The following is a 115,343-nucleotide window of genomic DNA, read 5'->3' on the forward strand; positions in this document are numbered from 1 at the left end:
TGACTCTAAGCTAAAAGAAATGTTCGTCACCCAAGTAGAGCAAATTATTTGGGCACAAAAATTATCTGCGCAAACATTAAATATAGCAGCTCACAAAGACATTACAGAAATACAAGTCTTTGAAATTAAATTAAAAGGTGAACAGCTAAACACAGAGGTACTTCAGGCTATCGACAAAGCCATACCTCACCCAATTGTTTTTGAAGTTAAAACTACTACCAAAAAGCAATATGTTACAGCTTGCTATAAGGTCATTGGAGTCAATGGTGGCGTGAGCTTATCGGAATATTATCAATCTGAGCTTTCACTTGGTGAAGAAAACTTAGCCCGTTTCGAATTACCTGTAGCATTGAATACCAAAGGCTTATACGAACAGCTATTGGCTTCATTACTCCCTTATGACCTAAGAGAAAATGAATCGTTTACGGAGCTTATCCATCGGTTGGATGAGATAAAAAGCTTGGAGAAAAAGCAGCAACAAGCTAGTAGAAAACTCAGCAATGAAAGACAGTTTAAGAACAAAGTCACTATCAACGCTGAATTAAAACAGATTAAACAGCAGTTAAAACAGTTAACTGCTTAAACAAATATTAAATAAAGAATTAAAGATTTAGGACAGAAAGAATGGACAAGTTAAAAATGCACTCGCCCGACTTATCTCAGGGAAATATTGAAAAGATCAGAAACCTTTTTCCGAATTGCATAACTGAAGCCAAAGATGTAAATGGCAATTTAAAATTAGCGATAGATTTTGATCAATTAAAGCAAGAACTTTCAGATGTAATTGTTGAAGGCCCTCAGGAGCGCTATCAACTTAACTGGCCTGGCAAAAAGGAAGCACTCTTAACAGCTAACGCGCCTATTGCTAAAACCTTGCGCCCATTTTCAGATGAAAGTGTAAATTTTGATACGACAGAAAATCTATTTATTGAAGGCGATAACCTTGAAGCTTTAAAGCTACTGCAAGAAACATATCTTGGAAAAATAAAAGCAATATATATAGATCCACCTTATAACACTGGAAAAGATTTTATTTACAAAGATAACTTTGCAGATAGCGTTGATTCTTTTCTCTTGAAGAGTAATCAAATAGATGAAGAAAAAAATCAACTAATAGCCAATCAAGAGTCCAACGGTAGGTTTCATTCCGATTGGTTAACTATGATCTACTCTCGTATAAAACTTGCTCATAGGCTACTCAAGGATGAAGGTGTAATATTTATCTCAATAGATGATGAAGAATATTCAAATTTAAAGCAGGTTTGTGATGAAATTTTTGGAGAAGCTAATTTCATTGAGTCTTTTATTTGGGTTAAGAAGACAGCCCCTAACAACGTTGTTGTAGGTTCTGTTCACGAGTATGTTCTAATGTATGCCAAAGACCATACTAAAACAGAGCTTCACTTACTCCCTAGAGATGCTGAAAAAGACAAAGATTATAAAAACCCCGACAATGACCCTAGAGGCAGGTGGAAACCTGACAATATAACCGCGGCGGCGAAAGGCGGAAGGGCAACACCTAGTTTGTTGTATACAGTGGTTAACCCTAGAACAGGCCAAGAACATTTACCACCTGAAGGTAGAATGTGGGCAGTGCCAGAAGACATAATGAAGAAGAAGATTGAAGAAGGAAGTGTTTACTGGGGTAAAAATGGTGATGGTCGTCCAATGGATAAACGTTTTTTATCACAAACACGGGCAGGCACAGTTGCTTCAACCTTATTAAATGATGTTGGTTCGAATAGCACAGCTTCAAAAGAGTTAGCCAAAATATTTGATGGAAAAGTAGTTTTTGAAACCCCAAAACCTTCATCTTTGATAACAAGGTTACTTAGAATAGCAACCAAATCAGAGGATATTGTATTAGATTTCTTTGCTGGCTCAGCTGCTACAGGACATTCGGTAATGGCTTTGAACAAGGAAGACAACGGTGCTAGAAAGTTTGTCTTAGTTCAACTCCCTGAAGTGTGCAAAGAAGGTAGTGATCCGTTTAAAGCTGGTTTTTTAAATATTTCCGAAGTTTCAAAAGAAAGGTTAAGACGGGTAGGAAAAGAAATCAGGGACTCTTCAGAAGGGGCATCGGTTGATACTGGCTTTAGAGTTTTAAAAATAGATTATTCAAATATGACTGATGTCTTTTATAGCCCTGAACTTGTTAGTCAGGAGGATATGTTTGCGCAGGTCATAAATATTAAAGAAGATCGAACGGATGAAGATTTATTATTCCAAGTGTTACTCGATTGGGGCGTAGGCTTAACTCTGCCAATATCTAAACAGAAAATAGCATCAAAAGATGTTTTCTATGTGAATGCCGATGAAGACGGTGAAAGCGCTGACTTAATCGCTTGTTTTAGTAGAAACATATCAAATGAATTAATTAAAGAATTGGCAGAGAAGCAGCCACTTCGAGTTGTATTTCGTGATGATGGTTTTGCCAATGATTCTGTAAAGATAAACGTTGAACAGATATTTAAGCAAATTTCACCAATAACAGACGTTAAGTCTATTTAAGAGGTGAAAAATGAAGCTTAACTTTAAACCGCTTGAATACCAGAAGAAATCAGTTGAGTCAGTTATCGACTGCTTTCGTGGTCAACCAAATACAGCAGGTATTCAATATCGAATTGACCCTGGTTTGGTGAAAAAAGGTCAGACACAATCTGCACAGTTTGATGGAGAAGGCTTTAAGAACGCCGAAATTAAATTATCAGCAGATCAGATACTAGAGAATATTCACGATATTCAAAAGTCGCAAAACCTACCACTATCTAATGATTTAAATCATTGCACCGATGATAAAGGAAAGGTTAAAAAGAATTATAGCCCAGGGGCAGACATCAACCTCGATATCGAAATGGAAACGGGTACAGGTAAAACTTACTGCTATATAAAGTCCATTTTCGAGTTAAACAAACAATATGGTTGGTCTAAATTCATTATTATGGTGCCGACCATAGCTATACGTGAGGGTGTTCATAAATCATTAGAGATAACCGCCGATCATTTTAACCAGATATACGGAAAGAAAATTCGATCTTTCGTTTATAACTCTAAAGACCTTCATAAAATAGAAAGTTTTTCGTCTGACGCTGGCATCAATGTGATGGTGATCAATATCCAGGCATTTGCGGCTACTGGTGCGGATAATCGTAAGATATATGAAGAACTAGACGATTTTCAAAGTCGCCGCCCAATTGATGTTATTAGTGCTAACCGTCCAATTTTAATATTGGATGAACCTCAGAAAATGGAAGGGCCTGCAACTCAGAAGTCTCTGCCTAAGTTTAACCCTCTTTTTATTTTACGTTACTCTGCAACTCACAAAACGGTACACAACAAAATCCATCGGTTAGATGCGTTGGACGCTTATAACCAAAAACTGGTTAAACGTATTTCTGTTCGTGGTATCAAAACTAATGGATTAGCTGGTACGAACGCTTACTTATACCTAGAGCAAATTGAAATTTCTAAGAAAGCGCCTGTTGCTCGTTTAGAAATAGAACAAAAACTTAAATCAGGTGATATTAAGCGTAAGGTTATCAAAGTCAGTAAAGGTGACCGCTTATACGACTTATCGGGTGAATTGGCGGAATATAAAGACTTTGTAGTATCTGACATTAACGCTGTTACCGACACCGTAGAATTTTTAAATGGTAAAAGTATTCAAGTAGGTGTTGCGTCTAACGACATTACTGAAGATGTAATGCGCAGAATTCAAATACGTGACACTATCAAGTCACATCTAGATAAAGAACGTCGCCTTTTTGGTAAAGGCATTAAAGTGCTGTCTTTATTCTTCATCGACGAGGTTGTTAAGTACCGTGACTACAGCCAAGAAGATGAAAAAGGTGAATACGCCAGAGCCTTTGAAGAAGAGTATCAATTACTGAGAGAAGAGTATCTGACTGAGCTTTCAGGTGATGACCCTTACAAGAAATATCTAGCTAAGATAGATGGGGCAAATACTCATGAAGGTTACTTTGCGATTGATAAGAAGAAAAAGCTGGTTGATCCAAAAATAAAGACTCGTGGTGAAGAGCGAGGCTTAGCAAATGATGAGAGTGCAACGGCTGCTTATGATCTTATTCTGAAAAAGAAAGAACAACTATTGAGCTTTGAAGAAGACAAACGCTTCATCTTCTCACATTCAGCTCTTCGTGAAGGTTGGGATAACCCTAACGTATTTGTAATCTGTATGCTCAAACACGCAGACTACGATAATGTTGTTTCACGTCGCCAGGAGGTTGGCCGTGGTTTACGTATATCGGTAAACCAACATGGTGAACGTCAAGACCATCCCGCTACAGTCCATGAGACTAATGTGCTTACCGTTGTCGCAAATGAGAGCTTTGGCGACTTTGTTAAAGGGCTACAAAGTGATATCAGCGAATCACTTTCTGCTAGACCGAAGAAAGCAGATAAAGCGTATTTCTTAAATAAAGTGATCAAAACAGAACAAGGCGATGTTGTTGTCGATGAGGATATGGCAAGAGCAATTGAGCGCTACCTTATCAAGAATGATTATGTTGATGACAACGATGAAATTACCGACTTATATCATGCTGAGCTTAAAAACGATGAATTAGGTAAGCTTCCTGAATCGCTTGTTCCATATGGTGAACAAGTTATTGAGCTAATTAACGGAGTATTTAGCCAGGCACAAATACCTGAAATCACAGATGATCGTAAACCTAAATCTAATGTATTAAATGCTAATTTTGAGAAAAAAGCGTTTCAAAAGCTTTGGAATAAAATCAATCGAAAAGCGGTTTATCAAGTTAACTTCGACTCGGATGAGTTAGTTAAGAAATCTATCGCTGCCATAAATGAGCACCTTCATGTTACACCGCTCCAATATACGATTGAAGTGGGTGACCAAAGAGATAAGCTGACTGAAGACCAGCTAAAACAAGGCGCAGGATTTGAAGTTAGAGAAACAGATAGACAATTGCACAATGCACCTATTCAATCGTCTGTTCCCTATGACCTAATTGGTGAAATCGCGGAAGATACAAAGCTTACCCGTAAAACAGTGTGTGCAGTTTTACAAGGGATTGCAGCTGAAAAGTTTGATAAGTTCAAAGTTAACCCAGAGCAATTTATCAGTGAAGCGACCCGATTAATCAATGAAGAAAAAGCTACAGCAACAATTCAACAGCTATCTTATGACTTAATAGATGAAACGTATGATACCGACATCTTCACTCAAAACCAGGTGATTAACGACTTTAGTAAAGTTGTCGAGAATCTGAAAAAACATGTGTATGACTTTGCTTCAACCGATTCAAAAGTTGAACGTAAGTTTATCGAAGAGTTAGATACCAGTAATGAGATTGAGGTATACGCCAAACTACCAAAAGGCTTTACGATACCAACACCATTAGGCACTGAAGGCTATAACCCTGACTGGGCTATCGCCTTTAAAGATGGAACGGTAAAGCATGTATTGTTCATTGCCGAAACAAAAGGTTCGATGTCTACCATGCAACTTAAAAAGATTGAAGAGGCCAAGATTGAATGTGCCAAGAAGTTCTTCAAACGATTAGAGCAAGAAGTAGAGGTAGATGATGAAGCTGAAAAAGTTAAGTTCAATATGGTAGCTAGTTATAACGACTTACTTAAAGTGGTTGGGCAAAAATAAAAAAGGATTAATGAAATGGACTTCACGTCATTAAAAAGAAAACAACGTGAAATAAGAAGTGACTTTTCTGACAATTTAGGGCTGAGAGTACATCGTGCTCTCAGCTGGCTAGATAAATCAGAGCAATGTAACGATGACCAAGACAGTCAATTCATATTCCTCTGGATTGCATTTAATGCTGCATACGCACAAGACACCGAAGTGTTAAGGCATAGCGAGTCAGAAGCTTTTTCTCTTTTCATAGCCAAGCTTGTCGAACTAGACGAAGCTAACAAGCTCTATGACCTGATATGGGCTGAGTTTTCATCAAGCGTGCGCGTATTGCTCGATAACCAATATGTTTATCAACCATTTTGGGATTACCATAATGCTAAGTTGACCGAACGAGAGTGGAAAGAACGATTTGCTAAGGCAAAAGTTGCCGCCAATAACGCACTTTCTTCTAAGCGCACAGATCTTTTAGTAGCCATTGTCCTTCAACGCTTATATACGCTGAGAAACCAACTAATACACGGTGGTGCAACTTGGCAAAGCTCAGCAAACCGTGCACAAATTAGAGATGGAGTAGCATTTCTAAGTAAGCTCGTTCCAATAATAGTAGATATCATGATGGATAATCCTCAAGTGCTTTGGGGAAGTGCAAATTACCCAGTGGTGAAGGAGTAACTATGTCAGGAGGATGGAGAACCCTTGCTGATGGAAGACGAATTTTCATTCCTGGTGCATCGAACTACTCAGCCAAAAGGACAGCTCCCCAGAAAAAAGCAGCTGGAATAAAGAAGATAAATTTGCCAGCAAATACATACTCATCTTCTTCTGGCTATACCACTCCTAACGCTATGTGTCCTGTCTGTGGTGCTACAGTTTTTTATTATGAACACCCGAATGGAGCAAGAGTTTTTTTTGATGAGCTTGGCCCTCCTTGGCCTAAGCATCCATGTACAAGCGTCCATAGTTCACTTTCTATTAGCCAACCGAGAAAAATAGCTGAAAAACCGGATTGGGAATTAAAGAAATGGCAACCTGCTTTTTACATCGCTCATGTTGTTTTCGCTGAAGGCAAAAAGCTTAGACTGAAAGTAAAGACTGAAAAGCAAGAGTTAATCGCCGAGATAGAAATGTCTAAGCTCAAACATTTCTTTAATTTAGATAAACACATTGCATCCTACTTATTTCAGGTAAACGTTAATGGAGCAGTGTGTAAGCTCCAATTTAATGACGGTTTTTATGCATTTGAAGCTAATGCTAAGAAGCCATCAACAGTATCTATACCTTTATCCTCAATTAAAGCGAAAAGAGCGAATAAATTTATAAAAGGAAACTCTTCTATTCCTTTCAAACGGTTAAAGTTGACAGAAGTTATTTCTACACAAGATTTAGGAACTAGCACAAAGTTTAATTTTAAATATTTAGCTCATAATTATGAGTTGACCTTTACAAATAAGAGCTTGAACAAAAAATTAGGTAAAGATTGGCATAACACCAAGCTTAAGATTTACTTTTGCCCACCTAAAAAGAAATCGAAGAATTCAGGCACTGCATATATTGTCTCTCAAGATCTGGCTTATATATCTAAACCTATACCACTAAATTTAAAAAATAAATGGTGCATTACACAGAATTTAATATCTAATCCAGCCGTGGATTTTACAACACCAAAGTTCTTGAGATTAGAAGGTACATATAGAAACAAAAGAATTAAATCTGAACTTAGAAGAAACTCTAAAACAGCTGAAAACCTTCTTATATATCTAGAGGGGACAATTAGCTCAGAATTGTATCTGGACAGCAATTCAAATTTATATAGTGAAAACCAGCGACTAGGTAAAATAAACATTGTGACAAAATATACCTCAATAAAAGGCAGTAGCTATAGCACAATAGAGAACATGATAGAGAGAAAGCTATCAAATACTAAAAATGGTTCTATGGCGTACAGTCTCAAATCGGCATTAGACATAAGCAAAAAGAGCACTTCACCGTCAGCTTAGGTTTGTCAAAAATTCCCTTAAGCTAAAACTACATAGTCATGCAGGACAAAACAAAGGAGGACTGCATGACTTCAAATCAAAGACTTAGATTGTTTTTCATTAGTAAATTGGCAACGATCTTCAAGATATTATCAACTGTGGTTTTAATCACTATTATTCTTGAACGAGTTGTTGGTATGGAGCTACATGAATCGTATCCATTTCAAGGAGGATATGCCCTCATAGCTTGGTTTGTAACAAGCTTGTTGGAACTTAGTATGAGGATTTTCAAACTCAAACTTAAGAAGAAATATCGACAATAACCTGAAGCGCTCCATTGAGCGCTTTTTTTGTTTGCATCTCATTCAATTTTCATTAAGTTCAAGAAGTACCGAAACAAAACAGGTATAGAATTATGAATTTATTAAGTTACCAACTATTTGATCATTGCACTGTTGAGTATGATTCACCAAGCTCGGAACCAATGGCCCTTACAGAGACTTTTGAGGTTACTGTTACAGGAGTCAATCCATCAACTGGATTAGCATTAATAGACAATAGCTGCATTGACGTTGGCGTTAATCCATTTGGCGAATCAATTGATGTCGGCGTTAGCGATGCATTGGATACTAGTTGTTCACCAATGGATATTACAGATACCTGTTTTGATGACTCAAGCAGCTCAAGTATTGAACATGATTCATCAAGTAGCGGCTTTATGCTTATCGATGATAATTTTGTGACATTCGATGATGCCCACGGTGCATGTTGTTGGGGTGATGATATCTCAATGTCGATGAATGCGGAGTTTTAAATATACCTGTGCTCATTCACAAAGTGCTAAAACTGGCATTAGTCATCCATCCAATGGCTGTATTTATAATTCTAACATGCCGTCCGTGTTTTGCGCTGAATACACGAGCGCTGGTATGACGTTATTTTAATATGCCTTATTTGCGACGTTAATATTGTTTGCAAGGAGCTTGGCTAATACCAACCGTTGCCAAATGGCTCTACAAAAAATTTGAACAATAAGATGAGTATGAAAACTCACAAGTCCTCGTTAGTTAGTGTTCTCATTTGCCCACTCACATAGTGGGCTTTTTTTTACCCAAGTGAATAATTTTTGCATAGTTATGCATTTCAAGGTTCATTTTCGAGATGCACAACGTAAATTCGAATAAAAGCTCCTCAATGGGATTTTGAGATGCTTAAATTAAATCAATGGCACCACGCCTCAAATTTTCAATTAAAACTCGTTAGAGAGGCTTATAAGTCTATTATTTTTGAAATACCACTTAAAAAAAAGACTAACAACTTAAATTAGCATCATAAAAAATTAAGATAAAAAATCATCATTCTCCTTTTCTATCTATCTCTTTATCTAATATCTAGATCTAGAGGGGATACCTCAAAAAGGTATCAAACGTGATAACCGCATGATTTTGCTATTAAAAAACGGGTATTATTTTGTTATGCGGGTATTTTTCAGTTATGTTTCAAAATCATATTTTCAACGAATATAGTTTTGCATCAATGACTTACACGGGTACTTTTTAGTTATATTGGTTGGGTATTTTTCAGTTATTTATAACAAAATAATACCCGTCAAACATAACAAATTTATACCCGCTTAAACACTTTAAATTCATTATGTTAAAACTTTTAACCAATGATTTTTCAGTAAAACATAACTCATGTGTCAAACAAACCTAACAAAATAATACCCGCCTTAATAAAACATTATAAATTCATAAACTTACCGCTTTACCGCTCGTTTTTTGAACATTTATTTATAACAAATTATTACCCGCCTTGTTGTTGTACGGATTTGTGGGTAACTATTCACTTCTTAATTGACTTTTTAGTTTTTTATATGTGCTGTTCACTCGCTCTTTAAGGAGTTTCTGATTCATTATTTGACAAGAAAGTTCAAATGCTTGCTCAATATTAATGTCAGGTTGTGCTTTCAATAAAAGAGATAGGCTTTCTTCTATTAATATATTCTTATGATCATTAGCTTTTAGGTCGCCTTTTTTGACTGATTTTACATTGAAAAACTCTAGCTTTTCCTCTCTGGTTAATTTATGGGCAGTTCCAATTTTGTCTGCATCATATCGCCTTTTCTTGTCAGATTTACATGCTTCAAAGTATGCGAATTGAATTGCTTTGAATGCTCTTATTTCGCTTTCCCTCTTTTTTAGCTTTTCAAGCGATGCATGAAGCTCTAACAGTTCGGCTATTTGCCCTTCGTTCATACCAGTATATTGTCGCCGTATTTTGTAAAACTCAGCATGACTCATATGAAATTTGCGTCTTATATATATCGGGTGTGGCGGTTTATCATCAGAATCATTATCTAGAAAGTCCTGATAATTTCTAAGCATATTGAAGTAACGACTGGCTGTTTGTTTTAACTCATAAGATTCTTTTTCAGTTATTACACTAAACATAACTAAATAATACCCGTTCTTTTTGTAAAAATGCTTAGAACTATATTGTGCTTTACTTACGCATATTCAAGTAGTTATGAGTCTTACCCTCATTGGTAAAAAGTATTTTAGAATTAATTTTATTACTACATTCAAATAGATAAAAAATATATGCAAACTAGTTTTGCTTTCACGAAATTGAAGCAAGAACTGTAAAACCTTTAATAAAGTTGAGTCAAAATATGAATTACCCTCGATTTAAGAATGAACCTGAGACAATCAATGTTGTTGAGCCTATAGATTATCCTCACCGTTCCCCTAAAAATAAGGATGAGTTTGTGTCTGCTGTTAAGTTACTGGCTAGTCAATATTGCAATGATGCTATTTCAGTAAACAGCGACAAATCGTTAATAGACGTTGAAAGGCTCACTGATTTGTCAGTTGATGTTAAACGGTTGTTGAATAGTGGCTGTGCATCTTCAGGAGAGCAGACGATTAGATTTGCTTTAGCCAGCATTTATAACACTCGCGCTGTTATCGAAATTTTACAAGAGAATTTCCTGTTTGAACTGGAAAAACAGGGGTACATAAAAGTTCTCAAAGACATTGACTCTTATGCTCCAAACATTCCAGCAACAGCCCTTTTTAGCAGCGCTTGCACATCTTTAGATGAGAAAAGCAAAGCGCTTTTGACAAAGCTAATGCTCAATTACCGCGGCTGGTAGCCGCTTCGAATGAACTCAATTACGAGTTGCATTTGTTTTTTAAATTATTAATTTCAACACCAGAATAAAGGTCTGAGAAATCGTTATGTTAAGAGTAGTTCCGTTAACGCAATATTGTGTAATGAGTGGTGAAAATGAGAATGCTGTTAAGCGTCGTATTGAGCGAGGTCATTGGGTTTTGGGAGTGCATTATCACAAAAATAAGAATGTAAGAGAAAGAGCCATCGATCTAGAGGGGGTTGAAAAATGGTGGCGAGAAGGCAGTTTAGAGTTTATGTAAGCGGAGAACAATAATGATTTTAAAAAAAGATGCAGAAAAATTAAAGAAGGCACGCGGTGTCTCAATACGTTATAACAATGAACTGGCATCATCAATTCAATTGGCCTTCACGTATAAAGGTGTTCAATGTCGAGAAACAGTTGGCTATCAAGTTAACCAACAAGGCATGAATTCAGCAAGCAACATGCTAGGTGAAATTAAAAATAAAATTGCAAAAGGCACTTTTTTCTATGCTGACTACTTCCCAAAATCAAAAAAACTGGAATTATTTGGCGGTGCAGTAACTGGCGCGACTGTTAAAGATTATGTTGATAGATATATTGAAAATGCTGAAGAGCGCGGGTTAGCACCATCAACTGTGACTGGTTATAAAAAGTCACGAAATGGTTTAAAACCCTTATGGTTGGTTAAGGTGACAGAGCTAGATCAACTGATGTTGGTGAATTTTGTTAAGGCTTCAAGTACAAAAGTAAAAGCAAAAACGATATCTAATCGATTGTCTGTTCTTCGCTCAGCACTTGATGATGCAATTATCGATAAATTGATAGTTCAAAATCCCGCTGCTGGTTTTAAGGTTGGCAAGCATATTAAAGTTGAAAGCAATGTGAATGCTCGTAAACAACATAATGCTGTGACTCCATTTACTCCGAATGAAATCGATAAGATTGTTGATGCTTCCGAGGGAACTGTAAAAACCATTATTCAGTTTTGCAATGAAACAGGTGTTCGTTCCAGTGAATGGGTTGCATTAAAAAAGCAAGATGTCTGTTTAATCTCCCGTGAAGTTACTATTTATGAGGCTGTAGTAGAAAAGCAAACGAAGGGAACAAAAACGATTAGCGGAAGGCGTTCAATTCCGATTTCTCATGAAGTTGCTGAACTACTCGAAGAAGAAATGAATAAACATGATAGCGAATATGTTTTCCTCAATAGCAAGGGTGAACACTGGAACCAAGACTCTTTTAGAAAGCATCAATGGTCTAAAGTTTTAGAAAGGGCGGAGGTGAAATATCGGTATCCCTATCAACTTAGGCATACCTTCGCTACACGTAACATCTCAAAAGGCATGAACTTATGGAAGTTGACCAAACTTATGGGTCATAAATCACCGCAGCAGCTTTATCAACACTACGGTAACTTTATTGACGCATATGAAAAAAAATCAAAAAGGGAGAATGCAGCTTAATAGCGTATATTCAGCCAAGACAAATAGCCAAAAACCATTGCTTCTATAAGCAGTGGTTTTTGGCTATTTGTTTACTAGTTAATTTTTAGAAGTGATTTTATTGCTTATCCAGTCTTGAATGTCACCACGCCGCCATGCAACAGAACGCTCTGATAACTTAATGCTTAATGGAAATTCAGAATTTTTCATAAGAGTGTATATAGTTGAACGGGATAGACCAGTCATATTAATAACTTCTTCGCGTCTGATCAGATCGTTTGGACTTGTTGGGCGAAGAGAAGGAGTTTCATTCTGTACTAGCTCTTTTATTTGTTCATAGTTCGGTTGCTGAACATCATTACGGTGAATTAGTTCTTTAATTGAGTCAATTTGTCTAACGAGCAGTTGAAGCTCTGCAATAGTATGTTTGGATCGTAATTCTATATTATCGAGCAGCATAACAATTGCTTTTTTGTCTTTGGAATTCATGTTTATCACCAGCTAATAAAGTGAGTTTAGCCTAGTAGTAAACACTAAATGTGGCGATTTTTTCGTGCATAAATCGTGTATTTTGGCTTATTTTTGATGAATAGCAAAAATGCACCAAATGCTCTGAAGCCCTTTAAAATTGTGGTGTGCAGTAAAATTGTGGTTTGTAGTGTGTTGCTAGTGGGTGAGTAGTAGTGAAAACCCCTTCCAAGCCCCGTGTAGTGGGGGCTTGGTGGGTTTTAAAGTGGTGGAGCTGGGGGGATTTGAACCCCCGTCCGAAAAGCCTCGACCTTTGGTACTACATGCTTAGTATCGTCTTTTAGTTAACCTTATACAGCTCGGACGAACACGATCTGCAAAGGCGAGGCCGCTTAGTTTTAGCCCTTCAACCCCGGCCAGGGTTTCCGTAGCGAGTCCGTGTAGGGTGACACTTCAGAACCGGGTCCACAGACATACACCGGAGAAGTGCTAGCGGGCTATTATGCCGCTAGAGCGTAGTTATCGTCGTTTGCGATTACTTTAAATTGCGGCTTTTTTACGAGGCCAACCGCACCTCGACATGCACCTCGGGCGTCTTGAATTCCGTCGAATCCTAATCAGCCCCTGAATTTGGTATCTCATTCAGAGTGTTCGTGCAGTATAACTGAGTAGCCTATTCATACTCAAGGCATTAATCAGGAAATTTTTGCTAAGTGCCTTTGAATGCTGAATTTTCCAGCAAGAAAAATCAGTTTTTATACATATTTTTACATTTAATGCATACATTATCTTAACATAGTACAAAAGTTGTGCTGAAATAGGAAACGTTGTTACCCTTCTTCAAAAATAACCTGTAACAACACATAACTATAATAACAGGCAGTTTTTTACAGGGCTTTTCAGATGTCGATGTTTTCATTCGATGAACAAAGCGGCTATGTCACTTTGTGTGAGCATCCTCGAGATGCGGGTTTTCCTACTACAAGTTCTCAACTAATTGAATTACTTGAGCAGTCTGCTTATGCCTGCTACGAATATATTGATGCCAATATAGGTAAGTTGTTTATACCTAGCAGCCAATATCAAAACCAATCTTTAGTGGTTGCTAAAGCCGTTGATGCTCACCTTGAAGTAAAAGTCGATGCTAAAAACATGGTGGTTGAAGCAAGCTTAACAACAGCCCGTGGCGGTAAAATTGTTAGCATGGATATGGCGCAAGAGGTGCTTGCAGAGGCGGGAGTGATTAAAGGCATTAGTTTACGTGCCCTTGATACCTTTTTAGGCCAACAATTTAAGCAACCACCGGGCGCCCATTACACCGCAATTGTTGCCCATGGCAGAATGCCTAAAGAAGGCACTGATGCTAAATTTGTACGCTTATGCTCTACAGCACAAGACCGCGTTCTTAGCCCGCAAGCGACCTCTGGCGGTAAAGTCGACATGCGTAATTTAGGTGCCATTATTACCGTTAAGCCGGGTACACCATTAATGCAACGAGTTCCTGCAACACCCGGTGAAGATGGCTTTACTGTGTTTGGTGATGTGATGCCAGCTAAGCCCGGTAAAGACTTACCCCTTGAGCCATTCGAAGGAACGCGTATTGACCCTAATAATAGCGATATGTTGATTGCCGATGCGAAGGGGGTGCCTGTTGCCCTACCCCGCGGTATGCGCGTTGACGACGTATTGTGCTTTCATCATGTAGATGTGAGTACGGGCCATGTCGAATTTGATGGCAGTGTTATTATTAGTGGTGATGTAAAAGATGGTATGCGCGTCAAAGCCACGGGGGATATCACTGTATTAGGCTTTGTTGAATCAGCCACAATTGAAAGTAAAAGTGAAGTCACCGTCATGCTTGGGGCTGTTGGCAGAAAACGTGAAAACGTCGAAAACTTTACCTGTAACATCACGGCTTCGCGCACTATCTCAGTGGGTTATGCTCAGTACTGCCATATAAAAACAGAGCAAGATTTATTCATTGAACGCCAAGCTTTACATTGTGATTTAAGCGCTCGCCGCCTTATTCGAGTCGGCAAAGCCAATAACCCGCGAGGCAAAATTATTGGTGGCAATATTTTAGATGCGATGCGAATTGAAACTGGCGAGCTTGGTGCGCCATCAGGCACTAAAACACGGGTTTTCATTGCTCAGTACTGGCATGATTTACGCCAAAAGCAGCAGCAAATTAATGACTTTGAAAAGTTATTAGCGACAAAAGCAGCTGCCTTACAACAAGCTCGCAAAAAGGCCAATAAAATACCCGACCCAGCTCAACGGGCGCATTATATTAAAAAGATTACTGCCAGCGAACAGCAGATTAAAATTAAAACGGCCAATACTAGGAAAAAGAAACACTTAGTGAAAATTAAGATTGCGCGCTTATTGGCAACAAGCCGCTTAAAAGTGAATGAATTAATGCATCCAGGGGTGGAGCTTAAGATAGCGCAAGAGAGTAAACAGTTTTCACGTATTTACCCTCCTAACATGGTGCGTTTTTTTGAAGGTAAGATCACTCAGTCGTTTTAACGGCTGAGTCTTGCTCTTCTTCACTTGCTTCAGTTTCAGGCAATGGCCAACCGCCGAGTTGTTGCCAGCGATTAACGATTAAACAAAACAGTTCTGCAGTACGCTCGGTATCATATAATGCTGAGTGAGCTTGCTTATTATCAAACTCAATACCTGCCGCCCTACACGCTTTAGCTAATACTGTTTGCCCAAGTGCAAGACCTGCCAATGATGTGGTATCAAAACTAACAAATGGATGAAATGGCGTGCGCTTAATTTTACAACGCTCAATGGCGGCATTTAAAAAGCCGTGATCAAACGCTGCATTATGTGCTACTACCACTGAACGCTGACAACCCGCTGCTTTTTGTGCCTTGCGCACGACTTTACAGATTTCTTTAATCGCTTCTTCTTCAGGCACCGCACCACGCAGCGCAGAGAATGGATCAATACCATTAAACTCAATGGCCGCTTGTTCAATATTCGCGCCTTCAAATGGCTCAACATGAAAATGCACAGTATGATCAATACTTAACACGCCGTCGTCATCCATTTTCAGTACAGATGCAGCAATTTCTAATAACGCATCGGTTTCTTTATTAAAACCTGCGGTTTCAACATCAATCACAACAGGAAAAAAGCCACGAAAGCGTTTTGCGAAAAGAGTTTGTTCAGTATTTTCCATAGTCTTCTTGGTTTGCCAGTGTAAGCTGGCTATTATGTCAAAAACCACGGCTACTCTGCTAGAGTAAATAGTGTGAAATCGCAGATTCTTACTGAGTTTTTAGGCACATTACTTGCTTTATATTAATCAGCTAGCCCTGTGTTTAGTATGCTGATGCAATTAAACACAAAAATTGCCAATTATTTGGCATTGATGATTTGTTGGAGAATTACCGTGATGAAGCTTTCATTACTTCCTTTAAGCCTAGGCCTATTAACCTCAGTTGCAAGTATAAATGCGCATGCAGCCATGCGTGAGTATACCGCTAATGCTGATATGTCGAACTGGCAAATGGTTAAAACATCTCGCTTAGAATGCCAATTAAATCATGAAGTTCCTTACTATGGTGAAGCAATTTTCAGCACCACTGCCAGTAAAAATAAAGACGTAAACTTTAACCTTGATATGGTCGTACGCCCAGACAAGTACAGTATTGCTGGTCTAAAAGCCGTACCACCTAGTTGGCGTGCAGGTATGCCTGCTCGAGACTTAGCGAATATGAAACTATTACGCAAATTTGACGGCGAGCTTGGCAACAAAACTGCTTGGGAAATGCTGACCGAACTTGAAAAAGGTTACCAACCGACATTTTATTACCAAGACTGGCAAAACAGTGCCGATAAAATTGCCGTTGGTTTATCGAGTGTCAACTTTAAGCAAGCCTATTGGGCGTTTTTACAGTGCCGAGATGCAATGCTGCCTTACAGCTTTGAAGATATTTCGTTCACAGTGATGAACTATGAGCCTAATACCAGCAAGCTGACTAAATCATCACAAAAACGCTTAGACAAAATTGGCGAATACTTAAAGTACGACACCAATATTGAGTCTATTTCAATATCATCTTACACCGACAGCTACGGTGGTCGCTGGAACAACCTCGAATTATCAAAGAAACGCGCTAAAGCGATTAAGGATTACATTGTTAGCTTAGGGGTCGATGAAAGCAAAGTAGATACCGATGGTTACGGTGAAAAGCGCCATGTTGCTAGCAACGACAACATTTTAGACCGAAACAAAAACCGTCGTTTAGTCATTCAAATTGCAAAAATGTAGCCGCTGCAGCGGCTACTAACCTTAACTCATTTCTACCGACTCCACGCCTTTAAAGCGCTTTAGCCACTTATCGCCAAACTGAAAAAATGCGAGGCTAATCATAATGATGGTCGCGCCAACAATCAGTGCTTGGTCAATGGGCTCATCATTAAGTAAACCACCAATCGCGATTGCAAAACTTGGTGTGATCAGGGTTGTTAATGCGACCGTGCTGGCGTTCAACTTTTGCAATACATGAAAATACGCCAGCGCACCAATTAATGAACCAAACACGCCTAAGTAAACAATTGAGTACAGTGATTTTGCACTCCACATCTGGCTATTTAGTTGGCCATCTACAAGCAACCAAGTAATAAAAAACAGTGGGGTTACAAAAACCAACGCACCAAATGTGGTGGCCATTGGATGAATAGCAATTCTTACCCGTTTGATCATCACACCGCTCAAACTAAAAAAGCACACCGCCATAAATACATATAACAGACCACTAAGCTGCTCTACCCCACCTTGAATATGGCGTTGGCTTACTAAAAATAAACCGATTAAAGCACAGCCAAGTGCGCCAAGCTTAATGGCGCTAAACTTAGGTTCGCTCAAAATATTTTGCGCAAGTAAGCCCGATAAAATTGGTGCAAGGCCAAACATTAATGATATTAACCCAGAAGGCACTGTTTTAGCGGCCATGTAACTTAATAACATGCCGCCAAAAATACCTATGCTTGAATAGCCATAAAGGAATAAAGCACGGCGATGCCATGGCACTCGGATATTGGCAACAGCAACGACAAACGAAGCCAACACCAGCCCCACCAGCATGCGTAAAAACACAGCCAGAGTCGGCGCTACCGTTTCACTACTCCAAACAATACCCAGTGGTGTTGTTGACCAAATCACCACCATTAAAAAATATGAGGCTTTAACAGGCACAAGCTTATTCCTTTAAAAAGGCGAAAAAAGCGGAAGAGAATTTAAAAGGGAAATAACCAACCGCTTAGAACGCGGTTAGTAAAACTTACTTAATTAACCGCAGCACATAACAGACCATACGACTGATGAGGTCAGGCGCATACAATTGTTTGTTGGTCGTTGGTTTAGCTGCATCATGGTATTTAATAAAGTAAGTTGAAGAAGCTTAAGAATCCGCCTAAATGGTGATTTTGTCAACACGAATACTCATGCTATTTGGCAAAAAGTTATTTGCTGATTTCAACAGCCTGTTTGCACATGTAAATCATAGGTTACATTTAATTTCTTTGATTTATAACAAAACTATTTAAGTTTTGTTAAACAAGTTATATCTTGCTTGCCTCTCACGAAGTTTAAGGGGCAAAAAGTGCTTAAAAATACAACAATAGGTAGCATGTTAATTGTTGCTGGCACCACCATAGGTGCAGGGATGCTGGCATTGCCTATCGCCTCCGCAGGGCTTGGTTTCACAACAGCGTTATCACTAATCTTTTTAACTTGGGTTTTAATGACCTACACAGCATTGCTGATGCTAGAGCTCCATCAATATGCCGACAGAGATGCAACCCTCAATACGTTAGCTAAGTCATGGTTGGGTAAACGTGGGCAATGGGTCGCTAACTTTTCGGTGATGTTTTTGTTTTACGCATTATGCGCTGCCTATATCGCAGGTGGCGGTGCGCAATTACAAGAAAAGCTCAACAATGGTTTATCGCTTTCTTTAGCGCCGCAAGTTGGCTCAGTTATTCTGGCTGTTGTGATTGGTACTGTGGTGACACTAGGTACTAGCAAAGTCGATAAACTTAACCGCGTACTGTTCACCATTAAAGTGTGTGTATTAGCCAGCTTATTTTATATGCTGACGCCTTATGTTAACGGTCAACACTTACTTGAAATGCCGATTGAACAAGGTCTAATTTTATCTGCAATCCCGGTGGTGTTTACCTCATTTGGTTTTCATGGCTCTATTCCATCGATTGTGAAATACGTGGGTTTAGATATCAAAACACTTCGTAAAGTAATGGTGGCAGGTGCGGCACTACCTTTAGTCATTTACATTTTTTGGCAGTTACTTAGCCAAGGCATAATGAGTCAAAACGACTTATTGCAAAGCCAAGGCTTACCTGGATTTGTAAGCAGTGTTGCTAGCATTGCTCACAGCCCACATGTTGCTACTGCTGTGAACATTTTTGCTGATTTAGCGTTAGCCACATCTTTCTTAGGGGTGAGTTTAGGTTTATTCGACTTTTTTGCTGATGCATTCAAAAAAGGTGATGGCAGTAAAGATCGAATCAAAACAGCCTTGATCACCTTTATTCCACCGCTAGGCTTTGCGCTATTCTATCCACAAGGGTTTATTATGGCACTTGGCTACGCCGCCATTGCGCTGGTTATTTTAGCGGTGTTTTTACCGGTTGCTATGGTCTATAAGCAACGAAGCAGCAATCCTGATGCAGGTTACCAAGTTAAAGGTGGTAATATTGGCTTAGCACTGGCCGCCCTGTTTGGTGTGCTTATTATTAGTGCTCAAGGTTTACAAATGGCGGGGCTTATTCCAGCGATTGGTTAAACAGCTCATCAAAAAAAGCACCCGAGGGTGCTTTTTTTTGTCTGGTTTAAAGCTTAATTAAAACACCATTGCTTTACCACGGCCAGATGCTTCAGAGGCTGCATCTAATTTACCGTCTTTATTGATGATCACATGCATATCACCAAAATGGCGTTCATCAAGTGTATAACCCATCTTCTCAAGCGCTTTAACAACCTTTGGTTCAAGACCTGTGTGGTATCTAATCACATTTTTAGGCCATAGCTGGTGATGAAAACGTGGGCTGTCTACCACTTGCTCTGCAGTCATATCAAATTCAACCGCATTTAAAATAGACTCATACACAGAGCTAATAATCGTGGTGCCACCCGGAGAGCCAGTTACCATTTTAACTTTATTATCCTGAAGTAGAATGGTCGGTGTCATTGAGCTCAACATACGTTTATGAGGTTGAATTTCGTTAGCTTTACCACCAATTGCACCAAATACATTCATCACACCTGGCTTGGCACTAAAGTCATCCATTTCATCATTCAAAATAAATCCTGCGCCCGATACAACCACGCCACTGCCAAAGCTTAAGTTGATGGTCGTGGTATTAGCAACGGCATTACCCCACTTATCTAGAATAGAAAAATGCGTTGTTTGCTCACTTTCGTGTAAACCTGGTTTGATGTTCTCGGTAGTTGAAATGGCATCTGGATGGATTGTACTTGCACGCTTGGCGAGATAATCATCTGCAAGTAGAGCTGTTTTTGGCACCTCATAAAAATCTGGGTCGCCTAAATATTCAGCTCTGTCGGCAAATACGCGCTTACCTACTTCAGCCAAAATATGAACATAGGTGGTCGAGTTATGCTCAAGCTTTCCTTCTGGCTTTGCCAAGTCGTACATTTTTAGCCATTGTAAAATAGCAATACCACCTGAACTTGGCGGTGGCGATGTGAGCACTTCGTAACCGCGCCAATTACCTTTAATCGGTGTACGCGATTTAGCTTGATAAGCTTTTAAGTCTTGCTCAGTAATAATACCGCCGTGTTGCTTCATAAACGTCGCAATGATCTTCGCTGTCTCACCTTCGTAGAAACCTGCTTTACCTTGATCACGAATACGTTTTAGTGTGGCGGCAAGTTCCGGCTGTTTAAATACCTTATTTGCTTTGGCATCAGCAAAGTAATCAGCAAAGTTAATGTTTACCGATTTTTTGGCCATTCGCGCAATGTAACGCTCGATACTTGCGGCTAGCTTAGGATGCACAATAAAGCCCTGATCGGCTAATTTAACCGCAGGCTCTAGCAGTGTTTTCCACTCTAAGCTTCCGTGCTTTTGATGGGCAAGCCACATACCAGCAACACTGCCCGGAACTCCACTTGCGTGAATACCGTACACAGACATGTTATCAATAACATCGCCTTTATCATCAAGGTACATATCGCGATGAGCTGCAGCAGGGGCTGTTTCGCGGTAATCAATAAAATCACCTTTGCCATCTTTTTGGATCAACATAAAGCCGCCGCCACCGATGTTTCCGGCTTCTGGTAAAGTAACCGCTAATACAAACTGTGCCGCAATTGCCGCATCAACGGCGTTGCCGCCTTGCTCTAAAATAGCCCGCGCCGTATCACTGCTGTAACTATCTGGCATCGCGACAGCCGCTTGCTTTGCAAAGCTTGACGGATGAAAGAATATCGCGGTAACGATCAACAGATGTGCCGCGTATTTGACTAAATTTGCCATGGTACTTCCTTTTTCTTGATGTTATTTTGACCATTTAGACATGTGAAACCCATAAGGTCAATTAGTTACGGTTAACTTAGCTTAGCTGCTCTTTAGGACATGAATAAAGTACTGCAGGTAATTCACCTTGCTCATCTTTATGGGTATAGTTTTTTACAAACTTAAGGCCTAGTTTTTCCATCACCTTTATTGAGCCTAGGTTATCTTGAAGTGCTGTGGCACTGAGCGACTTTATTTCTTCTGGCTCGCTTACGGCTTTAGCAATGGCAAGTGCTGCCTCAGACGCATAGCCTTTGCCCCAGCTCATTTTTTTAAAGCGCCAGCCAATTTCTAAATCACTAAAATCAGGCTGTTCAAAAAAGCCCATAGGCCTGACTAATACCCAACCAATAAATTCATTGCTCTCGATGATGTTTACTTGCCAAAGCCCCCACCCTTTTTGCTCATTTTTATAGGCATTCAAGCGTGGAATAAACACCTCTTTAATGGTCTGCATACTGGATACTTTGCCACGAGTTAAATGTTTCATTACCTCAGGGTCGTTATCGAGCTCATAAAGTAGCTCGGCATCATTTTCATCCATTAACCGAAAACTTAATCGTGCTGTTCTAGCTATATTCATTTTTTATTGCTTATACTGCTTAATAGTTGATTAACTATTAGAGAAAAATATGAACAAATTAGCAAGCTTAGTTTTATTAGGCTGTATTGCCTTAACGGGTTGTGATGACGCAGAACAAGCCAAGAAAGATGCCAGCGAAGCAAAAGAGGAAGTAAAGCAAGCCCTAAATGATGCTTGGAGCGACGTAAAAGACGCCACCAACGAGTTTAATGACGACTCACTGCAAGAGTTACTTGAAGAGAGTAAAAAGATGGGATTAAGCATGTATGACGACGGTAAAGAAATTGCCTTAGATGCATGGATTGAGAGTAAAGAAGCGGCTGGTGAGCTGTCTGAAAAAACCAAGCAAAAAGCAAAAGAACTGGCTGAAGAATTAAGAGAAGCGCGCGAAAAGCGAGAACAAGAGAAAAATAATTAAAAAGAAAGGGCAAGTATTTACTTGCCCTTTTTTGTTAGTAATTAAAGCTCAAATTCTTTTTTGAATTTTAAGCCAAATTCACTGCGGTCATTGCTGCGCATTACGCCAACAAAACCAGATTGTTGTAAGCGACCTACATCGTATACTTCGTTTAACACGTTCTCACCGTAAAGAGTCACTTCAAAGTCACCGTTCGGGTTTAAGTAAGAAATGTTGAAGCCCACTAATTCACGAGAGTCAATATGTTCACTTTGGTTGTAAACCGACTGACCTTGCATATCGCTGCGGTATGAATAGTTAGCGTTTACTGCCACTGTGCCACCGTTACTTAAATCAATGAAATAAGAAGGTGCGACCATCACAGTCCAACGTGGTGTTAGTGCTGGTGAGTCACCTTTACCAATACCTAATACACCGTCATCTACTTCTGTGATTTCTGAATCTAGGTAACCAATTGCGCTACGTAGCGTAAAGTCATCAGTAAATGCAATTGTTGTCTCAAGCTCGATACCTTGTGCTTTAGATTCACCGGCATTTTCTACGATAGTAACAAAACCGCCACCTGCAGTTGGATCTGAGAATGGTAATGCCAGGTCTGTGTAGTCAGTAACAAACACAGCAAGCATCATAGATACATCTTCATGTACTTGACCTTTTAGGCCAAGCTCATAGTTAATTGCTTTTGTTTCATCGAAAGAAACAAATTGATCAGGACCACCAAATGGACGCGGAGGGAAACCACCTGTTTGATAACCTTTTTGGATTTGGCCATACACGTTCATGTTATTGCTAAGCTGGTAAGACGCATTTAAATCCCATGTTACTGCATCAAAATCAGCACTTACGTATTTACGTGTCGCAAACGTTGGGAATAAGGCATCGGCTTCTTTTTTATCTTTCGAATAACGTAGACCACCGCCTACAGTTAAATCGTCGCTTAGGTCATAGCTCGCATTGATATAAGCTGCGTATGAGTTAGTTTCTTGGTTGATATCAAAGTAACCATAATCACCAAAAGACGCTGTAGTACCATCATTCAGAAGACCATCAGGTGTATTGAATGGGCTAAATACAAACGGGCCAGAGCTTGTGAAGCCATCTTCATTAAAGAAGTATAAGCCAGACACAAAGTCCATATTATCGAAGCTACCGTTTAACTGGATTTCGAATGAATATTGATCTGCGCCGCCTTCTTCAGGGAACTCTGATAAGTTAAGGGCAACAGCGTCATCATCAAGACCCCCTTCGTATTCTGAGCTACGGTAGCTGGTGATGAACTTAGCCGTATACGTATTATTGATATCCCAGTCAGCTGTTAGTGAAGTACCCCAGCCTGAATAAGCCGTCGATTCAATACCCGCTACCGTTGTTGCTAAATCATCAGGATCGCTTGGTAACATGTCTTCTGTTAGTAGTGGGAAATCACCATTGAATGGGTCATTCGGGTCAAGTGGCGCCGTTAGTTCAATTGTGTATGGTGATTGGCCTGATTCGTTATCAACACCATCAATTGAGAACACAAAAGATAAGTCGCTGTTTGCTTGCCATTTAAGCGCCATACGACCGCTTAACTCTTGCTCTTCACCAATTTCTTTTTCTGGGTTTGCAAGGTTAATTGCTTCGCCTACACCATCGCGTTGCTTATAAGACACGCTTGCAGACATGCTTACAGTGTCAGTAAGGCTGTTATTAAAGTAAACGTCACCGGCTAAACGACCACGGCTACCTACTTTTGCATTTGTAGTTACAATGCCTTCATCACCAGGTTGCTTAGTAATAATATTTACTGCACCACCTAATGTGTTACGACCGTACAAAGTACCTTGTGGACCACGTAATACCTCTACACGCTCAACATTTGGTAATGATAAGTTAGAGCCCATTTGGCGACCAAGGTAAACACCGTCTAAGTAAACACCTACCCCCGGATCAGTTGTGATCACGTGGTCTTGTAAACCAATACCACGAATAAATACAGATGCATGGGCCGCATTACCTACACCATAACGAGTGATGTTTAGGTTAGGTACGTATTTACCGATGTCTTCAAGGTTGCTCATGTTCGCTTTATCAATCAGGTTTTCGCCGATTGATGTCACTGCTGTTGGCGACTCAAAAATGCTTTCTGTACGCTTACGCGCTGTTACTTCGATTTTTTCAAAAGCATCTTGTTTAGCAGTGGTTTTTTCTTGCTCAGCAAAGGCTGAAGTAGATAATGCAGCAACAATGGCTACAGTTAACTGTGAGAGGTGACGTAATTTCAATTAAAACTCCAAAGGATACCGTGTGTGTGTATTTTTACCCGTAAATTTCAGGCATAAAAAAAGACGCTTAGGTATAAGCATCTTTCCTCTGGAGGGGTATTATATGTTAGTTTTGTGAAAATATGTATAATTATTTTAATTTTTATCAAAAACTGTATAAATAAACCACATCACCTCCGTATTTTCGAATTATAAGCTACTAAATTCTTTGCAAATTAGTAAATAAAAATAAATGTTTAGCTCTGTATTACCGCTATAAACTTACTAGTTAACACAATTAAAATGAACAAAAAGCGAACGTTATTTTTGTTGTTTTTCAATAAAGTAGAAACAAATTTCAGAAATTTCTCAGCTTCCAAAGAGTACCTAGCTCAGGTAATGTTTAATTAAGTGCAGCCAAGTTGGCAAAAGCTAACTAAACAAAAATGTGCGCAAAATTTTCCTCTGTTGGAATTTCATTTTTTAAACGTAATAATCAGCAACACAATTTACTTGTTATCATTTATCGATAGTTTTTGGCGTGAATATGGATTTTCTTTTTAATAAAAGCGCGGCTGATTCTGTATCACCTGCTTCGACTCTTCCCTACTGTATTGCGAATGATGATAAAACTCTGCTGCTTAATTACGACTCTTTAGACACTTTAACCAACCGTGAATTAATAAGTGAATTTATGAAGGTTCATGGCTATCATCATCTGGTAATTTTTAATATGCCTGATAGAGCGGATGTGCTGCCATTAAAAGACTGGCCAAAGCTAAAAGGGTTATTTTTCAAAAACACCAAGACTGATATTTTTTAACAAGGGCTACAAGAAATTAAAAAGGGAGCCTTGTGGTTTCCAAGAACAGTGAGCGATAAATGGATGAGAGAAATGCTCGAAACTGAGCAAAAAAATCAAATTCAATCAAATAACTTAACGTTTAAAGAATCTAAAGTACTGCACTTGCTTTCTTCTGGCGCGACCTGCCCTCAAATCGCCGATACTTTATTTATTAGCGAAGCGACGGTGCGAGTTCACTTGCACAAGATTTACCAAAAAATTAATGTTAAAAACAAACAAAAAGCCTTGCAGTGGTGCGAAAGAAATATAGACAAACTCAATAAGCTTGCGGGCTAAATTACAATTAAGTTGTAACTTGGTACAGCCTCATAATTCTGTTTCCATCCTAGCGCCTATAACATGCGCTATACAGCATTGCTCAAAGCTTTAAGTATTTTTGCAAAATAATTATTTAACTCTTTGCCTTTTGGGAAAATCGTTTTTGATTGAATAACAAACAAATAATGGTCTATGCTTTTACTTGACCCCATTTTGCAAGGAGCAAACTTTGAAAGTACTCACCCCCTTACGCGCCATAATTTTAATGGCAGTCACAGCGGTCTCATTGACAGGTTGCCAGCTTACCTCAAGTGAATTACCTGCAATCAGTGATTCAGGAACAAAAAACTCAGGTCACGTTGTGTGGCATGATTTGATTACACCCAATTTGGCACAATCTCAAACATTTTATGGCAGTGTATTTGGTTGGCAGTTTCAAGCCGTTAACGATAGCTATACGCTGGCATCCTTAGACGGAAAATTAATTGCAGGCATGGCTGAACTTGATAATAAGCAAAATGCCAGCCACTGGCTGAGCCTTATCAGTAGTAAAGACATCGCTGCCGTCAGTGAAAAAACTATCAAAGCCGGAGGTAAAGTCTTAGTAAGCAGTACCGAAATTAAAGGCCGTGGCACTATTGCTGTATTAGAAGACCCCCAAGGGGCTGTTTTTTCACTGATCAATACTGTTAATGGTGACCCTGAAACGCATCAAACCGATAACGGCTGGATTTGGCAAGAAGTATGGAGTGATAACCCTGAGCAGAGCAAAGCCTTTTACCAATCACTTGGTAATTATTCAGCACAAAATAAACCGCTTAATAACGGCAATTACAGTTACTTAGCCTTAAATGGCACACCTGCGATTGGCTTTGTAAAAAAACCAGATGCCGAGATAGGCAACACATGGGTGAATTACATTAAAGTAGCCGATGTTGACGCGACCCTATTAAAAGTAACCGCCGCAGGCGGCATAGTTCTAATGGCACCAAATGACAAAGTACGAAGTGGCAGCGTCGCCATTATTCGTGATCCAGCGGGTGCTGGTATTGTAATTCAGGAGCAAATGTAATGAATAAAAAAATGATTCGCTTAGCTGCTCTTGCGGCTGCAATGTTAGCTTTAAATGCCTGCACCCCCTATGCAAGCCTAGATATTAATGCGCCATTTAAAGTAGGTCCTGTGTACGTTAACCCAAGTATTGGCATTGGCGGTACACTTTAATCAATTTCAGGGCGCTGCGTTTTAAACAAAGCGCCCTATCATTAGTGTTTTACTCTTAAGCGCTGTACCTGGGTCAGCACATCTTCAGCTTTGGCGCCTAGGTAAACGTAAATTGCCAGTGCAATCAACAGACCTACCACAGCAAACATCATCAATACAGCAGGTATAACATACTCAGTTTGCCCGAGTGCTGCTTTAAACATGGTTAGTAAGGCTTCTATCGATACTGCAATCAAAATTGTTGAGATAAAGCGTGTGATCGTTCGTCTTGTTGAGCTGTGCCGAAAAATATCCTTATGCATGAGGATTTCTTCTTCTAGAATTGTTTTGCCTAAATCAAAAATAGCCAACGCTAAAGTAACAAAGATAATAATAGTAAATGGTTTAAGCGGGTCTGACTGGGTGTCTTCGCTTAAGACTAAGTCCGCCATTCCGGCAAATACTTTATATAACAGATAGAACACCAAGCAGAACAAACAAGCGACAATCAAGCCATAACCCACCTTAAAGTAAGGTGTCATTCTGGCTCGCTTGGTGTCTCCCATAATAAATTCAATCAATTCTGTTAAACACACATCGATAACCAAAAACTGCTGTTTATTATTGCCAGAGGGAATCGTTTTGATCACTGAGATACAAAGGTGCTTAGTCGCAGTCGAAATATATGGCGAAGTAAAATGCGGCACGGGTGTTGACGAAGCTAGTAAAAAATAAGGCCGAGCACTTAAGTCCTGCCCAGCCCCAATATGACCTAGTTTCTTTTTGTACTGACGCTTAAAGCAAACATTGCCACCTTGCTGAATGCCTTGTTCATTCAAGCAATATTGCAATTCTAGAAATGGATATTGATTGACGAGCTGTTGGTAGGCTTGCTTGTTAGTCAACGATGCCTGAACACTGGCAAGTATAGAAAGAAGAAGTTCATGAATAAGCTGTTGTTGCTCTTCATAGCGTTCTATAGCACTTAAATAACTCATTCTGGCCATCTTGCTTCCTCAAAGTAGTGATATCCACTCTAGTTAAGCAAGGAAGACTCCAATTTTTATTTCAATTAATAATCAATTAGTTAATTTCGTGAACGGGAATGACATTAGAATAAAAGCACTATAAAGGTGCGCATTTTGTTTTATGAAGCACTAAAACGAAAAAAGCTGTAACTCAGTGAGTTACAGCTTTTTAATTTTGGTGCGGATGGGGGGACTTGAACCCCCACGGCCGAAGCCACCACCCCCTCAAGATGGCGTGTCTACCAATTCCACCACATCCGCATACAATTCTGTATGTTGTTAAGCTTAACGTTTACTTGAGGAGTGAAAACTGCTTAACGATAATTAGCAAAGCTAATTAGTTAGGTACGTCAGACGTTTTATCTTCTGTCGCAGGCACATCAGATTGTGCTGGCGTTACAGTTTCAACAGCTGGCGCAGCTTCTAGGTTTTCCCACTCATCAGTCTTTTTGATTTGACCTGCAGTAAGGTTACCTAGAACAATACTTAGTACGAAGAAGATCGTCGCTAAGATTGTTGTTGTTTTAGTCATGAAGTTACCAGCACCTGATGAGCCAAATACGGTACCAGAAGCGCCAGCACCAAATGATGAACCCATATCTGCGCCTTTACCTTGTTGGATTAAAACCATACCAACTAATGCTAAAGCAACAATTAAATAAACTACTAATAAAATTTCGTACATCTTATACGGTCCCTTTTGCACTTTCACAGATAGCAGTAAATGAATCTGCTTTAAGACTCGCGCCACCAATAAGGCCGCCGTCTATATCTGGTTGTGCAAATAATAATTCGCTATTTTTTTCATTCACGCTACCACCATATAAGATGGTTAATTGCTGTGCTACGTCGCTATCTGAAGAAGCAATCTTCTCGCGGATAAACTTGTGCACGGCTTGCGCTTGCTCAGGAGAGGCAGTCTTACCTGTGCCAATGGCCCAAACGGGCTCGTATGCTACCACAGAATTCTTCAGTGCTGCTACACCTAATTTGCTAATTACAGCATCAATTTGAGCTGCAACCACTAATTCAGTTTCGTTTGCTTCACGTTGCTGCTCGCTTTCACCCACACATAGGATAGGAGTTAAGCCAACTTGCTGCGCTCGCGCAAACTTATCTGCAACAACTTCATCTGACTCACCGTAAATGCTACGACGTTCAGAGTGACCAACCAAGGTGTAAGTTGCCCCTAAGTCTTTTACTAACTGAGCATCTACTTCACCAGTAAAAGCACCAGCTTGGTTTTCAGAGACTGTTTGCGAACCAAACGTGACGTTTTGTTGCTGCAAAGAACTCAACAATGGGAATGGTGGAAACACCACTATATCCAGTTCATCCGATTGAACATTTTTGATAGCAGTTGATAACTGTTCAACAAGCTCTAGAGAGCCGTTCATTTTCCAATTACCTGCGACCATCGGCTTACGTGTTGCCATTATTCCACTCCACATTAGAAAGCGGGCAAGATACTAACTCGACTTGCCCAAAGTTACAAGAGGTTATTGTTATGCCTGGGTTTGTTTGCTCACAGTTTCGACAACTTCAGCTATTTTACGTGCACTATCAAGTACAACTTTTTCCTGCTCAGCTTCAACCATTACTCGCACAACAGGCTCAGTTCCTGATTTACGAAGTAATACTCGGCCAGTATCACCTAACTGTTCTTCAACATGCGCTACCATATCAACTACAGCTTGATCTTGTGTTGGGTCGGTACCTTGTGGGTAACGAACATTGATCATTTTCATTGGGTATTTTGTAAAACCAGCTCCTAAGTCTTGCAATGTTTTATTCTGCGCAACCATTGCTGCTAATACTTGCAAGCTTGAGATAATGCCATCACCCGTGCTGATTAAATCAAGATTTAATACGTGACCTGAACTTTCACCGCCGATTTTCCAGCCATTTTCTTGCAGTAGTTCCATCACGTAACGGTCGCCTACTTTACTGCGAGCGAAACCAATACCGCGCGCTTTTAAGGCATTTTCTAGACCCATGTTTGACATCACAGTGCCAACGACACCACCACCTAAAATATCGTCATTTGCAGCTTGGCAAGCAATAATATAAACAATGTCATCACCATCAAATACACGACCATTGTGGTCAACCATCATTACTCGGTCACCATCACCATCGTAGGCAATACCAACATCAGCATTATGTTCTAAAACCTTACGTTTAAGCGTTTCAACATGAGTTGCACCACACTCAAGGTTGATATTTACCCCGTTTGGCTCGCAGGCGTGACAGATAACCTCAGCGCCTAACTCACGCATTACTGACGGTGCAATATGGTATGTAGCACCATTTGCGCAATCGAGTACAATTTTTAAACCTTCTAGCGATAGACCTTGTGGGAATTGGCTTTTACAAAACTCAATGTAGCGACCATCAGCTGTTTCTAAACGACGCGCTTTACCAAGCTTGTCAGAGGCAACGCAGGTCATTGGCTCATCCATCATAGCTTCGATTTCAAGCTCAACTTCATCAGGTAGCTTTAAGCCCCTGCTTGAAAAGAATTTAATACCGTTATCATGGTAAGGATTATGAGATGCACTAATTACAATACCCGCTTCAGCACGGAAAGTTTGCGTAAGATATGCAACTGCTGGTGTTGGCATTGGCCCTAACAAAACAACATCAATACCAGCAGCAATCAAACCTGCTTCAAGTGATGTTTCAAGCATATAGCCAGAAATGCGGGTATCTTTACCAATAATGACCTTTTTAGTGCCAATTTTTGATAAAACACGACCTGCAGCCCAACCAAGCTTTAGTGCAAATTCTGGAGTGATTGGGTACTCACCAACCATGCCTCGTACACCGTCCGTGCCAAAATATTTTCTTGTTTTACTCATATGTAATTCCTTTAGTACATGCTTGCCAAACGTTAAGCACATCAACTGTTTCTTGTACGTCATGAACGCGAATGATTTTAGCACCATTTTGTGCTGCGATCAGCGCGCCAGCAAGGCTTCCCGCTAAGCGTTCATGTGTGTCTCTATTTAATAAATTACCGATCATTGATTTACGAGATAACCCCGCAAGAACCGGTAACTTGAATTGGTTAAATACATCAAACTTATTTAAGATTTCGTAATTATGAGCCAGTGTTTTACCAAAGCCAAAACCTGGGTCTAAAATAATGCGTTGTTGCTGAATGCCCGCTTGCTCACACGCGGCTAAACGCTCTGCAAAGAATTCGTTAATGTCAGCAAATAAATCATCATAATGTGGGTTACTTTGCATAGTGCGGGGCTGACCTTGCATATGCATTAAGCAAATTGCCACCTCTGGGTATTGTGCCAATACCTCTACCGCCCCAGGCTCCTGTAACGCTCTAACATCATTGATTATGTCAGCTCCTGCGATTATCGCTTGGCGCATTACTTCACTCTTGCTGGTATCAATGGAAATAATACAATCACTGCTTGCTCTGAGCGCTTTCACTAAAGGAACAACGCGTTCAAGTTCATCTTCAAGAGAAACATCAGGTGCCCCTGGACGAGTTGACTCACCACCTATATCAATTATTTTTGCACCTTGATTTAATAACGTATGAGCTTGTTTGACAGCGCTGTCTAGTTGGCAATAACTTCCACCATCAGAAAATGAATCAGGAGTGACATTTAGAATCCCCATTACCACTGGGGAGTCGAGGTGTAAAATACGACCTCGGGGTAATTTAAGAGCGGTCATTTTTACCTTCAAACTTCCATGCATTTGCTCAACAACGATAGTGAGCCAATTTTATGCTACAAAAAAGCCCCGGCATCCGGGGCTTTTGCTTCTTATATTTTAACGACTATTCAGGTTTGTCATCAAGGCTTGTTTCATCCTTTTTTACTGAATCATCCGCTTTTGTCTCATTAACAACAGGCTCAGCCTTCGCACTAGGCTTTTTATCATCTGAGCGACGGTCATGAACATCACGCGGCTCACGTACAGGCTGACGTGCCATTAAGTCATCAATTTGACCCGCATCAATCGTCTCGTACTTCATTAGTGCATCTTTCATCGCATGTAAGATATCAATGTTATCTTTTAGGATTTGCTCTGCACGTTGATAGTTACGATCTGAGAATAAACGAACTTCTGTGTCGATCACTTTTGCTGTTTCATCAGACATACTCATAGAGCGACTACCGCCGCCACCCATGTACATTTCGTTTTGGTCTTCAGCGTAAAGTAATGGACCTAGCTTTTCACTTAGACCCCATTGGGTAACCATTTTACGAGCAATATCTGTTGCACGCTCAATATCGTTACTAGCACCGGTTGTCACTTTATCTTCACCGTAGATCAGTGCTTCAGCAATACGACCACCGTAAAGGCTAGAGATCATTGACTCTAAAAGCTCTTTAGAGTGGCTCACACGGTCTTGCTCAGGCAAGTACATAGTGACACCAAGTGCACGACCACGAGGAATGATAGACACTTTATAAACTGGATCATGTTCAGGTACCATGCGACCAACAATCGCGTGGCCCGCTTCATGGTAAGCAGTCATTTCTTTTTCCTGCTCACTCATCACCATGGTCTTGCGCTCTGCACCCATCATGATTTTATCTTTTGCAGCATCAAACTCTGCCATGCTAACAACGCGTTTGTTACCACGAGCTGCATATAAAGCGGCTTCGTTAACTAAGTTTGCAAGGTCAGCACCAGAGAAACCAGGCGTACCACGTGCAATTACCGCAGCTTCTACGTTGTCGCCTAGTGGCACTTTACGCATGTGAACTTTAAGAATTTGTTCACGACCACGAATATCAGGAAGTCCAACAACAACTTGACGGTCAAAACGACCAGGACGTAATAACGCAGGGTCTAACACATCTGGGCGGTTCGTTGCAGCGATAACGATAATACCTTCGTTACCTTCAAAGCCGTCCATTTCAACAAGCATTTGATTAAGTGTTTGCTCACGCTCATCGTGACCACCACCCATACCAGCGCCACGCTTACGGCCTACTGCATCGATTTCATCAATAAAGATGATACAAGGTGCTGCTTTTTTAGCTTGCTCGAACATGTCACGTACACGTGATGCACCGACACCTACAAACATTTCTACGAAATCAGAACCTGAAATTGTGAAAAACGGCACTTTAGCTTCACCAGCTACTGCTTTAGCTAGTAACGTTTTACCTGTACCAGGAGGACCAACCATCAACACGCCTTTAGGGATGCTACCACCTAGTTTTTGGAATTTTGATGGGTCACGTAAGAAGTCTACAAGTTCAGTTACATCTTCTTTCGCTTCGTCACAACCAGCAACATCAGCAAACGTCGTTTTAACTTGGTCTTCACTCATCAGACGCGCTTTACTCTTACCGAAAGACATCGCGCCTTTACCGCCACCACCTTGCATTTGACGCATGAAGAAAATCCACACACCAATAAGCAGTAACATCGGGAACCAAGAGATTAAAATGCTGGCGAGGAATGACTGCTCTTCTGGCTTAACGCCTTTTACATTAACGTTGCTTTTTAAAAGATCATTCAAGATGTCTTTATCATACATTGGCATGATGGTTTGAAAGCGCTCACCATTTGTTTTAGTACCAGTAATCGTACCTGTGGTGCTTTCAATTGAGACTTCTTGGATAGCGCCACTACGAGCGTCGCTAACAAATTGAGTGTAACTTGTTTGGCGATCTGCCTGATCACCACCATTAAAGCTCTGAAACACTGACATTAGCACTACTGCAATGACCAGCCAGAGTATTAGATTTTTCGCCATATCGCTCAAGGAGTTAACCTCTTGTATCCAATTAATTTAAATTCAACTTAACGCAGCACAACTGTACTACAGTTTGTAGCCTGTCGCCACTATATAAACTTCCCGAGAACGGGCGCGTGATGCATCGGGCTTTCTAATTTTAACCGCTTTAAAGCTATTACGTACTTCCTGCAAGTATTGATCAAATCCTTCGCCTTGGAAGACTTTGACACAAAATGCACCATTTTTCTTTAAAACTTGGTGGCACATATCTAATGCCAACTCAACTAAGTACATACTACCAGCTTGGTCAACAGATGTATTGCCGCTCATATTGGGTGCCATATCAGAAAAAACTACATCAACATTTTTTCCATCAATACGGGTCAATAGTGCATCAAGTACCGCTTCTTCACGAAAGTCACCCTGTAAGAAGTCAACACCTGCTAAGGAATCCATAGGTAAGATATCACAAGCAATTACTTGACCTTTATCCCCTACTTTTTCTGCTAAATATTGCGACCAACTACCTGGCGCAGCACCTAAATCAACCACCGTCATCGATGGTTTGATTAATTTATCTTTGTTTTGAATTTCGTCTAATTTGAATACCGCACGAGAACGCCAACCTTTCTTTTGCGCTTCGTGAACATAAGGATCGTCGAAATGTTCTTTCAGCCAACGCTTAGAACTGGCTGAATGTTTTTTATTTGCCATAAAATTAATACGTAACTAATTAGTAATATTCTCTAGATGGCGTTAGAATACCCTTAATTCAAGCCATATTCAGCAAAATTTGTAACATGATGAAATTATCGAACAAACAAAAGCAGTTTTTAAAAGGCCAAGCGCACAGTTTAAAACCTGTTGTATTACTTGGTGCAAACGGATTAACCGAAGGCGTTTTAGTTGAAATTGAAAGCGCCCTAGAAATTCATGAACTAATCAAAGTTAAAGTTCCTACAGATGAACGTGAAACTAAAACATTGATTTTTGACGCAATTGTTCGCGAGACAGGCGCAACAAAACTACAAACAATTGGCCATACAATTGTATTGTATCGCCAAAGCGAAGAGAAAAAGATTCAATTACCACGCGGTTAATCCTGCCTTGTGAAATTTCGAATCAGAAAAAGCCAGCAAATATGCTGGCTTTTTTGTAGGCAGAAATAATTTTGAATTAATTTGTAACTAAACTTTTTAGCTAGGCTATTTTTGCTCTCGCGTGTATTTAAGGACCCGATTAATAAACTCGGTAGTTAATTCATTAATTAACCCTGTTTCTGCATTGAGAACTAAGCTGAACCCTATGTTTAGATGCGGGAATACTACAATATCGCTGCGATAACCTTGAACCCAACCACTGTGGTAATAAAGTACTTCATCATCATAGTTGTAAACACGCCAACCCAATCCATAGTAAGCATCTTTAACATGACTTCGCCAAACTCGGCGACGAGTTTCTTTTTTAGTATGTGTATAAGGACGGGTTTGTTTGATCAATGCTTCGAGTGGTAATACATCTGGGTATTGTCCTAGCTGCGCATTCAACCAAATAGCCATGTCATTTGCGCTGGCGTTCACACCTGCAGCTGCAGGCACTTTATAGTAATTCTTCTTTAAACGAGATGTATACCAACGCTTTCTTCCGCGTACATGAGGATGAGCATAGTTATTGTCTTTCACCATCCCCTCAAAACCAACACTGGCATCCACCATTTTTAAAGGCGCAAAGATATATTCTGAAATCCAATGTGAGTAGTCCATCTGTGTTGATTGATAAATCACTGAGTCAATCAAACTAAACATCACATTTTGATAGCCGTAGCACTCGCTTGGTTTGCAGATAGGCTCAACAGTCAATAGCCGCTCGACAATATCTGGGTAACTCATACGCGACTCAATTAGGTTATCGTATGCATTAGGTACTAGGCCACTAGAATGACTAAGGATATGATAAATTTTTAAGTCATCTTTGTAAGCAGTATTAGAAAAAGCAGGAATAAACTTACTTATTGGGTCATCAATATTAAATTCCCCTTGCGCTGCAAGTTTAGCAGTTAATGAGCCCGCAAAGGTTTTAGAGACTGATGCCAATCGAAAGCGGGTATGTTTATCGACTTTACGACCTTTTTCTATTTTTGTTCGACCAATACCGTTAATAAAATCTTCATGACCAATATTTACAATCGCCAGTGAGCCACCTGGGATCCCTTTGCTTTTTAACTTACGAGTAAGGTGTTTATTATAATCAGCAACGAAAGTTTGCCATTGCTTATCACTCGAAGCAGCTTCTCCGCTAACAAAAAGCAGTAAAAAAGAAAAAAGAAAGGGAATTAAAGATAAGCTGTACTTCATTATTTATTTTTTTAAGTCTGTTTAGGAAGTTTCTTATAACATAATATCATGAACTTTTGCCTCGACTAACGTACAATACGCTTAATCTTAAATATTTATGGGTAGATTAATCTTTATGCGCTTACTTGTAGTTTTGTTTTTTACTTTAATTTCAGCTGGTTGTGCCCTTAAACCTGAACCTGCGCCATTACTTTCGATGCCAAAGAAACCAAGCTTACAAAGCCAACGCTTTCAAGTAGAGTATCAAACAGAGCATGCAGCTCCTAAAGTGAAGTCAGTACAGTTGCCTGCACATGCAGTTAGTAAAAACCAAACTGTGGTGATAGTTGCCGACAAAACCAGTGTGACAGATACACTTTATACGCAACTGACTGAAGCACTTACAGCCAAACAATTAAAGGTTGTAGAAGATGGCACTCAAGCAGATTACACCCTATCTATTCACCAGCTTGACCTTGAACTGATTGAAGACACAGAATATCAATTAGTCAAACCAGAAAAGCCTCTGCCTTTATTTGATGAAGTTGCAAAACAGTTTCCAGTTCAGCAATGTGCGACTATTTTAGGTCAAGTAAGCATGCGCTTAACTCACAAGAAAACCGGTGATGTTGTGTGGTTTGCAAAGTCATCAATTGACAGCGCAAGCTTTCACCGTGAACCCCTAATTTATAGCTTTGTACAACAGCAAGTAATCAAGAATGAGCTTGAAGTAGCGAGCTTTGTGCACGAGCAAAACTCGGAACAAGCTCGCATGGCGCGAATTAATCAAGAAGTGACGATTCCTGCTTATCAAACTATCACGCAAATGACCGCCTTAAAAAAAGAGCAAGGCCCGTGTAACCGTACAGAAATTAGTGCACTTACACCTATGATGCAGTACTACCTGAGCAGCATTTTAATCGATAAAATTAAAGTTCAGTAACTAACTTTTGCTGTTTGTCTGCCCATAGGCAAACAGCTTCCCTCCTTGAATTTGCAACACTTTCTTACACTTCCAATTTCTGTTACTACATTTTTTTACAGATTACAGGAACTCCTTAACAATATACTATAAGCTATTACCCTTTCTCACAGACAAGGAAGCAACATTGCGAGCTTACAGTGCCCTATTATTGATATGTTTAACCTTGCTTAGTACCACAAGCCAAGCAAGTAACCGCTATTATGCAGACAATACTTTAGAGCCAAGCCAAGGCTTTGCATGGGACTGGGGCATTGGTTTAGGTTACTACATTGAAGATTCTTACCTTGTAGGCATGGACTCTTACAATGATGGCATAGAGCCAGACGTACACCTCGCAGTTTCTTACGACAGCTTTTACCTCGATTACGACCAAAGCCAACTTAGCGGCGGTTTAACCCTAGGTTACAGTGTTATCGATAAATTTGAATGGGGCTTAGATATTGTCGGCACCAACATTCAATCTGGCTTTGATGAAACAGGCTTAAATATTTATGGTAACGAAGTAATTAAAGAGCTTGAAGGGATCAGAACACGCGACTACGACTTTGATGTAGGTCTTCGCCTATCACGTCGCTTTGAAAACTCGCAAATTTCATTTGAATACCTGCATGATATATCAGGTGCGCATAATGGCTGGGTAATGAATTCGTTTTTTAGTCAGATCATTCCTTGGCGAAATTGGGAGTTTCGCTCTGGCGTTGGCTTAAGTGCCTACTCAGCAGACTTTACAAATTACTACTTTGGCATTTCAGAAGCTGAAGCGCTCGAAACTCGCCCTGTATATAACCCAGATACCTCTTACAGCCTTATTTTTGAATTTCATGCAGAATACCCAATTAACAGACATTGGGTGTTTTTAACTGGTTGGTTATCGACTTGGTTTTCAAACGATATTCACCAAAGCCCTATTATTTCTCAAGAGTATCAGCATAAAGCCAAGGTAGGCGTGCGTTATGTTTTCTAAGTATTACTTGTGCTTTACCTTATTACTGTCAGGGCCATTACTCGCTGAGCAGCAATCTGTAGGCAAGAAAGATATTGAAAATGCGTTAGTTGCCCTGCCCGACACTTGCGTAGCGCTGCGTGAAGGTAGGAATTGCTACGCTGAAGTTGATTTAACATGGCATCAGCAGCAAGTTGGTAATTACTGCTTACGTAATGCGCAAAGCAAGCACATTATTCAGTGCTGGTTGATGCAACAAAAGGGCTTATTTAGATACCAATTTGATTCAGCAGAAACCATAGGTTTTGAACTTATAAGCAGTGATAACGGTAAGGTTGTCGCAAGTACTGAAATACAATTACAGTGGGTCTATCAAAATCGTCAGAAGAAACGTCGTTGGCGACTGTTCTAAGCAGGAGTAAATAATGGAACATTACGGAACTATCTTATTAGTAGAAGATGATATTTCTCTCGCCAATTGGGTTGCGGAATATTTAATTGAACAAGGCTACCAAACAACAATATGCCAACGTGGCGACCAAGTCGTTGAGCAGGTACGTAAAACAAACCCTGACTTAGTTTTGTTAGATATTATGCTTCCGGGTCAAGACGGTATAAGTGTGTGCCGTGATTTAAGACAGTTTTATCAGGCCCCGATTATTATGCTCACCGCACGTGATGATGAAATGGATGAAGTAATTGGCCTTGAAGTAGGTGCTAGTGATTACATGATGAAGCCCGTTCGCCCTCGCGCTTTATTAGCACGTATAAAAACGGCACTTCGCTCTAAATCAGATACACAAGAATCAAGCACAAGCTCTGAGCTTATTAGTGTGGGTAAGTTATCAATCAATACTGAGTCACGTACCGTTTACTTTAATAATGATGAGGTTCATATCTCAAGCGCTGAGTACCTACTACTGCATTATTTAGCAAGTAATGCAGGTCAAGTGGTTTCACGTGATGCAGTGTTTAAGGCAACGAAAGGGCGCGAATATGATGGCTTAGACAGAAGTGTGGATGTGCTGATTTCATCATTACGTAAAAAATTTAATGATGACCCTCAGCACCCTGAAAAAATTAAAACTATCTGGGGCAAAGGCTATTTACTTGTTGCCACCGCTTGGCAATAACGACTCGCGCCTGTGAAAAAGTTTTATATCTCACTCCTTGGCAGTGCCCTGCTTTCAATCATCGTGTTGGGTTGGCTAATTGATGCTTTTAGCCAACAAACCCAAGCACCTCAGGATGTGTTTTCTAGCGAAACACAAATGATTAAAGGCTTTGCAAAGCAACTCGCTAAGTATGATGCTAAAGAGCGTGAGCAAGCTATTGCGGATATTAACCAAAACTTTGCTGTGCAACTAGAGTATCGCCCTACACAGTCGCTTGCGCTACCTCATTCATTGTTAACACAAATAACCCAACCTAGTGGCCTTATCCTCGAAGATCAGCAAGGATACTATTTACTTTACAGTGAAGCAGCTTTAGGCACACACCACTTAAAAATGCGTTTAGATAAAGACTTAACACACGAGCAAGGCAACGATGTATTACTGACCTTGTTATTCTACGCTGGGTTATGCGTATTTATGGGCTTTATCATTGCGCCACTGGCCAAGCGTTTAACGGTATTAAACGAAGCGGCACAACGCTTTGCTAAAGGTGATTTAAAAAGCCGTATTCACTTATCTCACTTTACCTATATCAAAGATGTTGAGCTGACATTTAACCGTATGGCGAGTCAAATTGAAAAACTTCTTGATGAAAATAAGTTAATGGCATCAAGTTTATCTCACGATATTCGCACACCTATCGCCTGCTTAAGGTTTGGTCTCGAGGCAGCGCAAGACTGCCCTAATAACGAAAAGCGCCTTGAGTATCTTGCTCGAATGGAAAACGACTTAGATCAAATGGAGTCAATGCTAAAAAGTTACTTGGCATTTGCAACCCTTGAGCAAAAAGCGAATCAGTTGACCTTTAATCATTCTGATCTAGAAACCTATATTCTTACTTTAATTCATCAAATTGAGCCTAAGCTTGAACAACAAAGCTTGCGCATTAATCACCGAGTTGAAGGCGGTGATATTTGTGCTGATTTACACTGGTTAGCTCGGGCCATTGTTAATTTATTAAGTAATGCTTGCGACTTTGCTGAATCAGAAATTTTGCTCAGTGCAACCAGTACCAGTGAATCCGTTACCATAAAAATTGAAGATGACGGTCCGGGTGTCAGCGAACAAAACTGGCAAAAAGTATTTACTCCATTTTTCCAAGAACAAACACATCGTAACCGGGATGGCGAAAGCTACGGGCTTGGCCTTGCTATCGTTGCGAAAGTGGTTGATTGGCATCATGGTACGGTCGAAGTATCAAAAAGTAAGCAACTAGGTGGCGCGTGTTTTACTCTTTCAATTCAAAATAAAAGCCAATAAACATGTTTCATTTGTGTTAATTGTTTCGTATTGTAATGCGCAATTGCACGAAATCTACGCTGACAGCTCGCACATAACGAAGAACAACGAAAATGCGGATGATTAACCCTTTTTATTTAGCGTTAATTCAAGTAGATTGTCAGCGCCGTCACAAATAGAGAAGTAACAATAATATGAGCGCATCACGTGGGGAGTTCAGCTCCCGCTTTGGATTTATTATGGCTGCAGCAGGCTCTGCTGTTGGCTTAGGAAATATTTGGGGTTTCCCTACACAAACTGCAAGTAATGGCGGTGCCGCATTTTTAGTGGCTTATTTAGTGTTAGCATTTTGTCTTGCTTATCCTGCTTTAATGGCTGAGTTAGTAATTGGTCGTCATGGTCAAGCTAATGCCGTCACTTCACTTCGAAAAGTAACAAATCAAGCATGGCAAAAGAAGTTTGCCTTCATGGTAGGTTTTGGCGGTATTATTTGTGCGGGTTTAATTTTAAGCTTCTATGCTATCGTCGCAGGCTGGATGCTGAGTGCGACACTCGAACCCGTTGCGCAATTAGCGGGGCAAGAGCAAGCTGGCACTTGGCTTAGTGAGCAGTCACTATCAAGAAACCTTTTATTCACTGCCGCATTTATTATTTTAACTGTTGCGATTATCTCTAAAGGCGTCGAAAACGGCATTGAAAAATGGTCTAAGCGCTTAATGCCTGCCCTGTTAGGCATTTTATTTATGCTAATTATCTATGTAATGACTCAAGATGGCGCAATGGAAGGCTTAAAAGCGTATTTAGTGCCAGACTTTTCATCGATTTTAAACCCTGAGTTATTAGTGAATGCGTTAGGACAAGCATTTTTCTCATTATCGCTTGGTACCAGCGTAATGATCATCTACGGCTCATACATCAGCAAGAAAGAGAACTTAGTATCGTTAGGCGCTTATGTGACTTTAATCGATGTGTTCATTGCCTTTGTAGCCGGTTTACTCATTATTCCTGCAATGTATGTAGCACAGGCACAAGGCGTACAAATTTTTTCAGCCGAGGGTGCACTACTTTCTGAAGATACCTTAGTATTCCAAGTTCTGCCGGCACTTTTCACTAGCATGGGTGATGTGGGTATTTTTGTTGGCTTTGCTTTTTTCGCGTTAATGAGTATTGCAGCGTTAACCTCATCGATTTCGATGCTAGAAGCACCAGTTTCCTATGCTGTTGAACGCTTTGCGTTAAAGCGTGTGCAAGCAACATGGATCATTGGCGGTATTATTGCGCTCATTAGTTTTACAATTGTCTTTAACTTAGGCACCTTGTTTGGCTTTGTGATCACCTTAACCACTAAGATTGGTCAACCAATTCTAGGCTTAATGTGTTGTATTTTTGTCGGTTGGATTTGGCATCGCGCGTCACTGCTAAAAGAAATTCAACAAGGATGCCCTGAAGCTGCCAATAGCTTCTTCTGGAAAGTATGGCCATGGTATATCAAGTTTATTTGCCCACTAGCCATATCACTGGTATTTGCCAACTCTCTGTTAAGCTAACAAATGTTTATGTTTGAAGTGGCCATTTAGGCTACTTCAAACACATATCTTGATGTGGAATGCCATCTTCTAGGTAATCATCGCCCACATTTTCAAAACCAAATTGCTGATAAAACCCTGTTAAATAACACTGAGCACCAATCATAATCGCTTTGTCAGGCCAATGCTCTTTACATGTGTCTATCGCAGTTTGCACCAACTTACTCGCCAAACCTTCACCACGAAATTGCTCTGCTACCAGCACACGACCAAATGCGCTAAACTGCTCACTCTTTTTATAGCATCGTGCATAAGCCGCCACTTGCTGACCTTTAAACAAGAACACGTGCTGGGTCAGTTCATTGTTATCCACTTCGTCAATTTCTGGGTAAGGGCAAGTTTGCTCTACCACAAATACATCTACCCGCGCCCGTAAAATGGCAAATAACTCATCTTTACTGAGTTCGCTATAACTTTTAACAGTAAACATAACGCTCCTTTATGAAGACAAAAAACCCAGCCGTAGCTGGGTTTTAACTAGCTAATATCTAGCTAGCCTTAAGCAAATAATCGTTCTAGCTGATCACACAACTGCGATAGGTTTACATGATCATGCTCAATAGTTAAATCGACATAACCATCCCCTCTAAAGGCGCGATCAAGTTCGATTAATACATGAGTTTTATGAGCTTCAGGCACAAACGACAACTCTATCTCTTGTAGACCAAATAGGCTTCGGCTATTTGGTCGATACTCTAGCTCTTGATAGCATCCCGAATGTGATTGAAATGTAGGTGCTCTTAAGAAGCCTTTTTCAACATCCGCTTTCACTAGGCTAAAACCAAGCCTATCCATCGCTTCCATTAACGTGCTTACAGCATCATTTGGATAAATGTGAAGTGCATCACGATCAGTTGGATCAAGTGCTAAATCAATATCTAGGCCTGTTTCAAGCCACACATGTGATTGGTTATAACCAGCATTAATTTCGGTGATCGGTGTTTCTGAATGCAGGCGTGCTTCAAATGGAATATGTTTTTCCGCGCCCGCTGCAATCATGCCGATGTCTGTAATTCGCCACTTTTCAATCACATGGTTTGTAAAATACTCACCATCTTCACCTTCGACTTTAACACGCGTCATCAGTGCTAAGTCTAAACCCGATATGTCTTGATCAACATCGCCGCCTTTAATAACAATAACGGCATTAAATTTTTGACCCGGTTGTAAATGCTCTGTCTCAAGTACAGTGTCAACTTTTGCTGCACCAATACCTACTGATGCAAGGATTTTCTTAAACATCTTTTCTCCTTAAGCCAGCTTCTAACCTATGGCTTAAATTCCTTTGTTAATGCATCTTAACCACAATTAAAAGCTAATGTCAGCGAAAAAATGATGCTTTTGGTGGATTAATCAATAAATCATGTATAAGTGCTTATTTTTTGAACTCTCACTGTCTGATATTGTTTTCCAACAACAAATATTTCGCTACACTTCTAGCAAATGAAGTCAAAAGAAAAACTATGGAACTAATTTACTTTGCTACCGCGTTCGTTTGTGGCTTTGCTGTTTACCAGCTAAAGCTGCCTCCTCTTATCGGCTTTTTATTAGCGGGTTTTGCACTTAACCTATATGGATATAAGACAACCGAGCTGCTTAATACGTTGGCAAGCTTGGGCGTTACTTTGTTATTGTTTAGCATTGGTCTTAAGCTCAAAGTATCAAACTTAATGAAACCACAAGTTTGGGCGCCTGCTTCAATGCATATTGTTCTGAGCAGTACGCTCTTTAGTGGTTTTATGTTACTGCTAGGTGCACTTGCACTGCCTTTATTTAACGAACTTAGTTGGCAAAGTGCATTGTTAGTCGGCTTTGCCTTTAGCTTCTCGAGCACCGTATTTGCCGTAAAAGTACTTGAAGAGCGCGGTGAAATGGCAAGCCTCCATGGTAAAATCGCCATCGGTATCTTAGTTATGCAAGATATCTTTGCCGTTATCTTCTTAGCTATCAGTACAGGGAAAGCCCCGAACATTTGGGCTTTGGCATTATTAGTGGGTTTACCTATTTTACGCCCTGTGATGTTTTGGGTATTAAATCGCTCAAAACATGGTGAGTTATTACCTCTGTTTGGCTTTTTCTTTGCCCTCGTTATGGGTTATCAAGCGTTCGAATTTGCAGGTCTTAAAGGTGATTTAGGTGCGTTGATTATCGGTATGATGTTCGCGTCGCACAAAAAAGCCGGTGAATTATCAAAGTCACTGCTTAATTTAAAAGACGTGTTACTGGTTGGCTTTTTCTTAAATATTGGTTTGAATGCAGAGCTGACTAGCCATGCTGTAATTGTTGCACTCATTATTATTTTGGTTTTGCCTGTAAAAGTTGCACTTTATTATGTTCTGACAAACGCTTTCAAATTACGTGCTCGTACTTCACTATTAAGCGCGTTTAGCTTAGCTAACTACAGTGAATTTGGTTTGATTGTCTGCGCCGTTGCAGCCACCAGCAATCTAATCACGTCTGAATGGCTAGCCGTGATGGCTATCGCTGTGTCAATCACCTTTATACTCGCATCACCTTTAAATAAACGCTCGAATGAAGTGTATGTAAAAATTGAACATTGGTTGCTTAAATTTGAAAGTAACAGCCGTCTTGCAGAAGAGCTGCCAGTTAATCTAAATGACACTAAAATCGTGATCTTTGGTATGGGTCGAATTGGTACAGGTGCCTATGAAACAATCAGCCAAACTCACCCTAACCTTGTCGCTGGTATCGATATTAAGCCGGATGTTGTTGATAAGCATATTAAACGTGGCCGCAGAGTGTTACTTGCTGATGCCACTGACCCTGACTTTTGGCAGCGGGTAAACCACTCACATGTAGGTATGGTGATGCTTGCAATGCCAAAACACATGCAAAATATTTTTGCCTTAGAGCAACTGCGTGCTTCTGGTTATGAAGGTCAAGTTACAGCGATTGCAAACTATCCAGATCAGCAAAAAGAACTAGAGGATATGGGTGTCGATTCTACTTATAACTTCTATTTAGAAGCTGGTAGCGGCTTCGCAGAGCATGTAAAACAAAAACTTTTCTCTTAATGTAAAAAATAATTCTCGGTACCTTTTCATGGTACTGAGAATTATTTTCACTGTATTCAGTTAGTTGGCTAACTAGTTTTCACGACATATCAAATCAGTCCCTCTATTGGGTCAAGCTTATTTACAAAGCTTTACATCCAGATTAGCAATCAGGCTAAAAAAAAGAGTAGAATTAATTTCAAGATGCTTAGCTAAGTATCTATTTTTAACACAAAAAAGTTTAACAGTGTTGTGTATTACCGCTGTTTTTAATTCAGCACTGTTAGATGGATTGAGGTTGTTTAAATGAAAAATAAGTTTACCAACGAATTTTTAGCAAACACGGATGATGCACGTGCTGGGAAACTTTCAGATATTCAGCAGCAACTTGATGAGTTACAAAACAATGGCATGACTGCAATGGATATTAGAACAGTGCTATTCAACAAGATGCTCGATGTATATCAAGTACCAAGCGATCATTTTCTTCGTGATGGTGAAACACCAGAACGAATCGACGACCCAGCTATTGTCGTTAAGCTAAATAAACTTGGCTTTACGAAAAAGCGTCGTCACCAACTACACTAATACGCCGTAATTAGTGGTTGTTATTCTGAGGGCCTACATCCCTCACTAAATAGGCTGTTTCTTGCCCGTCACAGCCTATTTTCTCTCTCCTTTTTACCGTATCATCTAGCTTTAAAATTTCTTTGAGATAAAGATGGATTCAGCTCAACTCAAACGCGCCATAAATACTAAGATGCCATTTGGAAAGTATGCTGGTCGCCCTTTATTGTTGCTGCCAGAGCCTTATTTAGTCTGGTTTAAACAGCAAGGATTTCCTGATTCCCAGTTAGGCGCACAGCTGGCAATGATGTATGAAGTGAAGCTCAATGGCCTTGAAAAAATGCTAATGCCATTATTAGATGAAAAATAATTAAACTTTTTTCGAACTTTTATTTTTAAGTGCGGTCTATTACTTTGCTACTTGTTTATTTTTGGTTTTAATCTTTAAAAAGCGCCCTAGGCGCTTTTTTTATGCCTGCAATTTAAAGCGAGTTACTTTTAAACAAATGAATAGTAAATTTAGCTCCACCTAATGGTGAGTCACACACCTCAGACTGCCCTTGATGCCAACTAACAATTTTAGCAACAATCGCCAGACCTAACCCAAAACCACCGGTTTTCTTATCACGACTTTTATCTAAACGAGTGAATGGCTTAAAAATACTTTGCCACTCAGATTTAGCGATCCCTGGGCCGTCGTCTTCAACACTTATTTGTATCGAATCCCCTAAATCTTCAAGACTTACATGAATTTTATGATTGGCGTATTTTTGTGCATTGCCTAATAGGTTTTGAATACAACGCGCCATAAAATGCTCGTCACACTCGTAGTAAAGCTGCTTAGGTGCACTCACTGCAACCTCTATATCAGTAGCAAACTCAAGTTTATTCACCACACTATTGATAAGCGCTGTTAGGTCACAGGAACGGGGCTTTAAGCTTGGTTGATGTGAATCTAGTCGTGCATATTCAAGCATTTCTGACACCAGTGCTTCAAGCTCTGCAATATCAGCCTGCATGTTATCAATGTATGTATACGACTTTTCATTCTCGATTTGCTCTTCGAGCATGGCAACAGCAAACTTTAAACGCGCAAGGGGTGTTCTAAACTCATGAGAAACGGAAGAAGTTAGCTCTTGCTGCGCAGCCAGTAGATACTGAATACGTTCTTGCATCGCGTTTAGGGTATCAGTAATCGGCAGAAAAAATGATTTAGAGGCATCCTGAAGCTCAAAGTCTTGCGATCCTCCTACAGCTTCACAGGCAAGCGTCAATTTATTAAAGTCACGCCATAGCAATAGGCTCCAGAGTCCAATTGGTAGGCCAATCACAGTTAATAATAAAAAGTATGGCCAAACGGAGCTAAAGTTTGGATTTTCAACTGAAAGTGGGCCTACATGTAAAAGCTGAGTGTCATTAAGAGCTATGTACCAAACCACTTTTTGTTCTTGATTGAACAAATACAGGTAATGGTCATTGTTGAGCTGTGTTTTTAGGTCTTCAGGAAGTGCTAGATCGGTAAGATTAATTATCTCGCTTTCGAATTCTTGTTGGAGTGTCGCTAAGCCATTTTCAGTTTGGCTTAAGAACCACAGAGATTTACCAAATTCTTGGTCTAGGGCTATTTGCTGTTGCGTTTCTTCGTAGGGCCATAACTGCTCTATGACCCCACTAACTAGAAACAGAGAAACTATTATATAAAGATATAAGCTAGCAAATAGTTTCCCCATTAAAAATTACATATCCCATGCGTCAGATACAAAAAGGTAACCCTGTCCCCAAACTGTTTTAATTCGGTATGGTTTATCACTGTTATCACCTAATTTCTTACGGATACGCGATACACGTACGTCAACGGTTCGGTCTAAACCATCATATTGACGACCAATCATGTGTTGATGAACATGCTCACGACTTAACACTTCACCAGCATTTGACGCAAGCAACCAAAGCAGCTCAAATTCATGAGAAGTCAGTGTAATTTCACTGCCTTTAAGTGTAACAATGCGGCTAGTTTTATCAATGGTTAAATCGCCAAAGCTAAGCTCTTCTGGCGCTTTGTTTGTAGCTTGACCGCGACGTAACAATGCATTGATACGTGCTAACAATACACGAGGTTCTGCAGGCTTAATTACATAATCATCTGCGCCAAGTTCAAGGCCAATCACTTGGTCAAAGTCCTCACCTTTAGCTGTCAGCATTAAGATAGGTAAGCTAAATTTATCACGTACCTGACGGCAAACGCTAAAGCCATCTTTACCCGGTAACATGACATCTAAAATCATTAAATCAACTGGGTTGTTTTCAAGGTATTCAAATACTTCGTCGCCGCGTTCAAGGACCGCAACATCCAACCCATTATGTTGAAGGTAATCACGTGTTAACTGCTGTAAGCCGAGATCATCTTCAACAAGTAAAATCTTTGCCATTGGTTGCTCCTGAATTAAAAAAAGCTCCACGGTGAGCGTAATCTACGCCTCGTTGTTTTTGCTTCGGTGCTTTGCACTTCGACTTTTGCGGTCGCAATTTTGCTCCCCGTGTGCGGATTGACTAAGGAGTATATTGTTTCAACCTGAACCCGCGCTTTATGACTGTAAAGCCCTTTTTTGCTGTCGTTCCAGCATTGAATTTGTTGGTTATTTTGAAACAAACACAAATCTTGAGGCAGCTGTGTTTGCCAGCTGATTTTTAACTCAAGATCACAAAATTCGTGCTGTTGTAATACAACACACACTTTTGGCGTGATATCAAACTGAGTCGCTTGCGCATGGCTTGGAGTAGCCCAAATAACAGCAGCAAACACACACAGACTAAAAACAAAATACTTCATATTAAAAAATATGATTGAATCCTATAAATGCAGTCATCGAGTACGTGTGTTCAAAAAGCGGACTGTCATCCACGGCTGAGTAGTCATAATATGCTAAATGAAAACGAAGAGAGTTAGCCTCACTCAAGGGCCAACGGGCGTCGATTTTAGCATAAGGTTGCCAACTACTGCCAACATCTATTTCCCCATATGAGGACTCTTTAGCCGATAAACCATAAAAATAATCATTTAGTCTGGCTGATTTGTACCAAACCCCTAAGCTAGGTGCGACAGATAGGTTTCCTATTCGGTGATGTGATTGCCATTGTAAAGCACTACGAAGGCCTTTATAAACGCCCGAAACATCGGCTAGTGCCTGTAAAGAAATCACATGATTATTATGAATATAGTGATAGCTTAAGCCAGCATCTAATGCCCATCGTCTTTTTTTAATATCGTTCGTAGATACTGACTTTTCTGCCAGTTCATTACTAGTGGTCGATTCAACAATAAAGCTATTCGATGTTTGCAGTGCGAAAACATTGCTAGGGTGAAAATCAATAAAGAAGCGAGTCTCAGGGTTGAACTCGGTTACGAAATTAACAACATGAGTATCGCTTTCTTGGAATGAATAACCTAAACGGCCATTATCAAAGAACCATTTTTCACCATAAAAAGCGATTTCAGGCAGCACAATTAATGGTAAGTTATCACCACCATGAAGAGGGTTCGTGATCACCCCAGCTCCCGTATTAATACTTAGGTGCCACTGCTGGGTATCGATCTGTTGATTTGCCACACGGCTTTCACGTTCAGTGCGCGTTGAGTCATCGGCGCTTGCTTGACTTACTAGCATGCCTATCAATACATAAACCGCTGCGCACATCCTGATCGTTTGAGATTTCATTGTTATTTTACGACCAAAGGGGTTTTGCAATAAGAGCATAATATCAAGATGTGAACAAACTGTCGTTGCAAGGTTACAACTATTCACAAATTTGATACATATATCGGTTAAGTTTGTTACTCTTCGACGATTTCGATACGATTTCGGCCATGCTCTTTGGCTAAATAGAGTGCTTTATCGGCTTTTGCTATGAGTTGTTCTGGATTACTATTTTTAGCTTTTATAGCAATACCAAAGCTAGCAGTGACTTGGCTTAACACCTTATTAGATTTAGGCTCTTTAATCTGTAATTTAGCGACAGCATGACGCAGCTGCTGAGTAAAATTAGTCATGTCACTGATACTTGCAAACTGTGCGGTGAAACAAAACTCTTCACCACCATAACGATAGGCCTGACCAACACTAGATACATGTTTAAGTAGTTTTGCTGAAACTGCACGCAAAACTTGGTCTCCTTTTTGATGACCAAAAGTGTCGTTAAATTGTTTAAAGTGATCGATATCAACCATAGTAAGAACAGTGACTTCAGCTAAGTCATTGGTTTGACAAAACCGCGTGATATCTTCATCAAACTTACCGCGGTTATAAAGCCCTGTAAGCGGGTCTTTTTCGGCTTTACTTCTAGACCTGACAAGCTCTTGTTTTAATTCTGTAATTTCAGAGTATGCCAGCGCAAGCTGATTTTGAAAATCTTGTGCACGACTTTGCAAAGCTGCCGACTCGTCACTTAAGCGCTCGACACAATCAAGTACATCATCAAAGCCCCTTTCCTGACTTATATCTGCACTAGTTAGTGTGTCACGGCATTCTTGCAAAGCTTGGTTGAATTCAGCTGAGTAACTAAGTGCCTCATTGATATCTTGATGCACTTTACCAACAACATCATTAAAGCCGCCAGATAGCTGATAAAATAGTGCCAAGTCGTCCCGAGATAAATACTTGTTGAAAAGGTGCTTTGCCTGCTCATGGCTACAGGTATTGTGCTTTTTAATAATACTATCAAGCTCTTCGTTTAAGTCTTGGTTCTTTTCGCTAACATAACAATACCAAAGCGCATAATTAAGCGGAGTAATTGGCATTTTGTACTTAACCATTAGAGGAATTGCGAGCTTCAGACAGTGGCTCGAGTAGCTTAAAGAGTGTTCGGCTTGCGCTGAAAGTATCATGAGTCTAGGCCATGAAAGTTTTATTATTTTAAAATACGGTATCAACCCCATTAAAAAAATCAATGAAAAAGGATTTTACAAACGTAAAACCAGCAAAAACCACGAATATTTTTTACAAAAACCAATACTAAATAATTAATTTAAATTAAGCCATTTGTATCAACATAATATATTTAACAATAAAGTGTTATTGACTAGATCTTAAGCTAGATTGCTTGCTGAGTAAGCGATTGAGCAATACTCCAAATTGCGTTGAGTGCCGGATCATGGCGCTCTTTATTTAAAACAGCTAGACCAATTTCAAATCCTGCAATAGTCTGCTCTGCATCACTCACTATTTGTACTTTATCTTTGAGCGGGCTGTTATCCAGTACAATTTTTGGCACCATGGCAATACCCAAGCCTAAGCTCACCATAGAAACCATAGCTTCATGGCCTGCAACCTGCGCATATATACGGCCATGAATATTCTTTTTACGCCACCACTGTTCAAGACGTTGCCTTGATAACCCCTGCTCAGCAACAATAAATTCTAAATCTGACCAATCAATTTGTTCACTGGCAGTTAGCTTTTCGCTGATCGGGCACACTATTTTTGGTGCTATCAATACTAATGGTGAGTAACCAACGCTGGTAAAGGCTATTTGCCCTGGTAACTTTAAGGGTTTTGCAGCAATTGCCATATCTTCATGGCCATCTAAAACACGATTTATTGCAAGAGCAGGATCACCGGTATTGAGGGTAATTTCAATATATGGATGCTGCATTCGCAGTTGCTCAAGTATTTGGTGTAAAAAACTATAAGAGGCTGTTACTGAGCAATAAATACTGACATTGCCATAAACATGCTGTTGCGGCTCTTGTACGTTAGCCTTAAAACGGTGCCAGTTAGCCAGCGTCGCATTGGCGTACTCAATAAATGACTCACCCTCGCGAGTTAATTTGACGGTGCGATTATCCCGATTAAACAGCACTACCCCAACTTCTTCTTCAAGTTGCTTGATGTTGCGGCTCAATGTTGGCGCACTGATATGACAAAGCTCACTGGCCCTAGCAAAGTGCAGCGTCTTAGCTAACGCCAAAAAGTAATTAAGATGTTTGTGATCCATATCGCCACCATTTCATTTTATGAAATACTTTAATTCAAATATATCATTTTACGCAAGGTAAAAAATTGCATAGTGTTAATACATACAAAGAACACCACGTCGGTTCTTTGATTTTCTAACAAAATTGTATTTATAGGACACTAACAATGGCGAATTATTTTAATACTCTTCCTTTAAGAGAGCAGTTAGCGCAATTAGCGCAGTGTGAATTTATGGACCCAGCAGAGTTTGCTGATGGTGTAGACGCTTTAAAAGGGAAAAAACTCGTTATTGTCGGTTGTGGCGCACAAGGCCTTAACCAAGGTTTAAATTTACGTGATTCAGGTTTAGATGTTTCTTATACTCTTCGTGAGTCAGCTATTGCTGAGCGTCGTCAATCTTTCTTAAACGCATCTGAAAATGGTTTTACTGTAGGCACTTATGAAGAGCTTATCCCAACAGCAGATGTAGTATTAAACCTAACGCCTGATAAACAACATACGGCTGTTGTAACTGCCATCATGCCGTTAATGAAACAAGGTGCAACACTTGCTTATTCACACGGCTTCAACATTGTTGAAGAAGGCATGCAAATCCGTGAAGACTTAACAGTAATCATGGTTGCACCTAAGTGCCCTGGTTCAGAAGTACGTGAAGAATACAAACGTGGCTTTGGTGTACCAACATTAATTGCGGTTCACCCAGAAAACGACCCTCAAGGCCATGGTTTAGCGCAAGCTAAAGCGTATGCAGCAGGTACCGGCGGTCATCGTGCGGGTGTATTAAAATCATCATTCATTGCAGAAGTTAAATCTGACTTAATGGGTGAGCAAACGATTCTATGTGGCATGTTACAAACAGGCTCACTACTTTGCTTCGATAAAATGGTCGAAAAAGGCATTGATGCAAGTTACGCATCAAAACTAATCCAATACGGTTGGGAAGTGATCACTGAAGCACTTAAGTATGGTGGCGTAACTAACATGCTTGACCGCTTATCAAACCCAGCAAAAGTGAAAGCATTTGAATTAAGTGAAGAACTTAAAACAATTATGCGTCCACTTTATAACAAGCATATGGACGATATCATCAGCGGCGAATTCTCTCGCGGTATGATGGCTGACTGGGCTGAAGATGACGCAAAATTACTAGCATGGCGCGCAGAAACTGCCGAAACTGCATTCGAAAAGCAACAAAATACCGACCAAGAGATCAGCGAGCAAGCATTCTTCGATCAAGGTATTTTAATGGTTGCCATGGTTAAAGCAGGTGTTGAGCTTGCTTTCGAAACCATGACTGCCGCAGGTATCATCGCTGAATCTGCTTACTATGAATCACTACACGAAACGCCGCTTATCGCAAACACCATTGCTCGTAAGAAGCTTTTCGAAATGAACCGAACTATTTCAGATACTGCAGAGTATGGCTGTTACTTATACAACCACGCGTGTTTACCGCTGCTACAAGACTTTATGAAAGGCATCGATACAGATGTGATTGGTAAAGGTCTTGATAGTGCAAGCAACCAAGTTGATAACCAAACCTTGATTGCCGTGAATAAAGCACTACGCGAGCACCCGGTTGAAATCATTGGTAGCAAGCTACGTGGTTACATGTCAGCAATGAAGAAAATTGTTTAACCCTGGAAAGTAAGTTTCGCTTGTTAGAAACCAAGCCCAATTGCTTATATGCTTTGGGCTTTTTTTTTGTCCCTACATTGATTCGTCATCTGTAAAGTGTATGCTAAAATTACTGACTTAAATGTTGTAAACTAAGACACTTTCATGGCGTTAAATCAACTCACCATTACTAAAAAAATTACACTGCTTGGCAGTTCTATAGCTCTCATTGTTGCTGCGTTAATCGGCGCAACAGCGATATACAGTGCAAAACAAATCATCGAAAAACGAATGATAGAATCTGAGCTACCTAGCAAACTTCAAGCAATTGATAACTATATTACTCACGATATAAATCAAATGATCAGTGCAGCTGAGCAACTCTCTAGTAACGAGTTTGTATTAGAGTGGGCGCGTTCAGGCAATACTGATGATAAAACACTGCTAAAAGAACTTAACCGCCTTGTTAAGCAATACGATTTAGCAACCGCCTCGTGGGCTAATCGTGAAACGGCACAATATTGGAACCAAGACGGTTTCTTGCGCGTTTTAACACAAGAACAAGATGGTTGGTTTTTTGCGTTTACAAACACCGCACAGCCTTTTTCTATCAGTATCTATCAAGAATCACCGACTGATGTGAAAATGTTTGTAAACCACCAGCAAACCAACGGCATTGGTTTAGCAGGCCTTGCTAAAAGCATTGACGATATGCAGGCTATGCTGCAGCGCTTCCAAATCGAAGAAACCGGTTTTGTATTTGTTGCCGATAAAAACGGCCTCATACAGTTACATAAAGACGAAAATAAGGTCGCTAAAGCTAAATTGGATGACGTTTATAAAACGGGTATCACGCGAACTTTGCTAACGCAAAGCGACTTCAATTTACAAGAGATTGATCTTAATGGTGAAGCAACCTTAGTGGCTGCAAGTCCAATTAAAAACACCGATTTATTTGTTATTGCCCAAGTACCTAAGCACGAGGTGTTTTCGAGTATTCAGGTTTTACAATGGCAAATCATCAGCTTTGCAATAGTGATTGCGCTGATCGCAAGTTTTGCTGGTTTAGTGCTTGCACGCACGCTTTCATCGCCGCTGTCGAAAATGGCTGAGTTATTCACCCGTTTAGGCTCTGGTGATGCTAACTTAGCATATAGACTTCCTGACTCTGAGCAGCCAGAACTTGCTAACTTATCTGCTGGCTTTAACCAATTTATCTCTAAGATTGAAACTGCAATTAGCCAAGTAGCTCAAGAGAGTAGTGAAATCAGACAAAGCGCTGATCATGTGTTTCAGCAAGCACAAAAGAACTCAGTAGCACTTGATAATCAAAAAGAGCAAACAATCTCTGTTGCTGCGGCAATTAATGAAATGGGTGCGACAGTGCAAGAAATTGCCTCAAGCGCAGCGAACACGGCTAAGCTCACTGAGAATAGTAAGCAGAACACTGAACAAAGCCATACTCAGGTAACGCAAAGTAAAGAAGCGATAATAGAGCTGGCATGTGATATCGATAATATCACCGAGCAAGTAAACGAGCTGGCAAATAAAACGCAAGCTATCGCCAGTATTGTTGACTCTATCAGGGGTATTTCTGAGCAAACCAACTTGTTAGCACTCAACGCAGCGATTGAGTCTGCTCGTGCGGGTGAGCACGGCCGAGGCTTTGCTGTTGTAGCTGATGAAGTAAGAGCGCTTGCAAATCGCACTTCACAATCAACAACTGAAATTCAAACTATGATCAGTGAACTTACCAGTACCTCTGATTTAGTAGTGAATCACATCAATCACTCGAAATCACAAGCTCAATTAAGCGTTGATGCAATGCAGAGCTCTGTTGAATTACTTAATGCCATTAACGATGCTGCCAATGAAATAAACGATATGGCAACCTTAATAGCAACTGCGACCGAAGAGCAAAGTAATGTTGTGGCAGATGTGGGTCGTAACATTGAGCAAATAAGTGACATTAGTGATAACGTCATGCGTGAACAAATTGACAGTGAACAAGCAATCAAAGACTTAGCGAACAGTGCGCAAACCCTTGATGACCTTGTTGCGACATTTGATAAACGCTGACACGTTTTGTAACAGTTAACCCTGACCCTTTTTCATTCACGGCCTATACTTAAATGGTATTAGGCCATGAATTAAGAGGGTCAGATGAAATTACCTAGCATTGTTTTAGCCTCAAGCTTTTGCTTATTAACAGCGTGTAGTAGTACAGAAAATAACACCGCTCCCCCACCACTTGCTTTGACGCAAAGTAATACGTTTACTCAAACCCCAGTTGAAACTCAACAAGAGATTTTTGCATTAAGCGAACATGTTAAAGAGCAACTTGATAGTGCTTTTCCAAAAGACAGCCGTTCATTGCAAAGCACTAAACGTTTGCTGAAGTTCCTACTGCAAAATGGCGATGCATCTTTATCTTATCAATCTGGTGCTACCTTAACCGCTAATCAAGCCTACTCAAATTTAAACGCTAACTGTTTATCGTTATCGATTTTAGCCTATAGCCTTGCTGACTACCTTGGCCTTGCAGGGCAATTTCAAAAAGTGCATATCCCAGAATATTGGGCACTTGATAATGGCTTTAATTTACTCACAGGCCATATCAACTTAAAAGTAAGTGAAGCTCAAAAACTTGTGGTAAATAGAAAAGTCATTTACCCAGAAGAGCGCTCTTTAGTGATAGACTTTGACCCTAACAGCCGCCAAGAAGCGTTTAAAACCAGCAACATCAATAAAGCCCGCATCACAGCAATGTTTTATAACAATAAAGGCGCAGCTGCGATGCTAAAACATGATTATGATACTGCTTTTAGCTACTACAAAGCAGCAGTTGATATTGATAGCAACTACTCAGGTGCATGGGGCAACCTTGGCGTGTTATTCAGATTAACGAGTGACTATCAAAGTGCTGAAACAGCCTACCAATACGCGATTAGTTTAGATCCTGATAACAATACCGCATTAGGCAATTTAGCAAGACTCTATAACCTGACCGATCGTAAAGAGCAAGGTCAAGCTATATTAGCCGAGCTTGATAAAAAGCGCCAAGCAAACCCTTATTACCATATTTCTTTAGGAAATGACGCCTATACAACCGCCCGTTATCAAGATGCCATAAAGCACTACAAAAAAGCCCGTGACTTAAATCCAACCCTGCATGATACTGATTTTGGTTTAGCGAGAACCTACTATCAATTGGGTGACTTAAAGCTGGCTAAAAAGTATTTAACTATGGCTAACAATAAAGCAGACTTTGATCATGATAAACAGCGTTATGAGAGTAAATTACAAGCGCTTCGCTCGCATACTGCAAAGCTTATTGATTACCGCTAGTGCTGTACTGATAAGCATTGGGCAAGCATTTGCCAATACAGACTTAGAACACGACATCATAACGCTAACATCGGCTCAATTTGCAGGACGAAAAACGAATACCGAGGGCGCGAAATTAGCCGCCGACTTCATAGTAGAGCGCTTTGTAGCACTTGGCTATTCGGTTAATGAACAAGGTTTTACTTATCAATCAGGATTCTTTGGCAAGGCTACAGGACGGAACATTATTGCGTCCCAAAATAGCCGCTGTGAAAACTGTAAAAAAGTTATTTTTACTGCCCACTATGATCACCTAGGGCAAAAAGGCAGTCGGCTTTATCCTGGTGCTAATGACAATGCCAGCGGCGTTGCCGCTTTACTTTATTTAGCTAAACACTTTGCACAAAGCCCCCAGCCCTATCAATTAGTTTTTGTTGCAACCGATGCAGAAGAAAATGGCCTACATGGTAGCGAGTACTTGGTATCGACACTTAATAAAGACGAAATCAAACTTAATATTAATTTAGATATGCTCGTTGTAAACCCACGAAAACCGCGTATCTATGCGTTTTTAGATAAGCAATCATTAGCGCAATATCAAACTGACATTAAAACCCTATCTGATGAGCATCTAACCTTTATGGCAACTAGCTCGTCAGCGAGGCTGAATCGATTATTTGATCTCAAAGTTGATTGGCGCAGAGCAAGTGACCATTATTCATTCGCTAAAGCCGGGATCCCATACATTTATTTTGGCATCGGACACGATAAACATCATCATCAAAGCACCGACACGGCGGCGCACATCGACTTTACATTGTTCGAATATGCCATGGCGAAAATAGCCCTATTTATTGAAAAGCTTCCAAGTTAGTTATTTGGGTAGTTCAGAGGTTAAAACAAACTGCCTTTTTTGTGCTTTGCTGAGCTTTTTTACGCTTATTTCTAGTTTAGTTGCTTCACTACGATTACCTACCTGCTGTTGATAGATAAGTGTTAAAGGCCCTTTGCCTTTGAGGTTTTTAGCCCCTTTTCCCGCTTGATGCTGCATAAAACGCTTTTCAACGTTAGTGCTGATCCCAGTGTACCAATGACCTAAACGTGTTTGCACTATATACAAATGCCACAGAGCCTCTGAATTTTCGTTGCTTTTTATAGGCTGCTGTAAACTTTCTGGGTTTGCTGTGGTCAAATCTGTGCCTCGTGATTGTGAATCGCATTTCAGTAAAAACAATTACTGAAAAGGGTTTTACCTTCTGTGACTAATCGGTATCATGCAGTGTATAAAAAATAAGGATTCAAACAAATAATGCAGTCGTTTAAAACTTTTTCTTTTTGGTTAGTACTTACCCTTACTTTAAGTGCTACAGCAGGGTGTTCAAGCTGGGTTTACCGAATCAACATTCCTCAAGGTAACTTCCTAGAGCAATCAGATGTAGATAAGCTTCGTGTAAATATGACTCGCGAGCAAGTACTGTATGTACTAGGCAAGCCTGTAGCTGAAGACTCATTTGATAAAAATACCTGGCACTACCTGTACGTATTCAACCTTGGTCGTAGCAACGAGCAACGAAAGTCACTCACTATTAACTTTGAAAACGATAAGCTTGTTTCGTTGTCGGGAGACTACGAACAACCTAGCGAATTTAATACGCCGCTTGAACAAGAGTAATAGCAGTGCAAATTATTAAGGGTAGCCTAAGCTACCCTTTTTTATGCTTTATTTAAAGGGCGACCGCCCGTCACTTTGTTGGCTCGGCCCTCTTCTTTGGCTTTTTCAGCCCGGCGTCTGCGTGCATCCTTTGGATCAGCAATAAGCGGTCGATAGATTTCTATGCGATCGCCATCTTTTACTTCTTGATGCAGTTTACAAGTACGATTCCAAATCCCAAGCGTTAGGTTATTTGCGTCTATTTCTGGGCACTTATCAATAATACCTGACTTAATCACCGCTTGCTCAGCTGTAGTACCTACTGGTACTTCTACCAGCAAACTGGTTGCCGTTGTTGGTAAAGCAAAAACCACTTCAACAGTGATCATGGGCGAACTCCATATACAGTTTTAGCACGTTGTGTAAATGCATTAACCATGTTCTTAGCGACTTCGTTAAATACTTTTCCGAAAGCCATCTCAATAAGTTTACTAGCAAATTCAAACTCAAGGTGAAGCTGAACTTTACATGCTTTATCGTCCAGCGGTAAAAAATGCCATTTACCTTGCAGCTTTTTAAATGGGCCATCGACTAAGCGTAGTGCAACAGTTTGCTCATCTATGAAGGTATTTTCGGTAGTGAACCACTTTTTTAAACCCGCTTTTGAGATTTCTAAACTGGCCGTCATGCCACTGGCTTGTTGTGTGACGATTTTAGCATCTGAGCAATGTGGTAAAAACTCTGGATAAGCATCAACATCATTCACTAAATCAAACATTTCTTTGCTGCTGTACATTACCAGCGCACTTTTTTCTATTTGCGGCATATTCACTCCCAACTTTGTCGGCGAATTTTAGCAAGCTTTGGCTATTTCCCCAAATTTTAGTAACACGAAAATATCTGCAAAGCCTTAAAAAAGCGATGTAAAAACGCTGTTTTTACGTATAATATGAGCCACTATGGCTAAGAAAAAATCATCTAAATCGACAAGTAATACCATCGCGCTGAACAAAAAAGCGCGTCATGAGTATTTTTTACACGATAAGTTCGAAGCAGGGGTTGAACTACAGGGCTGGGAAGTAAAAAGTATCCGAGCTGGTAAAGTAAACATCTCTGAGACTTATATTCACATTAAAAACGGCGAAGCATTTTTACTTGGCAGTCAAATTCAGCCTCTCAACAGTGCTTCTACTCACGTAATTTGCGATCCTTTAAGGTATCGTAAGTTACTTTTAAATAAGCGTGAAATCGATCGTCTTATCGGTGCTACAGAACGCGAAGGTTTTTCATTAATCGCGACTGCAATGTACTGGAAAAAATGCTGGGTGAAGTTGGAGTTCCACCTTGCTAAAGGTAAAAAGATGCACGACAAACGTGAAGACGGAAAAAATAAAGATTGGGCGCGTGAAAAAGAACGCCTGATGAAACATAAAGCTTAATTTATGAAATGAGCCTAACCTTTTTGGTAGGCTCGTACCCCTTACCAGCCCTGACTTTCCCTACTTAAGAACCTTAACCCCTTAATAAACCCATACTTTTTTGCTATTTCAATCTCCTGCATTTACATGATATCAATCTTTGTCGTGATTAATTCACAACACTTTCACAATTATACAAGGATTGAAATATATGAAGAACACCCATCGCTTTATACAACGACCTCTCTATGCATTTACAGTTGCAGCATTAGCAGGCACAAGTTTTATGTCAGCTGCTGCAGAGTCAGACGGAGCTGAAAAGGTCGAGCGTATTGAAGTTACAGGTTCTCGCATTAAGCGCTCAGATATTGAAGGGCCATCACCGGTTCAATCAATCAGTCGTGCAGACATCGATAACATGGGCTACGACAACCTACAACAACTATTAGAACGTATGCCAGTTGCAGGTAATGGTACTTTCTCTACTCGCGGTAATAACCAAGACTCTACAGCTAATGGTGCTGCAGCAGTCAGCCTTCGAGGCTTAGGCTCAGACGCAACATTGGTACTTATTAATGGCCGTCGTGTATCTATTAGCGCTTTTGCTGAAAGCATTACTAATTCGTTTGTTGATATCAACTCAATCCCTGTCTCTGCGATTGAGCGTATCGATATTTTAAAGGATGGCGCATCAGCTATTTATGGTTCTGATGCAGTTGCAGGTGTAGTTAATATTATCTTAAAAAAAGATATTAACGGCCTAGAGGTAAACCTTGGATATGGTGGCACTGACGGTCCTAACTACGAAGAAAAAACAGCAAGCCTAGTTTGGGGTACCAGTACAGAGAAAAGCAGCGCATCAATTATTATTGATTATTTTAACAATACCGCGCTCTCTTCTGATGAAATGGGCCGCCTAGGCACAGCAAACCAAGAACCATACGGTGGTATGGATTTTCGCTCATCCCGTGGCTTCCCAGGCTACTTCTATGTAGATGGTGAAAAAACCATTGATCCGGCCTGTCCGGCAGAAAATGCAACTGCAAGTGGCAGCTGCTTATTTGACTACGGCCCATATGGTTACGTAACTCCAGCATCTGAGCGTGTCGGTGCTATCTCACAATTTGAATATAACTTCGACAATGGTATTTCAGCTTTCTTAGAGGTTGCAGTACAACATAATACGTCGCAAGCTGCAGGTGCACCAACGCCTCTTGATGAAGACGCAGGCCTTACCGTGCCAGCAAGCCATCCTAACAACCCGTTTGGCCAAGATATCGAAATTGGTCGCTACAGAACGGTAGATGCCGGCCCTCGCCAATGGGATATTGAATCAGATACACTGCGTTTTGTAGCAGGTCTAAAAGGTGAGATCAGCGACTGGAGCTGGGAAGCCGCAGTGCAAAAAGGTCGTAGTAAATCAATGCAAACGGGTGACAGAAGCCAAGGTTGGGTGCGCACTGATTTCTTACAACAAGAAATCGATGCAGGTAACTATAACCCATTTGGTGGCACCTATAATGACCAAGCAGTGATTGATCGTATCACGACAAGCTTAGTGCGCCGTGGTGAGTCTCATATGACTTCATTTGATGCAAATATTAGTGGTGAAGCATTTAGCTTTGGCGATGACGTAGTAATGATGGCTGCTGGTATTGAATACCGTGAAGAAGATGTAAGCGATATTCCAGACGACCAATTCCAACGTGGTTTAATCTTTGGTACGGAGTCTGTATCAGCTGCTGCAGAACGCGACCAATACGCAGCGTATATTGAGTTTTCAATTCCTTTAGCGGATAACCTAGAACTGCAATTAGCGGGTCGATACGATGACTACAGTGATTTTGGCTCAACAACAAACCCTAAAGTAGCTGTTCGCTGGGCACCAACTGATTCAATCACTGTGCGTGGCTCATGGGCTCAAGGTTTCCGCGCGCCTTCACTGGCACAAATTGGTTTAGGTCCATCTGAAGAGAGTCAGTTCTTTGTAGATACTTACCGTTGTCAGGCAACTGGACTTGACTGTAATGCGCTTGATTACAATATCCAATTTGCGGGTAACCCGAACCTTGAAGCTGAAGAATCAGAGTCATGGAATGTGGGTTTCATTTGGGCACCTACCGCTGAATTTGGTTTTGGAATCGATGTATGGAGCATTACACAAGATAATAAGATTGACGAGCAAGAGTTCGGCCCTATTTACGATAACAACTGTAATGACCAAAACAGCACTGTGTGTGTGCGTTTAGCACCACAAAATGGTCAGAGTTTAGGTGTAATCCAAAAAGTTTACAGCACCTTTGAAAACGTTTCATCACAAGAGGTATCTGGTGTCGATGTATCGGCTAACTACACGCATGCGATGAACGATTATGGCTTCTTAAAATTCAATTTAGAATGGGCTTACCAAAACGAATTTAAGAAAGATGGCCGCGATTACACTGGCGAGTACCGTTACCCTGAAAACCGTTGGATTTTCTCAACAAACTGGGAAATGGGTGACTTCAATACTAATGTAAACGTTAGTTACACTGGCGAGTTTGAAGATACGCCAGATATCGACTTTGACGGTAATTTAGACTTTGATAGCAACACATCACGTATGGTTGATTCACAAACGCTAGTTGATTTACAAACTGCGTATAACTTCTCAGAGAAAATCAAACTTTCTGTGGGTGTGAATAACGTTTTTGATGAAGATCCTCCGTTTGCAATCGGTGATGGTGATGGCGACTTATATGGCTATGTATCAAGCGTACATAACCCACGTGGTCGTTATTTCTATACTAAGCTAACAATGCGCTTTAACTAATCTCGTTGAGCTTAAAAACAAAAACCCGCCAATTGGCGGGTTTTTTAATTCTTTAACTAAGGCCTAGATTATAGGTCGCCTTCGTTTTCAGAAAGGAATTTAGCAACACCTGCAGGGCTTGCGTCCATACCTTTTTTACCTTCAGTCCAACCAGCTGGACATACTTCACCGTGCTCGCTGTGGAACGCTAGCGCGTCAACCATGCGGATCATTTCGTCGATGTTACGGCCTAGTGGAAGGTCGTTAACTACTTGGTGACGTACGTTACCTTCTTCGTCGATTAGGAAAGAACCACGGAAAGCAACACCTGCTTCTGGGTGCTCAACGTCGTATGCTTGACAGATTTCGTGTTTAACGTCTGCAACTAGTGCATATTTAACTTGACCAATACCACCGTCAGCAACGGCAGTGTTACGCCATGCATTGTGTGAGAATTGTGAATCGATAGAAACACCGATTACTTCAACGCCACGCTTTTGGAACTCTTCAAAACGCTTGTCGAAAGCGATTAGCTCTGAAGGACAAACGAAAGTGAAGTCTAACGGGTAAAAGAAGATAACTGCTTTTTTACCTTTGATAGTTTCTTTTAGGTTGAAGTTTTCAACGATTTCACCGTTACCAAGAACAGCTGCTGCAGTAAAGTCTGGTGCCTGACGGCCAACTAATACACCCATTTTTATCTCCAAATATTTGAGTTTATTTCCAATTGCCTATGCAATACTCACTTAGATATGGTTACTAAAAATCAAAAACCAAGAGTAAGTATTGATAATTTGCAAGATAGTTTAATGAGGTTACAGACAAATGAACAATCGAAAAAAACGATATGCTTAATCGGAAAAATTGATTCGCTATAAACGTGGATTGAGATAACTCTATATTAGTGTGCAAATTGACCCACAGAACACAAAAAACCCAGCTTTTAGCTGGGTTCTTAAATGAATATCAATACAGACGCTTAGTCCATGATATCTTCTGGCATATCACCACGGATTTGCTGCCAGATTTCACCTGTTTGATGACCATATTTACGCATCATAGAAATCGCACCGTCATGCTCACGACGCTCAGCAAGCTCTGTTAGGTCTTTATAAAACTGACGCGCTAATTCACGAGTACGTGAATCAGAGAAGTAATGGCAGCCAATTTTTGAGTAGAAACCTTTAAAACCATTTAAGATAAGCACATAGATACGATTATTACCTGCTACTGCTAATTCATGGTGAACTTTATAATCGTAATCAGCAAATGCTTGAGCACTGTCTTCAAGTTCTTCACTTTGCGATAAAATTTCAATTACACGCTCTGGGGCAAGTTTAATAGCCGCACGGGTATAAATTGCGCTGATATTAGTGCGAGCAGAAAGTAATTGGTCTGTAAGCTCTGGCATTTTGTCTTCATCAAGACGTGCTAGCGTCTCTAAAATGTTAAGACCCGAGGTTTCCCAGAAGTTATTTACACGGGTAGGTTTACCGTGTTGAATCGTTAGCCAGCCATCACGGGCTAGACGCTGAAGTACTTCACGTAAGGTTGTACGTGTTACACCAATCAGCTCTGACAATTCACGTTCAGCAGGAAGAATTGAGCCAGGCGGAAAGTCACCATTCCAAATAGATTCAACAATGTATTCTTCAGCAAAACCTGCTGGGCTTTTCGCTTTAAAAATTCTCATCCAATTTCCACTTGAGTTAGCAACTACTTTTACCGCATTTGGTGTTCAACTCACTGATTGTACCAGATGATCAGCAACTAACAAGTAAACTAACTCCGCAGTGCATAAAAATCTGTAAAATCTCGATAAATAAATGACCTTTTGGATTAAAAGTACACCAAATAACAATACTTTCGGTATATTGAATTTCCAAATATTAACAATAACAACCAGCACTATTAAAAGGTACGGCCATGCAGCAGCGCGTTTTACCAGCAATATTTAAAAATTTTTTGGGGACTTCACCACAGTGGTATAAATACACCATTATTGCGTTTTTACTAATCAACCCGGTGTTATTTCAACTTAACTCTTATCTGGCAGGATGGGTGTTAGTGCTAGAGTTTATTTTTACACTCGCCATGGCGCTTAAATGTTACCCGCTACAACCGGGAGGCTTATTAGCAATTGAGGCCTTATTTATCGGCATGACAACCGCCGGCCAAGTTGAACATGAAATAGTGCAAAATATCGATGTGATCCTGTTACTTATCTTTATGGTTGCTGGCATCTATTTTATGAAAGACTTGCTTTTGTATATCTTCACAAAGCTGGTTGTTTCGGTGCGAAGTAAAACCGTATTGTCGCTGTCGTTCACGATTGCTGCGGCTTTTTTATCTGCTTTCTTAGATGCGTTAACGGTGATGGCCGTTGTTATTGCTGTCGCGATGGGCTTTTACAGTATTTACCACAAGGTTGCATCAGGAAAAGACTCTAGCAGCGAGCATGATATTAATGACGATAACCAAGTTCGCCCTGTCAATCGTCAAGAGCTTGAAGAGTTTCGTGCTTTTCTTCGTAACTTATTAATGCATGCATCAATTGGTACTGCCTTAGGCGGTGTTTGTACCATGGTAGGTGAGCCACAGAACTTGATCATTGCAGAGCGTGCTGGCTGGTTATTTGGCGAATTTTTCTTCCGAATGTTGCCTATTACTTTACCCGTTATGATTGCCGGTATTGCCACTACTTTCTTACTCGAAAAAACTAAAGCCTTTGGTTACGGCGCAAAACTCCCTGCCCCCATCCACACGATTTTATCGGATCATGCTAAAAAGCTTGAGAAAAAACGCACCACACGCGATAAAGTGAACCTAGGTATTCAAGCTTTCATTGCTGTTTGGTTGATCATAGGCTTAGCCCTTCACTTAGCCACTGTTGGTTTAATTGGTTTGTCTGTCATTATTTTTGCCACAGCCAGTGCAGGCATTATTGAAGAGCACCAATTAGGTAAAGCATTTGAAGAAGCCCTTCCATTCACTGCATTACTTTGCGTTTTCTTCTCTATCGTTGCCGTTATTATTGACCAGCATTTATTTACACCTGTGATCGCATGGGTGCTCACCTTTGAGGGTCAGCTACAACTAGTGATGTTCTTTATTGCCAACGGTATTCTATCGATGGTCAGCGATAACGTTTTCGTCGGTACTGTGTATATCAATGAAGTGGCAGCTGCGTTACAGGCAGGTCAAATTACCCGTGATCAGTTTGATTTGTTAGCTGTAGCAATTAATACCGGTACCAACCTGCCAAGTGTTGCTACACCAAATGGACAAGCTGCATTCTTATTCTTGCTTACATCAACATTAGCCCCTGTGTTAAGGCTATCTTATGGACGCATGGTATACATGGCGCTACCTTATACCATAGTGTTGACGATTGTTGGCTTGAGCATGACTTTATTCAGCCTTTCAGATATGACTGACTTACTGTATCAATGGGGCTTAATCAATCACCACAGCGGTGCGTTACCTGGCTCATTAGGTGGTCATTAGAACGATTATTTAAAACAATTTATTTGCAACAAAAAAGCCCGTTTGATGCGGGCTTTTTTGCTAGAGCTCTTTTTTGCTAGATAAGAGGCATTTAATCAAGTACTTTCGCGTCGTTTGCTTTATTAAGTAAACTACGGCTTTGCGTTAAGAAATGTGCAGTTGCATCAGAGAAGTATTCTTTTGCATCAGCAAATGCGGCAATCAATGATGCTTTATCCCCTGCTTTTAGCTTTTCTAGCGTGCCTGCAAAAGTATCTTGGTAATTGGCAAGTAGTGCTTCTACATCGTCGAATTGCGCTAACATGATGTCAGAGTAAAGCTCTGGAGATTGGGCAAATAAGCGCCCTACCATCATTAACTCTAATTGATAAATGGGTGATGAGCAGCTGCGAAGCTCTGCAAGAGTATGGCTTTGCTTGGCAAGAAACTGGCCGTATACAAAGGTTGTTAAGTGGCGCATAACCTGAATGATCTGCATTGCTTCATCGTGTTTTTTAGCATCCATTTCAACTACTTGACAGCCCCAAACTTGTAGTTGTGCCATTAACCCTTTAGCCACTTCATGATCTCGCCCTTCACACACGACGACCGTTTGCTTTACCCAGTGTGAAATATCTGGGCCAAACATGGGGTGTAAGCCAACTACTGGGCCGCTATGAGCCGCCATAAGTGCTTTTAAAGGCTTTTGCTTAACAGAGGTAATATCAACCAGCAAACAGTCATCATCAAGTGTTGGCAATGCTGCGACGACTTGCTCAAGCGCATTAATTGGCACACTGACAAGAACCAATTTTGCCCCTTTTAATATCGTTTCACTTTGTGCTTGCTGTGCTTTATCTAAAATACGCACTTCATAACCTGAACGAGTAAACTGTTGTGCAAACAACTGGCCCATTGCACCTTCACCACCAACAATTACAATAGGTGATAACTGAGGCGCAACACAAGCAAGGCTACCTTGCTGATTCTGATAAGCTTCACGCATCATACGGCGTAGGATGTCCTCAACTAACTCAGGGTTAACCCCTTGTGCGATTGCTTCTTGACGACGTGCCGCGAGTAAATCAGCCTCGCGATCAGGTGCATGTAATGGAGCACCGATTTGTTGCTTAATTGCGCCTATTTTTTCTGTAATCCCATTACGCTTTGCCAGTAATGCCACCAATTGCGCATCACATTCATCTATTCCTGCTCTTAAATCAGCTAGATCATTCACTGTTACCACGTTACCACACCTCAAACCCTTAAAACGTAAATATTTATATACAAAAAAGTAAAGCTTTTAATACAAATTATAGTAACAGGATAACAGCCAAAGCACAAAGCCCTAACGTGCATGTAGCATAGCTCATAAAGGGATAACAGATAATTTAGAAGGGAGTATTTCTCAGGGGAGAGAAATTTTTTTGTGGTATAAAAACCAAAACGGGTTGCAACCTAAGGCTGCAACCCGTTTTATTTTGCGTTGTAAAACAGCGCGTATTAGTTAAGTTTTTCTCTAATACGTGCAGATTTACCAGAACGCTCACGTAGATAGTAAAGTTTCGCACGGCGAACTGCACCGCGACGTTTAACTGAGATACTATCGATAAGAGGGCTGTGCGTTTGGAATACACGCTCAACACCTTCACCGCTCGAGATTTTACGAACTGTGAATGCTGAGTGAAGACCACGATTACGCTTAGCGATTACAACACCTTCAAAGGCCTGTAGACGCTCTTTGTTACCTTCTTTTACACGTACCTGTACAACTACTGTATCACCAGCGCCGAATGCTGGTACGTCTGTTTTAAGCTGCTCTTCTTCAAGCGCTTTAATAATATTTTGGTTTACTTTTGCCATTATATTTCTCACTTTCCTAGGTGTAACTGTCTTCTAGCCACAAGCTTGTTGGTACTCTTGCTGAAATTCAGCAAGGAGTGCCGCTTGCTCCTCAGTCAGAGCTAGGTTATGCAACAAGTCAGGACGACGAAGCCAAGTTCTACCAAGTGATTGCTTTGTGCGCCACTTAGCGATTTCTTGGTGGTTTCCGCTGAGTAATACAGCAGGCACCTGTTTATCATCCAATGTCTCTGGCCGTGTATAGTGAGGACAATCAAGCAAGCCATTCGAAAATGAATCCTGCTCAGCTGACTGGTTATGACCTAACACCCCTGGTACTAATCGTGCTACTGCATCAATTAGCGTCATCGCGGGTAGCTCACCACCACTTAAAATAAAATCACCAATTGACCATTCTTCGTCAACGTATGATTCTATAATTCGCTCATCTATACCTTCATAGCGACCTGCAATTAAAATCAGCTTTTCTGATTGTGCAAGCTCGCTTGCACCTTGCTGATCTAATTTGCGCCCTTGCGGTGACATATAAATTACTTTTGCACCATCACCTGCCGCTTTTTTAGCGTCAAGGATAGCTTGTTTCAATGGTTCAACCATCATTAACATGCCAGGACCGCCCCCGTAAGGACGATCATCCACAGTTCTATGCTTATCAGTAGCATAGTCACGTGGGTTCCAACAGTTAAAGTCGATTAGACCATTTTTAACTGCGCGACCTGTTACCCCTTGGGTGGTAATCGCATCAAACATGTCCGGGAAAAGGCTTATCACCCCTACCCATAGCGAACTCGTTTGTGACATTAAAACCCTGGGTCCCAGTCTACGGTAATTTCTCTTGCATCATGTTTAACTTCTTTAATAACAGAATCTGTTAAGAAAGGAATTAAACGCTCTGCTTGGCCAAATGCATCTTTTTTGTTTGCTTTCACAACCAAAACGTCATTTGACCCTGTCTCCATTAGGTCATCAACAGTGCCTAAGTTATAACCCTTATCAGTTACAACAGACATGCCGATCAGATCTCGCCAATAGAATTCACCTTGCGGTAATTCTGGTAGCTGCGCTGCATCTACTGAGATTTCTGCATTGGTTAAAGCCATTGCTTCGTCTCGGTCGTTTACTTGCGCAACTTTAGCGATAAAGCCTTTGTTGTGGCGACGCCAGTCGACCACTTCTAAGGTCTGCCATTTACCTTGTTGCCCTATCAACCATGGGCTGAAATCGAAGATCCCTTCGGGATCATCAGTAAATGAATGCACCTTAAGCCAGCCCTTTATACCATACGGGGCACCGAGCTTTCCTACTGTAATATACGAGGTGTTCTCTTGACTCATGGTTACTCTTACGCCTATTAAGCCGCTTTACGAGCGTCTTTAACTAACTTAGCTACGCGATCTGAAAGAGATGCGCCTTGACCTACCCAGTGATCAACACGAGATAAATCTAAACGTACTTTTTCTTCCTGACCAGAAGCGATTGGGTTAAAGAAACCTACTTTCTCGATGAAGCGACCGTCACGCGAGAAACGGCTATCCGCAACCACAATTTGATAGAAAGGGCGTTTTTTAGCGCCACCACGTTGCAAACGAATAGTTACCATACCGTCCTCTACATTAGATTGACTGTTTTCATTAATAAGATTTACTCCCCAGTACGGGAAGCTGGGGAATTGTACGAGTTTTTTGCAACATTGCAAGTAAGAACTGCTGCAAAATGTAAGTTTAGTTGATTAAACACTGATCTGGGCTTTAAATCTTACATGCAGCTAACAACTACGCATAAATTATCTACAAAAAAAGGAGCTATATGCTCCTTTTTATACACTTAATAGACAGCACTATTAAAATTTAGGGCCGCCACCCATCATACCTGGTGGTAACATGCCTTTCATGCCGCGCATCATTTTCTTCATGCCACCTTTGCCTTTCATCTTCTTCATCATCTTCTGCATTTGCGTAAATTGCTTAAGCAGTTTATTGATTTCTTGCACCTGAGTGCCAGAACCTGCAGCAATACGTTTTTTACGTGAGCCTTTGATGATTTCCGGGCGAGCACGCTCTTTTGGCGTCATAGAGTTGATGATAGCTTCCATTTGTACGAAAGTTTTATCACCCATCTGGCCTTTTACAGCGTCTGGTAGGTTTTGCATGCCTGGCAGCTTATCAAGCATCGACATCATACCGCCCATGTTCTTCATCTGACGAAGTTGCTCAGCAAAGTCATCTAATGTGAAACCATCACCTTTAAATACTTTTTCGGCAACTTTAGCGGCTTTCTCTTTATCTACTTTCATTTCGACTTCTTCGATTAATGAAAGTACATCACCCATACCTAGGATACGAGAAGCAATACGGTCAGGGTGGAATGGTTCAAGAGCATCAGTGCGCTCACCTACACCCATAAACTTAATTGGCTTACCGGTAATATGACGAATCGATAATGCAGCACCACCACGGGCATCACCATCGGTCTTAGTTAAGATCACACCACTTAGAGGAAGCGCCTCATCAAATGCTTTTGCAGTGTTTGCCGCATCTTGACCTGTCATCGCATCAACAACGAACAAGGTTTCGATTGGGTTAATCGCGCTGTGAAGTGCTTTGATCTCGTCCATCATGTCGTTATCGACGTGTAAACGACCTGCGGTATCAACTAATACCACATCAATGAATTTCTTCTTCGCGTGCGAAATCGCATTGTTTGCGATATCAACCGGCTTTTGTGAAATGTCACTTGGGAAGAACTCAACACCCACTTCATCAGCCAGTGTTTCAAGCTGTTTGATTGCTGCCGGGCGGTAAACGTCAGCACTCACAACTAATACAGATTTCTTTTTACGCTCTTTTAAGAATTTAGCTAGTTTACCAACACTGGTCGTTTTACCAGCACCTTGTAAACCCGCCATCATCACGACCGCTGGCGGCTGTGCATTAAGGCTTAGCTCTTCATTAGCTTCACCCATGGCTTTTTCAAGTTCTTCACGAACAATCTTTATAAAGACTTGGCCAGGGCTTAAGCTCTTTGTTACTTCAACACCTACAGCGCGTTCTTTAACTTGCTTAACGAACTCACGAACAACAGGTAATGCTACGTCCGCTTCCAAAAATGCCATGCGGACTTCGCGTAATGTATCTTTTATATTGTCTTCAGTTAGGCGTCCGCGGCCACTGATATTTTTTAAGGTTTTACCTAAGCGTTCTTGGAGATTCTCAAACATGTAAAGGTTCCGATAAAACGTGTTGCACCTGCAATGTACATAAATCAAACAAGTTTGGCGACAATACAGGCAATATTAAAATTTAATTCCTAGCAGTATACCGTAAATGGTGGTCGACAATACAGTGTTCAAGTGTGCAGTTTGAGTTTCTTTTTACAAACTCTATGCTTTTGCCTTGCTATAAAATACAATGGCATCAAAGAGACAAGGATTTATCGATATAAATTAAGTGGCCAAAACACGATGATTATTAGTTTAACTATTATTGCTAGTTTGTTTTATGTGTTAGCAACGTCACATGTGCTATCACGCCTTTTTCACAAACAAGGTCCAAGCCAAAAACTCACAGTCATTCTTAGCACTGTGGCTATCCTTGCTCATATGCTATTACTGGTTAATTCAGTTTTTCGTGCTGACGGCCAAGATTTAAGTATCGTCAACGTTGCCTTATTAACCTGTTGGGTCATTGTGGTGTCGGTGACTGCTGTGTCTCTCAAATTCCCCGCGACTTTATTGTTGCCAGTTGTTTATGGTTTTGCAGCCTTACTGACTCTTGCCAGCTTGTTTATACCGCATCATGTGATTTTACAGTCAATCGATGTTGAGCTTGGTTTAGTTACTCACATATCGTTATCACTGCTAGCCTATTGTGTTTTGATAATCTCAACACTCTATGCTGTACAGTTCTACTTTATTGATAAGCGCCTAAAACGCAAAGACTTAGCAATTGTACACAGCCACCTCCCTCCTTTAATGGTGGTTGAGCGTCAGCTTTATCAATTACTCACGCTGGGTACTATCTTACTGACTTTTGCTCTCCTTTCTGGGTTCATCTTCTTAGAGGGAATGTTTGCCAGTGAGTTTATCCACAAAACGGTTTTATCGTTAATTGCTTGGCTAATTTTCACTGTGGTCACTGTAGGTCATTTACGCCAAGGCTGGCGTGGTAAGCCTGTGGTATTTTCGATCATGATAGCCGCTTTTATCTTGTCACTTGCTTATTTTGGCAGCCGTTTCATCCAAGAAGTGGTTCTAAATAAGTTTTAACTTGACTCAGCAAGCTGTCTCTAGCTTAATATGCACTGATTTATAAAAAAAGGATCCATCCTTGGACGACATATCGACTAGTACCCTGTTTATTATATTGGGATTATTGATACTTATTTCTGCTTATTTTTCTGGTTCTGAAACTGGAATTATGTCAATCAACCGTATTCGCCTGCGTCATCTTGCTAAAGAAGATCACCGTGCAGCGAAGCGCGTCAGCAAACTATTAAGTCGCCCTGACAGACTCATTGGTCTGATCTTAATTGGTAATAACCTTGTAAATATCGCTGCAGCACAGGTTGCAACGATTATTGGTATTCGTTTGTATGGTGATCTCGGTATCGCTATTGCAACCGGCGCGCTAACACTGGTTGTTTTAATCTTTGCCGAAGTAACGCCAAAAACACTTGCTGCGCTATACCCAGAGAAGGTTGCTTTTCCAAGCTCAATTGTACTTAAAGGCCTTTTGAAAATCCTTTTCCCGTTTGTGGTTATCGTAAACTGGATGACCAACGGCATGTTACGCTTGTTTGGCATTACCACAGCACAAATTGAAGAGCACAGCTTAAGTAAAGAAGAATTAAAAACGGTGGTGAACGAATCAGGTGCACTATTACCTGCTCGCCACCAAAGCATGCTGACTTCAATTTTAGATTTAGAGCAAGTCACTGTTGAAGATATCATGATCCCACGCAACGAAATTGTTGCTATTGATATCAATGATGATTGGAAGCTTATCAGCCGCCAACTTACTCATGCACAGCACACCCGTGTACTGTTGTATCGTGACCAAATTGATGATGCTGTTGGCTTTATTCACTCACGTGATGCACTGCGTCTATTAACGAAAGAGCAGTTTGATAAACCATCACTACTGCGTGCGGTACGTGAAATCTACTTTATTCCTGAAGGCACATCACTGAACACGCAACTACTTAAGTTTCAGCAATCAAAAGAACGTATTGGCTTAGTTGTCGATGAGTATGGTGATATTCAAGGTCTAGTAACCCTTGAAGATATTCTTGAAGAAGTAGTGGGTGATTTCACTACAACGCAAACGCGTACACCGAGTGAAGAAGTAACAGAGCAAGATGATGGCTCAGTACTTGTTGATGGTGGTGCCAATATTCGTGATTTAAATAAAGAAATGGGTTGGGAGCTACCGATTGATGGCCCGAAAACGCTAAGTGGTTTAATTGTTGAATACTTAGAGGACATCCCAGACTCAAACCTAAGTTTACGTATTGCCGGCTACCCTATTGAAGTTATCGAGATAAAAGAAAATATGGTTAAGTTAGTTAAAGTTATTCCAAGTAAACGTACAGAATAATTTTCTACACCATCTAAACAAAAGGAGTAGCTTGCTACTCCTTTTTTGTTACTTATAGCTGAATTACCTCTGAAGATTCACATTTTATTAGCTATCCCGCACACCCGAACTCGAATTCCTCTACTATTATTTTCTTTTGCATATATTGATATAAAAGGGAAAATAATGGACGAAATATCAATCGAGAAAATCTACAACCAAGCTATCGAATTGCTGATGCTTTACGGGCCAAAGTTTATCCTCGCAATACTGGTCTTGATCATAGGTTGGTGGTTAATTGGTAGAATTGCCAATATGGCCGAAAAATCAATGAATAAGGTCAAGTTCGAAGTTGGCCTTACGCACTTTTTAGTCTCCTTTATCTCGGTCATTTTAAAAGTACTGTTGCTGATATCTGTTGCTTCTATGATTGGCATAGAAACCACGTCGTTTATCGCAATGCTAGGTGCTGCAGGCCTTGCGGTCGGCATGGCTCTTCAAGGTAGCCTTGCTAACTTTGCAGGTGGCGTGCTTATCCTGTTCTTTAAGCCTTTTAAAGTTGGCGATGTAATCGAAGCGCAAGGCTACATGGGTACAGTTGTTGAGATACAAATCTTTGTCACTGTTTTACTCACCTACGACAATGAAAAAATCATTATTCCTAATGGCACGCTATCAAATGGCTGCGTTAAGAATAAGTTTTCAGAGCCAACACACCGCGTAGCTATCGAATTTGGCATTAGTTATGGCGATAATGTTCATAAAGCCCGTGATGTGCTTATGAGCGTGCTTAATGACTATGATTTGATACTAAAAGATATAGAAGATAAAAAACCATCGGTTCATGTTAGCCAGCACGGTGAAAGCCATATTGGCATGTTGGTATGGGCATGGGTTGAGTCTGATAACTACTGGCCAGTGTATTTTGGCTTATACGAACGCGTTAAAATTGCCTTTGACGCCGCTGATATCACTATTCCATTCCCGCAAAGGGATGTTCACATTCACCAGTTCCCTGGTAAATAGCTAACAAAAAGCCCGCTAATTGATGCGGGCTTTCTATTTATGCATTAACTAAATAAGCGTTCAAACCAGTTTTTGTCTAAATCGGCTTCACACTTTTTAAGTTGTGCGCCATAGCGGCTAGCTCGATGTTTAACTTTATTAGCAACGCTCATTAGCCATTTTTTACTTTTATAAGTGCCTCGCTTATAGCCGCCCCACCCTTCGTGGTAATTTAGGTACTGCGCGTAGGCGTCCCATTTCGATATACCATTTACTTTATGAGTTTTGTAAACGAACCAGGCCATAAAGTCGATAGCATCATCAAAATCATCTCTGTCTGCACCGCTGTTACCTGTTTCACGAATGTAATCTGACCATGTTGGGGTTTTTGCTTGAGAGTAGCCATATGCAGAGCTAGCACGTCCGATTGGAATTACCCATAAGAAGTATTCCATTGGTGGCGCTGCATCATGGCGGAATGAGCTTTCTTGATACATCATGCTCATTAGCACATGTTTTGGCGAACCCCATTTTTCTTGTGCATCACGAGCATCGTAATACCAGTCAGGTTTTTCTTCAAAAATCTTACATATATCATGAGGTTGCTCAGGGGGAGCCGTTGCACAACCAGCCAAAGATGCGGCCAGCGATAAAATAATTATACTTTTTTTCATTTTTTTATGGATCTCGCTGAACTTTTTCTCATCAGGTCAGTCTGAACTTATGAATGCAGCAGTATAGCATTGTTTCATCCCTGAAGAATCTTTGACGCAGCCTCCCTAGGCTGCGTTTTTTTATGCCTTCACAATACTAAGCTTTAGCAAAATAGTCATCTAAAAATGCAGTGAAAGATACACTGTCTGCTGCTTTAACTTCACGCTCTTTAAGTACAGAGTCAGTCGCTTGCTTTGCCAAAAATGCTTGATCATAAAATTGGTAATCAGCATCAAGGTGGCTTTGCTTGTACTGCTGTGCAAGTGCTAAAGCGAAATGACCATTATCTTGGTTCTCTTTTGCCAGCGCACTAACATATTTGCCAGAGAAAGTTTTACTTGGATTGTTCACCCAAGTTGCAAGCTCAGCTATGGTTTCGCTGTAATAACTCACGCTATATGCATTATCCATGTAACGGGCAACCTCAGATAGCTGAGTAAAAATTGTCTCGGCCCAATCAGTTAGACGCACCATCTCACCCTGCTTGTTGAGCATTAGCTCTGGGTCTCGACCTTCATTGACAACCGCATCAAGGTTAGTTGTGCTTAATTTTTGCTCTTGCCAATCCATTTCTGGCGAGTCATTCAAGAGGCAATAAGTTAAGAATACGTCTAAAAAACGAATTTGTTGTAAATCGATACCCGTTTCGCTAAACGGGTTAACATCAAGCGCACGTACCTCGATGTATTCTATACCGCCGCGAAGTAATGCATCGGTTGGTGTTTCGCCCGATGCTGCATTGCGCTTAGGACGAATTGGCGAGTAAAACTCGTTTTCGATTTGCAGAATATTTTTATTTAACTGCTTTGGCTCAGCACTCGTGTAGTCATCTATATGACCATAAATATCTGATGGTGTATGAATCGCCTCTTTTAAGCCTGCTACATATTCTTCGAGTGAGTTATACATAACACGTAAAGACGATTGTGCACTGTTAGTGTAACCAAGGTTACCCAAACGCAGCGCTGTGCCTACTTCTAAATAAAGAGTACCTTTACCTAGCTTTTTGAATGGTAAATCAGTTTCGCGCCCTTGTAAGAATGAACTACATAATGCTGGTGATGCACCAAATAAAAAGCTGATCAACCAAAGCTCACGCTTAAAGTTACGAATAAGCCCTAAATAGCCATTCGAAATAGACTCAGCTAATGTACCTTGGTTGCCGTTTAAGCTATACAGGCTTTGCCATAAGCTCTCTGGGAAAGAGATATTAAAATGCACACCGGCAATGGCCTGCATCATGCTGCCATAACGGTTCTTTAAGCCTTCACGGTAAAGTGTTTTCATGCGGCCAATGTTTGAGTCACCAAACTGTGCGAGTACAATGTCATCTTGATGTTCAATAAAGCATGGCATACTAATCGGCCATAACAGCTCATCGTCCATCTGCGATAAGGTGAACTTTTGCAAGTCTTTTAGCTGCGCGAGTGTTTGCTCTGCAGATGTACTAACCGGCGTGATAAATTCTAATAATGATTCTGAAAAGTCAGTGGTGACATGATCATTCGTTAAAGCGCTACCAACGCCTTGTGGATGACCTTGCTGTGAGATAACACCACTTGGTTTTATCCTTAATGCTTCTCGCTCGATACCACGTTGAATCCCATTAATTGCGTTAGGAAATTGTGCCGTTAACGCTTCTAGCGTTTTATTTAAATCATGTTTTATCAAAAATGCTTCCTCGAGCCGCGTGGCTGTAATCCTAAGTGTATGGGGGCAAAAAACAATTACTCAAGTCAGAAATATCAGTTTCATTATTTGCCCATACACTTGAAGCTCAATCTTGCCATTGTGAGTCACAATATACAATTGCTTTGGTGGCACTTCATTGTTGCTAAAACAGTTAAAAATACAATTTAGGCTTTTTCCTTGAGGATATTAGACCTTTTAACTAATATAAAAGACTGAGGCTAAACATAATAATTCAGGCAAGATATTGTTTCAGATCAAAGGGAAGATGAAATTATTAAAAGTTTCACAGTTAACACTATGTCCCCCCTTCCCTTACATTTTTCTGAGACTATAATCCGCACACCATAAAAAAGTATATTTCGAGGACTCATATGCGTCGTGGGCAAGAAATCGTCAATCAAGAAGTGACATACTCAGATAATCAAGAGCTTGTCTCTACCACAGATTTACGCGGTGTAATCACATACGTAAATAAGGAATTTTGTACTATAGCAGGTTACACCGAAGAAGAGCTTCTCGGAAAAAATCATAATATTGTACGCCACCCTGATATGCCTAAAGCGGCATTTAAAGAGATGTGGGAAAAACTTAAAGAGGGCCACTCTTGGCGTGGCATGGTAAAAAACCTCTGTAAAGATGGTCGCTACTATTGGGTTGATGCGTTCGTTACACCTATATATGAACATGGCCAGTTAGTTGGCTATCAATCAGTGCGTACCAAGCCATCTGAACAATTAAAAACCCGTGCGATGGCCCTTTACACTAAAATTAATGACGGTAAATCAATCGCATCATTTCGTGAGAATATTTCACTTAGACAAATAGTGTCTGCGATTTTATTAATTGCAGGCATTGTTGGTTTAGCTGTGGCCGCCTCATGGATGATTGCTATAGCCGCATGTGTCCTTGTAGCACTACTTTTTGCTTTAAATTATGACGAACTCGTAGTTACGCCAAGACATTTAAAGCAGCAACGTGCAGAGTTTGACTCAGTATCACGTTATGTGTATTCGGGCTCGCACCCATTTAGTATTGCTGCCTATAATCAGCAAATGCTGTTCGCTAAGCTTAGAACTGTATTAGGTCGTGTTAAAGACTCTACTTACTCATTTAAAGACATTGCTACCAACTTAGATAAACAATCGTCACTAACCGAGCAAGGTATTGCTGCACAAGGCCAGCGTTTAAGTGATATTGCTACGGCAATGACACAAATGAGTGCGACTATTGGCGAAATTTCAGCAAATACTCATCACACTGCTGATAAGGTTAAAACCACTTACCAAAGCTGTAACGATATCAAACTGCATATTGAAGATAATAGCAGCATGGTGACTGATCTAGCTAACCAGGTAGAGCAAGCAGCCACTACCGCTAACTCTCTTGCTAGTGAAGCTGACAAAATAGGCCAAGTAATGAGTGAGATTGAAGGCATTGCTGAACAAACAAACTTATTAGCGCTGAATGCAGCAATTGAGGCAGCACGTGCCGGTGAGCATGGCCGTGGTTTTGCGGTTGTAGCAGATGAAGTACGCGCACTTTCTTCACGCACGCAAAATGCGACGGCACAAATTCATAGCTCAATTAAAGAGATCCAAGATACGTTATTTAGCTGGTCTAAAGTGATGCAATCAACTAAAGCGCAAGCAGATAGTTGTGTTGATACGACTGCACATACTCAAACTGAGCTTGCGAGCATCTTCGCACAAATTGATGAAATATCAGGCCTTGCGACGGAGATTTCGACGGCTGCTGAGGAACAACAAGTTGTCAGCACCGATATACGCGAAAATGTAGAAAGCATTAAAGGACACAGCGAAGAGAACTTAAAGCTTAGCTACAACGTGGCTAAAGATGCAGCGGGGCTTGTTGAAGGCTCACGCAAAGTTAACGATATGCTGTTAACCTTTAAAGTTTAAACTTAACTGATACAAAAAAGCCGCATCATAATTGATGCGGCTTTTGTTTTTAGGGCTAATTAACGACTCGAGAAAACAAGTCCATTCTCATCAGCATCAATATGGATGATGGCACCTGGTTGGTAATCCCCTCCGAGCAGGCGCTGTGCTAATGGGTTTTCAATGGTATGTTGAATAGCACGTTTTAAAGGCCTTGCCCCATACACAGGATCAAAACCACTTTCAGCGATGCGGTCTAAAGCTGCATCCGTAACTTCAAGAATGTAGCCTTTTTCAGTTAATCGCTCACGTAGCTTACTTAACTGAATATCTGCAATTTCCTTAATGTGCTCATTAGCAAGTGGATGGAATACCACGGTTTCGTCGATTCGGTTAATAAACTCAGGGCGGAACTGACTAACTAATACGCCCATCACTTTTTCTTTTAACCCGGCATAATCATTTGAACCTGCTTGCTCTTGGATAATATCGGAACCCAAGTTAGAGGTCATGATGATCACCGTATTTTTAAAATCAATAGTACGGCCCTGACCATCCGTTAAGCGGCCATCATCAAGAACTTGCAGTAAGATGTTAAATACATCAGGGTGCGCTTTTTCGACTTCATCCAATAAAATGACGGAATACGGACGACGGCGTACCGCTTCTGTTAAATAGCCACCCTCTTCATAGCCAACATAACCTGGAGGTGCACCGACTAAACGTGCCACCGAATGTTTCTCCATAAACTCCGACATATCAATGCGCACCATGGCATCTTCAGTGTCAAACATGAAGCTGGCTAGTGCTTTGGTCAGCTCAGTTTTCCCCACCCCTGTCGGGCCTAAGAATAAGAATGAGCCGATTGGGCGATTTGGATCAGCAAGCCCTGCGCGAGAACGACGAATTGCATTTGCAACAGCTACAACAGCTTCATCTTGACCAATCACTTTGTGGTGTAATTGATCTTCCATTTGCAGTAGCTTTTCACGTTCGCCTTGCAGCATTTTCGATACCGGAATACCTGTCCAACGCGATAGAATTTCCGCTATTTCGTCTTCACCCACTTGGTTTTTAAGCAAGCTCATTTCTTGCATTTCAGCTTGTGAAGCAAGGTCGAGTTTGCGCTCAAGTTCAGGGATACGACCATATTGCAGCTCAGACATACGCTGTAAATCGCTGGCACGGCGTGCCACGTCTAAATCAAGACGTGCCTGCTCAAGTTCTGCTTTGATTACTTGCGTGCCTTGCAGTGAGGCCTTCTCAGCATTCCACACTTCATCTAGTTCGCGGTATTGCGCTTCAAGTTCAGTGATCAGCTCTTGCATTTCGGTGCGGCGCTTTTGACTTGCTTCGTCTTTTTCTTTCGCCAGTGCATTATCTTCCAGTTTTAACTGAATAATACGACGTTCTAGCTTATCTAAAGACTCTGGTTTTGAGTCAATTTGCAAACGAATTGAAGAACCTGCTTCATCAATTAAATCTATTGCCTTATCTGGTAATTGCCGATCGCTGATATAACGATGCGATAACTGCGCCGCGGCAACAATGGCCGGATCGGTAATATCAACTGAGTGATGCAGCTCATAACGCTCTTTTAAACCACGTAAAATCGCAATGGTGTCTTCAACCGATGGTTCATCAACAAACACCTTTTGGAAACGACGCTCAAGTGCTGCATCTTTTTCGATGTATTGGCGATACTCATCAAGGGTTGTGGCACCCACGCAATGTAACTCACCACGGGCAAGTGCTGGTTTTAGCATATTACCTGCATCCATTGCACCGTCTGTTTTACCTGCGCCTACCATGGTATGGATTTCATCTATAAAGAGGATGACTTGGCCTTCTTCTTTGGCAAGTTCATTCAATACTGATTTTAAACGCTCTTCAAATTCACCTCGGTATTTTGCGCCAGCAACCAAAGCACCTAAATCGAGCGATAATACTCGCTTGTTTTTTAAGCCTTCAGGTACTTCACCATTGATAATACGCTGTGCAAGGCCCTCAGCAATCGCTGTTTTACCTACACCCGGCTCACCAATTAATACAGGGTTATTTTTAGTTCGGCGCTGTAAAACTTGGATAGTACGACGAATTTCGTCATCACGACCAATAACAGGATCAAGCTTACCTTGCTCTGCTCGCTCAGTTAAATCGATGGTGAATTTTTTTAATGCCTGACGAGTTTCTTCAGCATTTGGGTCTTCTACTTTTTGGCCACCACGAATGGCTTCAATTGCAGATTCGATCTTGCTAGAAGTAATATTCAGCGCTTTAAAAATGTCACCTAATGGACCTTTATCATCACACGCGGCAAGAACAAACAACTCACTCGAAATGAATTTATCTTTTCGTTTTTGAGCATATTTATCGCATAAGTTAATTAATGAAATCAGGTTATTTGACAGCTGAACATCGCCACCAATACCTTCAACTTTAAACAGTTTCTCGATTTCTTGGGATAACTTGGTGTTTAACTCATCAGCACTCACACCTGCTTGTGCAAGTAACGCACGCACACTTGAACCATTTTGCTGAAGCAATGAATACATTAAATGCACAGGCTCAATAAATTGATGATCGCGCCCAAGTGCTAATGACTGCGCATCTGAAAGCGCAGATTGAAATTTACTTGTAAATCTATCTAAACGCATAAGGGTTTACCTATTAAAAAATCTAATTGCTTAATTAATGGGTATGCTTAGTGATTTGTTCAAGTAAAAGAAGAAAATTTAATCGCAAAAAAGGCGTATTAATTGCGCCAGATCAAGCTCGCCATACGGCCTGTTTGTCCGTCACGACGATAAGAGAAAAACAGTGATTTTTCAGTAACAGTACAGTGCTCACCACCATACATTTTGACCACACCTAATTGTGCTAATTGCTGACGTGCTAATAAATAGATATCAGCCATGTATTTTTCATGTTTGGCTGTAAAAGCTTGTTGATGCTCTGGGTTTTGTGAGCAAAAACACTCTCTTACTTCTTGCCCGACTTCAAATTGTAAAGGACCAATAGCTGGGCCTAACCAAGCAATAATATCGCTTGCTGGCGCTTGAAAATGCGAAACCGTGTTTGCCAATATACCTTGCGCTAAACCACGCCAGCCACCATGTACAGCAGCGACTTCATCCCCAGAACTCGAACAAAGTAGTACCGGCAAACAGTCTGCTGTCATTATAGCAAGCGGCTGCTTTACTAAACGGGTGTAGAGCGCATCAGCAGAGCGTAGTTCGCTTAAATCAGACTCTTCATCAATCACGACTACATCGCTGCTATGTGTTTGGTTTAACCACACAGCAGGATTAGGCAGCTGATTTGCAAGTAAGGCACGATTTGCAAGCACGGCTTGCTCATCATCACCAACATGTAAACCCACATTAAAACTATCAAAGGGTGCAACCGAAACACCACCCTGTCGGGTGGTACTCAGCGCGCTAACAGAGTTTGGTGCAGTCCATGCTGGTGTGATCATAACGCTTAAAACTCGATATTTGGGTTTGCTTTAGTATCAGCGCGCAAAGCTTCTGTCATAGCTTCCATATCATCTGGAATTGGCGCTTGCCAAGTCATCAGCTCACCAGTGATTGGGTGCGCAATTGATAGCTTAACAGCATGTAATGCTTGGCGTTTAAAGTCGCGTAGCATTTGAAACAGCTCAGGTGTAGCACCTTTTGGCGGGCGCGGACGACCACCATACAGTTGGTCGCCAACTAATGGGTGGTTTAAATAAGCCATGTGTACACGAATTTGGTGAGTACGGCCTGTTTCTAGGCGTAAACGTAAGCGTGTATGTGCACGGAACTTTTCTGCAACACGATAATGCGTAACTGCTGGTTTGCCCATTTCGTGCACGGCCATATGAGTACGTTTTGTTGCATGGCGACCAATTGGTTTTTCAACCATGCCACCTGCTGTCATTGTGCCATTACAAATTGCTTCGTATTCACGGGTGAAGTTTTCACGCTTTTGTAATGCAGATACTAGATGTGTTTGTGCCGGAATTGTTTTCGCCACCACCATTAAACCGGTGGTGTCTTTATCTAGACGATGCACAATACCTGCACGAGGCACATTAATGATGTCAGGGTAATGATGTAGCAAAGCATTTAATACCGTGCCATCTGGGTTACCCGCCCCTGGATGTACTACTAACCCCATAGGTTTATTGATCACCAAAATATCATCGTCTTCATAAACGATGTTTAATTTGATATTTTGTGCCTCGTATTCACGAGGGGCTTCGATGGTTGTTTCAACACTCACCGTTTCGCCACCGAGTAGTTTTTCGCGCGGTGTGTTTAATATTTCGCCGTTTACTGTGATTTTATCATCCAAAATCCACGTTTTTATGCGTGAACGAGAATAATCAGGGAACAATTGCGCTAATACTTGGTCTAGACGTTTACCGCCAAGGTCAATTGGAACCTCGGCTTGGAGAGAAATTTGCTCTGACATTAGTAACTTTACCCAATTTACCAGTGCAAGCTGTGCTCGACTGGGTTAGAATCGCTTTAATATAATACGTATAGTTTACTCGGTTTTCCTCACTTGGCCTAGCCGAAGACATCGAAGGTAAGAAATAAAATGATAAATAAAATAGGGAAACGTGCGTTCGCCATAGTTTTTTCAGTATCTGTACTTGGCTTAGGTGCCTGTTCATCAGCACCAGACCAAGAAGATATCCAACGCGTTCCTAATAAATCTGCGCAAGCTTTATATGAAGATGCAAAACAAACATTAGATTCTGGCTTGTATGCTCGTGCAATTGAGCTATTAAGTGCTATTGATTCTCGCTATCCTTTTGGTCCTTTATCAAAACAAGTACAAATGGACTTAGTATTTGCGCATTATCAAGCAGGTAATACTGAGCAAGCACTAGCAACTATCGACCGTTTCATTCGTTTAAACCCAAACCACAAAGATTTAGACTACATGTATTACATGCGTGGCTTGGTAAACATCAAAGCGGATGAAAACGCATTCCAAGAATATTTTGGTGTAGACCGTGCCGACAGAGACGCAAATCGTACTCGTGTCGCATTTACTGATTTATCAACACTTTTAAAGCGTTTTCCTAACAGTGCCTACGCACCAGAAGCGAAAAAACGTTTAGTATGGCTACTGAATAAAATGGCACGCTACGAGTTAAAAGTTGCTGAATACTACTATGAGCGTGAGGCATACCTTGCTGCAGCAAACCGTGGTAAATATGTGGTTGAGCACTACTCACAAAGCAGCTACCTTGATCAAGCACTAGAGATCATGGAAAAAAGCTACAACAAGCTGGGTTTACCTGAGTTGAGCGAACACGCTAAAGCGACGCGAGAAGCTAACAAGCGTTAAAATAGACTAAAAGCAAAAAAGGCGCCTTAGGCGCCTTTTTTAATGTTTGCGGTTAATTTAAATTTGTATTAAATCGCATCTTCATCTTCTTCAGCGGTACGAATACGTACTACACGCTCAACGTCAGTGACAAAGATTTTACCGTCACCAATTTTACCAGTTTGCGATGTTTTAACGATAACATCGATAGCACGGTCAACATCTTCGTCGCTTAATACGATATCTAGTTTTACCTTAGGTAAAAAGTCCACCATGTACTCAGCACCGCGATAAAGCTCGGTATGTCCTTTTTGACGGCCAAAGCCTTTTACTTCACTTACCGTCATACCTGTGATGCCCACATCTGATAATGCTTCGCGTACATCATCAAGCTTAAATGGTTTAATAATTGCTTCGATTTTTTTCATTTTCGGGTTACTTATTATTTCTCGATTGCCTCGATTTTAGACAATCCCATTGCTGATGGCAAACAAAGCTATGAATTACGGTGATTAAATCAGCGATCATGATATTATTAAACAAAGTGATTCAAAATAGAGACAACAATGAAATCATTACAACGGGGTTTTACATTATTAGAGCTGATGGTCACGCTTGCTATTGTGGGTATCGTTGCACTGATAGCACTATGGGATAGCTCAGATATGCTTGAAAATGACCGAGCTGAGAGCTACTTATTAGAATTAAAACGTACACTCAGCTTTGCACGAGCAAAAGCAACAAGTAGTGATGCAATTATTGTTGTTTGTAGTGGCAACACTTCAAGAGTTGAAAGTAACAGACGAGTTCCATGCTTAAACGATTGGAGCCAAGGTACTGTATTCGTCTTTTTCGATTCAAACCAAAATGGTGTTTACAACCCAAGAGTTGGCGATATCATTTTAAGAGTCATGGAAGAAGTTCCAGAGAACAGTCAGTTAAATTTCACTGGTGATAACTTTATCACATTTGATACCAGCGGGATGCTCACGTCAAATACTGGAAAATTCACTTACTGCCCTTCAAAAGCTGATGACGATAATAACAAACAACTTGAGGTATTTGCCTCAGGGACTGCTTTATATATTGGCAGTACGACAGATGGCTGTAATTAAGCTTCAGAAATTGACAGCCCACCTTCTCGAATTATAGTTAAATAAACAGCCGCAAATTTGGAATCTTCAAGGATGAAGGCATTTACAACTCTGCGCAGCCTCAACGGAGCGACGTTAATTGAAAGCCTCGTAGTGCTATCAATTTTATCACTCCTGCTGCATATCGCCTTATTTGAATTTAAGCCACTTCTGGCTACAAACCGTTTAGAAAGCAACATGCAAACGGTGAAAAGAGCACTGCAGTTTACTCGCCTAAAAGCGCAAACAAATGATGCCTATGTCACCTTCTGCGCCTTAAAAAACAACAGATGCAACAAAGCTATATGGCACAAATCGTTAACCGTTTTTGTAGACAAAGGCGAACTAGGTATATTTGAAAGTGGTGATACTAAACTAATGGAAATCGAAGCAATAAGTAAGTTTGACATGCTAACATACCCACGTCATGCAGTTACGTTTAGCCCAGCGGGTATGCCGATGGGATTAGGCAATGGCACTTTTATCTACTGCCCAGAATACATAAAAGCAAGCCTCAAAGGGCTTGCAATTAGGGTCAGCTCGATAGGCCGAGTTAGATTAATTGATACAGATAAATGTCAAACTGATAATTGATAAAGCTTATTTACCCCAACAGGTACTTGAGTCAGCAGAACCTGTTGACGTTTTTAAACCTGTATCAGAAATAGACAATGTTGCACATTCAGAATCTTGTAATGGTGGGCCAGATTTAGGTGTTGCCTTAAATGTAAATGTACCTGCATCATTATCTACCTTAACACTAATGGTATAAAAGTTACTTTCTGTTGTCGTAGAAACACCTAAATCAGCAATAGTGCTTGTATATTCACGGTTATCGACAAAGTATTGCTCTTGTTTATTAGCTGCATCTAATAACGAAGTAATTGCCTCAGTTCGAGCGGTACGTTTTACGTGCTCAAAATAACTAGGAATAGCAATGCTAGCGATGATCCCCAAGATAGCTACAGTAATCATCAGCTCGATTAGCGTAAAACCATTATGACTCTTTGTTCTTATAAAGTTCATATTTTAAAAACCTATATAATTGTTTTTTAGAGGAATTACCTCTATTTCTTCTTATCTTAGATGGCTAACAATAATTATGCAATTAAGGCGAGTATTCAAATAGCGACCACATGCTCTGCCTTAACATGTAAGGCAGAGCAGTCACTTAGTGCTTTATTGGCTATTATCGTTTCGCTCTTGCTTATAAATGAAAGTTTGTTGTGTTTTAAAGCCAAAGCCAATAGGCACTGCATCACTTACAAGTTTAATTTTACCATCTTCGATAACTAAACCTGGACCTTGGATCTCCTGTACTTTCAGTGGATTTTGCTCACCTTTGATACCTGGACCAATGGTTAAAAACTGGCTTTGCTCTTTAACCTTTTCATCTGTGTTGTCATCACAGTAACCATCGCTATTACCATCAACACAACTGTCACCTACACCAAAATAAAGTTGAGGAGTATCTGGCACGTCATTCGAAGTAGTAAATTTCAAGCTATCATAAACTTTTGTACCGTAATGTAAGTGGAAAGCGTATAAACTTCCTGAACCACCAGTTAGTGAACACTGATTCGCTGTTTCTGTAGATGAAGCTGGTGTATAGGTTGTGAAATAAGCGACACCACCGATAACTGTACTTGCTGCAAGGGATTTTTCACCTGCAGAAGCTAAATTGTAATACCAACCGTTATACTCACCTAACTCAATTTCTAAGTCAGTAAATTTATCCACGTCGTCCAGTGCATTTCCAAATGGATCAGAATCCATATTCATCAAGTCTGCTTGTGTAATTGCTACGGGTACATCACTACCAAGGAATGGCTGAGTTACCGTATTGATATCACGGATCATGAATAGTTGATCATTGGTAACAGTGCCCGTTGGTTTAGAGCGGTTACCACTACCTATTAGCACAGCATCAAATGGCGTATCAATTCGTGTAGTTACTGTTTCACCATTAACAGATGTTTCTGATACTTTGCTAAACATAGTTCGTGCAATTAAAGGCTTATAGAAAAAGCGGCGATCTTGGGTTGAAAGTGCGCTACCTAAACTTGCTAATTTAAAATGTGTCCATGGGTTTTCTGAATTTGTGGGGTTGTCAGAAGGCATATCAACACGCCAAACATCACCGCCTGTATCCGTTGCATACAGCCTGTCAATATAACCATCATAGTCAGAATCTAAGATACTAATATCTGACGCAATACTATGCTTACCTAAAAAGCCATTCTCACTCGGCGTTAATGCCCACACTTTTTTGCCCGTTTGCGCGTCAACAATAAAAATACCACGTCCATGAGTATCGTCTGTACGAATAACATTGTCTTTGTTTGTATCATAACCCGCGCCAAAAATAAGCACTGGTCTATCTTTATAACCATCGAGATTCACATAAGTAACAGAAGGTTTAGACCACGTTTGCCCTAATTCTTTAAAGTCGCCTGTACCACCTATAATCGGTTCATCCCACAGTAAACTTGGCGAGTTTGGGTTAGTTATGTCGAGTCCGTAGTAGTAATTTCCACCGCGTCTTAAGCCAAAGAATGCCCATACTCGGTCAGAGCCATTTACTACTCCATCACTATTTTTATCATCAAAGAATACTGAGATTGGCCCGTCAACACCATAAACCTTGGTATCTGCTTGGTTATCACGAAGTGGCTTTATTATTTTATACAAGCTTCTAGGGATAAACGCCCAGCTTTCACTTAGCACATCATTTTTATCTTGAAACATGTGCAAGTAACCGGCATTAGTGCCTATTAAAACTCGGATATCATCATTACCATAATCAATTGTTACAGGTTTTGAATGCAGCGGATCACCAAATATGTCTTTACGTGAATCCGTTGTCGATCCATCTTTGTCTTCATCATAAACATCAAGACCTCTTGACCAATTAATAAGATCTTCAACTTCATCCGCATCAGCTTCAAAATCAACGGCAGCCTTGTCTATAGTCCCGTAATGGAATACAACGCGATAACGGGTAAAGTTAAGCATGCGACCGTTGACATTTGTTAGCACTTTACGCCCCTCATTCGGCACGCTAGAAGAGTTAGACAAATACAGATTTACACCACCTAACTCAACTGAATTACCATCAGCGCTTTCACCGCTCGGTAACCAAAAGGTTTTCGCATCTTTATCGATTAAACCATCTTCATTTAAAGCAGGCTTACCATCTCTATCGATAATTTGGTCACCAGACACTTTTAGCTTTTTCAGATTTCCGCGCCAACGAGCCCCTGTTTTAGGATAAAACATCGCATAATAAATTGATTCGCGGCTGCGTGTTTGGTCAACATTATTACTTGCTATAGATGGCGCCGTGAACGTATCGTTCACTTCTCGAATTTGAGTAATCGTATTTTTAAGGGCTTCAGAAAGTTGCTCTGCAGTGTTCGCATGAAGGTACTTACCGCCCCCTTCAGATGCCGTTTCAGAAAGTAAACGTTTACCATTATCACTCATACCACTACCAAAACCTATGGTATAAACTCGCCCTGTTTCGTGAATATCAGTCGTCGTTGGCCTTAAGTCAACCTCTACATCATCAGTACCATGAATAACTTTTGCAAGCTTGTGTAAGTACACCCCGGCAATTTTATCGCTATCACTTAAATAACTACCAAAATACGACTTGTGTAAAGCACTAATATTAGAGTCTTGTTCATTATCAGAGCCAGCTGATGGGTCACCGTCTGTCATATAGATAATGTTAACTGAGTTATCACAGCGTTTTACTTCTTCAGTATTATCAAACGGTGAAATGTATGAATAGGTATATTCAATGCGAGGCTCGTACCAACAAACTCTTCTCCGCCCCTTACCTGAGCACACCTTAACTGATGTCGTATAAGGCGTTCCTCTTTCTATTGTGGTATCACGTAGTGCGGCATTAACTTTTTCGCCGTAGAAAAGGCTTTGCCCAGTAATGTAAAGATAGGCTTCCCAAAGCGTTTCGGTCAGTGGTGTCCCGCCATCGGCTGGAAGCCCTGCAATTGTGGTCTTTAAGGCTGATATATCTGAACCAATGCCTGCAAGTACATAGCCACCATTGGTGCTGTTAAAACGCATTAAGCCAAAATCAATGTCATCGTTACCATCAACCAGTTTAGTAATAGCATCTTGCGCAACGCCTAAACGGCTATCACTACATAAAATATAACCACCTGAGTAGCCACAACTGTTACCGGAACTAGTCGAAAAAGCCATACTTCCAGAAGTATCAAATACAATTAATACGCGAGGTTTCTCATCGAGATCAACATTATGATTTACATAAAGCTCTATATCTTCTGCTGAACTAGAAAAGCTAACCGCAGCAAAGGCACAAAGAAGTATCCTGTTTACTGTTTTACTAATTTTCATTACTTCTCCCGTCACCTTAATGCTATTAATTTAGCGATTAGCTTTGTTATTGCCGAACTTCTGCTTTGTGATTTTCTGCAGCAGTTGAAAACCTTAACAGTGCGATAAATTACAACACCCTTATGTTTGAGTTGCTGCAATACTTATACAGAACCATAAAAAGGCTAAAAAGCATTTATAAAATTCAAACACACTATAATTATTATAATAAAAAGCTACTACTATTCCACACTTTTCTTATCTAAATTAATAATAAAAAAAATAATTAGAGCATAAAAGAGAAATAAGAAAAAACGACCGGAAAAATAATCCTGAATGGGTTGGTAAAACAGTGAAAATAAAAATAAAAGTAAAAAATAAACAGTAACTTAATAGAGAATAGAAATATTAATTTAATATAGAAAAAACACTGACAATGAGTTCACCCAAGTTAAGCTTATAAAACGGGTGACTGAGAAAATAAATACTCAAAAACTCATAAAACCAGTGTTCAAAAAAGGATGTTATTTAATCTAGTGACTTCTGTCGTTCTTTTCTTTTTTATATATGTAAGTTTGTTGAACTTTAAAACCAAGAGGTTCATCACTCACTAATTTTATCTCTCCATTTTCAATAGTTAAACCGGGTCCATTTACCCCTTTGACTTTAAATGGGCTTTCTTCACCTACGATTTTGGGTCCAACAGTCATAAATTGGCTTATCTTTATTTGCTCAATTTCACCTTCGTAGTCATCACAATAACCATTGCCGTTTGTATCTTTACAGCTGTCAGTTTCGCCAAAAAAGAGTTTTGGGGTGTCTGGTACATCTGTGCCTGTCTTAAACTTCAAGTTATCATATATTTTTGTACCGTAATGAAGGTGAAATGCGTATAGGCTTCCGACACCACTTACAACCTCACATTCATTTACCTTATCTTCTAATGAAGGAGGAGTATAACTTGTAAAATAAGCAACCCCACCAATCACAGTACTAGCTGCCAGAGACTTTTCACCTGCAGACTGAAGGTTGTAATACCAGCCTTTAAACTGGGCTAACTCAACCTCAAGTTTGACAAATTCATCAACCTTATCAAGTACTTTCCCGAAAGGGTCTGAATTAACATTCATTAAATCAGCTTGTGTAATATGATCAGGTGCATTACCGATGAAAGACTGTGTAACAGTGTTTTCATCTCGAATCATAAATAATTGATCGTTAGTTTCTAAAGATTTCGGTTTTGCTCGGTTACCACTACCAATTAACACTGCATCAAAAGGAGTATCTACACGTGCCGTAATTACTTTACCATTAATCTTTGCTTTTGAGACTTTGCTAAACACACTTCGTGCAATAGTTGAGTTATAAAAGAAACGTCTATCTTGGCTCTTACCCTCACCACCTAGGCTCGCAAATTTAAAGTGGGTCCAAGGTTGCTTTGCATCCTTCGGGTTGTCAGATGGCAAGTCAACACGCCAAACATCTCCTCCAGTGTCAGTAGCGTATAACCTGTCAATAAAGCCATCATAATCTGAATCTAACAGACTGATATCTGAGGCAATACTGTGTTTACCCTTGAATCCATTTTCTGATGGCGTTAAAGCCCACACTTTATTACCCGTTTCAGCATCAACGATATAAATGCCCCGCCCTTTAGTATCGTTACTACGATTCGAGTTATCTTTATTTTGGTCATAACCTGCACCAAAAACTAACAGTGGGCGATCTCTATAACCTTTTATGTCAATATACGTTACTGAAGGCTTAGACCAAGTTTGTGCTAACTCTTTAAAGTCTCCCTGCCCACCAACTATTGGCCCTTTCCACATCAATTTAGGTGAATTTGGCTTTGTAATATCCAAGCCATAATACTCAGTTCCACCTCGTCTTAGACCAAAAAACACCCAAACTCTGTCAGCGCCATTTACAACACCATCATTATTTCCATCATCAAAGAAAACCGACATAGACCCATCTATACCGTAAACTTTAACCCCTTCTTTATTATCTCGAAGAGGTTTAATAATTTTATACAAGCTTCGGGGTATAAAGGCCCAGCTTTCCTTGAGTACATCATTTTTATCCTGAAACATATGCAGATAGCCTGCATTGGTCCCAATCAAAATACGTACGTCATCGTTGCCATAATCGATTGTTGTTGGCTTTGAGTGAAGCGGATCTCCAAAGATATTTGGACGGGTATCATCGGTTGAACCATCACTATTTTCATCATCCACATCGCGGCCTCTAGACCAGTCAATAAGATCAAACACTTCATCTGGATCAGACTCAAAATCCTCTGCAGCTTTAAAACGATTTCCGTAATGGATAATGACCCTATAGTCAGTGAATGGAAGCATTCGACCACCAGAGACATTTGTCAAAACCTTCCTGTCTTTATTCGGTATGCTTGATTGTTGAGATAAATATGAATTGACTCCTCCATATTCAACAGCATTGCCGTCAGCTTCACTACTACCGTCTGGCCAAAAGGTGTGAGCATCTTTGTTTATTTGCCCATTTTCATCTAGTGCTAGATTACCTTTAAAATCAACGATAGTATCACCCGATACTTTTAATTTTTTCAGATTGCCGCGCCAGCGTGCGCTGGTACTTGGGTAAAACATTGTGTAGTATAATGAATCTCTACTACGTGTTTGATCAGCGTTATTCGAAGCCACCGAAGGGGACGTAAAAGTTCCAACTTCAGCCCTAAGACCATTAAATGTTTGCTCTAAAGAATCAGCTAATTCTTTTGGGTTTTCTGCTTTGAAGTAGCTTCCCCCCCCTTCATTCGCGGCCTTTTTTAGTAATGCTTCACCTCTTTCTAAAAGCCCATTACCAAAACCTATTGTATTGATAAATACCTTGTCTTTAATCTTCGCCGTTTTTGGAAATATGTCTATGTCCACATCATCTGTGCCATGCATAACTTTAGCAAGGGCTGCTAAGTAGCTGTTTGCATTGTAATCATCAAGGATAGGCGTTGCGGGCTTTCCAAAAAATTGCCGGTGCAACAAATCTATTTCATTATTTCTAGCATCATCAAAGTAAGGGGAACCATCGGTAATAATTAAAACATTCACACTGTTATCACAACGTTCATCTTTTGTGAGTCTAGAGTCAAAAGGAGAAAGATATTTTTTACCAATTTCTGCCGAAGTATCGCGCAACGAAGGATCTATAACGCTTGCAAAATCAACATTTTGCCCAGTTAGGTACATGTATGTTTCCCACAATGTTTCAGTAATAGGCGTGGAACCACCAGCAAACGTATCGCTTATAATTGATTTTAACTTTTTATGCTCTGTGCCAACTTTGGCTCTAAAATACCCGCCTTGATTATGCGCAAACCTCACAAACCCGTAATCAAGGTCTGGGTTATTATTTATTGTTTTTATGATTGTATCTTTTGCTACCTTCATCCGGCTGTCAGGACATGGAAACCAATAACGATCGGTCGGGTGAAAACATTTGTCTCCTGTATTAGCAGATTGCATCATGCTTCCAGATGTATCTAAAATAAATATTACACGACCTTTTTCTGTAAGGTCTTTATCGTAATTAACATACAGCTCTATATCATCGGCATAGCTTTTGCTATCCAAAAATAGAGAGCAAGCGACTGAAAGACAAAGTAATAAATTTAGACTTTTCATAGCGACCTTCTTATCAACCACCCGTATTCAGGCTCGCCATTTCCTGGGCAACCCCTGTTGTAATCGTCAAAGTATGCTTACTTTTAGTGCCATAGGTAATGGTGGTATCAACTTGAACCATGTTGCAGGAGATACCTGCAGTGAAGTTAAATTTACGCGGACAAGGTAAATCAAGAACACCGTTATTTAAATTTGTCATCGTATTGGTTGCGTCGCCAACCTTTCCCATTGCATAGCCACCATCAGGAATTTCTGCCGCTTTCATTAAAAATGCACTGTCGCCACCCGCGGCGGCTTCGTTTGCAATAACTTGCTGAACAGTTCCTATTAATTCATTTTCTGCTGTTTCTCGCTCTTGGGCTGCATTAGTAATTTTAATATCTATGCTACTACTACTCATCAAAGAAACGGCAATACCTGTAACAGCTACCACCATAATCAAAGCAACGATTAACACCACCCCTTGTTGTTTCTTTTGCAAGGTTAAATGCGCCATAAATTTGCTCCAACATTGTTCAAGCGGATAGTGGTCGTAAATAGTGCGCGTCGGTAGTTATCGTCAAATGTAAGAACGCGGCTATTTGCGTCTTCACCCAATGTATAAGTTTGATTTTTTGACTTAAGGTTTGAATCTGGTAAAAGCGATCTCACAAGTAAGAATACTTGCACTGTCAAAATACCACGGCGATTTTCCCAATCAGTGTTAGTCATTTGGCTGATACTTTTATATGTATCAACACGACTGTTATTTGTAGTATCAAGACCAAACACAAAGTGCATATTTTCTACCCCTTCCATAACCGTTTCAGTTGTCATGCCCCCAGAAGGAGTTAAGCGTTTACGTCTAAGTAAAGGAACAGACACTCTTTGATCATTAATGGGGTAGGTTTGCTTTGTTATGTAATAAACATGATGTCGATAGCGCCAAATCGTTGCATTACCATTTACAGCTGCTGCCGCGATTGGGCCGCGCTGAAACTCAGCAAGCTCTTGCTCGGCGATAAAATAGTAATACTTATTATTGGTTTGATTTGGCCTTATCTGTAGCCCTTCTAAAAACTTAATTTGTAAAACATCTGTGTTTTTTTCAACATTAGTAATACAGCCAAGTGCCGTGCTAGTGGTTGTTTGCACTGCATAAACAGAGCGAAAGTTACTGGTTGCAGCTGTATCTGGAAAGCTGCCATTATTAAGGCCTTCTGAACAATCATTGCCAGGATTTCCTAAACTGTTTGTATTTGCATCTGAGAAAGAGTCTTCATAAAACGTGCCCCAAAAACCAATCTGTTCAATATCACGTTGCATGATATTCATAGCCAGTCTGCCAGTTTCTTGTAGCTCACCAATTGTCATCGTGTCACGAGTTGTTGATTTCATGCTTATATAGGTAAACATCACCCCGCCGAGCACCACACCTCCGATGAATAAAGCAACCATCATCTCGACGAGAGTAAATCCATTATGCTTTTTCATATCAAGACCTTAAATAAATATAGCTTTGTAGAACAATCAAACGTCGCTTATCGCCTTTAGAACCACAATCAATTGCAGCTGTATCTTTATTAGCACTAAGTTCTTGACGGCCTTGCCAACTGATCACAACCTCAATATTAAATTCGTTAGCATTGCCTGCAGCAACGGGAGTACTATTAATGCACACAGTTGCATCGTCTAAAGCGCCGGTGTTTTCACGAGCCTGAATTGCACGCACCCACTGTTGTTTATCTAATTCTGCCAATTGCTGAGCACTACATGCTGAGTTATAGCAACTCAAACTCGTGTTTAGAGCTGTATCACTATCGAAAGTGCCATTGTATAACGCAGCAAAGCCAGGTGAGTCATTCGCTCGCATACGCTGGATAATGTCATTACCAAGTGCCACAGCAGCTGCACGCTGCATTGAATCAAAGCTAGCTTGTTTTGCTTTAGCTTGTAAGGCCACGGCACCCAATAAACCAAAACTCAAAATAACAAAAGCAATAAGCACTTCAATAAGCGTAAAGCCGTTCTGCTCAGAATGTTTAATCATGGTGAAGTTCAATGATACTTTTACATACCGTAAGAGTATTACGACACAGATAAATAACAATCTGTATATGGACAAGCGGTCATAATGCGCGATAAACGGCACTTTAACTTTCTTCAGAACCAAGTCGCGAATAATAAAGAAGCTGGGACTTTAGGAGATAAGCTGCTGTATTGAGAATTTTTATTATTTACCCATTACAGCTTTAACATTTTTAAGCTCTCGGCGACTAACTGCCAAAGGCTCCTCAAACTGCTTCATTGTAACTGTATGCCCACCTGAAGATGGGCTATTAAGGCTAACAATATGTTGCTTATTCACAAGTGTATTTCGGTGAATTCTAAGTAGCTGCAGCGGATAGGTTTGCTCTAGTTGCTTTAAACTTTGCTCAACAAGTGCCTCACCTTCAAAAAACACTACTCGGGTATATTTTTGCTCTGCGATACAGCAAACCACATCATCTAAATTGACTCGTCGTATTACACCTGCAAGTTGATAACTAATGTAATTATTTTCAGGGGGGCTTATTTGAGTACGATTTAGTTTACTCAGTTGTGCCATTGCTTTAGCTAATGCCTGCTCAGACACAGGTTTAACTAAATAGCCATCAACAGCGAGCTCAAATGCGGTTAATGCATGTTCTGAATGCGCTGTTAAAAACATGACTGCAGGAGGAAGTGGAAACTGTTTTAGCTCTGCAGCCACCTCAAGGCCAGACTGCTTAGGCATATTAATATCAAGCATCACTAAATCGGGCTGGAGCTGCTTACAAAGCGCTATTGCTTGCTCACCATTATTGGCTTCACCAACAATAGTGCAATCTTCATTAGTAGATAATAAACGTTTGATACGCGCCCTTGCTAAAGGCTCATCATCAGCAATCAATACTTTTATCATGCGCCCCTCTGCTTTGGTATAACCAACTTCACTCTAAAAATTCCCTCACGGATAGTCGTCGTAAGTTGCGCTTTTTGTTGATAGAAAAGCGCCAAACGTTGGCGAATATTATCCAGTGCCATCCCATTTCCTGTTCGTGAGTTATTCACTTCTGCAGCTACAGGATTCGTTATAATAAAGGTATAAGCTTTATCCGACTGATGCATTTCAACAGAAATATTGCCCTGCTCTGCTGGCTCGACGCCATAAAATACCGCATTTTCAATAATTGGCTGTATTGTTAAACACGGAATATCAATGTCTGGCAACTCGCCAGGTAATTGCCAGCTTAATGCTAGGCGTTCGCCATAGCGCCAACGCTCAAGGGCTACATACTGCCTACACAAAGTGATTTCATCAGCAAGCTTTATGGCTTTACCGCTGCGCATTGCGGCCTGCGACAGCGCCGCCAGCGCTAAAATTGCTTGTTCAGCCGCGTCAGCATCGTAATGTGTAAGCTCAGCAGCAGTGTTCAAACTATTAAACAAAAAGTGGGGGCGAATTCTTGCTTGTAAGGCATCAAGCTCAGCCTGCGCTAACGCTTTCGTTTGCTGCTCTTTTTGATTATGAATAAGCAAAAACTGACTAAATAGCGCCGTTACTAAAAATATGATCAGTAAATTGCTGACAATAAAACTCGACCTCGACTCCATAGCGAACACATCTGAAAACACTGACAAAAACAGCCAGCTAAAAACATACGTTAATGCCAGTAACGTGAATATCAGAATGAATAGCTGCTTTGAATGTGACAGCTTTGTAAGTAAGGCTCGGCACACATACAGTAACGACAAGCTTGAAAGAAAGATTAGATGTAAAAAGCAACTAAATATAGCAAGGCGTAACCAAACATCACCTAAGCTCATGGGTGAGAAGGCGAGCAAAATAGCGATGACTTGGCTGACGATCAGTGTGGCAAGGACACCGCGAGATTGAAAAAGAGCCGCAATCAGCAAGCCGTTAGAATTAGGCTGTTTGCTCATGGGCTCCTCTTTTAACTGTTGACTACTATTTGCTTAGATTAGCGTAGCTCAACAGGAACGGCAAATACTATGTTCTCTTCTTCACCAGGATTTTCAACAACTTGATTACCACCCAATTCTTTTAGACGAGCAATTACTTGTTGAACTAAAACTTCTGGTGCAGATGCACCCGCAGTCACACCCACTGTATTGACACTGTTGAACCAATCCGCTTCAACATTACTCGCATCATCAATTAAATAAGCAGTGGTGCCCATTTTGTCAGCAAGTTCACGTAAACGATTTGAGTTAGAGCTATTTTTAGCCCCTACTACAAGCAGCACATCCACTTTATCTGCTAAGTCACGGACTGCATCTTGACGGTTTTGCGTAGCATAACAAATGTCATCTTTACGCGGGCCATCAATTGCCGGAAACTTAGTACGAAGTGCATCAATCACATCTGCCGTATCATCTACAGATAACGTCGTTTGGCTACAGTAAAACAGGTTTTCAGGGTTTTTAACCGTTAGGCCAGCAACATCTTCAGGGGTTTCTACTAAGTAAATACCACCCGCTTCGTTGTCGTACTGCCCCATTGTGCCTTCTACTTCAGGATGACCATGGTGACCAATTAACACGCATTCAGTGCCTTTACGACTTGCGCGTGTTACTTCCATATGTACTTTTGTCACAAGCGGGCAAGTGGCATCGAACACTTTAAGGTCGCGGCGTTTTGCTTCACTACGAACTGCCTGCGATACACCATGCGCACTGAAGATAACAATGCTGTCGTCAGGAACCTGATCTAGCTCTTCAACAAACACAGCACCGCGATTTTTTAAGCCATCAACAACATATCGGTTGTGAACGACTTCATGGCGCACATAAATTGGCTTTTCAAAGATATCCAGTGCACGCTCCACAATGCTAATTGCACGGTCTACACCTGCGCAAAAGCCACGTGGATTTGCTAATAAAATGTCCATTAGCCTGTTACCTCTAAAATATCAACTTCAAAGGTTAATCGCTGCCCTGCAAGAGGGTGGTTGAAGTCAATCGTGACTGAGTCACCTTGGACTTCACGAACAAGACCCGGAAGCTCAGTGCCATCAGGCTGAGTAAAGGCAATGATATTACCTACTTCAGCAGGAGTGTCTGCACCAAACTTGCTGCGATCAACATAATAAATGTTATCTGGATTTGGCTGACCAAATGCATCTTCAGGCTCTAATGCAAATGACTTACTGTCACCAGCCGCTAAACCGAGTAAACACTTTTCAAAGTTTGCTGTCAGGCTACCATCACCCATTCGCAATTTTGCAGGTTTATTATGTACCTTGGTTGAATCGGCTGCTGAGCCATCTTCTAACTTAATTGAGAAATGAAAGATCACTTCAGAGTTTTCACCAATTACAGCTTGGCTCATGCTTGTTGCTCCTTAGGACTTTCGCCTGTGAAGGCATCAAATAAAAGTAATGCGGCACCAATACAAATTGCACAATCGGCAATATTAAAAACAGGAAAGTGCCAGTTTTCGTAATATACATGCAGGAAGTCAATGACATAGCCATAAGCTATGCGGTCGTATAAGTTGCCAATCGCACCGGCTAATACTAACGCATAAGCAGAACATAATACTTTATTAGACGCTGGTAAGCGTTTCAGCCACCACACTAAAAGCACACTGATCGACACTGCAATCAAACTAAAGAACCAACGCTGCCAGCCACCTGAATCACTTAAAAAGCTGAAGGCTGCACCATAATTATGTACATAAGTGAAATTAAAAAACGGCAGAATATCAATCGACTCTTCGTAGGCCATGGTACTAACGACAAGTGATTTTGTCGCATAGTCTACTACCAAAAGTAGTAGACTAAGCCATAACCAAACCAAGCCACTTTTTCCGGCTAGTTTGCTCACAAACAACTCCTATGCGAACTGACGCTGTTCACCATCGCCATCAACATTGCTTACACAACGGCCACAGATCTCAGGGTGAGCAGGATCAGCACCTACATCATCACAGTAATGCCAACAACGCTCACATTTTTCAGCGGTTGTTGCAGCAACTTTAATGTATAAGCCATCAATTTCTGTAGCTTGCGTATCTTCTGGCTGTGCAGTCACAGTTTCAACGGTTACGCCTGACGTTAATAGTACAAAGCGCAGTTCATCACCTAATGCAGCTAATTTCGCGCTTAGCTCTTCACCTGCATAAATGTTTACGTTTGCTTGTAGAGTTGCACCAATAACTTCTTCTTTACGAGCTGCTTCTAGTACACGGTTTACTTCATCACGCACGTTAAGGATTGTTAACCAATCATCGTTGCTGAATTTACCTTGTGAAGAGGCTTGCAAGCCATCGTACCACACTGAAGTGAATACAAATTTGTCACGCTCACCTGGTAATGCTTCCCAGATTTCTTGCGCGGTGAAGCTTAAGATCGGTGCCATCCAACGCGTCATTGCTTCAGCAATATGGTAAAGCGCAGTTTGACATGAACGACGCGCGTGGCTGTCGCTTTTCGCTGTGTATTGACGATCTTTGATTACGTCTAGGTAGAACGAACCAAGCTCACCAGTACAGAAGTTCATTAGCTTTTGCGTTACAAGTAGCATTTGATACTTGTCGTAAGCCGCTAAGATTTCATCTTGAAGTTCAGCTGCACGGCCCACAATCCAACGGTCAAGCTCAACCATGTCTTCAATAGCAACTTGATCAGTTTTTGGATCAAAACCATTTAAGTTCGCAAGTAAGTAACGGCTCGTGTTACGAATACGACGATAACGGTCTGCTGAACGCTTAAAGATTTCATCAGATACAGTCATTTCAGCTGTAAAATCAGTTGATGCAACCCATAAACGTAAGATGTCAGCACCTAGTTTGTTCATCACGTTTTGTGGCGAAATTACGTTGCCTAATGATTTAGACATCTTGCGGCCATTTTCATCAACCGTGAAACCATGTGTTAGCACTTGCTTATATGGCGCATGACCATTAATAGCAACCGATGTCATCATTGACGACATAAACCAACCACGGTGTTGATCAGAACCTTCTAAGTAAAGATCAGCAGGGCCGGTTAAATCTTCACGTGCATCAACCACACATGCGTGAGTAACACCTGAGTCAAACCATACATCTAGCGTATCTTGTACTTTCATGTATTGCTCAGCGTCATCGCCAAGTAAAGTAGCTGGGTCTAAGTCATACCAAGCTTGAATACCTGATTTTTCAACCAATTTCGCAGCTTCTTCGATAAGCTCTTGTGTGTTCGGGTGAAGCGCACCAGTGTCTTTATCAACGAATAATGCAATTGGCACACCCCATGTACGTTGACGTGAAATACACCAATCAGGACGGCCTTCAACCATGTTTGCAATGCGGCTCTCGCCCCACTCAGGTAACCACTCAGTCTTTTTGATTTCGCTTAATGAATCTTGACGAAGGTTAGCTTGGTCCATACTTACGAACCACTGTGGCGTAGCACGGAAGATAATAGGTGTTTTATGACGCCAGCAATGTGGATAGCTGTGCGTAAGCGCATGATGATGCAATAACGCATTGTTCTCAGTTAATACGTCAATAACGCTCGTATTCGCTTTAAATACGTGCTGGCCTGCAAACATTGGTGTGTCAGGTAAGTAAACACCGTTAGCACCAACCGGATTAGCTACTTCTAAACCATAAGCAAGACCTGCCGCGAAATCCTCTTGACCATGACCAGGTGCGGTATGAACAACACCAGTACCAGAATCAGTCGTTACGTGATCAGCAACAATCACAGGCACTGTGAAGTCATAGAATGGGTGAGCAACTTGTAAGTTCTCAAGTGCAGCACCTTTTACATAACCGAGTACGTGGTAATGTTTGAAGCCATAACGGTCCATAGCATCTTTAACTAGCTCAGAACCTAAAATTAGACGTTGCTGTGCACCTTCATCATCAATTTGAACAAGAGCATATTCAAGCTTTTCGTGAACCGCTACTGCACGGTTAGCTGGTAATGTCCAAGGTGTTGTCGTCCAGATCACTGTACTAACTGCACCTGTACCTTCATGGCCTTCAGCAAGTTCAAACGCATTAATTACAGCATCTTGATCAGCAAACTGAAAACGCACATCGATTGCTGGAGACTGTTTATCTTGGTATTCAACTTCCGCTTCAGCAAGTGCTGAACCACAATCTGTACACCAGTGAACAGGCTTAGCACCTTTGTGTAAGTGACCATTTTTAATGATGCGACCAAGTACACGAATTGCATTCGCTTCAAAGTCAAAGTTCATTGTTAAGTAAGGCTTGTCCCAGTCACCAAATACACCAAGACGTTTAAAGTCTGTTTTTTGACCTTCGACTTGTTTTTTTGCGTATGCGCGACATTTTTCACGGAACTCAGCAGCAGACACCTTCACGCCTGGCTTGCCTACTTTCTTTTCAACCATTAATTCAATTGGTAAACCGTGACAGTCCCAACCCGGCACGTAAGGTGCGTCGAAGTCAGACAAAGTTTTTGACTTAACAATAATATCTTTAAGAATTTTGTTTACCGAGTGGCCTAAATGGATATCACCGTTTGCATACGGAGGACCGTCATGCAAAATGAAGGTTTTTTTACCTTTTTTAGCGCTGCGAATTTGACCGTAAAGATCGTCTTCATACCATGTCTTAAGCATCTTTGGTTCACGTTGTGCCAAATTGCCGCGCATTGGAAACGCTGTTTCCGGTAAATTCAAAGTATGTTTGTAGTCGCTCATTAATCCTACTTTCCGTATCGGCTACCTAATTTAAACCAAAACACTGCTTAGCGGCGGTTACATCATCTGCAATCTGCGCCGTCAGTTGTGTTAATGTCTCGAATTTTTTCTCATCGCGAAGCTTTTTAATAAGCTCCACGTGCATAAATTGTCCGTAAATGTCTTGCGCAAAGTCGAAAAGATGGACTTCTAACAATGCGCGTGTTCCATTAAATGTGGGTTTGTTGCCAATATTTGCAACCCCATATAATTCTTTATCACCAACTTTAGCTCGTACCGCAAATACCCCATTTACAGGGCATACTTGGCGTTTTAGTGCTATGTTGGCAGTTCTGAACCCTAATTCACGACCTTTCGCCCAGCCATGAATAACACGTCCAGAAATCGCATAACCATGACCTAACATGGTTTTTGCATCTTCTAATTGCCCTGCAGCAAGCGCATGGCGAATAAGGGTACTACTAACTCTATCATTGAGTCTGCGAAAACTTGCAGTACTTTTCACATCCATGTTCAGCTCAGTGCCCATGGTTTTTAGTAATGCAAAATCACCACGACGACGTTTGCCAAAACAAAAGTCATCACCAACAGTTAATGCCTTAACGCCTAGTTTTTCAACCAGTACTTGGCTGACAAACTGTTCTGCTTCCATGTTGGCAAATTGCTGATTAAAGCTAATGCAAATCACTCGCTCCACGCCTAATTTAGCAAGCAAACTGAGCTTATCACGTAGTCGAGTTAAACGCGCGGGAGCATTATCTTTAGCAAAAAACTCTTGTGGCTGAGGCTCAAATAACATCACGGTACTTGGCAATTGATGCTTTTCTGCGTCTTGCAGCAAGCCTTTAATCACTTCTGCATGACCTAAGTGCACGCCATCAAAATTACCAATGGTCAACACACAGCCATAATGCTGCGCGCGAATATTGTGAATACCTCTAATTAACTCCATGCCACCTTTTTGCCTTTATCAGCGAGCCCAAAACATTGATATCGGGCTTGAAGCGCCGATTATAATCTTTTTTTTAGTTTGATTCAGTAGTTGCAACACTTTTTATCGTATTTAGTCGCACACCTAAAATGAATAAGGCCGCAAAGTAAACAAAAACCGCCAGCACTAATAACCCACTCAACAGCAGCACTTGTTCAGTAAAGTACCATGTTTTCCACGCAAATTGCTGGCCAACATACCACACTGCAGCAGCCATTAATAAACTTGAAAACAAACACTTAAAGGTGAAACCAAGGCTCATCGCAGAAAACTGATAAACGCCTTCTTTACGTAGTTGATGATACAACAAATAGGCATTACAACTGGCCGACATCGCGGTTGCTAACGCTAACCCCAAATAGCCAATAAATGGAGCTAGCATAATGTTAAACACCATATTTAACACCAGTGTTTTAATGCCTATTTTTACCGGAGTTTTAGTATCTTGACGTGAATAAAAACCCGGAGCTAACACCTTGATTAACATAAAGCTAACCAGTCCCACTGAGTAGGCCATCACACCGTAACTTACCGCTTTTACATGATCAATTTCACCGTTTTGAAACGCACCATGATCAAATAAAACCGTAATAATGAGCGGGCTTATCACCATTAAGCCAAACATGGCTGGCAAGCCTAAGAAAATAACAAACCTCACCCCCCAGTCGAGGGTTAGTTGAAAATCTTTTGTGCTATTGGTGCTATGTAACTTAGACAATGCAGGCAATATGACCGTCGCGATACCGATACCGAATAAGCCAAGAGGAAACTCAATTAAACGGTCTGAGTAGTAGAGCCACGCGATAGAGCCGGTCATCAACATCGAGGCGATCATAGTGTCGAGTAACAGGTTTATTTGACTGATAGACACGCCAAACAAGGCTGGTAGCATGAGTTTTCGGACTTTCTTAACGTTTTCATCTTGCCAGCCCCATTTAGGGCGGCTCAACATGCGGGCACGATACAAAAATGGCAACTGGAATAATAACTGTACTAAGCCCCCTACAAACACGCCGATGGCAAGCGCGTATGCCCCCACCGAAAATTTATCGTGTAGAAAAACAGCACACGTGATAATTGATACATTTAACAGCACAGGGGTAAATGCCGCAACAGCAAAACGATTATATACGTTCATAACCGCACCACTTAAGGCAACCAGACTCACAAAAAATAAATAAGGGAAAGTCAGCTTTAACAGTGCACTAGCCAGTACGAACTTTTCTGCATTTTCGCCTCCTTGCCACCAATCGATAAACCAGCCAGTACCAAATAAGGCCGCTATCACAGGAGAGGCAACAACCCCAAACAAAGTAACAATTAATAAAATAGTACCTAGGGTACCGGCTGCTTGAGCTACAAACAGCCTCACTTTATCATCGCCTTGTTGTTCTTTTATCTCAGATAAAACCGGCACAAAAGCTTGAGCAAAGGCACCTTCGGCAAACAAACGTCTTAAAAAGTTAGGAATTCGATTGGCAAATAAAAACACATCCGCAGCAGCACTGGCACCTAGCAGATTTGCCACAACAGCATCTCGTACTAACCCTAAAATACGCGAGATCATCGTCATTGCACTAACAATCATCCCAGAACGAAATAATCCTTTTGCCACCTTAAACCCATTATCAAAAAACTTCTAAGATGGGCGATTATGCCTAAAATATCTTTAAAGCACTAGGCTCGAACCCGACCCTTTGTTACAATGGCGATATTAACTGCTAAAGCGGCAAATTGATGTTCGTTATAAGGAGCAGTTTTTCTTGAGATGTCAAAATTTCGTTGACATTCATGATAAAAACAGGCATATTCCACGGCCTTTAAATTAAGCTTATTTTAAGATTGTTAGGAGCAAACCTTGGCTAACATCAAGTCTGCAAAAAAACGCGCTATTACGAGCGAAAAAAATCGTCAACATAACGCAAGCCGTCGTTCAATGATGCGTACTTACTTCAAAAAAGTAGTTACTGCTATTGAAGCGGGCGACAAAGAAGCTGCACAAGCGGCATTCGCTGTTGCAACACCTATCCTAGACCGTTACGCAACTAAAGGTCTAATCCACAAGAACAAAGCAGCTCGTCATAAGAGCCGTTTAGCAGCTAAAATCAAAGCGCTATAATTTGTTTTTGATGAATATGAAAAAACCGGCTTTTGCCGGTTTTTTTTTATCTGTAATTTAATACCAATCCGCTTAATTAAGTAGTCTATTTTGAGGCAATAAAACCTCGTTGATAAAAAGGCAAAAATTTCGTTATTTAGTTGTTCTAAAAGAGAAATTTTTAACGCAGTTAGCGACAGGTTTAATCCCTCAAAATGATTAATTATTATTGCGGGTTGGTATTATATCTTCAGGTCATTGTTTTACCGGAAGGTAACCAAACTCAAGCATTTTCTGTTGAATCTTGTTTGATTTAACAATCACAGCAAGTTTGTCGCCAATCTTTTTTGAACGAGGTGATTGTGTATTAATGATTAGCACTAGCGGCCTAACAAAGGCATAGTCACCACTTTGAATTGATTCAACGGAAGGGCTTACACCGTCAATCTCAAGCAAAGTTACTCTGTTAATACGTCTGTCATTTTCTAATTTACTAATAGCGCCATATGAATCGTAAGCAATGGCATTTGGAATACGCTGCACTATACCCAATGCTTGATTGAACTGATCGTAAAGTTCTACTTTTTGTTTAGAAAATAAACCTCTATTACCCGCCATTTTTAAGCGTATGAAGTTACTGCCTGGTTCTTGAATATAATCTAAATTTAAATACTCTAAAAAGACATCAAAACTACCGTGACTAGTGCCTTTACTAAAAAGTAGGATCTCGTCATTTTTGGCACTGAGCTCAGGTGTATAAGGTGAAACTTCAGACCACGCCTTTAGTTTTCCTTGGTAGATATCGCTCAGCTTTTTAGTGGTAACTTCAGTAATGTTTAAGTTTTTATTTACAAAAAATGCGATTGCATCTTGGGCTATAATAATTTGCCTTAAAAAAGGCCAACGTTGTTGTTCTTCTTTTGTTAAATAACGAGAGCTGGTGCCGATATCTATAACATTTTCTGCAATGGCTTTAATGCCTTTATCACTGCCCATTGGCCTAATTTGTATACTATTGCCAAACTCTTGGCTTAAATCGGCTTTCATATCGATTAATAGTTCAGTGACAGTGGTTGAGCCTGCAATAAAAATAGGCTTCGAATTAATATTTTCTTCAATTGCATACGCACTATGTGCAGAGATAAGGGTTGTAGATAGCAAAAGGGCTTTCATAGAGCGAAATAGCATAGTAGACGCAAACTCCTTAATAGTTAGCTTCTTATCAATATAGGCAATATGTCTGGCTTTGCTAATTCTTTATACTGTAATTTTTTAAAACATTTAATGATTTACACACAAAAAAGCCGCTCGAAAGCGGCTTTTAGACTATGTAGCGTTTCTTATTAGTAAGTCGCGCTGCCTTTTGTACGAGGGAAGGCGATAACGTCACGTACGTTACCCATACCTGTTACATATGCAACTAAACGCTCAAAACCTAGACCAAAACCTGAGTGCGGTACAGTGCCGTATTTACGTAGGTCGCGGTACCAGCTGTAATCTTCTTTGTTTAAGCCCATTTCTTCTAGACGCTTATCTAGTACATCTAGACGCTCTTCACGTTGAGAACCACCGATGATTTCACCAATACCTGGTGCAACTACGTCCATTGCAGCGACTGTTTTGCCGTCTTCGTTTTGACGCATGTAGAAGGCTTTAATATCACGCGGGTAGTTTTTAATAACTACTGGCGCATTAAAGTGCTCTTCAGCAAGGTAACGTTCGTGCTCAGACTGTAAATCTACACCCCATTCAACAGGGTATTCGAACTTCTTACCACACGCTTTTAAGATTTCGATAGCATCTGTGTAATCAACTTGTGCGAAATCTTTAGTTACGAACTCTTCTAAACGAGAGATAGCTGTTTTCTCAACACGTTGTGCAAAGAATTCCATATCATCACGACGCTCAGTTAATACTGCATTGAAAACGTATTTAAGCATGTCTTCAGCAAGTTTTGCGATATCTTCTAAATCTGCGAATGCAACTTCAGGTTCAACCATCCAAAACTCTGCTAAGTGACGAGATGTATTTGAGTTCTCAGCACGGAAAGTAGGGCCAAAGGTATAGATTTTTGACATTGCTGAAGCATATGTCTCACCATTTAATTGACCAGATACTGTTAAGAATGCTTCTTTACCGAAAAAATCTTCACTGTAATCGATGTCGCCTTTATCTGTGCGTGGTAAGTTTTGCATATCTAAAGTAGACACACGGAACATTTCACCGGCGCCTTCACAGTCACTTGCAGTGATGATCGGTGTGCTGATCCAGTAGTAACCTTGCTCGTGATAAAAACGGTGAATCGCTTGTGCTAAACAGTTACGTACACGGGTTACCGCGCCCATGATGTTAGTACGAGGGCGAAGGTGTGCGTGCTCACGTAAATATTCAATGCTGTGACGTTTCGCAGACATAGGGTAGGTGTCTGGATTCTCAACCCAACCTAATACTTCTACAGAGTTAGCTTGAATTTCGAAAGACTGACCTTGACCTGCAGAAGGCACAAGAACACCTGTTACAGATACAGAACAACCTGCAGTTAAACGTGTTACTTCATCATAATTATTGAGTGAATTAGGTACTACCGCTTGAATAGGATCAAAACACGAACCGTCATGAACGGCTAAAAATGAAATTCCTGCTTTTGAATCGCGGCGTGTACGGATCCAGCCTTTTACTGTTACTTGGCTGTCTACCGCAACCTTGCCTTTTAATAGCTCTGAAATCGCTAAATGGCTCATCTTCACTCCAATGATATAAGTTGCCTAATATAATAATGCTGTGCATTGCACTTGAATCGACTATCTTACCCTCGTAAATCAAATAAAAAAACTATTGAGGCGTACTCTTTAGTAGTTTTTCTTCAATTGAGTAAAATAGCAGCAATATTTTGCGTAAAATTTGCGTTTATTTAAATTCTCGCTGCGCTAATTGGTTATTTTGTGGCATTATTAACAATTCTCAATAGGATAACTGTCCTTTAGTCTTTAATTAAATTGTATAACAGGTGCTATGAAACAAGTTTTTATTCTTCGCGGCTTACCAGGCTCAGGTAAATCATATTACGCACAAAGCCTTGCTGATGAGTTGGTAGCTGGTAATGAAAGTGATTATGTCGTGTGCGCAACAGATGATTATTTTTACAATAGCGAAGGTGTGTATCAATTTGATAAGTACAAGTTATCTGAGTATCACAATCTAAACCTTGCACGCTTTATTAATGCCCTAGCAGAAGAAATCCCGTTAGTAATTGTTGATAACACTAATATTAAAAAGTGGGAATTTATCGCCTACGCACAAGCGGCCACTGCACTGGGTTATCAAGTAAAAGAAGTGATCGTTGGTGAAATTAAAGATAAATCATTGCAGCATCTTTACGCCAAGCGCTGTGAACATAAAGTACCGCTTCGAATGATCAGTAAAATGGCTTATATGTTTGAATGGTAAAGTTTAAAGGAAAAGGAAGCATTAGCTTCCTTTTTTAATACGCCTGTTGTTCAATGGCTGCATAAATAGCATTGCATAACTTAGTTAAGCTTTGTTCGTCGCTTATGTAAGGCGGCATCAAATAAATTAATTTACCAAACGGGCGGATCCACACACCTTGCTCGATAAAAAAGCGTTGAATTTTTGCTACATCTAAACTTCGATTAAGCTCAACAACTCCAATTGCACCTAATGTGCGTACATCAACGACTGCATCAAGCGGCTTACATTTAGCAAGCTGGGTTGTTAGCACATCATTTATATGTTCAATTTGCTCTTGCCAAGGTTGCTCTAACAGTAAATCAATACTCGCGCAGCCTGTGGCACAGGCAAGCGGGTTACCCATAAAAGTTGGGCCATGCATTAATACGCCGGCTTCACCCTCACTAATGCCAACAGCGACTTTGCTAGTGGTTAATGTCGCTGATAGGGTCATCATGCCGCCCGTTAATGCTTTGCCAATACATAAAATATCCGGCTCAATGTTGGCGTGTTCAACAGCAAACAAGGTGCCGGTGCGACCAAAGCCTGTAGCGATTTCGTCACAAATAAGTAAAACATCATACTTATCACAAAGAATGCGCAGGTGTTTTAAGTAATCAGGGTGGTAAAAATTCATGCCCCCAGCATTTTGTACAATGGGTTCAATGATAAATGCAGCAACATCTTGGTGGTGAGCTGCAAAGTAGCTTTCAAGCGTATCAGCCTCAGTTGGGCTAAACTCACCATTAAATTTAGCACTCGGCGCAGGTACAAAAACATGTTCAGGTAAAAACCCTGAGTACATGCTGTGCATTGAATTAACTGGATCGCAAACGCTCATGGCTGCAAAAGTATCGCCATGGTAGCCCTTAAGCGGCGTCATTAATTTTTGTTTGCTGGTGTAACCTTGGCTAAGCCAGTACTGCAAGGCCATTTTTATTGCAACTTCAACACTCACAGAGCCACTGTCGGCTAAGAACACCTTATCGAGTGACTTAGGTGTGATACTGACTAGCTTTTTACACAACTCAACAGCAGGCTCATGAGTTAAGCCACCAAACATGACATGGCTCATTTTACTAACCTGTGTAGTGATTGCCTCATTTAAAACAGGATGGCAGTAACCATGAATCGCACTCCACCAAGAGGCCATACCATCTATTAGGCTTTCGCCTGTTTCTAAGAAAATACGATTTGCATTGGCATGACTGACTGGGTACACAGGAAGGGGCTGAGTCATAGAAGTATAAGGGTGCCAAATATGCTCACGATCAAAATCTAAATCTATTGGTTGTTTATTGGTCATATGTAAACTTTATATCGCTTCGTTTCGTTGACAATGTTACGTCAAGTCGTAGACTAAGCCAATCAAACCGTCCCAATAATTTAAAAAAAGAGACTATTATGGAGCACGCAGTTGTCCGTCACGATTGGAGTCACCAAGAAGTAAAAGCATTATTCGAAATGCCGTTCAATGATTTGTTATTTAAAGCGGCCAGTGTGCATCGTGAAAACTTCAACCCAAATGAAGTACAAATTTCTACTTTGTTATCGATTAAAACCGGTGCTTGCCCAGAAGATTGCAAATATTGTCCTCAGTCAGGTCATTATAAAACAGACTTAGACCGTGAACGTTTAATGGAAGTAGAAAAAGTGGTTGAGCAAGCACGTGTTGCAAAAGAAAAAGGCGCAACCCGTTTTTGTATGGGTGCTGCGTGGTCTGATCCGAAAGAACGTGACATGCCTTATATTTCAAAAATGGTAAAAGAGGTTAAAGAGCTAGGCCTTGAAACCTGTATGACGCTTGGCATGCTAGATAACGAAAAAGCCCATGCATTAAAAGACGCGGGCCTTGATTACTACAACCATAACCTAGATACATCACCTGAGTATTACCAGCAGATCATTACAACACGTACTTACCAAGACCGTTTAAACACCATCGATAACGTGCGTGATGCCGGCATGAAAGTGTGTTCTGGCGGTATTGTTGGTATGGGCGAGCAGGCAGCTGACCGTTTTGGTTTATTAATGCAATTAGCTAATTTGCCGCAGCAGCCAGAGAGTGTGCCAATTAATATGTTGGTTAAGGTTAAAGGCACGCCACTTGAAGATGTCGAAGACTTAGACCACTTTGAGTTTATTCGTACCATTGCTGTTGCACGTATAATGATGCCGAAAAGCTATGTTCGTTTATCAGCTGGTCGTACGGCGATGAATGAACAAATGCAATCTATGTGTTTCTTTGCTGGTGCTAATTCAATTTTCTACGGTGATAAACTACTGACTACAGAAAACCCTGAAGCAGACGCAGACATGATGCTGATTAAAAAATTAGGCATGAACCCAGAAACCCGTGAAGATTATTCTGATGAAGCGGTTGCTGCATCACTTTCATCAAAAGTTGCTGATAAAGCAACATCAGAACTATTTTACGAAGCGTAATATTTAAATGGCTTTTGATTTTATTGCCGAGCATCTTGTTGACCGACAAGCAGATGCATTACTGAGAAAGCGTCAACTTGTTGAGCAATCAAGCGGGCGCTTTATTCAGGTTGCAGGTAAACAGTATTTAAATTTTGCCAGTAATGACTACCTTGGCTTTGCTGATGATTTTATTGAAATACAAGCGCAGCAACTAGGTAGCCACAGTTCAGCATTAGTGAATGGTTATAATAAACCACAACAACAGCTTGAGCAGCGTTTATGCGAGTTATTAGGCTATGAAAGCGCCATGTTATTTAATAGCGGATTTAGTGCTAATAGCAGCGTATTAAAAGCGCTGTTTCAAGATAAAAGCGTGGCGCAATCATCGGCAATTTTTCAAGATAAGCTTAATCATGCCAGCTTAATTGATGGCGGACTTCATTCTGCCGCTGCCATGGTGCGCTTTAATCATAACGACCTTAAGCACTTAGAGTCTCGGTTACAAAAATCGAAAGCAAAGCATAAGCTCATAGTAAGCGAAGGGGTGTTTTCGATGGATGGCGATCAAGCCCCCATTGAAGCACTCTGTAAACTTGCTAAACAATACAATGCGTGGTTGATGATTGACGACGCACATGGCTTTGGCGTGTCAGGCGAGCAAGGCTTAGGGAGCTGTGAGGCAATCAAGCCTGATTTACTGATTATCACCTTTGGCAAGGCATTGGCAAGTAGTGGCGCTTGCTTGCTTGCATCAAAGCAAATGATTGATTACATGTTGCAGTTTAATCGTGAATACATATATTCAACGGCGATGTCACCACTGATGGCAAGTTGTACTCTTGAACGACTCGAAAAGTTACTAAAAGCAGATAAGAGACGCTCTCAGCTGACAGAGAATATTACCTACTTTAGAGCGCTAGCTAAAGAGCATAACTTAGCATTAATGGAATCAACAACGGCTATTCAGCCTTTGGTACTGGGCGATGCAGAACATACTCTTGCTGTTGCTGATAATCTTAAAAATAAAGGCGTGTGGTTAACTGCTATTCGACCTCCCACGGTGCCATTTAATACGGCACGACTTAGAGTAACCATAAGTAGCGCGCATCAAGCTGAGGATATAAAACAGCTGGTTTATTCGCTAGTGGAGTGTTTATGAGTGTTCAACTGCAAGCGCCTTTAAGCTTTCAACACAGTAATAAGCTAACAACACAAACTAAGTTCTCTAAAGCGGCTGCAAATTACGCGAGCCATGCTAATGTTCAAAAACAAGCGGCTGCGCACTTATTCAAAATGATGGCCAGTAAACATCAGCAGGGTACTTGCCTTGATTTAGGTGCTGGGCCTTTAGTTAACACGGCAATGCTTAAAACACACTTTGATACTGTATTGGCAATGGACTTAAGTCATTCCATGCTCAGCACAGAACAAAACCCGCATTGTTTAAAAGTGTGTGCTGATATGGACAACCTACCATTACAGCAAAGTTCGCTAAATTGTGTGTTTAGTAATTTTGCAATGCAATGGTCTGCTGATTTAGAGGCACTACTTAAAAATCTTTTTTCCGCATTAAAAGCGGGTGGTAAGGTTTATTTAAGCTGCGTGGTAGATGGATCGCTCAAAGAAATCAAACAGGCTTTTGCTTGTTTAGATGAGCAAAACCATATTAATCAGTTTCATTGTGCTAGTCACATTATTGAGTATGCAAAATTGGCGGGGTTTAAACTCAATTTTGCCGCTGATAGATGTTATATAGATGCCTATAACTCTCCTTTAGATGCGCTGCGGTCGATAAAAGCGATTGGTGCTACCTCATTGCAAACTAAGCAAAAACGCCAAGGGTTATTAACGAGGCAGGCACTTAATAGTGTTTGTAGGGCATACCCTCTGGTTGATGGGCATGCTAGAGTGAGCTATCAAGTTGTCCTTTTAGAACTAGAAAAATAGAATTAACTCAAAAATGAAAGAATTTTTTATCACGGGTACAGACACCGATGCCGGAAAAACCCATGTCACCAGTTTATTATTAAACTTACTAGCGCAACATAAACAGCGTGCGGTGGGTTTTAAACCCATTGCAGCAGGTGCAGAAGAAGCATTTGGACAGCTAGTCAATGATGATGCATTAACCTTAATGGAAAGCTCATCAATTGGGGTTAAATATAACATAGTTAACCCCTTTACCTATGAGCCACCCATTGCACCGCATATTGCAGCTGCCCTAGTAGGTGACAGACTGACATTTGCTAAACTTGATGTTGCTTATGCAAATGTAAAAGCACTCAATACCGATTATATTCTTACAGAAGGTGCAGGCGGTTGGTGTTTACCTATCAACGAAACCGATTTACTCAGCGATTGGGTTAAATCACAAAACCTTAATGTTGTGCTAGTAGTAGGCATGAAGCTTGGTTGCCTTAATCACGCACTATTGACAGCTGCTCACTTTAAAGCGCTCGGTGTAAATTGTGTGGGTTGGATAGCAAATCATGTAGAGCCAAACATGCGTGAACAAGACGCCAATTTAGAAACTTTAAAATCAGCACTACCTTTCCCGCTTTTAGCGATTAGTCCGTATACAGACGGCACCCCTAAATTAAAAATTTACAAAACCTTACTTGAAATTTTATCTATCAACCCATAATAATTGAGTTGTTACTTTTGACATACTCTGTCACAATTGGTTGCAATTAGTTCCTTGCAACCAATTGCATAAGCCCTAAACTGAGTTGGTAGAGTACCCAGATAATTTTATTAACTAACGATTTTTAACCATGTCGTTAGTTAATACAATTGGTATGTTTATTCTGAGGTTTTTATGAAGCGTGTATTTCTGTTTCTACTTACAAACTTAGCGGTAATGCTAGTGTTAGGTATTGTGTTGTCTATTGTGATGAGCGTACTGGGTATTAGCCATCGCAGTTTAGGCGGCATTTTAGTTATTTCAACCGTATTTGGTTTTGGTGGATCGTTTATTTCGTTATTTATGTCGAAATGGATGGCAAAAAAATCAACCGGTGCACATGTTATTGAACAGCCTCGTTCTGAAACAGAACAATGGTTGGTTTCAACGGTAGCTGCGCAAGCGAAAAAAGCAGGTATCGCGATGCCAGAAGTGGCTATTTACGATAGCCCTGAAATGAACGCATTTGCGACCGGCCCAAGTAAGAACAACTCGCTGGTGGCTGTGAGCACAGGTTTATTACACAACATGAATCAAGATCAAGCTGAGGCGGTATTGGCTCATGAGGTATCTCACATTGCAAATGGTGACATGGTAACGCTTACTCTTATTCAAGGTGTAGTGAATACCTTTGTTATCTTTATGGCGAAAGTATTGGCAGGTATTGTTGATAACTTCCTTAATAGTGATGAGGAAGAGGGCGGTAGTAGCTGGACATACTTCTTGTTCGATATGATTTTCCAAATGTTATTTGGTGTTCTAGCAAGTGTGATTGTTGCTTACTACAGCCGTAAACGCGAATTCTCTGCGGATGCGGGTGCAGCAAAACTAGTAGGTGCAGATAAAATGCGTAGCGCCCTTGAGCGTTTAAAACAAAACCACCCATCACAACTAGAAGGTTCAATGATGGCATTTGGTATTGCAAGCGGTAAAGGTGTTGCCGAGTTATTCTCATCGCACCCACCACTTGATGAGCGTATTAACGCATTACGTTAATTTAAAACGAGAAAAAGCCAGCTTGATGCTGGCTTTTTTTATTATTGATTTTTCTCTCGCTCGAGTTGTTGTGGCAATAATACCTCAACAATTTCACGGGCCGGTAAGGTATACCTTACGCCATCAAACATCACAGAAGTATGCTCATCGATACTGGTGATCCCTGTTAAGGTCCAGCCTTCACCGCGTTCTTTACAGTATACTGTGGTGGTAGGTTGAATTACTTTAAATTCTTCACTCATCGAACTTAATCTAATTGCTTGAAATTGCGTTTATAGTAAGACAATAATGCCAGCTCATAAAGCAAAAAGAAGAAATTAACGTGTCTAGCCACGATGACCTAGCCTTTGACTTACGCCCAATTCGTCATAGAGATTGCCAAGCGATATGGGATATTTTAAAAGATCCGCAAGTACAAACGTTTAATGATTACGGCGCTGATATAACGAAAGGTGACGTGTACGACTTTATTCAAGGCGACATAGAACGTTTTTATAATCAACAAGGCATTCGTTTAGTTATTGTTTTACGAAGTAGTGGGCAGGTTATTGGCAGCGTAGGCATATTTAACATAATTGACGGGCAGGGCATGTTGGGGTTTGAATTGGCATCGCAGTACTTTGGCAAAGGAGTAATGCAAAAGGTACTAGATATGCTATTTGAAAAACTGACGACCTTTGTACCTGCTCCGCTAAACAGTGTGTTAGCTTTAGTTAACCCAAATAATAGCGCAAGTATTAAACTTTTAACTAAATGTGGCTTTCAACAACATGACACTCACTGGGTAAAATACGTTAGCTAATTACTATAATAGTACAATCTTGTTCTGCTAGGGTTGCTACTATAAAATAGCGCCTTATTTTAAAAAAGGAGCGCTTGCAGCTATGGCAAAAGCCAAACCAATTACCAGTATTGAAAGTTACGGCATTTACAGTCATTGGGATGCAAAAGAAAAAGACCTGCCTCAAATCACCGAGTTTACAACAGACGTTCCTGCACAGTTAGATATTGAATTTGGCTTTATAGTTAACATTAAAAAGGCCAAAGGACAAAAAATTAAATTTTGCGTTTACCA

Annotated in this window: 110 protein-coding genes, 1 tRNA gene and 1 other RNA gene (2 of these 112 cut by a window edge); 52 read left to right on the forward strand and 60 right to left on the reverse strand. The window is 40.7% G+C overall.

The genetic code is table 11. The features are described 5' to 3' along the window. The 7 genes from AN213_RS01385 to AN213_RS01415 all read left to right on the forward strand — a co-directional run. Positions 1-583: the 3' portion of a DUF4391 domain-containing protein gene (locus AN213_RS01385; protein ID WP_055196958.1), read on the forward strand. It extends 107 nt beyond the left edge of the window; only the last 583 of its 690 coding nucleotides appear in the window; the start codon falls outside the window, past its left edge; the stop codon is at positions 581-583. A gap of 41 nt (positions 584-624) precedes the next feature. Then, the gene (locus AN213_RS01390; RefSeq protein WP_055196960.1) at positions 625-2,511 is read left to right on the forward strand and encodes a site-specific DNA-methyltransferase; all 1,887 of its coding nucleotides are present in this window, start codon (positions 625-627) and stop codon (positions 2,509-2,511) included. A gap of 10 nt (positions 2,512-2,521) precedes the next feature. Further along, the gene (locus tag AN213_RS01395; protein ID WP_055196962.1) at positions 2,522-5,641 is read left to right on the forward strand and encodes a type III restriction-modification system endonuclease; all 3,120 of its coding nucleotides are present in this window, start codon (positions 2,522-2,524) and stop codon (positions 5,639-5,641) included. Positions 5,642-5,656: 15 nt separating this feature from the next. Continuing rightward, positions 5,657-6,307, forward strand: coding sequence for a HEPN domain-containing protein (locus AN213_RS01400; RefSeq protein ID WP_055196964.1), 651 nt, complete (start codon positions 5,657-5,659; stop codon positions 6,305-6,307). A gap of 2 nt (positions 6,308-6,309) precedes the next feature. Next, a complete protein-coding gene (locus AN213_RS01405; RefSeq protein WP_055196966.1) occupies positions 6,310-7,632 on the forward strand; it encodes a hypothetical protein in 1,323 nt (440 codons plus the stop codon). A 65-nt stretch (positions 7,633-7,697) separates the two neighbouring features. After that, positions 7,698-7,934, forward strand: a complete 237-nt coding sequence (locus AN213_RS01410; protein WP_055196968.1) for a hypothetical protein — start codon at positions 7,698-7,700, stop codon at positions 7,932-7,934. Positions 7,935-8,026: 92 nt separating this feature from the next. After that, positions 8,027-8,425 (forward strand): hypothetical protein, encoded by a 399-nt coding sequence (locus AN213_RS01415; RefSeq protein WP_036967265.1) that lies wholly within the window; start codon positions 8,027-8,029, stop codon positions 8,423-8,425. A 1,027-nt stretch (positions 8,426-9,452) separates the two neighbouring features. On the opposite strand, the gene AN213_RS01420 is transcribed toward AN213_RS01415, so the two are convergent. Beyond that, positions 9,453-10,064 (reverse strand): hypothetical protein, encoded by a 612-nt coding sequence (locus tag AN213_RS01420; protein ID WP_055196970.1) that lies wholly within the window; start codon positions 10,062-10,064, stop codon positions 9,453-9,455. Positions 10,065-10,285: 221 nt separating this feature from the next. Between AN213_RS01420 and AN213_RS01425 the strand changes: the two genes are divergently transcribed. From AN213_RS01425 to AN213_RS01430, 3 genes are all read left to right on the forward strand, one after another. After that, positions 10,286-10,768, forward strand: a complete 483-nt coding sequence (locus AN213_RS01425; protein WP_055196972.1) for a hypothetical protein — start codon at positions 10,286-10,288, stop codon at positions 10,766-10,768. An 85-nt stretch (positions 10,769-10,853) separates the two neighbouring features. Further along, entirely contained in the window at positions 10,854-11,048 is a 195-nt protein-coding gene (locus tag AN213_RS19995) for a hypothetical protein (protein WP_036967257.1), read from the forward strand. Between the two features lie 13 nt (positions 11,049-11,061). Next, a complete protein-coding gene (locus AN213_RS01430; RefSeq protein WP_055196974.1) occupies positions 11,062-12,234 on the forward strand; it encodes a tyrosine-type recombinase/integrase in 1,173 nt (390 codons plus the stop codon). Positions 12,235-12,312: 78 nt separating this feature from the next. Here AN213_RS01430 and AN213_RS01435 read toward each other — a convergent pair whose 3' ends face one another. Both AN213_RS01435 and ssrA read right to left on the reverse strand, forming a co-directional pair. Next, a complete protein-coding gene (locus tag AN213_RS01435) occupies positions 12,313-12,702 on the reverse strand; it encodes an AlpA family transcriptional regulator (RefSeq protein WP_055196976.1) in 390 nt (129 codons plus the stop codon). A 245-nt stretch (positions 12,703-12,947) separates the two neighbouring features. Further along, positions 12,948-13,306, reverse strand: a transfer-messenger RNA (tmRNA) gene (gene ssrA / locus AN213_RS20000). Positions 13,307-13,584: 278 nt separating this feature from the next. Here ssrA and AN213_RS01440 point away from each other — a divergent pair. Continuing rightward, positions 13,585-15,210 (forward strand): FapA family protein, encoded by a 1,626-nt coding sequence (locus AN213_RS01440; protein WP_054561848.1) that lies wholly within the window; start codon positions 13,585-13,587, stop codon positions 15,208-15,210. Here the strand turns inward: AN213_RS01440 and rnt are convergent. Continuing rightward, entirely contained in the window at positions 15,194-15,874 is a 681-nt protein-coding gene (gene rnt / locus AN213_RS01445) for a ribonuclease T (RefSeq protein ID WP_054561849.1), read from the reverse strand. The genes AN213_RS01440 and rnt overlap by 17 nt on opposite strands. Before the next feature lie 216 nt (positions 15,875-16,090). On the opposite strand from rnt, the gene AN213_RS01450 reads away from it, so the two are divergent. Further along, a complete protein-coding gene (locus AN213_RS01450) occupies positions 16,091-16,969 on the forward strand; it encodes an OmpA family protein (RefSeq protein ID WP_055196978.1) in 879 nt (292 codons plus the stop codon). A 21-nt stretch (positions 16,970-16,990) separates the two neighbouring features. Here the strand turns inward: AN213_RS01450 and AN213_RS01455 are convergent, their stop codons facing one another. Further along, positions 16,991-17,896, reverse strand: coding sequence for a DMT family transporter (locus tag AN213_RS01455; RefSeq protein ID WP_055196980.1), 906 nt, complete (start codon positions 17,894-17,896; stop codon positions 16,991-16,993). Positions 17,897-18,302: 406 nt separating this feature from the next. Here AN213_RS01455 and AN213_RS01460 point away from each other — a divergent pair, with 406 nt between their 5' ends. Next, positions 18,303-19,505, forward strand: a complete 1,203-nt coding sequence (locus AN213_RS01460) for an aromatic amino acid transport family protein (RefSeq protein ID WP_095209681.1) — start codon at positions 18,303-18,305, stop codon at positions 19,503-19,505. Between the two features lie 57 nt (positions 19,506-19,562). Here the strand turns inward: AN213_RS01460 and ggt are convergent, their stop codons facing one another. Together ggt and AN213_RS01470 are read right to left on the reverse strand one after the other, a co-directional pair. Beyond that, positions 19,563-21,221, reverse strand: coding sequence for a gamma-glutamyltransferase (ggt, locus tag AN213_RS01465; RefSeq protein WP_055196982.1), 1,659 nt, complete (start codon positions 21,219-21,221; stop codon positions 19,563-19,565). A 76-nt stretch (positions 21,222-21,297) separates the two neighbouring features. Next, the gene (locus AN213_RS01470; protein WP_055196987.1) at positions 21,298-21,843 is read right to left on the reverse strand and encodes a GNAT family N-acetyltransferase; all 546 of its coding nucleotides are present in this window, start codon (positions 21,841-21,843) and stop codon (positions 21,298-21,300) included. 49 nt (positions 21,844-21,892) lie between these two features. Here AN213_RS01470 and AN213_RS01475 point away from each other — a divergent pair, with 49 nt between their 5' ends. Further along, a complete protein-coding gene (locus AN213_RS01475) occupies positions 21,893-22,261 on the forward strand; it encodes a hypothetical protein (protein ID WP_054551695.1) in 369 nt (122 codons plus the stop codon). Positions 22,262-22,302: 41 nt separating this feature from the next. Here AN213_RS01475 and AN213_RS01480 read toward each other — a convergent pair whose 3' ends face one another. Next, on the reverse strand, positions 22,303-24,525 hold the full coding sequence (locus tag AN213_RS01480) for a TonB-dependent receptor (RefSeq protein WP_055196989.1): 2,223 nt from the start codon (positions 24,523-24,525) through the stop codon (positions 22,303-22,305). 526 nt (positions 24,526-25,051) lie between these two features. Between AN213_RS01480 and AN213_RS20305 the strand changes: the two genes are divergently transcribed. The 4 genes from AN213_RS20305 to AN213_RS20235 all read left to right on the forward strand — a co-directional run bounded on the left by AN213_RS20305 (position 25,052) and on the right by AN213_RS20235 (position 26,851). Further along, the gene (locus AN213_RS20305) at positions 25,052-25,327 is read left to right on the forward strand and encodes a hypothetical protein (RefSeq protein WP_236702873.1); all 276 of its coding nucleotides are present in this window, start codon (positions 25,052-25,054) and stop codon (positions 25,325-25,327) included. A 30-nt stretch (positions 25,328-25,357) separates the two neighbouring features. Next, a complete protein-coding gene (locus tag AN213_RS20310) occupies positions 25,358-25,645 on the forward strand; it encodes a response regulator transcription factor (protein WP_236702874.1) in 288 nt (95 codons plus the stop codon). A gap of 211 nt (positions 25,646-25,856) precedes the next feature. Then, the gene (locus AN213_RS01490; RefSeq protein ID WP_236702875.1) at positions 25,857-26,699 is read left to right on the forward strand and encodes a VOC family protein; all 843 of its coding nucleotides are present in this window, start codon (positions 25,857-25,859) and stop codon (positions 26,697-26,699) included. Further along, positions 26,699-26,851: a hypothetical protein gene (locus AN213_RS20235; RefSeq protein ID WP_167350228.1), complete on the forward strand. Its 153-nt coding sequence runs from the start codon at positions 26,699-26,701 to the stop codon at positions 26,849-26,851. Before AN213_RS01490 ends, AN213_RS20235 begins: the two co-directional genes overlap by 1 nt. Before the next feature lie 41 nt (positions 26,852-26,892). On the opposite strand, the gene AN213_RS01495 is transcribed toward AN213_RS20235, so the two are convergent. From AN213_RS01495 to rlmE, 8 genes are all read right to left on the reverse strand, one after another. Beyond that, positions 26,893-27,837 carry a hypothetical protein gene (locus tag AN213_RS01495; RefSeq protein WP_055196991.1) on the reverse strand — a complete coding sequence of 315 codons (945 nt, stop codon included), beginning with the start codon at positions 27,835-27,837 and terminating at the stop codon, positions 26,893-26,895. Positions 27,838-28,034: 197 nt separating this feature from the next. Further along, positions 28,035-28,119, reverse strand: a tRNA-Leu gene (locus AN213_RS01500). A gap of 76 nt (positions 28,120-28,195) precedes the next feature. Then, positions 28,196-28,543: a preprotein translocase subunit SecG gene (gene secG / locus AN213_RS01505; RefSeq protein WP_054551698.1), complete on the reverse strand. Its 348-nt coding sequence runs from the start codon at positions 28,541-28,543 to the stop codon at positions 28,196-28,198. Between the two features lies 1 nt (position 28,544). Further along, a complete protein-coding gene (gene tpiA, locus AN213_RS01510; RefSeq protein WP_055196993.1) occupies positions 28,545-29,294 on the reverse strand; it encodes a triose-phosphate isomerase in 750 nt (249 codons plus the stop codon). 69 nt (positions 29,295-29,363) lie between these two features. Beyond that, a complete protein-coding gene (glmM, locus tag AN213_RS01515) occupies positions 29,364-30,719 on the reverse strand; it encodes a phosphoglucosamine mutase (RefSeq protein ID WP_055196995.1) in 1,356 nt (451 codons plus the stop codon). Further along, on the reverse strand, positions 30,712-31,560 hold the full coding sequence (folP, locus tag AN213_RS01520) for a dihydropteroate synthase (protein ID WP_055196997.1): 849 nt from the start codon (positions 31,558-31,560) through the stop codon (positions 30,712-30,714). Before folP ends, glmM begins: the two co-directional genes overlap by 8 nt. A gap of 106 nt (positions 31,561-31,666) precedes the next feature. Beyond that, a complete protein-coding gene (ftsH, locus tag AN213_RS01525; RefSeq protein ID WP_055196998.1) occupies positions 31,667-33,604 on the reverse strand; it encodes an ATP-dependent zinc metalloprotease FtsH in 1,938 nt (645 codons plus the stop codon). A 66-nt stretch (positions 33,605-33,670) separates the two neighbouring features. Beyond that, positions 33,671-34,300, reverse strand: a complete 630-nt coding sequence (gene rlmE, locus AN213_RS01530; protein ID WP_054551703.1) for a 23S rRNA (uridine(2552)-2'-O)-methyltransferase RlmE — start codon at positions 34,298-34,300, stop codon at positions 33,671-33,673. A gap of 89 nt (positions 34,301-34,389) precedes the next feature. Here rlmE and yhbY point away from each other — a divergent pair, with 89 nt between their 5' ends. Next, on the forward strand, positions 34,390-34,686 hold the full coding sequence (gene yhbY / locus AN213_RS01535; protein WP_054551950.1) for a ribosome assembly RNA-binding protein YhbY: 297 nt from the start codon (positions 34,390-34,392) through the stop codon (positions 34,684-34,686). A gap of 105 nt (positions 34,687-34,791) precedes the next feature. On the opposite strand, the gene AN213_RS01540 is transcribed toward yhbY, so the two are convergent. After that, entirely contained in the window at positions 34,792-35,940 is a 1,149-nt protein-coding gene (locus AN213_RS01540) for a serine hydrolase (protein WP_055197000.1), read from the reverse strand. A gap of 115 nt (positions 35,941-36,055) precedes the next feature. Between AN213_RS01540 and AN213_RS01545 the strand changes: the two genes are divergently transcribed. From AN213_RS01545 to AN213_RS01570, 6 genes are all read left to right on the forward strand, one after another. Beyond that, positions 36,056-36,862 carry a hypothetical protein gene (locus AN213_RS01545; protein WP_054561863.1) on the forward strand — a complete coding sequence of 269 codons (807 nt, stop codon included), beginning with the start codon at positions 36,056-36,058 and terminating at the stop codon, positions 36,860-36,862. 166 nt (positions 36,863-37,028) lie between these two features. Further along, positions 37,029-37,868: a MipA/OmpV family protein gene (locus AN213_RS01550; protein ID WP_054561864.1), complete on the forward strand. Its 840-nt coding sequence runs from the start codon at positions 37,029-37,031 to the stop codon at positions 37,866-37,868. Then, entirely contained in the window at positions 37,858-38,259 is a 402-nt protein-coding gene (locus AN213_RS01555) for a DUF3019 domain-containing protein (RefSeq protein WP_054561865.1), read from the forward strand. Before AN213_RS01550 ends, AN213_RS01555 begins: the two co-directional genes overlap by 11 nt. Before the next feature lie 13 nt (positions 38,260-38,272). Continuing rightward, a complete protein-coding gene (locus AN213_RS01560) occupies positions 38,273-38,980 on the forward strand; it encodes a response regulator transcription factor (protein WP_055197002.1) in 708 nt (235 codons plus the stop codon). A gap of 12 nt (positions 38,981-38,992) precedes the next feature. Then, complete coding sequence (locus tag AN213_RS01565) at positions 38,993-40,282, forward strand: ATP-binding protein (RefSeq protein WP_054561867.1); 1,290 nt, start codon at positions 38,993-38,995, stop codon at positions 40,280-40,282. Positions 40,283-40,455: 173 nt separating this feature from the next. Further along, complete coding sequence (locus AN213_RS01570; protein ID WP_055197004.1) at positions 40,456-41,808, forward strand: sodium-dependent transporter; 1,353 nt, start codon at positions 40,456-40,458, stop codon at positions 41,806-41,808. A gap of 31 nt (positions 41,809-41,839) precedes the next feature. Here AN213_RS01570 and AN213_RS01575 read toward each other — a convergent pair whose 3' ends face one another. After that, positions 41,840-42,277, reverse strand: coding sequence for a GNAT family N-acetyltransferase (locus AN213_RS01575; RefSeq protein WP_055197006.1), 438 nt, complete (start codon positions 42,275-42,277; stop codon positions 41,840-41,842). Positions 42,278-42,345: 68 nt separating this feature from the next. Then, positions 42,346-43,089: a sporulation protein gene (locus AN213_RS01580; protein WP_055197008.1), complete on the reverse strand. Its 744-nt coding sequence runs from the start codon at positions 43,087-43,089 to the stop codon at positions 42,346-42,348. A 221-nt stretch (positions 43,090-43,310) separates the two neighbouring features. On the opposite strand from AN213_RS01580, the gene AN213_RS01585 reads away from it, so the two are divergent. The 3 genes from AN213_RS01585 to AN213_RS01595 all read left to right on the forward strand — a co-directional run bounded on the left by AN213_RS01585 (position 43,311) and on the right by AN213_RS01595 (position 45,798). After that, on the forward strand, positions 43,311-44,882 hold the full coding sequence (locus tag AN213_RS01585; protein WP_055197009.1) for a cation:proton antiporter family protein: 1,572 nt from the start codon (positions 43,311-43,313) through the stop codon (positions 44,880-44,882). 285 nt (positions 44,883-45,167) lie between these two features. Beyond that, a complete protein-coding gene (locus AN213_RS01590; RefSeq protein ID WP_054561872.1) occupies positions 45,168-45,449 on the forward strand; it encodes a hypothetical protein in 282 nt (93 codons plus the stop codon). Positions 45,450-45,582: 133 nt separating this feature from the next. Continuing rightward, on the forward strand, positions 45,583-45,798 hold the full coding sequence (locus AN213_RS01595; protein WP_054561873.1) for a DUF3820 family protein: 216 nt from the start codon (positions 45,583-45,585) through the stop codon (positions 45,796-45,798). A 112-nt stretch (positions 45,799-45,910) separates the two neighbouring features. On the opposite strand, the gene AN213_RS01600 is transcribed toward AN213_RS01595, so the two are convergent. The 6 genes from AN213_RS01600 to ilvY form a co-directional block, all read right to left on the reverse strand. Beyond that, on the reverse strand, positions 45,911-47,158 hold the full coding sequence (locus AN213_RS01600; protein ID WP_055197011.1) for an ATP-binding protein: 1,248 nt from the start codon (positions 47,156-47,158) through the stop codon (positions 45,911-45,913). A 6-nt stretch (positions 47,159-47,164) separates the two neighbouring features. Next, a complete protein-coding gene (locus tag AN213_RS01605; protein ID WP_054562019.1) occupies positions 47,165-47,857 on the reverse strand; it encodes a response regulator in 693 nt (230 codons plus the stop codon). 14 nt (positions 47,858-47,871) lie between these two features. Continuing rightward, positions 47,872-48,258 carry a DUF3019 domain-containing protein gene (locus tag AN213_RS01610; RefSeq protein ID WP_055197014.1) on the reverse strand — a complete coding sequence of 129 codons (387 nt, stop codon included), beginning with the start codon at positions 48,256-48,258 and terminating at the stop codon, positions 47,872-47,874. 1 nt (position 48,259) lies between these two features. Then, complete coding sequence (locus tag AN213_RS01615; protein WP_055197444.1) at positions 48,260-49,093, reverse strand: MipA/OmpV family protein; 834 nt, start codon at positions 49,091-49,093, stop codon at positions 48,260-48,262. Between the two features lie 167 nt (positions 49,094-49,260). Beyond that, the gene (locus tag AN213_RS01620; RefSeq protein WP_055197016.1) at positions 49,261-50,310 is read right to left on the reverse strand and encodes a GGDEF domain-containing protein; all 1,050 of its coding nucleotides are present in this window, start codon (positions 50,308-50,310) and stop codon (positions 49,261-49,263) included. Positions 50,311-50,516: 206 nt separating this feature from the next. Further along, positions 50,517-51,419 carry an HTH-type transcriptional activator IlvY gene (ilvY, locus tag AN213_RS01625; RefSeq protein ID WP_055197018.1) on the reverse strand — a complete coding sequence of 301 codons (903 nt, stop codon included), beginning with the start codon at positions 51,417-51,419 and terminating at the stop codon, positions 50,517-50,519. Between the two features lie 146 nt (positions 51,420-51,565). On the opposite strand from ilvY, the gene ilvC reads away from it, so the two are divergent. The 4 genes from ilvC (at position 51,566) to AN213_RS01645 (ending at position 57,218) form a co-directional block, all read left to right on the forward strand. Beyond that, positions 51,566-53,038 (forward strand): ketol-acid reductoisomerase, encoded by a 1,473-nt coding sequence (gene ilvC / locus AN213_RS01630; RefSeq protein WP_055020946.1) that lies wholly within the window; start codon positions 51,566-51,568, stop codon positions 53,036-53,038. A 144-nt stretch (positions 53,039-53,182) separates the two neighbouring features. Beyond that, a complete protein-coding gene (locus AN213_RS01635; protein ID WP_054561879.1) occupies positions 53,183-55,096 on the forward strand; it encodes a methyl-accepting chemotaxis protein in 1,914 nt (637 codons plus the stop codon). An 84-nt stretch (positions 55,097-55,180) separates the two neighbouring features. Then, a complete protein-coding gene (locus AN213_RS01640; RefSeq protein ID WP_055197020.1) occupies positions 55,181-56,365 on the forward strand; it encodes a tetratricopeptide repeat protein in 1,185 nt (394 codons plus the stop codon). Further along, entirely contained in the window at positions 56,307-57,218 is a 912-nt protein-coding gene (locus tag AN213_RS01645) for a M20/M25/M40 family metallo-hydrolase (RefSeq protein ID WP_160316763.1), read from the forward strand. Before AN213_RS01640 ends, AN213_RS01645 begins: the two co-directional genes overlap by 59 nt. On the opposite strand, the gene AN213_RS01650 is transcribed toward AN213_RS01645, so the two are convergent. Beyond that, the gene (locus AN213_RS01650; RefSeq protein ID WP_055197023.1) at positions 57,219-57,536 is read right to left on the reverse strand and encodes a GIY-YIG nuclease family protein; all 318 of its coding nucleotides are present in this window, start codon (positions 57,534-57,536) and stop codon (positions 57,219-57,221) included. A gap of 117 nt (positions 57,537-57,653) precedes the next feature. Between AN213_RS01650 and AN213_RS01655 the strand changes: the two genes are divergently transcribed. Then, positions 57,654-58,016, forward strand: a complete 363-nt coding sequence (locus tag AN213_RS01655) for an outer membrane protein assembly factor BamE (protein ID WP_054551724.1) — start codon at positions 57,654-57,656, stop codon at positions 58,014-58,016. 41 nt (positions 58,017-58,057) lie between these two features. On the opposite strand, the gene AN213_RS01660 is transcribed toward AN213_RS01655, so the two are convergent. Continuing rightward, positions 58,058-58,384, reverse strand: coding sequence for an RnfH family protein (locus AN213_RS01660; protein ID WP_055197025.1), 327 nt, complete (start codon positions 58,382-58,384; stop codon positions 58,058-58,060). Next, complete coding sequence (locus AN213_RS01665; RefSeq protein WP_054561884.1) at positions 58,381-58,821, reverse strand: type II toxin-antitoxin system RatA family toxin; 441 nt, start codon at positions 58,819-58,821, stop codon at positions 58,381-58,383. The genes AN213_RS01660 and AN213_RS01665 overlap by 4 nt, the downstream gene beginning before the upstream one ends. A gap of 133 nt (positions 58,822-58,954) precedes the next feature. Here AN213_RS01665 and smpB point away from each other — a divergent pair, with 133 nt between their 5' ends. Together smpB and AN213_RS01675 are read left to right on the forward strand one after the other, a co-directional pair. Further along, on the forward strand, positions 58,955-59,434 hold the full coding sequence (smpB, locus tag AN213_RS01670) for an SsrA-binding protein SmpB (protein WP_054551727.1): 480 nt from the start codon (positions 58,955-58,957) through the stop codon (positions 59,432-59,434). A gap of 265 nt (positions 59,435-59,699) precedes the next feature. Beyond that, the gene (locus AN213_RS01675; RefSeq protein ID WP_235575475.1) at positions 59,700-62,225 is read left to right on the forward strand and encodes a TonB-dependent receptor; all 2,526 of its coding nucleotides are present in this window, start codon (positions 59,700-59,702) and stop codon (positions 62,223-62,225) included. A 68-nt stretch (positions 62,226-62,293) separates the two neighbouring features. Here AN213_RS01675 and AN213_RS01680 read toward each other — a convergent pair whose 3' ends face one another. Beyond that, positions 62,294-62,899 carry a peroxiredoxin C gene (locus AN213_RS01680; RefSeq protein WP_054561886.1) on the reverse strand — a complete coding sequence of 202 codons (606 nt, stop codon included), beginning with the start codon at positions 62,897-62,899 and terminating at the stop codon, positions 62,294-62,296. 284 nt (positions 62,900-63,183) lie between these two features. After that, positions 63,184-63,897: a fatty acid metabolism transcriptional regulator FadR gene (gene fadR, locus AN213_RS01685; RefSeq protein ID WP_054561887.1), complete on the reverse strand. Its 714-nt coding sequence runs from the start codon at positions 63,895-63,897 to the stop codon at positions 63,184-63,186. Between the two features lie 233 nt (positions 63,898-64,130). On the opposite strand from fadR, the gene nhaB reads away from it, so the two are divergent. Continuing rightward, the gene (gene nhaB / locus AN213_RS01690; RefSeq protein ID WP_055197027.1) at positions 64,131-65,711 is read left to right on the forward strand and encodes a sodium/proton antiporter NhaB; all 1,581 of its coding nucleotides are present in this window, start codon (positions 64,131-64,133) and stop codon (positions 65,709-65,711) included. A gap of 91 nt (positions 65,712-65,802) precedes the next feature. Here the strand turns inward: nhaB and tyrA are convergent, their stop codons facing one another. The 6 genes from tyrA to ffh form a co-directional block, all read right to left on the reverse strand. Next, positions 65,803-66,936: a bifunctional chorismate mutase/prephenate dehydrogenase gene (tyrA, locus tag AN213_RS01695; protein ID WP_055197029.1), complete on the reverse strand. Its 1,134-nt coding sequence runs from the start codon at positions 66,934-66,936 to the stop codon at positions 65,803-65,805. A gap of 257 nt (positions 66,937-67,193) precedes the next feature. Beyond that, the gene (gene rplS, locus AN213_RS01700) at positions 67,194-67,553 is read right to left on the reverse strand and encodes a 50S ribosomal protein L19 (protein ID WP_054551733.1); all 360 of its coding nucleotides are present in this window, start codon (positions 67,551-67,553) and stop codon (positions 67,194-67,196) included. Positions 67,554-67,586: 33 nt separating this feature from the next. Further along, positions 67,587-68,354: a tRNA (guanosine(37)-N1)-methyltransferase TrmD gene (trmD, locus tag AN213_RS01705; protein WP_054551734.1), complete on the reverse strand. Its 768-nt coding sequence runs from the start codon at positions 68,352-68,354 to the stop codon at positions 67,587-67,589. After that, the gene (rimM, locus tag AN213_RS01710) at positions 68,354-68,887 is read right to left on the reverse strand and encodes a ribosome maturation factor RimM (RefSeq protein ID WP_054561890.1); all 534 of its coding nucleotides are present in this window, start codon (positions 68,885-68,887) and stop codon (positions 68,354-68,356) included. The genes trmD and rimM overlap by 1 nt, the downstream gene beginning before the upstream one ends. Before the next feature lie 17 nt (positions 68,888-68,904). Continuing rightward, positions 68,905-69,153: a 30S ribosomal protein S16 gene (gene rpsP / locus AN213_RS01715; RefSeq protein ID WP_054551736.1), complete on the reverse strand. Its 249-nt coding sequence runs from the start codon at positions 69,151-69,153 to the stop codon at positions 68,905-68,907. A gap of 240 nt (positions 69,154-69,393) precedes the next feature. Beyond that, positions 69,394-70,770, reverse strand: a complete 1,377-nt coding sequence (ffh, locus tag AN213_RS01720) for a signal recognition particle protein (protein ID WP_054551737.1) — start codon at positions 70,768-70,770, stop codon at positions 69,394-69,396. Between the two features lie 243 nt (positions 70,771-71,013). On the opposite strand from ffh, the gene AN213_RS01725 reads away from it, so the two are divergent. From AN213_RS01725 to AN213_RS01735, 3 genes are all read left to right on the forward strand, one after another. Beyond that, positions 71,014-71,817, forward strand: a complete 804-nt coding sequence (locus AN213_RS01725) for an inner membrane protein YpjD (RefSeq protein WP_054551738.1) — start codon at positions 71,014-71,016, stop codon at positions 71,815-71,817. Positions 71,818-71,878: 61 nt separating this feature from the next. After that, complete coding sequence (locus tag AN213_RS01730; protein ID WP_130051057.1) at positions 71,879-73,147, forward strand: HlyC/CorC family transporter; 1,269 nt, start codon at positions 71,879-71,881, stop codon at positions 73,145-73,147. 165 nt (positions 73,148-73,312) lie between these two features. Beyond that, positions 73,313-74,152: a mechanosensitive ion channel family protein gene (locus AN213_RS01735; protein ID WP_054561892.1), complete on the forward strand. Its 840-nt coding sequence runs from the start codon at positions 73,313-73,315 to the stop codon at positions 74,150-74,152. Positions 74,153-74,196: 44 nt separating this feature from the next. Here AN213_RS01735 and AN213_RS01740 read toward each other — a convergent pair whose 3' ends face one another. Next, positions 74,197-74,805 (reverse strand): hypothetical protein, encoded by a 609-nt coding sequence (locus tag AN213_RS01740; RefSeq protein ID WP_054551741.1) that lies wholly within the window; start codon positions 74,803-74,805, stop codon positions 74,197-74,199. 136 nt (positions 74,806-74,941) lie between these two features. Continuing rightward, complete coding sequence (gshA, locus tag AN213_RS01745; protein WP_055197031.1) at positions 74,942-76,516, reverse strand: glutamate--cysteine ligase; 1,575 nt, start codon at positions 76,514-76,516, stop codon at positions 74,942-74,944. Between the two features lie 392 nt (positions 76,517-76,908). Between gshA and AN213_RS01750 the strand changes: the two genes are divergently transcribed. Next, entirely contained in the window at positions 76,909-78,456 is a 1,548-nt protein-coding gene (locus tag AN213_RS01750) for a methyl-accepting chemotaxis protein (RefSeq protein ID WP_055197033.1), read from the forward strand. Positions 78,457-78,515: 59 nt separating this feature from the next. Here AN213_RS01750 and clpB read toward each other — a convergent pair whose 3' ends face one another. The 3 genes from clpB to rluD all read right to left on the reverse strand — a co-directional run bounded on the left by clpB (position 78,516) and on the right by rluD (position 82,896). Continuing rightward, positions 78,516-81,092, reverse strand: a complete 2,577-nt coding sequence (clpB, locus tag AN213_RS01755) for an ATP-dependent chaperone ClpB (protein ID WP_055197035.1) — start codon at positions 81,090-81,092, stop codon at positions 78,516-78,518. Between the two features lie 98 nt (positions 81,093-81,190). Beyond that, positions 81,191-81,913 carry a peptidoglycan editing factor PgeF gene (pgeF, locus tag AN213_RS01760; RefSeq protein WP_055197037.1) on the reverse strand — a complete coding sequence of 241 codons (723 nt, stop codon included), beginning with the start codon at positions 81,911-81,913 and terminating at the stop codon, positions 81,191-81,193. 5 nt (positions 81,914-81,918) lie between these two features. Then, positions 81,919-82,896, reverse strand: a complete 978-nt coding sequence (gene rluD, locus AN213_RS01765) for a 23S rRNA pseudouridine(1911/1915/1917) synthase RluD (RefSeq protein WP_054561897.1) — start codon at positions 82,894-82,896, stop codon at positions 81,919-81,921. Positions 82,897-83,025: 129 nt separating this feature from the next. Between rluD and AN213_RS01770 the strand changes: the two genes are divergently transcribed. Then, positions 83,026-83,784: an outer membrane protein assembly factor BamD gene (locus tag AN213_RS01770; RefSeq protein WP_054561898.1), complete on the forward strand. Its 759-nt coding sequence runs from the start codon at positions 83,026-83,028 to the stop codon at positions 83,782-83,784. A 68-nt stretch (positions 83,785-83,852) separates the two neighbouring features. On the opposite strand, the gene AN213_RS01775 is transcribed toward AN213_RS01770, so the two are convergent. Continuing rightward, positions 83,853-84,191 (reverse strand): P-II family nitrogen regulator, encoded by a 339-nt coding sequence (locus AN213_RS01775; protein WP_054551748.1) that lies wholly within the window; start codon positions 84,189-84,191, stop codon positions 83,853-83,855. Between the two features lie 138 nt (positions 84,192-84,329). On the opposite strand from AN213_RS01775, the gene AN213_RS01780 reads away from it, so the two are divergent. Together AN213_RS01780 and AN213_RS01785 are read left to right on the forward strand one after the other, a co-directional pair. Next, on the forward strand, positions 84,330-84,878 hold the full coding sequence (locus AN213_RS01780; protein ID WP_055197039.1) for a GspH/FimT family pseudopilin: 549 nt from the start codon (positions 84,330-84,332) through the stop codon (positions 84,876-84,878). A 72-nt stretch (positions 84,879-84,950) separates the two neighbouring features. Next, positions 84,951-85,490, forward strand: a complete 540-nt coding sequence (locus AN213_RS01785) for a GspH/FimT family pseudopilin (protein ID WP_055197041.1) — start codon at positions 84,951-84,953, stop codon at positions 85,488-85,490. 6 nt (positions 85,491-85,496) lie between these two features. Here the strand turns inward: AN213_RS01785 and AN213_RS01790 are convergent, their stop codons facing one another. The 14 genes from AN213_RS01790 to murJ all read right to left on the reverse strand — a co-directional run bounded on the left by AN213_RS01790 (position 85,497) and on the right by murJ (position 104,211). Continuing rightward, positions 85,497-85,922 (reverse strand): type IV pilin protein, encoded by a 426-nt coding sequence (locus AN213_RS01790; protein WP_054561901.1) that lies wholly within the window; start codon positions 85,920-85,922, stop codon positions 85,497-85,499. Positions 85,923-86,075: 153 nt separating this feature from the next. Continuing rightward, on the reverse strand, positions 86,076-89,282 hold the full coding sequence (locus tag AN213_RS01795) for a PilC/PilY family type IV pilus protein (protein WP_055020950.1): 3,207 nt from the start codon (positions 89,280-89,282) through the stop codon (positions 86,076-86,078). A gap of 512 nt (positions 89,283-89,794) precedes the next feature. Next, the gene (locus AN213_RS01800; RefSeq protein WP_055197043.1) at positions 89,795-92,920 is read right to left on the reverse strand and encodes a PilC/PilY family type IV pilus protein; all 3,126 of its coding nucleotides are present in this window, start codon (positions 92,918-92,920) and stop codon (positions 89,795-89,797) included. 13 nt (positions 92,921-92,933) lie between these two features. Further along, entirely contained in the window at positions 92,934-93,416 is a 483-nt protein-coding gene (locus tag AN213_RS01805) for a hypothetical protein (protein WP_054561904.1), read from the reverse strand. Continuing rightward, positions 93,404-94,393, reverse strand: a complete 990-nt coding sequence (locus tag AN213_RS01810) for a PilW family protein (protein ID WP_055020952.1) — start codon at positions 94,391-94,393, stop codon at positions 93,404-93,406. The genes AN213_RS01805 and AN213_RS01810 overlap by 13 nt, the downstream gene beginning before the upstream one ends. Before the next feature lies 1 nt (position 94,394). Continuing rightward, positions 94,395-94,949 (reverse strand): type IV pilus modification protein PilV, encoded by a 555-nt coding sequence (gene pilV, locus AN213_RS01815; RefSeq protein WP_054561906.1) that lies wholly within the window; start codon positions 94,947-94,949, stop codon positions 94,395-94,397. 183 nt (positions 94,950-95,132) lie between these two features. Beyond that, a complete protein-coding gene (locus AN213_RS01820; protein ID WP_327077757.1) occupies positions 95,133-95,843 on the reverse strand; it encodes a LytTR family DNA-binding domain-containing protein in 711 nt (236 codons plus the stop codon). Then, positions 95,840-96,865, reverse strand: coding sequence for a sensor histidine kinase (locus tag AN213_RS01825; RefSeq protein ID WP_055020953.1), 1,026 nt, complete (start codon positions 96,863-96,865; stop codon positions 95,840-95,842). Before AN213_RS01825 ends, AN213_RS01820 begins: the two co-directional genes overlap by 4 nt. A gap of 38 nt (positions 96,866-96,903) precedes the next feature. Further along, positions 96,904-97,833, reverse strand: coding sequence for a 4-hydroxy-3-methylbut-2-enyl diphosphate reductase (gene ispH / locus AN213_RS01830; RefSeq protein ID WP_054561908.1), 930 nt, complete (start codon positions 97,831-97,833; stop codon positions 96,904-96,906). Next, positions 97,833-98,273, reverse strand: coding sequence for an FKBP-type peptidyl-prolyl cis-trans isomerase (fkpB, locus tag AN213_RS01835; protein WP_055020954.1), 441 nt, complete (start codon positions 98,271-98,273; stop codon positions 97,833-97,835). The genes ispH and fkpB overlap by 1 nt, the downstream gene beginning before the upstream one ends. Continuing rightward, positions 98,270-98,770: a signal peptidase II gene (gene lspA / locus AN213_RS01840; RefSeq protein WP_054561910.1), complete on the reverse strand. Its 501-nt coding sequence runs from the start codon at positions 98,768-98,770 to the stop codon at positions 98,270-98,272. The genes fkpB and lspA overlap by 4 nt, the downstream gene beginning before the upstream one ends. Positions 98,771-98,779: 9 nt before the next feature. Then, on the reverse strand, positions 98,780-101,605 hold the full coding sequence (gene ileS / locus AN213_RS01845) for an isoleucine--tRNA ligase (RefSeq protein WP_055020955.1): 2,826 nt from the start codon (positions 101,603-101,605) through the stop codon (positions 98,780-98,782). A 25-nt stretch (positions 101,606-101,630) separates the two neighbouring features. Beyond that, positions 101,631-102,557, reverse strand: coding sequence for a bifunctional riboflavin kinase/FAD synthetase (gene ribF / locus AN213_RS01850; RefSeq protein WP_054561912.1), 927 nt, complete (start codon positions 102,555-102,557; stop codon positions 101,631-101,633). 73 nt (positions 102,558-102,630) lie between these two features. After that, the gene (gene murJ / locus AN213_RS01855; protein WP_268795220.1) at positions 102,631-104,211 is read right to left on the reverse strand and encodes a murein biosynthesis integral membrane protein MurJ; all 1,581 of its coding nucleotides are present in this window, start codon (positions 104,209-104,211) and stop codon (positions 102,631-102,633) included. Positions 104,212-104,454: 243 nt separating this feature from the next. Between murJ and rpsT the strand changes: the two genes are divergently transcribed. Further along, positions 104,455-104,715 (forward strand): 30S ribosomal protein S20, encoded by a 261-nt coding sequence (gene rpsT / locus AN213_RS01860; RefSeq protein ID WP_054561913.1) that lies wholly within the window; start codon positions 104,455-104,457, stop codon positions 104,713-104,715. Positions 104,716-104,949: 234 nt separating this feature from the next. On the opposite strand, the gene AN213_RS01865 is transcribed toward rpsT, so the two are convergent. Continuing rightward, complete coding sequence (locus AN213_RS01865) at positions 104,950-105,882, reverse strand: substrate-binding domain-containing protein (protein ID WP_095209682.1); 933 nt, start codon at positions 105,880-105,882, stop codon at positions 104,950-104,952. A gap of 155 nt (positions 105,883-106,037) precedes the next feature. Next, positions 106,038-107,435: an asparagine--tRNA ligase gene (gene asnS / locus AN213_RS01870; protein WP_054553906.1), complete on the reverse strand. Its 1,398-nt coding sequence runs from the start codon at positions 107,433-107,435 to the stop codon at positions 106,038-106,040. Between the two features lie 271 nt (positions 107,436-107,706). On the opposite strand from asnS, the gene AN213_RS01875 reads away from it, so the two are divergent. After that, positions 107,707-108,141: an ATP-binding protein gene (locus AN213_RS01875; protein ID WP_054561441.1), complete on the forward strand. Its 435-nt coding sequence runs from the start codon at positions 107,707-107,709 to the stop codon at positions 108,139-108,141. Positions 108,142-108,175: 34 nt separating this feature from the next. Here AN213_RS01875 and bioA read toward each other — a convergent pair whose 3' ends face one another. Continuing rightward, positions 108,176-109,468: an adenosylmethionine--8-amino-7-oxononanoate transaminase gene (gene bioA / locus AN213_RS01880; protein WP_055197047.1), complete on the reverse strand. Its 1,293-nt coding sequence runs from the start codon at positions 109,466-109,468 to the stop codon at positions 108,176-108,178. A gap of 98 nt (positions 109,469-109,566) precedes the next feature. Between bioA and bioB the strand changes: the two genes are divergently transcribed. The 5 genes from bioB (at position 109,567) to htpX (ending at position 114,268) form a co-directional block, all read left to right on the forward strand. Continuing rightward, positions 109,567-110,607, forward strand: coding sequence for a biotin synthase BioB (gene bioB / locus AN213_RS01885; RefSeq protein WP_055197048.1), 1,041 nt, complete (start codon positions 109,567-109,569; stop codon positions 110,605-110,607). 7 nt (positions 110,608-110,614) lie between these two features. Then, on the forward strand, positions 110,615-111,748 hold the full coding sequence (locus AN213_RS01890; protein WP_055197050.1) for an 8-amino-7-oxononanoate synthase: 1,134 nt from the start codon (positions 110,615-110,617) through the stop codon (positions 111,746-111,748). After that, complete coding sequence (locus AN213_RS01895; RefSeq protein ID WP_055197052.1) at positions 111,745-112,536, forward strand: methyltransferase domain-containing protein; 792 nt, start codon at positions 111,745-111,747, stop codon at positions 112,534-112,536. Before AN213_RS01890 ends, AN213_RS01895 begins: the two co-directional genes overlap by 4 nt. A 13-nt stretch (positions 112,537-112,549) precedes the next feature. Then, on the forward strand, positions 112,550-113,233 hold the full coding sequence (gene bioD / locus AN213_RS01900; protein ID WP_055197053.1) for a dethiobiotin synthase: 684 nt from the start codon (positions 112,550-112,552) through the stop codon (positions 113,231-113,233). A 174-nt stretch (positions 113,234-113,407) separates the two neighbouring features. Then, a complete protein-coding gene (gene htpX, locus AN213_RS01905) occupies positions 113,408-114,268 on the forward strand; it encodes a protease HtpX (protein WP_054561446.1) in 861 nt (286 codons plus the stop codon). 41 nt (positions 114,269-114,309) lie between these two features. Here the strand turns inward: htpX and AN213_RS01910 are convergent, their stop codons facing one another. After that, positions 114,310-114,510 carry a hypothetical protein gene (locus tag AN213_RS01910; protein ID WP_054553898.1) on the reverse strand — a complete coding sequence of 67 codons (201 nt, stop codon included), beginning with the start codon at positions 114,508-114,510 and terminating at the stop codon, positions 114,310-114,312. 80 nt (positions 114,511-114,590) lie between these two features. Here AN213_RS01910 and AN213_RS01915 point away from each other — a divergent pair, with 80 nt between their 5' ends. Both AN213_RS01915 and AN213_RS01920 read left to right on the forward strand, forming a co-directional pair. Further along, positions 114,591-115,070, forward strand: a complete 480-nt coding sequence (locus tag AN213_RS01915; RefSeq protein ID WP_055197055.1) for a GNAT family N-acetyltransferase — start codon at positions 114,591-114,593, stop codon at positions 115,068-115,070. 82 nt (positions 115,071-115,152) lie between these two features. Further along, positions 115,153-115,343, forward strand: partial view of a DUF3859 domain-containing protein gene (locus AN213_RS01920; RefSeq protein WP_054553896.1) — the start only. 241 nt of this gene lie beyond the right edge of the window; 191 of the gene's 432 nt are visible here — the first part of the coding sequence; its start codon is at positions 115,153-115,155; the stop codon falls past the right edge of the window.

It is taken from the genome of Pseudoalteromonas sp. P1-8 (genome assembly GCF_001399985.1).
In the GTDB taxonomy this organism is placed as follows: domain Bacteria; phylum Pseudomonadota; class Gammaproteobacteria; order Enterobacterales; family Alteromonadaceae; genus Pseudoalteromonas.

Bases quoted from the DNA above. Each gene is read 5' to 3' on its own strand.
- AN213_RS01785 (WP_055197041.1), top strand. From the start codon at position 84,951: ATGAAGGCATTTACAACTCTGCGCAGCCTCAACGGAGCGACGTTAATT.
- rlmE (WP_054551703.1), bottom strand. From the start codon at position 34,300: ATGGCAAATAAAAAACATTCAGCCAGTTCTAAGCGTTGGCTGAAAGAA.
- tpiA (WP_055196993.1), bottom strand. From the start codon at position 29,294: ATGGCAACACGTAAGCCGATGGTCGCAGGTAATTGGAAAATGAACGGC.
- AN213_RS01590 (WP_054561872.1), top strand. From the start codon at position 45,168: ATGAAAAATAAGTTTACCAACGAATTTTTAGCAAACACGGATGATGCA.
- AN213_RS19995 (WP_036967257.1), top strand. From the start codon at position 10,854: ATGTTAAGAGTAGTTCCGTTAACGCAATATTGTGTAATGAGTGGTGAA.
- AN213_RS01820 (WP_327077757.1), bottom strand. From the start codon at position 95,843: ATGATAAAAGTATTGATTGCTGATGATGAGCCTTTAGCAAGGGCGCGT.
- AN213_RS01750 (WP_055197033.1), top strand. From the start codon at position 76,909: ATGCGTCGTGGGCAAGAAATCGTCAATCAAGAAGTGACATACTCAGAT.
- AN213_RS01430 (WP_055196974.1), top strand. From the start codon at position 11,062: ATGATTTTAAAAAAAGATGCAGAAAAATTAAAGAAGGCACGCGGTGTC.
- AN213_RS01495 (WP_055196991.1), bottom strand. From the start codon at position 27,837: ATGGCCAGAATGAGTTATTTAAGTGCTATAGAACGCTATGAAGAGCAA.
- AN213_RS01475 (WP_054551695.1), top strand. From the start codon at position 21,893: ATGAACAAATTAGCAAGCTTAGTTTTATTAGGCTGTATTGCCTTAACG.
- trmD (WP_054551734.1), bottom strand. From the start codon at position 68,354: ATGTCACAAACGAGTTCGCTATGGGTAGGGGTGATAAGCCTTTTCCCG.
- AN213_RS01390 (WP_055196960.1), top strand. From the start codon at position 625: ATGGACAAGTTAAAAATGCACTCGCCCGACTTATCTCAGGGAAATATT.
- AN213_RS01875 (WP_054561441.1), top strand. From the start codon at position 107,707: ATGAAACAAGTTTTTATTCTTCGCGGCTTACCAGGCTCAGGTAAATCA.
- AN213_RS01805 (WP_054561904.1), bottom strand. From the start codon at position 93,416: ATGGCGCATTTAACCTTGCAAAAGAAACAACAAGGGGTGGTGTTAATC.
- AN213_RS01570 (WP_055197004.1), top strand. From the start codon at position 40,456: ATGAGCGCATCACGTGGGGAGTTCAGCTCCCGCTTTGGATTTATTATG.
- bioD (WP_055197053.1), top strand. From the start codon at position 112,550: ATGAAAGAATTTTTTATCACGGGTACAGACACCGATGCCGGAAAAACC.
- AN213_RS01895 (WP_055197052.1), top strand. From the start codon at position 111,745: ATGAGTGTTCAACTGCAAGCGCCTTTAAGCTTTCAACACAGTAATAAG.
- AN213_RS01400 (WP_055196964.1), top strand. From the start codon at position 5,657: ATGGACTTCACGTCATTAAAAAGAAAACAACGTGAAATAAGAAGTGAC.
- ribF (WP_054561912.1), bottom strand. From the start codon at position 102,557: ATGGAGTTAATTAGAGGTATTCACAATATTCGCGCGCAGCATTATGGC.
- AN213_RS01410 (WP_055196968.1), top strand. From the start codon at position 7,698: ATGACTTCAAATCAAAGACTTAGATTGTTTTTCATTAGTAAATTGGCA.
- ilvY (WP_055197018.1), bottom strand. From the start codon at position 51,419: ATGGATCACAAACATCTTAATTACTTTTTGGCGTTAGCTAAGACGCTG.
- yhbY (WP_054551950.1), top strand. From the start codon at position 34,390: ATGAAATTATCGAACAAACAAAAGCAGTTTTTAAAAGGCCAAGCGCAC.
- AN213_RS01665 (WP_054561884.1), bottom strand. From the start codon at position 58,821: ATGCCGCAAATAGAAAAAAGTGCGCTGGTAATGTACAGCAGCAAAGAA.
- AN213_RS01395 (WP_055196962.1), top strand. From the start codon at position 2,522: ATGAAGCTTAACTTTAAACCGCTTGAATACCAGAAGAAATCAGTTGAG.
- AN213_RS01440 (WP_054561848.1), top strand. From the start codon at position 13,585: ATGTCGATGTTTTCATTCGATGAACAAAGCGGCTATGTCACTTTGTGT.
- AN213_RS01810 (WP_055020952.1), bottom strand. From the start codon at position 94,393: ATGAAAAAGCATAATGGATTTACTCTCGTCGAGATGATGGTTGCTTTA.
- AN213_RS01735 (WP_054561892.1), top strand. From the start codon at position 73,313: ATGGACGAAATATCAATCGAGAAAATCTACAACCAAGCTATCGAATTG.
- AN213_RS01725 (WP_054551738.1), top strand. From the start codon at position 71,014: ATGATTATTAGTTTAACTATTATTGCTAGTTTGTTTTATGTGTTAGCA.
- clpB (WP_055197035.1), bottom strand. From the start codon at position 81,092: ATGCGTTTAGATAGATTTACAAGTAAATTTCAATCTGCGCTTTCAGAT.
- AN213_RS01800 (WP_055197043.1), bottom strand. From the start codon at position 92,920: ATGAAAAGTCTAAATTTATTACTTTGTCTTTCAGTCGCTTGCTCTCTA.
- AN213_RS01615 (WP_055197444.1), bottom strand. From the start codon at position 49,093: ATGCTAGTAAGTCAAGCAAGCGCCGATGACTCAACGCGCACTGAACGT.
- ileS (WP_055020955.1), bottom strand. From the start codon at position 101,605: ATGAGCGACTACAAACATACTTTGAATTTACCGGAAACAGCGTTTCCA.
- ispH (WP_054561908.1), bottom strand. From the start codon at position 97,833: ATGGACATTTTATTAGCAAATCCACGTGGCTTTTGCGCAGGTGTAGAC.
- AN213_RS01415 (WP_036967265.1), top strand. From the start codon at position 8,027: ATGAATTTATTAAGTTACCAACTATTTGATCATTGCACTGTTGAGTAT.
- nhaB (WP_055197027.1), top strand. From the start codon at position 64,131: ATGCAGCAGCGCGTTTTACCAGCAATATTTAAAAATTTTTTGGGGACT.
- AN213_RS01470 (WP_055196987.1), bottom strand. From the start codon at position 21,843: ATGAATATAGCTAGAACAGCACGATTAAGTTTTCGGTTAATGGATGAA.
- AN213_RS01555 (WP_054561865.1), top strand. From the start codon at position 37,858: ATGTTTTCTAAGTATTACTTGTGCTTTACCTTATTACTGTCAGGGCCA.
- AN213_RS01770 (WP_054561898.1), top strand. From the start codon at position 83,026: ATGATAAATAAAATAGGGAAACGTGCGTTCGCCATAGTTTTTTCAGTA.
- AN213_RS01585 (WP_055197009.1), top strand. From the start codon at position 43,311: ATGGAACTAATTTACTTTGCTACCGCGTTCGTTTGTGGCTTTGCTGTT.
- AN213_RS01560 (WP_055197002.1), top strand. From the start codon at position 38,273: ATGGAACATTACGGAACTATCTTATTAGTAGAAGATGATATTTCTCTC.
- AN213_RS01600 (WP_055197011.1), bottom strand. From the start codon at position 47,158: ATGGGGAAACTATTTGCTAGCTTATATCTTTATATAATAGTTTCTCTG.
- AN213_RS01640 (WP_055197020.1), top strand. From the start codon at position 55,181: ATGAAATTACCTAGCATTGTTTTAGCCTCAAGCTTTTGCTTATTAACA.
- rnt (WP_054561849.1), bottom strand. From the start codon at position 15,874: ATGGAAAATACTGAACAAACTCTTTTCGCAAAACGCTTTCGTGGCTTT.
- pgeF (WP_055197037.1), bottom strand. From the start codon at position 81,913: ATGATCACACCAGCATGGACTGCACCAAACTCTGTTAGCGCGCTGAGT.
- AN213_RS01450 (WP_055196978.1), top strand. From the start codon at position 16,091: ATGAAGCTTTCATTACTTCCTTTAAGCCTAGGCCTATTAACCTCAGTT.
- rplS (WP_054551733.1), bottom strand. From the start codon at position 67,553: ATGGCAAAAGTAAACCAAAATATTATTAAAGCGCTTGAAGAAGAGCAG.
- AN213_RS20235 (WP_167350228.1), top strand. From the start codon at position 26,699: ATGAATAAAAAAATGATTCGCTTAGCTGCTCTTGCGGCTGCAATGTTA.
- AN213_RS01540 (WP_055197000.1), bottom strand. From the start codon at position 35,940: ATGAAGTACAGCTTATCTTTAATTCCCTTTCTTTTTTCTTTTTTACTG.
- AN213_RS01775 (WP_054551748.1), bottom strand. From the start codon at position 84,191: ATGAAAAAAATCGAAGCAATTATTAAACCATTTAAGCTTGATGATGTA.
- AN213_RS01605 (WP_054562019.1), bottom strand. From the start codon at position 47,857: ATGGCAAAGATTTTACTTGTTGAAGATGATCTCGGCTTACAGCAGTTA.
- bioB (WP_055197048.1), top strand. From the start codon at position 109,567: ATGGAGCACGCAGTTGTCCGTCACGATTGGAGTCACCAAGAAGTAAAA.
- rpsP (WP_054551736.1), bottom strand. From the start codon at position 69,153: ATGGTAACTATTCGTTTGCAACGTGGTGGCGCTAAAAAACGCCCTTTC.
- rimM (WP_054561890.1), bottom strand. From the start codon at position 68,887: ATGAGTCAAGAGAACACCTCGTATATTACAGTAGGAAAGCTCGGTGCC.
- smpB (WP_054551727.1), top strand. From the start codon at position 58,955: ATGGCTAAGAAAAAATCATCTAAATCGACAAGTAATACCATCGCGCTG.
- AN213_RS01865 (WP_095209682.1), bottom strand. From the start codon at position 105,882: ATGCTATTTCGCTCTATGAAAGCCCTTTTGCTATCTACAACCCTTATC.
- AN213_RS01420 (WP_055196970.1), bottom strand. From the start codon at position 10,064: ATGTTTAGTGTAATAACTGAAAAAGAATCTTATGAGTTAAAACAAACA.
- AN213_RS01575 (WP_055197006.1), bottom strand. From the start codon at position 42,277: ATGTTTACTGTTAAAAGTTATAGCGAACTCAGTAAAGATGAGTTATTT.
- folP (WP_055196997.1), bottom strand. From the start codon at position 31,560: ATGACCGCTCTTAAATTACCCCGAGGTCGTATTTTACACCTCGACTCC.
- ftsH (WP_055196998.1), bottom strand. From the start codon at position 33,604: ATGGCGAAAAATCTAATACTCTGGCTGGTCATTGCAGTAGTGCTAATG.
- AN213_RS01580 (WP_055197008.1), bottom strand. From the start codon at position 43,089: ATGTTTAAGAAAATCCTTGCATCAGTAGGTATTGGTGCAGCAAAAGTT.
- fkpB (WP_055020954.1), bottom strand. From the start codon at position 98,273: ATGAGCCAAGCTGTAATTGGTGAAAACTCTGAAGTGATCTTTCATTTC.
- AN213_RS01660 (WP_055197025.1), bottom strand. From the start codon at position 58,384: ATGATCACTGTTGAAGTGGTTTTTGCTTTACCAACAACGGCAACCAGT.
- rluD (WP_054561897.1), bottom strand. From the start codon at position 82,896: ATGTCAGAGCAAATTTCTCTCCAAGCCGAGGTTCCAATTGACCTTGGC.
- pilV (WP_054561906.1), bottom strand. From the start codon at position 94,949: ATGATTAAACATTCTGAGCAGAACGGCTTTACGCTTATTGAAGTGCTT.
- AN213_RS01795 (WP_055020950.1), bottom strand. From the start codon at position 89,282: ATGAAAATTAGTAAAACAGTAAACAGGATACTTCTTTGTGCCTTTGCT.
- AN213_RS01890 (WP_055197050.1), top strand. From the start codon at position 110,615: ATGGCTTTTGATTTTATTGCCGAGCATCTTGTTGACCGACAAGCAGAT.
- AN213_RS01645 (WP_160316763.1), top strand. From the start codon at position 56,307: ATGAGAGTAAATTACAAGCGCTTCGCTCGCATACTGCAAAGCTTATTG.
- AN213_RS01610 (WP_055197014.1), bottom strand. From the start codon at position 48,258: ATGAAGTATTTTGTTTTTAGTCTGTGTGTGTTTGCTGCTGTTATTTGG.
- bioA (WP_055197047.1), bottom strand. From the start codon at position 109,468: ATGACCAATAAACAACCAATAGATTTAGATTTTGATCGTGAGCATATT.
- AN213_RS01910 (WP_054553898.1), bottom strand. From the start codon at position 114,510: ATGAGTGAAGAATTTAAAGTAATTCAACCTACCACCACAGTATACTGT.
- fadR (WP_054561887.1), bottom strand. From the start codon at position 63,897: ATGAGAATTTTTAAAGCGAAAAGCCCAGCAGGTTTTGCTGAAGAATAC.
- ilvC (WP_055020946.1), top strand. From the start codon at position 51,566: ATGGCGAATTATTTTAATACTCTTCCTTTAAGAGAGCAGTTAGCGCAA.
- ffh (WP_054551737.1), bottom strand. From the start codon at position 70,770: ATGTTTGAGAATCTCCAAGAACGCTTAGGTAAAACCTTAAAAAATATC.
- AN213_RS01425 (WP_055196972.1), top strand. From the start codon at position 10,286: ATGAATTACCCTCGATTTAAGAATGAACCTGAGACAATCAATGTTGTT.
- AN213_RS01620 (WP_055197016.1), bottom strand. From the start codon at position 50,310: ATGATACTTTCAGCGCAAGCCGAACACTCTTTAAGCTACTCGAGCCAC.
- htpX (WP_054561446.1), top strand. From the start codon at position 113,408: ATGAAGCGTGTATTTCTGTTTCTACTTACAAACTTAGCGGTAATGCTA.
- AN213_RS01435 (WP_055196976.1), bottom strand. From the start codon at position 12,702: ATGAATTCCAAAGACAAAAAAGCAATTGTTATGCTGCTCGATAATATA.
- AN213_RS01680 (WP_054561886.1), bottom strand. From the start codon at position 62,899: ATGGGTGTATTAGTTGGCCGTCAGGCACCAGACTTTACTGCAGCAGCT.
- AN213_RS01635 (WP_054561879.1), top strand. From the start codon at position 53,183: ATGGCGTTAAATCAACTCACCATTACTAAAAAAATTACACTGCTTGGC.
- AN213_RS20305 (WP_236702873.1), top strand. From the start codon at position 25,052: ATGGATTTTCTTTTTAATAAAAGCGCGGCTGATTCTGTATCACCTGCT.
- AN213_RS01655 (WP_054551724.1), top strand. From the start codon at position 57,654: ATGCAGTCGTTTAAAACTTTTTCTTTTTGGTTAGTACTTACCCTTACT.
- AN213_RS01595 (WP_054561873.1), top strand. From the start codon at position 45,583: ATGGATTCAGCTCAACTCAAACGCGCCATAAATACTAAGATGCCATTT.
- AN213_RS01405 (WP_055196966.1), top strand. From the start codon at position 6,310: ATGTCAGGAGGATGGAGAACCCTTGCTGATGGAAGACGAATTTTCATT.
- asnS (WP_054553906.1), bottom strand. From the start codon at position 107,435: ATGAGCCATTTAGCGATTTCAGAGCTATTAAAAGGCAAGGTTGCGGTA.
- AN213_RS01545 (WP_054561863.1), top strand. From the start codon at position 36,056: ATGCGCTTACTTGTAGTTTTGTTTTTTACTTTAATTTCAGCTGGTTGT.
- AN213_RS01675 (WP_235575475.1), top strand. From the start codon at position 59,700: ATGTCAGCTGCTGCAGAGTCAGACGGAGCTGAAAAGGTCGAGCGTATT.
- glmM (WP_055196995.1), bottom strand. From the start codon at position 30,719: ATGAGTAAAACAAGAAAATATTTTGGCACGGACGGTGTACGAGGCATG.
- AN213_RS01790 (WP_054561901.1), bottom strand. From the start codon at position 85,922: ATGAACTTTATAAGAACAAAGAGTCATAATGGTTTTACGCTAATCGAG.
- secG (WP_054551698.1), bottom strand. From the start codon at position 28,543: ATGTACGAAATTTTATTAGTAGTTTATTTAATTGTTGCTTTAGCATTA.
- AN213_RS01780 (WP_055197039.1), top strand. From the start codon at position 84,330: ATGAAATCATTACAACGGGGTTTTACATTATTAGAGCTGATGGTCACG.
- AN213_RS01825 (WP_055020953.1), bottom strand. From the start codon at position 96,865: ATGAGCAAACAGCCTAATTCTAACGGCTTGCTGATTGCGGCTCTTTTT.
- AN213_RS01740 (WP_054551741.1), bottom strand. From the start codon at position 74,805: ATGAAAAAAAGTATAATTATTTTATCGCTGGCCGCATCTTTGGCTGGT.
- ggt (WP_055196982.1), bottom strand. From the start codon at position 21,221: ATGGCAAATTTAGTCAAATACGCGGCACATCTGTTGATCGTTACCGCG.